Genomic DNA, 112,111 nt, shown 5'->3' with positions numbered 1-112,111 from the left:
TATGGCGTGAACATCGGCACCGCGACCATCACGTCCGGCGGCGCCTTCGCGGGCGCCGGCGCAAGCGCGACTGGCGCGGGCGGTACGCCGCTGGCCTCCAGCGGTGTGGTGAGCGGCCGCTTCTTCGGCTCTAATGTCAATGCGTTGGCAGGCACCGTCGCGTTCAGCGGCACGAACCGTCAGTACAGCACCGCATTTGGCGGCTCCAAGAACTGATTGCTTATGTTGAGATCGGGGCCTCCGATGGAGGCCCCGGTTTTGCCACCCGAATTATCCGGCCAAGCGTCTTCATGGACAGATCAGCTTTTCCTATTTCAATCCCGGCCGAACCGCTGGTGCTTGCTCTGGCGACCTGCTTGTGCGCGCCCTTGGCGAACGCGCAGACGACTAGCGGGCAGGACACGCGCCTGCGGCTTGACCAGCAGCTTGATCGCCAACGCACGGATCGGGAAGCACGTGCGATCGACGAGGCTCAAGCGCTCGACGGCGACGCCTCTTCACTGACTATCGACGGCCAGACCTATGCGGTTGGCAACACTGTCGATGAAATCGGGCGAGCGCTCTACGTCTCGGTAACGCGCAAGCTGTGGCGGGATGTTCGCCGCTTCCTCGCCGCCTATCAAAAGACGGATGGGCATGATCCCATGCTCGTAGAATATGCACTTGGCGCGCTGGCTCGCGAGAAAGGCGATCTGGCTGCCGCAGAACGGCACTATCGGGCGCTATTGGCGATTAAGGCGGACTTTATCCCGGGCACGCTCGAACTCTCTCGCGTCCTTTTCGACAACCACAAGGATCGTGAAGCCGATAGCGCATTCCGGGCAGCGCGCGAACTGCTGGCGCATGATGGGCCAGAGGCGCAGGGCGTGATCGGCACGGTCGATGCCTACCTAGGCGCACTCAAGCGCCGCCAGAGTTGGCAGGGCAGCCTTGCCATCGGCTCGGGGTACAGCAGCAATCTCAATCAGTCGTCGGCAAGCTATACCTGCCTGCTGGCAACCGACGACGGCACCTGTCTCGTCGACCGCCAGGTTCCGCCAGCTATCGCAGCCGCAGGCGTTAACTTCGAGGCGACGCTGGCGAGGGACGTCCCTCTGGGCGGACATAGTGGACTCAGGGCGCGGGCGATCCTGTTCGGAGACATCTATCCAGAACGTCATGACTATTCTCAGGGAACAGCGATCGTGCGCTTGGGCTATCAATATCAGAGCGCCCTGAACGCCATTTCCCTATCGCCCTCATTCGAGATGGGCTCGCTCGGATCATCGGAGCTTTACAGGGCGCCAGGTTTCAATGCGGAATGGACGCACACTCTATCACCGCGCACGCTCTTCCGGCTCGAAGGCAATTATCGCGATTTCCGTTATCGTGATGCGGCTTTCGCTCCGCAAAATGGGCCGCTTACGGATATTGCGGTCACGGGATGGTATTCCCTGACGCCGACCTTGACCGCGTTCGGCGGACCGGATGTCGTCGTCAAGGACACGTCGAGCCTTGTCGAAGCCTATCACCAATGGGGTGCCCGGCTCGGGATCAACAAGGCTTTCGGCAATGTCGCGAGCCTCTTCCTCATGGGATCATATCGCTACCGCCGGCATCGTGCTTACAGCGAATTATTCGAGGCGCAGCGCAAGGACCGGCAATTCAATATTACTGGAATCGCCCGTCTGCCAGTCCTGAAATTTGGACCTCTAATTCCCGAGTTAGTTGTCCAGCACACCCGCGTCGAGAGCAACATCGACTGGCTCTATTCCTACAAGCGCACCACTGCCAGCGCGAGGCTTAGCTATGCCTTCTGATCGCGACGGCAACCTTTCACAGTGCAGAGGAGCATACTCATGATCGTGACTACAACCGAACGTCCCATCAAAGAGGAAAGCCGCGCGAAGCGTTTGAAGGCGCTGACCAGCACGGTCCATGAAGGCGTCGATCGCTCGATCATGTCGGCTTCGTCCTTCGCCAGCGTCGAGCACTACAAGCACTTTCTGGCAATCCAGTATCTGTTCCATCGCGACGTCGAAGCCCTCTACGCAGATAGACGCCTTCAGGCCGCTTTCCCGGATCTCGTCCAGCGCTGCCGGTTACCGCTCGTATTGGCCGACATGCAGGATCTGGGCGTCGCGGCGCCGGAAGCCGGAGCGCCTGCGTTCGCTGCCGGTGAGCCGCTGGACCTTGGATGCGCGCTGGGCTGGCTCTATGTCGCCGAAGGGTCCAACATGGGCGCGGCGGTGCTGCGCAAGGAAGCGCAGAAACTTGGTCTGAGCGATAGTCTGGGTGCGCGCCATCTCGCGCCCGCGCCTGAAGGACCGGCTCCGCATTGGCGGGCGTTTGTCGCCGCGCTCGATGCGGTCGAACTGAGCAACGATGAGGAAAAGCGCGCAAAGGAAGGCGCGCTGGAAGCCTTCGCGCGGGTTCAGGCCCATGTCGATGCACGTCTTGACTGAAGGGGCTACCGCCGATCTCCTCCGGCGCGGGCGAGCGGCCCGCGCCGGATGGCTCATGCTCGGCCTGATACTGGTGGCGCTCGGCTTCATCGGCATTTTCGTGCCGCTGCTTCCGACGACCTCCTTCATGATATTAGCACTGCCCTGCTTTGCGCGTTCCTCTCCAAAGCTGGAAGCTTGGCTGCTTAATCATCCCCGCTTCGGTCCCGGCGTGCGCGCATGGCGCGCGGAGGGAGTGGTGCCGCGCCACGCCAAGATCGCCGCATGCATCGGCATGGCTTTGGGGTTCGGGCTGTTCTGGCTGCACGTCAGACCCGGCCCGCTGTTTTCCGGCGCAATAGGAGCCTTCATGCTGTTTTGGGCGATCTGGATCGTTCGGCGTCCCGAGCCGGGAGCCTCGGCATGAAGCTAGGAGGCTATAGCGCAGCGCGGCTTGCCGCAGCGAATGATGAAACGGTCCTCTTTGAAGGCCATGTCGTCTTTCGGACCTATTATCCTGACAATCCGCGGGAGCGAGAAAGCCCGCCGCTGCCGCCGGCGGTGAGTGATGGGGAAGTCTCGCCCAACTATAGCCGCTATTGCGATCAGCCAATGGACTGGCGCACACGCCTGTTCGGGTTTGGTGGAACAGCTTCAATTATCGGGCTGGTGCTGGCTGCCGTCCTGTTCACTTGGAAGGTAGTTCACCCGCCGGTTATAACCACTTCGCAGTCGCTGACGGTGGTGGAGTTGCAACCCCTCGCGGCCCCATCAGAGCCGGTCCGCAATCTAGCTCCTGGGCCGGAACAGGTGGAGAAGCAGGAGGCGGAACTAGAAGCCGTTCCAGAGCCAATGCCGGTGCCAATAGTACAGCTTGCGTCACCAAGCATGTCAGCACGTGAGGTGCGGGAGCCGGCTAATATTACCGATCCTAGCCCCGCCGTACCGGAAACGACTGCGCCAAAAAGCCTCGCCGCGCCGACCGTCAACCGATTATCCAACGATGCCCGTCCGGACTGGAAAGGCACGATCCTCGCGCATCTGGAGCGCTTCCGCCGCTATCCTGCGCGAGCGCGTGCCGCTCGCCAGCAAGGCACCATCACCATTCGCTTCAGAATGAATAAGGCCGGCATGGTGCTGTCGTCCGCCATCGTGAAAAAGTCAGGCTACTATGACCTTGACCAGGCCGCGCTCGATACACTCAAGCGCGCGCAACCGCTGCCGGCGATCCCCGCAGGCATGGGCGATGAAGTGGAACTGACCATTCCGGTCGAATTTCAACTGAGGCGGTAGATCGCTTTGGAACGCAGGTGCCGCAAATGTCAGCGGCTGCATTCGTCACTATTCGAGGAAGGCGTTAGCCAGAAATGTGACTGACAAAGACGACGCAATGGAATTGGTGGATTTCTCGCACCCTGTCAGCACAGACCGCCTCTCGGTCGATGCCCGGTTGAGCCATAGCGGAGTTCATGTCGTGCGGGGTGTGCTCGAACCGAATGAAGGTGGGGAGATTGGCGCCGCTCAGCTTTCCGCCGTGGTCCACCTGGGCGAGCCATTCAATATGGAATGGCGCTTACCGGGAAGCGACCGGTTGCAAGTCCGGAGGATCGAGTTCGGGGATATCCATATAAATCCGGGCGACACTCCCTTTTTCCAGCGATGGAATATGCGACCGAACATCCTTGGCATGGCCCTTGATCACACCTTGATCAACCGCGTGGGCCAGGAGACATTCGGCCGCGATAGCAGCAACCTGCAAACACTGGTCGGAATCCGTGATGAACGGCTCATGGCGGCAGCCCGCGCATGGCGGGAGGAACTGGCCGCCGAAGGCGCTGGCGGCAGGCTGGTGGCGGAGCATATGGGGGTGCTTCTCGCCGTGCATCTCTTGCGCCGCTACAGCGATACCGTATTTAATCCGAAACCGGCGCGTGGCGGCCTTGGTGTGCGGCGGCTCCAGCGCGTAATCGACTATATCGAAGCACATTTGGGAGACGATCTGACCATTTCCGCCCTCGCGGGCGTAGCCAACCGGAGCCTTCATCATTTCGGTGAGGCGTTTCGCCAGTCCACCGGCACACCACCGCACCGTTTCGTCCTCATGCGGAGGATGGAACGTGCCAAGATTCTCCTGCTGACGACCAAGCTGCCCATAGCTCAGATTGCGCTCGAAGTTGGCTTCGCGAGCCAAAGCCATTTCGGCCATATGTTCCGCGTAACGACGGGCGTGACGCCACTGCGTTTTTTCCGGCTCGACCGGATGCGATGACGGGCCGTGCGGTCCACTCACTACCGGCCCGTTCGCCTGTCGTCACCTATGCGTCCAAGCGGGCGGCTAGATCAGCCGCCTTCGGCTTGTAGTAGATTTGCAGCATGGAGAGGGACCGATGCCCAGTGATCGCGGCCAATTCCAACACGTTCGAGAGCTTCGGTGCCATCGTCGTTGCGGCCTCCCTTCGGCTGTCGTGAAAGTGTATATGTGACAGGCCTGCGTTGGTCTTTGCGTCGCGGAATAGCTTGTCCAGATTGCCCGATTGAATAGGCACGACGGGGGAGGAGCGCGCAGGCTCCTTCACGATCTGTAAGAGCGTCATTGCCGCCTTCGACAGCGGCACGTCGCGCTCATTTCCGTTCTTGGTCTTGCTCAAATGCGCCTGACGCTCATCAAAGTTGACGTCACTCCAGCGGAGCGAAAGAATCTCGCCCTTTCGCATGGCAGTCTCCAAAGCGAGGTAGAAAGCGAATCCCGCCCATTGGGCTGCGGTTTCCGGCTCGCTCACCCCATCCCATCCGAGTTGTTCGATAATCCGCTTACGCTCACTGATGGAAATGCGCTGCGTCCGGGGGCGTGGATTGCGGGGCCGCGTAACCAGCGTGCATGGATTGACGGTCAAGCCCAGCCGCCATTCGCGCATGGCTTGCGTGAATACGGCCGAAACCAGCCCCAGTTCCCGATTAACCGTCGACGCGGATACCTGCGTCAGCCTCTTGTCTCGCCAATCCGCAATGTCGGGGCCGGTAATCGACCGGATCGGCCGCTTGAAGACAGGATAGCGCCGCTTCAACATCTTTAGCCGGATCTGCTCCCATCGGGCACCGCCTTTGCCCGGCGAGATTTCGTCGGCGTAGCGATCGAAGGCCTCGGCCACCGTCGCGCCTTCGGAAAGGCTCGGATCATTGATGATCGCTTCTGGTTCGACCCCGTCGATGATTTTGCTTTCGGTGGTGATGGCCCACGCTTGGGCTTCCGCCTTCGTGTCGAAGCTCGCAGAGACGGTCTTACCCTTGCGACGGACTTGGACGCGCCAAGTCTTTTTGCGCTTCTGGATGGTCGCCATGTCTTATATCCTCCTTCTGACAATCACTAATGCGACCATCCTAAGTATCGTGGCACACTTGGCACAATAGGGGGTCAAAACAAGTAAGTTTGCATCAACGATTGTAAAAGAAAATATATTGATTTCAATGCCTTCGTTGTAAGGATTTACTCAAGAAAGACTTCTTCTGGGCACCATTTTTGGACGCTAAAGGCGCCAAGCGAGCGACTGATTTTACAGCGCTTTCGACAGAAAATTGCCGGGCGCTGTCCCGCGAAATCCAATTGCAGTCTCGAGCAATATATCGCTCTGGATGATCCTTCCGGCGGTGCGGGCGGTACAGGACTTTTCGCGACCATGCTGTTAATCGTCGAACCAGCGTGTCGACACTAGAGAGCAGCATGGATCAAAGGACCGGACGTCGGACATTCATCGCCGCGGCGACCACATTGACGCTGTTCCCTCGCTGGGCCGTGGCGGCGCAACGGTCAGAGGCACTTGCGCCAAAAGCCATGCCCCTGATGCCCCGGCCGGTTGACGGCGACGGGCCAGGGTTCAAATCCTTGTTTGACGGCCACACCTTGGCGGGCTGGCGCGGTGATCCGCGATACTGGCGCGTGGAAGATAACTGCATAGTTGGCGAAGTGACGCCGGACACCCTGCTTCGGAGCAACACTTTCCTGATCTGGGAAGGCGGAAAGCCTGAGGATTTCGAATTGAAGGCGGAATATCGGATCAACCCTGAAGGCAATAGCGGGGTCAACTACCGCAGCACCGTTGTCAAAGACGAGATCACGCCCACCAACCGTTTCGCCATGTCAGGATTACAGTTTGATATAGATGGCCGGAATCTCTTCACGGCCATGGTCTACGAGGAGCGGGGGCGCGGCTTTATCGCCCGCCGTGGCCAGTTTGCGCGAACAACGTCACCGCCGTCGCAAATAATCGGTGCCATTGGTGAGCCCGGTCCTCTGAAAGCAGCGATCAAAGCTGAATGGAACGAAGCCCATATCATCGCCAAGGGTCCGGCCATCTATCATCTGTTGAACGGCCAATTGATGGCGGCGGCGATCGATGAGTCGGCGGATCGTCGGCGCAAGGGCGAGATCGGGATGCAGGCGCACGTAGGTCCGCCGATGAAGGTGGAATTCCGCAACATCCGGTTGAAGCTGCTGTAGCGCAATCCGTGAAGGGATCGGCTATGGAAGCGTCGGCGTAAGCGCTTATCCGATCATCATCAGGCTGGCATTACCTCCAGCAGCGGTCGTGTTGATGGAGATCGACACTTCTTCAAGCAACCAGTCGCAATGATAGGCAAGGGGCTGGTCCTGCTCGGCTGCGTGAACGGATATGATCGGCCCCGGCATAGCCGCGACTTCCGCCACGGCTCGGGCAACGGCTGCCTCGTCTCCTTCCACCAGCGCAACTGCATAAGGCCCGTCAGGCAGGCCAGCGAATGCAGCAGCGACATTGGAGGGCAGATCGTCGGGAAGCGCCTCCGCAACCACGCCCCGGTTCCCGGTCGCAAGGATGACGGCCATCTGATCGAACAAGCCATCCCGGCTCTGCGGCTTCATCAGCACCTGACCACGGGGATGCAGGCTGTAAAGGTTGCGTTCCCCTACTGGTCCGCCGAGCGCGCGTTCCACTCCCAAGGCAGAGGCGGCGGCATAGTCGTGGGCTTTCGCCGCGCTACCCATTTCTCCCTTTGCTTCCAGCCAGTTCGCGAAATCATGGATGGGTGAAGCCGGATGCCGCGACTTCCATCCGAAAGCGGATGGGCGCGTCACCAGCCGATTAAGATAAAGCGGCCCACCAGCCTTGGGTCCCGTTCCAGAGAGCCCACAGCCCCCGAACGGTTGGACGCCGACAACCGCGCCGATCATGTTGCGGTTCACGTAAAGGTTACCCGCCCTCACCCGCGATGTGACATAGGAGATGGTTTCATCGAGCCGGGTGTGAAGGCCGAAGGTCAACCCATAGCCAGTGGTGTTGATCGAATCGATCAGCGCGCCCAACCGCTCCCGCCGGAAACGCACGACATGCAGGACCGGGCCGAAAACCTCCCGCTCCAGTTCGGCTATATCGTCGATCTCGATAATCGTCGGCTCAACGAAGGTGCCGTGTGCCGCCTCGGCAGGCAGGGTGAGTTGATCAACCCGTTTTCCGCGCTCGCGCATTCTGGCGATGTGCTGATCGATCGCCATCTTTGCTGCCTGCGTGATCACCGGGCCGATGTCCGTCCTCAGCGCATCGGTGCTGCCAACGCGCATTTCCCGTAACGCGCCCTTGAGCATCAGGAGAATGCGATCCGCCACCTCTTCCTGTAGGCAGAGTATGCGCAGCGCGGAGCAGCGCTGGCCAGCACTGTCGAATGCGGAGACCAGCACGTCCGCCACCACCTGTTCGGCGAGAGCAGACGAGTCCACGATCATCGCGTTCTGTCCGCCCGTTTCGGCGATAAACGGAATAGGGTGGCCTGCGGGTGAAAGCCTCTTGGCAAGCTGGCCCTGGATCAGTCGCGCAACGGCGGTCGATCCTGTGAACATGACGCCTGCGGTTTCCGGCGCCGCTACCAGAGCGCTGCCCAAGGCGCCATCGCCCGGCGCCAGCTGAAGAGCATGCGGGGGAACGCCCGCCTCGTGCAGCAAGCGCACGGCCTCTGCCGCGATCAGTGGCGTCTGGACCGCAGGTTTTGCCAGCACCGGATTACCTGCAACCAAAGCGGCAGCGACCTGACCAGTGAAGATTGCGAGGGGAAAATTCCACGGACTGATGCACAGGATCGGCCCCAGAGGCTCCTGCCCGGCGCCGAGATTGGCCCGTGCCTGCGCCGCATAATAGCGGAGGAAATCGACCGCCTCGCGAACCTCCCCGATCGCGTTGGGAAGAGATTTTCCGGCTTCGCGGATCAATAGGCCAAGCAGGATCGGCATACGCGCCTGCATCGCGTCGGCAGCGCGTTCCAGAATAGCTGCGCGCTCCTCCACGGACCTGCCGCCCCAATCGGATGTCGCGGCACGAGACACGAGGGCAGAGGCGTCCCCGGCCGCCAGTTCCACCACCGTGCCAACCATGTCCCGATGATCGGCCGGATTGAGTATAGCGCGCTTTTCGCCCGAACCGAAGGTCGGGGCCGCTCTCCATTCGATCGCGGCGCTATCGCGAAGGGCCTGCGACAGGGCGTCGAGTGTGGCTTCATCGCTAAGGTCGAAGCCGGTTGAATTGCGGCGATCGGGATACAGATCGGCAGGCAGGGCAATCTGGTCATGCTTCGCGCCGGAATTGGGCATGGCACGGACCACCTCGGCCGGGTCAGCGATCAGATTCTCGACCGAAACCGCCGGGTCCGCGATACGATGGACGAAGGAAGAGTTGGCGCCATTCTCAAGCAAGCGGCGGACCAGATAGGCGAGCAGCGTCTCATGCGTGCCAACCGGCGCATATATGCGGCACGGGCGATCGAGATTTTCCTTCCCCACGACCTGTTCGTAAAGCGGCTCTCCCATGCCATGCAGGCACTGAAACTCATATTGGCCGACGCTGAAATCAGGCCCGGCAATGTGGTAGATGGTCGCGAGGGTCTGCGCATTATGGGTCGCAAATTGCGGAAAGATCGCATCGGGCGCCGCAAGCAGCTTTTTTGCGCAGGCGATATAGGCGACATCGGTGTGCACCTTGCGCGTGTAGACCGGGAAGTCGGCAAGGCCGTCCACCTGAGCGCGCTTGATCTCCGCGTCCCAATAGGCGCCCTTCACCAGACGGACCATCATGCGGCGTCCTGAACGCCGGGCAAGATCGATGATCCAGTCGATGACGAAGGGGCAGCGCTTGCCATAGGCTTGAATGACGAACCCCAGGCCATCCCATCCTGCCAATTCGGCGTCTGTCGCCAGACTTTCGAGAAGGTCGAGAGAGAGTTCGAGCCGGTCCATCTCCTCGGCATCTATGTTGAGGCCGATATCATAGCTTTTGGCGAGCAGGGCCAATTGCCGCACGCGGGGCAGCAATTCCCCCATCACCCGACCCGCCTGAGAGCGGGCATAGCGGGGATGTAGCGCCGAAAGCTTGATCGAGATGCTGGGGCCTTCATACACGCCACGTCCGCGCGCCGCCTTTCCGATCGCGTGAATGGCACGCTCATAATCGGCATGATAACGGTCGGCATCGGCCCCGGTCGTCGCCGCCTCACCCAGCATGTCGTAGCTGTAGCGGAAGCCCTTCGCTTCCATACTCCGGGCGCGCTTCAATGCCTGCTCGATCGTCTCGCCCGTGACGAACTGTTCGCCCATCATCCGCATGGCGAGATCGACGCCGCGACGGATCACCGGCTCCCCCGCGCGCGCCACCAGCCGGGTCAGCGCGGCGCCCAGCCCATCATCATCGACGCTGCCGACCAGCTTGCCGGTCACGATCAGGCCCCATGTCGCGGCGTTGACGAACAGTGATTTGCCACCGCCCAGATGCGATCCCCAATCGCCATTAGAAAGCTTGTCGCGGATCAATGCGTCGCGTGTCGTCTGATCGGGGATACGCAGTAATGCTTCGGCGAGGCACATCAGCGCCACGCCCTCTTCACTGGAAAGCGAATATTCCTGGATCAGCCCTTCCACGCCGTTACCCCTGTGGTTGGCGCGGAGCGTGGTCACGAGCAGGCGGGCGACTTTTCTGATCGCTTCGCGATCCGATGACTCAAGAGTCGCGGCTTCCAGCAGCGGCGCGATGCACGCGGGTTCTTCCCGCCGGTAGGCGGCGGTGATCGCTCGCCGAAGCGGTGTCTGAGGGCGTATGGGCGGCGCAAAGTCTTGGAAGGGCACGCGTCGGGTCATGGCAGCTCCAACCACCCTCCATCATTGGGCCTGAGAATCGCATATATGGATGGATTGATCCAATTCAGCATCCCGGTCGGGGAAAAGCTGGAAAATCGCTCTATCTGGACTTGTTCGCTGCCTTCAATCGACGGAAATCGCAGACAAACCGCCCCGTCCCATGATCATGTGTTGATAAGTGTCCACAAAATTCTTATGCATCCGGCGGGCACGCTACTTCCCTGCATGGATGAGGGTAAGTCGATCCCCACATTCTGCGCGTAATGGTCGTCGGGCGCATATCCATCTCGGGGACGGCCGAAATGTCAGTTTCTAAAAGATCGGAAGCACGAAGATAATGTACGATCCCAGAGAAAATGCTGCAGCTGATATTGCTGCTCACCTCCACTCCTTCACGAATTTGGCGACCCATCCTGAGGTCGGTCCCCTCGTTATAACCAAGGGCGATGGCGTCTTCGTGGAAGACGATCGGGGGAACCGCTATCTTGAAGCTGTATCAGCGCTATGGTGCGCCTCTCTGGGCTTCAGCAACGAGCGTCTGGCCAAGGCGGGCAGCGAAGCCCTGCGTGGATTACCCTATTATCACACCTTCACCGGCCGTTCCAATCCAGCCGTGATCGCGCTGGCCAACAAGCTGCTGTCGATCGCGCCCGTGCCGATGTCGAAGGTGTTCTTTGCCAACAGCGGATCTGAAGCAAACGACTCTGCTGTGAAACTGATCTGGTATTATCATAACGCCATCGGCAAGCCGGAGAAGAAGAAGATCATCGCCCGACGCAACGCCTATCACGGCGTTACCGTGGCGTCGGCCAGCCTGAGCGGCCTTGTCACCAATCATCGCGATTTCGACCTGCCCATCCATAATATTCTGCATACCGATTGCCCGCATTACTTCCGCTACGCCGAACCTGGCGAAAGCGAAGAGGATTTCGCGACCCGCCTCGCCGACAATCTTGAAAAGCTTATCCTGGAAGAAGGGCCGGAAACGGTCGCCGCCTTCTTCGCCGAACCGGTCATGGGTGCGGGCGGGGTGCTTACGCCACCGGCTACCTATTTCGAAAAGGTCCAGAAGGTACTGGCGAAATATGACGTGCTGCTCGTCGCGGACGAAGTAGTGTGCGGCTATGGCCGGACGGGTGAGATGTTCGGTTCGACCACTTTCGGCATGAAGCCCGATATCCTCACCACGGCGAAGGGGCTGTCATCCGGCTATGCACCGATTTCGGCGGTGATGGTGAATGAGAAGGTCTATGCGCCGATCGCCCGGAACAGCGGCACCATCGGCACCTTCGGCCACGGCTTCACCTATTCGGGCCATCCGGTGAGCTGCGCCATCGCGCTGGAAACGCTCAAAATCTACGAAGAAGATAATGTCGTCGGCCATGTGCAGTCGTTGATGCCGCAATTCTGGAAGGCGCTGCGCAGCTATGAAGGCCGCAAATATGTCGGCGAAGTGCGTGGAGTCGGCCTGGTCGCCGCGATCGAGCTTTATGCCGATCCTGAAAACCGGACCAGCTTCGACCCCGCAGTAAAGGCCGGGGCGCGCTTGGTCGAAATCGGGCTGACGCAGGGCCTGATCGTGCGGGCGCTCGGCGATACGATCGTCTTCTGCCCGCCGCTTATCATCACCGCCGAAGAGCTTGATGATCTGTTCGCCCGTTTCGAACGCACGATGGCTATTTTCGAAGAAACCATCGGCTGACAGTCCCGCATCGGAGCAACTGCTGCGCGACGCAGCGGTTGCTCCGGTCCGGCCCCGTTGCCGCGCGGCTCACCCGTCGTCAGCGAAGCGCGACAAACAGTGCCGCGAAAAACAGGAATGCAGCGGTCCACCGATCCAACTGCCAGCGTGGCGGCGCCATCTTCTGGGCTGCGACCAAGCATGTGAAAAATGCTATCCAGGCGAGATTCATGACGCCGCCCACAAACAGCAGCAGCATCAGCGCCCAGCAGCAGCCCAGACAATAAAGTCCATGCCGCACGCCGATCCGGAACGCGCCGCTTACACCCGGACGCCAGTAGCGATGAATGAAGATGAGCGGCGACTGGCAGTTTTCCAGACAACGATGCTTGGCGGGCGTCAATTCATAGAGAGCCGCCACCAACAGCAGGCCAGCAGCACCCATGCGGCCACCCAGAGACAAGGTCGCGGCTGACAAATAGCCACCGTGCAGCAGCAGGGCCTGTGCGCCAGCCGCGATCGCTGAAAAACTTATCCAAATGAGCAGATAAGAGCCCATGACCATAAGGCTGTGCAGCAAACGCGCATGGTGACTGGTCGCTCGATCGATCCGCGCATGCAGCAATATCATGGGCGCGGCGGAAGGAAGCATCATGGCGACCATCATGATCGACCACATGGCGAAGGCGGCGAGAAAATAGCTGGGCGACAAGGGCTGGATGGCCATGGGCATTCCGCCCATCGGCATGTCCGCCATCCCTGCCCCCGCCATGTCCGCCATCGTGGCGTCCGGCGTGGAGAGCAGCCACATCCAGGCCATCATCGCCAGCAGCAGCAGCGCCGCTCCGACGATCAGGCTGTTTCGCGACAATAGTTGATGGACAACGGAAGGGCCGCCGTCTGATGGAGGCACCGGCCTAATGGACAACGCCACTCTCGGTCAGGTGAAGCTCGGCGAACTGCGTATGGGAATCGCTGAGCTGCACATCGACCGGCCCCTGGGTTTGCGCCCAACCGCGACCGACCTCGCACATATCATATTCAAAGCCCTGGGGCAGGTTGATGCGCGCCCGATGGGCTTCTCCCGTCACCGGGTTGACGATCGGCTCGCCGCGCGCGTCGATCCAGCCTGGAACATTCAGCCGGGCGGATCGGCCGTCAATGTCCACCCGCAGGTCGATGGGCGCGAATACGGGATCGTGCACCTTGGTGTAGGTCGTGGCAAAAACCTGGAAGAAGGTGGCGCCGGGCACCGTGTCCAGCCCGCTCATGATGCGCAGCAACGCTTCCCTCTGGGCGGCGTCCGCCCGTTCATCGACGATCGGAACGGCTTCGCCCCGGCCTTCATGGATCGGTCCCGGCCAGGCGACGATCAAGCCGATGCGTAAGCCCGACAGGTCGGTGTCGTCATGATGACCCTGTTCGATGTCGATCGCGGCAACGGCCTGACAATGTCCATGCGTCGGCAGCGCATTGAACTGGCAGGGACAACCATAGGCGCAATTGCAGTGGACAAATTCCTTGCCCTTGATGGTCCAGCGCGTGGCCATGGGACCTCTCCCGCCTTGAGTCTTGGACGGGGTCAGCATAGCAGCTTTTGCTATTGTTCAACAGGCCGAAGCCCCGCCCTGCCTCGGGCTTCTGAAGGCTCCTGCGTTTGCGCGCAGGAGCTTCAGTCAGAATTTATGAGGGGGTTGACCGCAGCCCTTTTGGGGCCACGGTCCAGTTCAGGCACGGCTGAGCGGCATGGCAGCCAATTCAAGCGGCGGCAACTGTGCGGGATGGGGGATCGTCACCTCCACTGGCACTACCGGCTCTACCTCCGGCACCCGTCCACGCATTCCATGATTGGCTGCCCAGATCGCAGCCTGCGTGCGATTCTTCACGCGCAGCTTGCGCAGCACCGCCTTCACATGGACCTTCACCGTCGCCTCGCTGATATCCATTCTCTTGGAGATCACCTTGTTGGGGCATCCCATGATCAGCCAGCGCAGGATTTCCAGTTCGCGATCCGACAGGCTGGCGGCATCGACAGGCCGTTCAACCTCCAGCGCGTCCGTGAGTGTCGGCCGCGACTGCAATTCATCGGCGAGTTGCGGTGGGAGCACCCGTTCGCCCATTGCCACAAGGTGCAGCGTCGCCACCAGGCGGTCGCAGCTGATTTCCTTGATGATATAGCCCATCGCACCAAGCCGGAAGGCCTTCAGCATCGTCTGGAAATCGAACCGGTCGGATAGAACCACCAGATAAGAACAGGGGAATCGCCGTTGAAGGACGGCAACGCTGTCCGCATCAAGTTCTTCGGTTCCATTATCAACCAGAAGCAGCGACGGCCCGGTATCTTCTTCCGGCACCTCTGCCTTCTGGAGCGCTGCGGCAATATTGGGATATTGGTTAACCCGGAAATCTCGTTCAGTGAGAATCCGGCTCAGCCCTTCTCTAACAATTGCATTACCGCACAACAGACGCACATTGACTGGGTAAGCCATTGGGTATTCCCCTCATGATCCCTTCCACCTTCGTTAGCAGGCCCCAAACGAAGCGTGAAAGACCAGTTTCCAAATGCCTGCAGTGCGACCCTTTCTTTTCGTTTCAACGAGTTATGACTAGCATATTTGCGCGGCCAGAGTCCTGAACTGCTCGCGGAAATTTGGGGTTAGTGCCAGAATTCGCTAACGAACTGTTAATGCGTTATATTCTGACTTTAACCTTATGTAGTATGCCGTACGTGCAGCGCGAGATATACTACTTTAGTCTTACGGCCGACGACACTGATCAAGCATATGCCTGAGCCGTCGCCGTTGCGAGTCTCTATTTGTTAACGCGAAAAATTAATCATGTTTTCAAACGAGTCCAATGACTTGGATCGCCGGAATTTTCCGATGTCACCGATACTGGCACGCAAGCCTGCTCGAGACTCGCGGAGGCGGGGCTTTCTTGCCCCAGCCGTCAGGTAAGGCTTCGCTAAAAGGGGGCGTTAACCCCGAACAGCCTTGCTAGCCTGTCCTTAGGAACCGTTAGGACCGCCGCCGGTATTGCTGCCGCCACCGCCGCCGCCCATGCCACCGGCACCCACTGCGCCGATATTTCCGAAAATCTCATCGAACAGGCTGCGATGGCGGCCAAGGGTCGGCGTCTTGTCGCCCGCAGGCGATATCTTGGCGACCTGCTCAAGCCCCATGCGATCCACGGCAGTCACATTGCCCGCCGGGTCGAAACGGACATGCAACACGGTCTGAGCCACGGGCTTGGGATTGGAGAAGGCAAGTGCCCGCATGTCGCGCGACACATAATACCAATCCTGATCACCGAATTGCGCGGTGAAGCTGGGTCGGCCCAGCGTTCCTTCCACGGAGGCGCGGTTGTCGATGCCCGGCTGGATCGAATCGACCAGCAGCTTGTCCACCTGATAACCCTGGTGCGTCCGGATGCGGGTGCAGGCGGACGTACCGAGGACAAGCGCGCCAAGGCCGACGGCGAGCAACAGATGTCGGCTGAACTGACGCATGAACTTCTCCTGCCGGGACAGGCCCCGGGAAAACGCGAAAACCAAAGCCGCCATTGCATCGCGCGGCCCGCCGATCAATATGGAAATGCGCGACCCCCGGCAAGGGGGCCTCCGCTCAGCTCAGCCAGGAAACTGCTTCGACATGCCAAACCTCTTTCAGCGCCTGTTCGCGCGAACCGATCCCAAGGACGCGATGCAGCCGCTCTATCAAGCCATCGTCCATGAAGGGCGTCAGCCGCATTGGTATATGGAAGGCCAGGTCCCAGACACGATGGACGGCCGGTTCGACATGATCGTCGCCATCCTCGCCGAGGTGCTGATGCGGATGGAAGCACTCGGCGCGGCGCAGGAAAGCGTCTGGCTGACGGAATTGTTCGTCGATGACATGGATGGCCAGCTGCGTCAGGAAGGCGTGGGCGACGTCGTGGTGGGCAAGCATATCGGCCGGATGGTAAGCGCGCTGGGTGGCAGGCTGTCCGCCTATAAGGCGGCATTGCTGGGCGAGGCGGAACTGCGGGAAGCGCTGGAGCGCAACCTGTATCGTGGCGCGACGCCGAGCGATGATGCGATCACCCATGTGGAGGCTGGCTTGCGATCGCGCTGGGTTCGGCTTTCCGCGTTGCCGCTGGACGCTTTGCTGACCGGAGATCTTGGATGAACACCCCGGCACCCGAATTCTCTCGCCCAGTGCGCGCCGATCAGATCGCGCGACATGCGCAAGGGGTTACCATCACCGCCGACGCCCACGAGCGAGAGGCACTGGCGAAGCGATTCAATCTGCTTTCGCTCAGCCACCTTGAAGCCGATTATGCGCTGAGCGAAAAGGATAGCGGCATCGAGGCACGCGGGCGCGTCCGGGCGGAACTGGCCCAGCCCTGCGTCGCTACCGGCGTCGCCGTGCCCGAGACGATCGACACCGAATTCCTGCTGCGCTTCGTCGCGGAGCGCGGCGATGAAGGCGATGACGAAGAGCTGGAGATCGATTCGGAGGATTGCGACGTCATCGGCTTTGATGGGCAGACGATCGACATGGGGGAAGCGGTCGCCGAAACCATGGCCTTGGCCATGACGCCCTATCCCCGTTCTGCCGACGCGGACTCCTATCTGCGGGAAGCGGGCGTCCTGTCGGAAGAACAGGCCAGTCCTTTCGCTGTCCTCCAGTCCCTGAAGGACAAGAAGTCCTGACCTGACGACGCCTTCCGCGTTTCGCTTTCGTTCCTGCTGTGGCATAAACCCCTGCCATGGATTCCGGGCCGCGCAAGATCATCCATATCGACATGGATGCCTTCTATGCGTCGGTTGAACAGCGGGATGACCCGGCGTTGCGGGGCAAGCCGATCGCCGTGGGCGGCGGCGGGCCGCGAGGGGTCGTTGCCACCGCCAGCTATGAGGCTCGCACATTTGGCGTGAAATCGGCCATGCCCGGCGCGCGGGCGCGGCGGCTCTGTCCGGACCTTCTGTTCGTGAAGCCCCGTTTCGAAGTATATCGCGCCGTTTCGGCTCATGTGCGGGAGATTTTCGCCCGCTTCACCGACATCATTCAGCCGCTGTCGCTTGATGAGGCTTATCTCGATGTCACGGTGAACAAGCCGGACTTGGCCTCCGCAACGGTCATCGCCCAAGAAATCCGGCGCATGATCCACGAAGAAACGGGCCTCACCGCTTCGGCGGGCGTATCCTACAACAAGCTGATAGCCAAACTCGCTTCAGATCAGAACAAGCCGGACGGCATTTGCGTCGTGCGCCCCGGCGAAGGAGCAGGCTTCATGGCGGAGATGCCTGTTCGGCGCATCCATGGCGTGGGGCCGGTGACGGCACGCCGAATGCATGCGTTGGGGATTGAGACCGGCGCCGACCTTCGCGCGCGGGACCTGCCTTTCCTGCAGCAGCATTTCGGCAGCGCTGCGTCCTTCTATTATCGTGCCGCGCGGGGAGAGGACGACCGGCCGGTCCATGAACGGCAGGAAAGAAAATCCGTCAGTGTCGAGGATACATTTTTCGACGACCTGATAACGCAAGACGCGCTGGTCGTCGAAATAGACCGAATCTCGCAAAGCCTATGGGGCAGGATCGAGAAGAGCGGGGCCTATGGCCGCACCATCGTCCTGAAGATCAAATTCGCCGATTTCCGGATCATCACACGGTCGAAAAGCATGAGCGCCCCAGTTCGGTCGCCTGACCTCCTTGCGGAAACAGCGCGTGCCCTGCTGCTTGCCCAGCTGCCGCTACCCATGGGGGCTCGGCTGCTGGGTCTTGGCGTGCATAATCTCGACGCCGAAGAGCCGGTCGAGGGAGGCCAGCAGCTCAGCTTTGTCCTTTGAACCGGATCAGAAGGGCAGCCAGTTCCGCTTTTCCGTGAACTTCATGTAGCCAGCGTTGACGCCCAGCCGATAACCGACGCCCAAGCGGATGGGGATCAACACAACGCTGCCCCAACGCAGATAGCTGGCCGTGAAACCACCAACGAGATAGGCCGTGCCTTCGGCAGCGGGGAAGCGGTGGTAAAGGTCCTGCGTGTCGTAAAGATTATAGACCAGGACGAAGGTGTTGGCCGCATTGCCGCCCACGTCGAAGCCGATCGACGGCCCGGTCCAATAGACCTCCCGCTTGCCTTCCACCTTGTGGTTGAGCGTGCCGGACCCATAGCGCAGGCCAACGACAAATGCGCCAGATGCTTCGCGGCCGGCAATATAGGCGTTGGGACGGCCCTGATCCTTCAGAATCTTCTCGATCATGCCGGCAAGCCCCTCGGCCCCCTTGCCAAAGACGCCCTCGGCCGCCCCGATCAGGTCATCTTCCTGATAGGATTCGCTCGGGCTCAAGGCGGCAGGGGGCGAGTTGGACGTCACCGGCGCGCCCGTGGCTGTGCTGTTCGCCGCAGGAGGGGCATAATCCGGCGCCGTATTGCTGGGGGGCGGAACGCTGTGGTCGATGCCGGGGTCAGTCGGGGAGCTGTTCGCGGGCGGAACGGGCGCGAGGTCCGCGTCGATCGCGGTGTTGGGATCGACCGTGCGCACCTGCGCCGACGCAACAATTGGACTGAACGCCATACCCGCGACCGCGAACGCCATCGCACCCCGCCGCACATTGCGAGCCGCCGCACGCCTTAAAATCCCGATCATGCCTGCTACTCCCCGAATTTTCCGCTCTTCGACCAACTATCAGATTATCGGAAAGCAAGCTGAAACGACAATGAACGAACGGCAACCCGAGTCGATTCCGGGCTGGAACGAATCCTGCGGGCAAGTTTGTAAGAATTTCATGGCATACACCCGTTGCCTTGCGTGAAAGCCGCCGTTATAGCGCTTCTCGCCTAGCCGCTGTCCCGCCCCAAGCGGGTGTTCAGGCCATGTTTGGAGACGTGGGTGAGTGGCTGAAACCAACGGTTTGCTAAACCGTCGTGCTGAGAATTCGGCACCGAGGGTTCGAATCCCTCCGTCTCCGCCATAACTGTCGGCCATATAATCCATTAATCCGAGCAGGATTCAGGCCGGTATAAAGCGGCGTTCGTAGCGCCAGCTGGCCCACAACTGCTGCACCATCCGGCTCGTGGTACGAAGACGATCGGACGGAGCAAGATTGTGCGAAGAGTTCGTTTCTGTTGCCAGGCTGAGCGACAGACCACGGAAACCGGAAACGTGTAGGCCGGTCAGTTTGGCGGCCTCGGCGCAGAGAGCGGTGAAACGGCGCATCACCGCGTGATTGGGACGTTGGCGGTCGCGGGTCAGCATTTCGAAGCTGTGGGTGACGACGACGAAAGCCGCATGTTGCTCGCGCAATGCGTGACGCATCCCTGTACGCATCTCTGTCGCCGACATCGCGCAGATTTGCGCGGGGCGAAAGCCGCCGGGCCGGTCGGTGATGCCCGAAACGGGAAGTTCATTGACGCCGAAGCTGCGCGTGGGAGCGATCTGGTCGCGAGCGCCACTGATGCGGCAGCCATAGCGATGATAGGCGGGATTCACGCTGCTGTCCCATAGCATGCCAGCCTGAGCGAGGGCGCGCAGCGTATCGTCATTGGCCCCGAAATTGCCCGCCCGAAAGGCGGTGACGCAAGGCGCTCCGGCTTGCTCCAGCCATTGCCTGCCCAAGCATAGCAACGTGACCTGATCTGCCATCGAAAAGTCACCGATATTGCGACCTACCCTCCCTTCGACAGGGGAGTGGCGCGCCCAGCGGAGCCATTCACTGTGAACGTGCAGTTGCACCTCATGCCCCCGATCCACAATCGAGTTGACGATGGGCTTCAAAAACTCGGTTCCATAAACCAGCGCGGGCATCGGATCGACGAAGAACACGCCTTTGAGGCCATGCCTTTCCAGTTCGGCCATCTGCCAGCCGATGCCATAGGCCCGCCCCTGCGACTCCGCCTTGATGGACAAGCGGATATTGTCGTTCAGGCTCATGCCCCGCTCATGGAACAGTGAGGATAATTCTGTATCGACGGTGATCAGCAGGGCAGTCATTGCCAATGCCTCTACCCCACCCATGTTAAGGAGCCGTAACGCCCCTGGCTATGGCGATAGAGCGGCTATCCACTTGGGGAGGGGCAGTCGCGCCAGCACACTAGCCTCTGCCGTCAAGGCTGAGCTCCCCTGATCCACTTTTAGAGAGCCACCCCTGCCGAAGCCAGTACCGCCAGCGTCAGCAATTCGGACGCGTTGGATGCCATGGTCGCGATCTGCACGGATTTCTCCATGCCCACGAGCATCGGGCCGATCATCGTCGTGCCGCCCAGTTCGCGCAACAGTTTCGCGGAGATGTTGGCTGACTGCAGGCCGGGCATGACAAGGATATTGGCTGGGCCAGACAAACGGCTGAAGGGATAATTTTTCATGACGGCGGGATTAAGCGCCGCATCTGCGGTCATTTCGCCTTCATATTCGAAGTCGACATTTCGGCCGTCGAGAACCGTCAGCGCATCGCGGACATTTTCCAGATGGCCGCCCGGTGGGTTGCCGAAATTGGAGTAGGAGAGGAAGGCGACGCGCGGGTCATGACCCATGCGCCGTGCGACCGCGACAGTGCCTTCCGCGATGTCGGCCAGTTCGTTGGCGGATGGCCGTTCATTGACGGTGGTGTCGGCCAGGAACACCGTCTTGTCTTTCGACACCATGATATGGATGCCGAAAGCGGTGCGCCCCACCACCGGGTCCATGACGCGCTTCACCTCGCGCAGAGTCTGGGCGAAGGGCCGAGTCACGCCCGTGATCATCGCATCGGCATGACCCATGCTGACAAGCAGGGTGCCGAAGATATTGCGATCGCGATTGACCATGCGTTCGCAGTCGCGCCGCAGATGACCGCGCCGCTGCAACCGGCTGTAGAGCGTATCCACCATCTCGGGCACCAGAGGCGAATTGACGCTGTTATGCAGTTCGAAACTTTCAGGATCGCGGACGCCGAGCGCCTTCAGCTTGTCATAGACCTCGTTCCGGCCGACCAGAACGGGGATGCCATAGCCAAGGTCACGGAACTGGATGGCGGCACGCAGCACCACTTCTTCCTCCGCTTCGGCAAACACGACGCGCTTGGGATTGGCCTTGGCCACCTCATAGGCTGTGGTGAGGACCGAAGTGGTCGGATTCAATCGGCCTTTGAGCGACTGGCGATAGGCGGCCATGTCGGCGATCGGCTTTTGCGCGACGCCGCTTTCCATCGCCGCCTGCGCGACCGCTACCGGAACAACCTCCATCAGACGCGGGTCGAAGGGCGCCGGGATGATATAATCGGGACCGAAGCTGTGCGAACGCCCGTAAGCCTTGGCGACTTCCTCCGGCACCTGTTCGCGAGCCAGCTCGGCGATGGCATGCGCCGCCGCCACTTTCATCGGTTCGTTGATGCCCGTTGCGCGCACGTCCAGAGCGCCCCGGAAAATGAAAGGGAAGCCCAGCACATTGTTGACCTGGTTCGGATAATCCGACCGGCCGGTAGCGACGATCGCGTCCGGGCGAACTTCCAGAACCTCGGGAGGCGCGATTTCCGGATCGGGATTGGCCATGGCGAAGATGATCGGCTTTTCCGCCATTGTCTTTACCATGTTCTGCGATACCGCGCCCGCGACAGACAAGCCGAGGAACACGTCAGCACCCTTGATCGCTTCCCCCAGCGTGCGAGCGTCGGTCTTCACCGCATGCGCCGATTTCCACTGGTTCATACCCTCGGTACGACCCTGATAGATGACGCCCTTGCTGTCGCACATGATGACATTGTCGTGCGAGACGCCGATCGCCTTGATCAGTTCGGTGCAGGAAATGGAGGCCGCGCCCGCGCCATTCACCACGACCTTCATGTCCTTAAGGTCGCGCCCGGTCAGCATCGCGGCATTGATGACGCCAGCGGCGGCGATGATGGCGGTGCCATGCTGGTCGTCGTGGAAGACCGGGATGTTCATCCGCTCTTTCAGCGTCTGTTCGATGATGAAGCATTCCGGCGCCTTGATATCTTCAAGATTGATGCCGCCGAAGCTCGGCTCCATCAGTTCCACCGCATCGATGAACTTGTCGACGTCCTCAGTCTTGAGCTCGATATCGATCGAGTCCACGTCGGCGAAGCGCTTGAACAGGACCGCCTTGCCTTCCATCACCGGCTTTGATGCCAGCGCGCCCAGATTGCCAAGGCCAAGGATCGCCGTGCCGTTGGAAATGACCGCGACCAGATTGCCCTTGGCCGTATAGTCATAGGCGGTCTGCGGATCGGCAGCGATGGCGCGTACCGGCACGGCGACCCCCGGCGAATAGGCAAGGCTGAGGTCACGCTGTGTCGCCATCGGCTTGGACGCGATGATTTCGATCTTGCCCGGCCTGCCAGTCGAATGGAAGAACAGCGCCTCGCGCTCGGAAAATTCCACACTCGACTTATCAGCCATGACGCATCCGCCCCTCTATACCTAGTAAACAGGCCCTAGCGGCAAGCCCGACCTGTCGGCAAGCACGAGCGGCACGTTTTTTCACGCCCTTTCCTGAACTGCCGCTTGCGGCTATCGCCTGACGGTCATGCACAGCCCCAAGGAAAACGCCACGACCCAGCCGACGCCGATGATGGCGCAATATCTGGCGTTGAAGGCTGAGGCGCAGGATTGCCTGCTCTTCTACCGCATGGGCGACTTTTTCGAACTGTTCTTCGACGATGCAAAGGCCGCCGCAGCGACGCTGGACATCGCGCTCACCAGCCGGGGCGAACATGGTGGCGCGCCGATCCCCATGTGTGGCGTGCCCGTACATAGCGCGGAAAATTATCTGGCCCGGCTGATCAAGGCCGGACACCGGGTCGCCATCGCCGAACAGACCGAAACGCCCGCAGAGGCCAAAGCGCGGGGCAGCAAGGCGCTCGTGGCCCGTGCCATCGTACGCTATGTCACAGCGGGCACGCTGACCGAGGAAACGCTGCTCGATTCCAGGCGCGACAACATGCTGGTGGCGCTGGCCCAGACGGGCGGCGATGGCGCAGGCGAGATCGGGATAGCCGCAGCCGACATTTCCACCGGGCGTTTCGAAACGCTGACGCTGCGGACCAGCGACCTGCCCGCCGAACTGGCGCGGCTCCGACCCAGCGAGATCGTCGTGCCCGACGGCCTCGCCCTCGATCTGCCCAACGCTCACCCGTTCGATCGTGCGGCATTTTCCAGCAATCGGGCGGAGTCAGCGCTCAAGCGGTTATTTGGCGTGGCTACCCTCGACGGGTTCGGCCAGTTCAGCCGGGCGGAGCTGGCCGCAATGGGCGGGCTGGTCTCCTATCTCGATCATGCCGGTAAGGGCACCCTGCCCTTTCTGGCGCCCCCCGTGCGCAAGGCGAGCGGCGCCCATGTGGCGATCGACGCGGCCACCCGGGAAAGTTTGGAGATCAGCGCGACGATGAGCGGTGCGCGCGCGGGCAGCCTGTTGGGCGCGGTGGATCGAACGGTCACGGGCGCAGGCGCCCGGCTGCTGGCGCAGGACCTGTCGGCGCCGTTGATGGACCAGGGCCTGATCGAAGCGCGGCTGGGTCTGGTACAGCTCCTCCATGACGACCCGCTGCTGCGCGATCAGTTGCGTTCCGCGCTGAGGGCATTGCCCGACGTCGGGCGAGCACTTGGACGCATCGCCGTGGGCCGGGGCAGTCCACGCGATCTGGGACAGCTGCGCGACGGGCTCAATGAAGCGCGCATGCTGCGCGAAAGACTTGGGCGATTGCCGGATCAACCGCCGCTGCTCCAGCAACTGTTGCCAGCCCTCGATGGCCACGGAGCACTGGTGGACAGCCTCTCGCGGGCACTGGTCCCCAGCCCGCCGACCGAGACGGCCAACGGCGGATATATTGCTGACGGCTACGATCCGGCTCTGGACGAACTGCGGCGGATGGCAGGCGACGGACGGCGGGCGATCGCTGCTCTGGAGGCAAGCTATCGCGAGCGCACCGGCATCGCATCGCTGAAAATTCGGCACAATGGCGTGCTTGGCTATCATGTCGAAGTGCCCGCACGCGCCGCCGATCCACTGATGCAGCCGGACAGCGGCTTCACGCATCGCCAGACGCTGGCGGGCGTGGTGCGTTTCAATTCGGTCGACCTGCATGAACAGGCCGGGCGGGTCGCGCAGGCGGGTGCCCATGCGCTGGTGGCCGAGGCCGCGCATCTGGAGGATCTTGTCGAGACCGCCCTGGCTCGCAAGGCGGAGATCGCGCTGGCCGCTGATGCGCTTGCCCGGCTCGACGTTGCCGCAGCGCTGGCGGAGCGCGCCGCCGAAGGGGGCTGGCAGCGGCCGCATTTTCTACCCCAGGAGGGCGGCGAACCGTGCCTTGAGATCATTGGCGGCCGACATCCGGTGGTCGAGGACGCGCTGCGGAAGGAAGGGCAGCCCTTCGTCGCCAACGATTGCTGTCTAGGGGCCGAAGACCGGCTCTGGCTGGTGACTGGCCCCAATATGGGCGGCAAATCCACCTTCCTGCGGCAGAATGCGCTGATTGTTATTCTGGCGCAGGCTGGCAGCTATGTGCCTGCTCAGTCGGCGACGCTGACATTGGTCGATCGGTTGTTCAGTCGCGTAGGGGCATCGGACAACCTTGCACGCGGGCGATCGACCTTCATGGTCGAGATGGTGGAAACCGCCGCTATCCTTTCGCAGGCGACCGAACGCAGCTTCGTCATTCTGGATGAAGTTGGGCGCGGCACATCCACCTATGATGGGCTGGCCCTCGCCTGGGCGGTCGTCGAGGCGGTGCATGAGGTCAACCGCTGCCGGTGCCTGTTCGCGACGCACTATCATGAACTGACACGGCTGGCCGAAACTCTCTCGTCGCTATCGCTGCATCATGTGCGCGCCCGCGAATGGAAAGGCGATCTCATCCTGCTTCATGAGGTCGCGGAGGGACCAGCTGACCGCAGCTATGGCCTCGCCGTCGCGCGGCTTGCGGGACTTCCGCCCGCTGTTCTCAAGCGGGCCAAGGATGTGCTGACCCGGCTGGAAGCGGGCCGGGCGAAGACCGGCGGCATCGCGGCGGGCCTAGACGACCTTCCCCTCTTCGCCGCCGCCGCAGCGCAGGAAGAGGAAGCGGTCGATGCCCTGCGCGCCGCGCTCGACCTGATCGATGCCGATGCTCTTTCTCCCCGTGAGGCGCTGGAGCAGCTTTATCGACTGAAACAACTGGCCGCCGCCAGCAGCGGGCACTAGATTGAGCCCATGGTCATGCAGTTCCCCTCCCTTGGCTCTCGCCGTTCCATCATCGACCGGCGCGCGATTTCCGACAGCATTAACACGCTGGCGCAGGAGCATCGGGGCGATCCCGCGAAACTGCGGGGGTTGGTGGTCCGCGAACTGAAGACCGCGCTGGATGCCGGACGCGTCGATGTCGCAAAGCGGTTGGAGGCCAAGCCCACGCGCGGACGCGAGGCCGTGACCGCATTTGCGTTCCTGATCGACCAGATCCTGCGCCTGCTCTACGATGCAACGACGCATCATCTTTATCCTGCCAGCAATCGCAGCACGGGCGAGCGCATCACCCTGATGGCCGTCGGCGGCTATGGCCGTGGCGAGATGGCGCCGCATAGCGACGTCGATATCGCCTTCATCACGCCCTGGAAGCCCACCGGGTGGACCGAGCAGGTCATCGAATCCATGCTCTATTCGCTATGGGACTTGGGCCTAAAGGTCGGGCATTCGAGCCGGTCGATCGATGAGACGATGCGCATGGCCAAGGCGGATCTGACCGTGCGCACGGCACTGCTCGAAGCGCGTTATGTCTGGGGCGACCGGGCGCTGTACGAGGACACCGCCAAGCGGTTCGACGCTGAGGTGATGCAGGGGACAGCCCGCGCCTTCGTCACCGAGAAGCTGGAGGAGCGGGACGAGCGGCACAAACGCATGGGCGATAGCCGTTATGTCGTTGAACCCAATGTCAAGGAAGGCAAGGGAGGGCTGCGCGACCTCCATACCCTGTTCTGGATCGGCAAATATGTGAATCGGGTCAAATCCGTCGCCGAACTGGTGGACGTGGGCCTGCTGACCGATCTGGAATTGCGGCAGTTCCAGAAGGCTGAGGACTTTCTCTGGGCTGTCCGATGCCATCTGCACATGATCACGGGGCGGGCGGAAGATCGCCTGACGTTCGATCTGCAGCTGGAAACCGCGACGCGGATGCACTTCACGGGGCGGCAGGGCCGCTCCGGCGTGGAGCGCTTCATGCGCTATTATTTCCTGAATGCGAAAATCGTGGGCGACCTGACCGCCGTGTTCCTTGCGCATCTGGACGACCAGATGGCGGCGAAGGGGCGGCGTTATATTCCGTCCATATTCCGGCGCCCGAAGAAGCTGGACGGGTTCGTGCTGGACCGTGGTCGGCTCGCGCTGCCAAGCGACGACTTTTTCCAGCAGGACCCGGTGCGATTGCTTGAAATCTTCGCGGTGGCTGATCGCCATGAGCTGGGCATCCACCCAAGCGCGATGCGCACGGCCAGCCGGGACGCAGGTCTGATCACGGCAAAAATCCGCCGCGATGCTCGCGCCAACGCCGCTTTCATGGACGTGCTGACATCGACCCGCGATCCGGAAACGGTGCTGCGCTGGATGAATGAATCGACGGTGTTTGGCCGGTTCATTCCCGATTTCCGCCGCGTCGTGGCGCAGATGCAGTTCGATATGTATCACCATTACACGGTGGACGAGCATACCATCCGCGCAGTCGGGCTTCTGGCCCGCGTGGAGAAGGGCGATCTGGTGGAAGACCACCCGTTGTCCACCGAGATCATGGGCAAGCTGGTGTCTCGCCGGGTGCTCTATGTCGCGGTTCTGCTGCACGACATCGCGAAGGGCCGCGGGGGCGACCATAGCGTACTTGGCGCCGAGGTGGCCGATCATCTTTGCCCACGCCTCGGCCTGACGGCGGCCGAAACGGAAACCGTCGCCTGGCTGGTGCGCCATCATCTGCTGATGTCGGCCACGGCGTTCAAGCGTGATCTGGCCGATTACAAGACGATCCTGGATTTCGTCGAGGTGGTGCAAAGCCCCGAGCGCCTTCGCCTGCTGCTCTGCCTCACCGTCGTGGACATCCGCGCCGTGGGTCCCGGCGTGTGGAACAGCTGGAAACGACAGCTGCTGGGCGACCTTTATGAAGCCGCCGAGGAAGTGCTGCGGCTTGGCCACAAGCAAAAGGGTCGCGGCGAACGCGTCACCGCCAAGCAGGAATCGCTGCGCCAAGCGCTCGGCATGTCGAAGGCCGACTTCCAGAAGCTGAGCAAGCGCCTGCCCGAATCCTATTGGATTGCCGAGCCTGACGACATACTGATCCACAATGCGCAGCATATCCTGGCGTCCGGGGATTCGCCCTTGTCGATTGCCGCGCAATATTATCCGCAGCGCGGCGCCACGCTGGTCACCGTATATGCCGCTGACCATCCGGGCCTATTCTACCGGGTCGCCGGCGCGATCCATTTGGCGGGCGGCAATATCATCGACGCGCGCATCCATACCACGCGTGACGGCGTCGCCATCGACAACTTCCTTGTGCAAGACCCGTTGGGCGGCGCTTTCCATAGCCCGGAACAGCTGACCCGCATCCGCAATGCGATCGAGGATTCGCTGGCGAACCGCCACCGCATGATCACGAAGCTGGAAGCGCGCCCCCTGCCCCGCACCCGCGCCGAAGCATTCCGGATCGAACCCAATGTGCTGATCGACAACAAGGCGTCCAACCGCTTTACGGTGATCGAGGTCAATGCCCGCGATCGCCCGGCCCTGCTGTTCAGCCTTGCCAACGCATTGTTCCAGTCGAAGGTCACTGTGCATAGCGCCCATGTCGCCACCTATGGCGAACGCGCGGTCGATACATTTTATGTGACCGACCTTCTGGGTGGCAAGATCGAGAGCAAGGCACGTATCCAGACCCTGGAGCGGCGGTTGCTCGAATCGGCTGGCGGTGAGATTGGCGAGGCTCTGGAGCAGGCCTGACCTGCCTTAGATGATCTCCATAACGTCGCCCGGAGCCAGCAACGGCAGCAGTTTCAGCATATCGTCGCGATCAATGGCGATGCAGCCCGCCGTAGGACGCCCTTCGGACAGGTGAAGAAAGATCGCACTGCCCTGCCCCGGCACCGGCGGCGCGTCATTATGCCCCAGCACCACGATCACATCATAGGCATCATCGCCGCGGAGGAGCGATTCCGCCGAAAATGCTCGTGGCAGATGCACTGGCCGATTGTAGGCGGGATCAGCAGGATCGTCAGACCAGCCATCACCTTCCCTCACCCAGCGCCAGGGAAGCCGGATTGCGGCAGGCTCCGCCTTTCCCGGCCGCAGCAGAACGCCTCGCAGCGGCCAGACACCCAGCGGCGTGTAGCCGTCCCCCTCCCGCTTAGTGGTCGCCGGGCACACGCCGCTCCGGCCCAGCGTGCATGGGATGTCCAGCGTGCCGAACCGAAACCGCCCGGCGGTGCTGTCCACATGGATCGTGGTCACAGTTGATGCCCGGTACGATCGCGTTTGGTCGCCAGATATTGTTCATTGTGCGGGTTGGCGGGCAAGATGATGGGCAGGCGTTCTGCTACCTTGATGCCCGCGCCTTCCAGCCCCTCGACCTTCTTGGGATTGTTGGTGAGCAGCCGCACCTCTTCGATGCCCAGCAGCTTGAGCATGCGCGCCGCGACCGAGAAATCACGCGCGTCGATGGCAAAGCCAAGGCGGACATTGGCATCGACGGTATCGAACCCCTGATCCTGCAAGGCATAAGCGCGCAACTTGTTGATGAGGCCGATCCCGCGCCCTTCCTGCCGCAGATAAAGCAACACGCCCCAGCGGGAATCGGCAATCCGGTGCAGCGCCTCATGCAATTGAGGCCCGCAGTCGCATTTGAGGCTGCCCAGCACGTCCCCCGTGAGGCATTCGCTGTGCAACCTGATGACCGGCAGTGAGGAGTCGCGCTTCCCAACGATCAGGGCGACATGCTCTCGTGGCTCGTCCGGGCTGCGAAAGGCAATGATCTCGGCGGTCTCACAGGCTGACACCGGCAGCCTTGCGCGCGTCGCTATGGCGAGATGAGCGGCGTCATCATAAGCGTCGATGTCATCGGCACTGACCTCGGCCTCGCTATCGCCCTCCGATCCCAAAAAGAAAGCAGGTAGGATACCCGCCAGCCGGGCGAGCTTAAGCGTCGCCTTAGCCGCCAGCGGCGCGGTAAGGGGCTTGGCTGCAAACGGCCCCTTCAAGGGCGATGAAAGGTCGAGTACCGGGTCAGCGATCGCGGCAGCAACATCACCGTCGATCCACGGCGCGCGGGCAATCAGCACGGGCATGTCGGGATCAGCCGCTGCCAGCTGGTTTGCGAGCTTCAATGTCTCGCCCCGGGCAGCTGCTATCAATATGTCCGCTTTGCCCGCAGGGTCGAAAGTCTTCAGCGTCACCGCATCGGCGCCCTCGACCGCCATGACACGTATAGCGCCGTCAGTCGCATGAACGGTGACTGCCCAACCACGGCGCAGAGCGTCAATCGCGCGGGCGGCGGCGCGCCCGTTCATGGCAGACGGTCCATCAGAAGGCGAACTCCGTGATGATCGGGACATGATCCGATGGCTTGGTCCAACTGCGCGCCGGTTCGACAACACGGTGCCCGATCGCCTTTGCCGCAACATCCTGCGTCATCCACATATGATCCAGCCGCCGCCCACGATCCGATTCCGCCCAATCCCGCGCGCGATAGCTCCACCAGGTATAAAGCCGCTCGGGAGCCGGAAAGAATTGGCGGCCGATATCGATCCAATTGTTCGATTCCTGCAACCGGCCCAGCAGTTCGCATTCGATCGTCGTATGGCTGACGACGTTGAGCAGCTGCTTGTGGCTCCACACATCGCATTCCATGGGCGCGATGTTGAAGTCACCGGTGAGGATCGTCGGCTTGTCTTCAAGCTGGGAGGACCATTCGATCATGCGCTCAATGAAATCGAGCTTCTGACCGAACTTCGGATTGACTGTCCGGTCGGGAATATCGCCTCCGGCAGGGACATAGACATTTTCGATGCGAACGCCGTTGTCCAGGCGGACGCCGACATGACGCGCTTCGCCATTGGCCTGCCAATCGAGCCGGTCATCCTCATGAATGGGCACTTTACTCATGATCGCCACGCCATGATGCATGCGCTGGCCATTCAGCACCTGATGAACATAGCCCAGACGCCGGAACATGTCGGTGGGGAATATGTCATTCACCACCTTCGTTTCCTGAAGGCAAAGAAGGTCAGGTGCCTCTTCGGTCAGGAAACGTTCGACGATGTCGATCCGGGCGCGGACGCTGTTGATGTTCCAGGATGCGATGCTCAGTGTTTTCGGCATGCTGATCCCCTAAGGGCCTGCGAACGGCTTCGCAAGCTTGGCTCTGCGCCGACCTGCCGCTGGCAAAGTAAGACCCCCGCTCCGGGGGCATGGAACGGGGGTCTCGATCGCGCCCTTGAAGCGCTTTGCGGCGGGAGCTGCGTTCCGAGTAACAGGGGGGAAATCCCGGACTTCGTCTCGCGCCGTGGAGTTCTTATTAGGGTTCCGGATATGAGCCCAAGATGAACGGGAATCAGCTAAGCACCACCCATCTCATGCCAGGCCCGCTTCATCCCCCGGCTACGCGACCCTTCGGGCGCGGGTCTGTCCAACGAAAGGCAGAATTCGCAACCGGGACGCCGTAACGCTGGTTCGACAAGCGCACGCTAGTGCGGTTATTCTGGGAATCGAGCGCTACCCATCCGTAAAGCTGAAGACCCGCCGGTCCGGCTGGATCGCGTTCAAAGATCATCGTGATGGTGCCGAATTCCGGCCGCTTGGGATCGCGTGCCTGAACGCTGATCACCTTTGGATCCCCGGTCTGGATCAGCTTGCCAAAGCGGGACAGATCCTTTTTCGGATCGAGCAAGGCGCCCAAAGGCGAGCTGCCAATCGGCCAGCGCTGCACCTGACGGACTTCATAGTCGATCATCGTCAATGCCTTGCCGTCGCCGACGATCAGCAGCGGCACACCTTTTTGATACTGGAACCGCACCTTGCCGGGCTGCTTGATCGTAAGCTTACCCGTCAGGGTTTGGCCGGCGCGGTCGGTCTGCACGAAATCGGCGGTCATCGTGGTGACGCTGCGAATATAGGCATTTACCCGATCCATGCCACCCGGCGACTGCTGCGCGGCAACGGGGGCGGCTGGAACGAAAAATGGCGCGGCTACCAAGGCCAGGGCGAGTGGCGCAAACAAGCGCTTCATGCATTCTTCTCCGCTTTGTTGAGAGGTCAAGGAGTAGCGATCAGGCGTTGAACCCATTGTGAACTGATGCGTTCCTGATCTCCGAACCCTGCACGGGCCGCTTTGCAGCCGTGGGTAACTCGCCGAGCGGACAAAAAAAAGGCTGGTCCGAAGACCAGCCGGAAAGTTTTAGGAGAGGATGCCTGAAAGGCACGCCCTTACTGAACGGCGCTGGTCCTTTTCGCAAATGCATAGCGGTCGGGATCAATTGCGTTTGACGCAATCGTCATAGCGGGTTGCCATTTTCATCGCGCAGCACCTCACGTCGGCCGACATGGTTCGGAGGGCCGACCAGCCCTTCTTCTTCCATCCGCTCAATGAGGCGTGCGGCCGAATTATAGCCCACGCGGAGCTGACGCTGCAGCCAACTCGTCGAAGCCTTCTGATTTTCAAACACCAGCTGGCATGCCTTGCGGAACAGCTGCGCGTCGGGGCTGTCATCGCCCAGATCCACACCGTCGAGCGCGAAGCTGCCTTCTTCCGGTTCTTCGGTTACGGCCGAGATATAGTCCGGCTGTCCTTGCGCGCGCCAATGGTCAGCCACCACGCGCACCTCATCATCGGAAACGAAGGGGCCATGGACGCGCATCAGACCCTTGCCGCCATGCATGTAGAGCATGTCGCCCTTGCCCAGCAGCTGCTCGGCACCCTGCTCGCCCAGGATCGTGCGGCTGTCGATTTTTGACGTGACGAAGAAGCTGATCCGGGTTGGCAGGTTCGCCTTGATTACGCCGGTGATGACGTCGACCGACGGGCGCTGCGTCGCGAGGATCAGGTGGATGCCCGCCGCACGCGCCTTTTGCGCCAGGCGTTGGATCAGGAATTCGACTTCCTTGCCCGCCGTCATCATCAGGTCGGCGAGTTCGTCCACCACCACCACGATCTGCGGCAGCGGCTGGAAATCGAGCTGTTCTTCCTCGTAGATCGGCTTGCCGGTTTCGGGATCATAGCCCGTCTGAACGCGGCGGCCGAGTGGCTTGCCCTTGGCCTTCGCTGCCCGCACCTTTTCATTATAATTGGCGAGGTTGCGGACGGAGATGGAGGCCATCATGCGATAGCGGTCCTCCATCTGCTCCACCGCCCATTTGAGGGCGCGGATCGCCTTGGCGGGCTCGGTCACGACAGGCGACAGCAGATGCGGGATGTCGTCATAGGTCGACAGTTCCAGCATCTTGGGATCAATCATGATCAGGCGCAGCTGGTCGGGCGTCATGCGGTAGAGCAGCGACAGGATCATGGCATTCAAGCCCACCGACTTGCCCGAGCCGGTGGTGCCCGCGATCAGCAGGTGGGGCATGGGGGCCAAATCGGCGATGATGGGTTCGCCGGAGATATTCTTGCCGAGAATGATCGGCAGAGTGGCGTCCTGCACGAACTGTTCGGAGGTGATAAGCTCGCGGAACGACACGCCCTCGCGATTGGCGTTGGGGAGTTCGATGCCGATGACGGTGCGGCCGGGGATCGTCGCTACTCGGGCCGAGAGCGCGGACATGTTGCGGGCGATGTCATCGGCCAGAGCAATGACGCGGCTTGCCTTGATTCCGGGCGCGGGCTCCAATTCGTACATGGTGACGACCGGGCCGGGGCGCACTTCGACGATGTTGCCCTTCACGTGGAAGTCGTCGAGCACGGATTCGAGCAGGCGGGCATTGCGTTCCAGCGCGGCCTTGTCGATCTTCTGCGACTGGCTTGCGGGAATCGGATTAAGCAGGTCGGGCGAGGGCAGTGAGCTATTGCCGAACAGGTCATCTTGGGAAACGGGCGCCATTTGCCTTTGGGCGGGCGCGGGTTTGGGAGTCTGGATGGTGATGGGCGGCTTGGGTTCGTTTGACACCGCGCGGCGGGGAGCGATGACGCGTTCTCCCGTTTCGTCATCGTCATCCTCCGCTTCGCCCGTGACATTCCCGGCACCTGCGAAAGCGAGCGCCGGTTTGGGAAGGCTGAGACGCGGCAGGGTTGGACGGCGCAAGGCGAGGATCGGTTTTTCCAGCGCGAGGCTGCGATACCAGGTGAAGAAGCCCGCAAGCAGCATCAGGACGACGAGGATGCCGGTGACCCAACCTTGTGCCGCTGGCGCGGCGGAGGTCAGGCTGCGTACGCCGTTGGCGGTCGCAAGGCCGATGAGCCCGCCCCAGCCCGACGGGAGATCGATGAGCGAGTCAGGTTGGAACATCGCGAGCGCGATGCCGATGAGGATGATCCCGAGGAAGCATTTACCGAACTGGCCTTTCCAGCCGGTCATGTCCTGATCACCCCAGAGGCGGCGAGCGGTGATCGCCAGCAGCGGCAGGACGAGCGCAACGGGTACGCCGAGCAGGGTGAAGAGGAAGGCGGAGACCCAGGCGCCGGGCCAGCCCATGATATTCTGCACCTGATTGTCGGCGACGGTCATCATCGACGGGTCGCTCAGGCGGAAGCTGAGCAGCGCGAGCGCCAGGAACAGGGTCGCCAGCATCAGCGCGATCGCGCTGATCAGCGCACCGCTGCGGATGAGGCTGCGTTTCAGCATTTCGCGCCATTCCGGCGTGCGCTTGGCTCCGCGGCTGACAGCCATGGCTTTCAAATGTCCCCCAAATGTTCCGTTCCGGCACAATGCGCCGAGCGGGGAGTCCGCGTCAAGAGTCCGGCGTTTCGGCTGGTCGTGGGAAAGTCATGAATGAAGTGGCGACAAAAACGCGATTCCCGCCGAAACACGAATCATGTGATTCCTTCATGCATTTGCGCTGGCGGAGATGCGCGCAGGGCGAGGAGGCAGCCTGCGACGATCAGCGCCGCGCCCGCGAGGGTGGTGAGGGTCAGCCGTTCGCCGAAGGCGAGCCAGCCGATGATCGCTGCCCAGATGAAGGCGGTATATTCGACCGGGATGAGGTGCTGCGCCTCTGCCCGCGCATAGGCCCAGGCGAAGGCGGCGAGCGAGGTGAAGGCGAAACCCGCGCAGGCGACGATCAGCAAAGAGGAACCCGGCCGGGGCAGGTCAAGTTGCAGCGGCACGAGAGTCGGCGCGGCCCATGCGGCTGCCGCGCACAGGCCAAAGAGGATGAGCATGACGCAATGCTGGAAGAAGGCGACTTCGACGGGGGAGGAAAGCTGCGCCTGCTGCCGCTGGATGATGAGGTTCCAGGCGAAGAGGACCGCCGAAATCAGCACGGCGGCGGCGCCGAGCAGGGCGTCCCAATTATAGCTGTCCTGCATTCGGCCCGACAGGATCACCGCGACGCCGACGAGTCCGAGGAGAGAGGCGCTGATGGCCCGCTTACCGATCCGTTCGCCCAGCAGCAGCGCGGCAAGATAAAGGGCGATGAGCGGCGCGATGAAGGACAGCGCTATGGCTTCGGCGAGCGGCATGCGCATCAGCGCGAAGAAAAAGAGGCTGGCCATCAGCGTCACGACACAGCCGCGCAGGACATGCAGGCGCAAGACCGGCTTGGTCGGCCAGCGATGGCGGCCCGGCAGCATGATCGCAAGGCCGAGCAACGTTCCCGCCAGCGCGCGCCAGAACAGGGCGTTGAACAGGCCGATGGAGAGGCTCAATCCCTTCATCGCTGCGTCCATGATGGCAAAGAGCAGCACGGCGGCGCAGCAGACCGCAAAGGGGATGGCGAGGGAGCGGGGTTGGGTCATGGTCATGGCATGGGGGTGACGGTCATGGCGCTCGGCACTTTCGAGCGGGGGAAAGAGAAGAAGGAAAGGGCTTCGACAGGCTCAGCCCGAACGGGAGGGTGGGGTGGCTTGAAGGACCGTGCCTTACCCATAAAGGTGACGGCGGCGAGTGGGCTAGGTGCGGCGGGATGCCCCCTGCCCTATTCCGCCGCTTCTGCCCGGCCTGCGTCGGTCGCTTCCGCCTCGAGCTTGGCCGCTTCGATCTCCGCCGCCTTGGCTTCGACCAGCCCAACGATATGGTCGATCATGCCTTCGTCCTGAATGGTGTGGTCGGTGAGGCCAGAGAGATAGACCATATGCTTGCCAGCGCCGCCGCCGGTGAGGCCGATGTCGGTTTCGCGCGCTTCGCCCGGGCCATTGACGACACAGCCCAGCACCGAGAGCGATAGTGGCGTGTGGATATGCTGGAGCCGTTCCTCCAGCGCCTGCACGGTACGGATGACGTTGAAACCCTGACGTGCGCAGCTGGGGCAGGAGATGACCTTTACCCCACGGGTGCGGATGCCGAGGGATTTGAGGATTTCATAGCCGACGCGCACTTCCTCTTCCGGTTCGGCGGAGAGGGAGACGCGGATCGTGTCGCCGACCCCGGCCCAGAGCAGGTTGCCGATCCCGATGGCGCTTTTGACCGTGCCGCCGATCAGGCCACCTGCTTCGGTGATGCCAAGGTGGAGCGGGCAATCGACGGCTTCGGCCAGCTGCATATAGGCGGCGACGGCGAGGAAGACGTCGCTGGCCTTCACCGCGACCTTATATTCGTGGAAGTCCTGGTCCTGCAGCAGCTTGATATGGTCGAGTGCGCTTTCGACCAGCGCTTCGGGGCAGGGTTCGCCATATTTTTCGAGCAGGTCCTTTTCGAGACTGCCTGCATTGACGCCGATGCGAATCGCGCAGCCATTGGCCTTGGCCGCGTCCACCACTTCCTTGACGCGCGCTTCCGACCCGATGTTGCCGGGATTGATGCGGAGGCAAGCGGCACCCGCGTCGGCGGCTTCGAGCGCGCGCTTATAGTGGAAATGGATGTCGGCGACGATTGGCACGCGGGCGGCGCGCACGATCTGCTTGAGCGCTGCGGTGGATTCCTCGTCCGGGCAGGACACGCGGATGATGTCCACGCCTGCATCCTCGCAGCGGCGGATCTGGTCGATCGTCGCCTTGACGTCATGCGTCAGCGTGTTGGTCATCGTCTGCACGCTGACGGGCGCGCCACCGCCGACGGGCACATTGCCCACCATGATCTGGCGGCATGGGCGACGGGCGATGTCGCGCCAGGGACGCAGGCCGGGATTATGGTCGGACATGAATTGAGGGCTCCGTGCTGATGGAGCCCCTATAGTGATTCACGAGCCAAGTTAGAAGCGCGCCGTCACCGATGCGGCGATCTGGTCGGCATTGCCGCTGGTCCGAGACCGGGTGGTGACGGTGGTCGCCGCCGCAGTCCCGGCATAATAGACGTCGGGACGACTGACAGTCGCCTCTTCCACGAAATTATGCGCATAGCTGAGGTTCAGCGAAAGTGCGGGCGAGATATTATAGGTCGCACCAGCCGACAACCAGGTCCGATCGCCATCGGGGACCCGCGTCGTCAAATGCTGAGGATTGGTGGGCGAGCGATCGAACATCGTGCCCGCGCGCAGGGTAAGGGCCGGGCTGATGTCATATTCGCCGCCCAGGCTGACGCTATAGCTGTCCTTGTAATCCAGTTCCTTGACGGAGGTGCGGCCAGCCGCCGTGATCGCGATCGATTTGAAGACCGACCAATTATACCAGCGCGCGCTGATCATGGCGCGAAGGCTGGGCGTCAGCCGATGCATGAAGCCGACCGTCACGATGTCGGGCAGTTCAAGCGGCGCGGTGAGGTCGCTGCTGCCGTTTTGGGATGCCAACAGGCTCTGAAGGCCTGAAAGGGTCTGCGTGCCGGTGATATCGTGGCCGATACCCGAATGATAGGAGAGCCCTAAATTGGTCCTGCCATCGGTGTAGAAAAGCCCCGCATTCCAACCAATGCTCCAGTCATTGCCCTTGGCGGTGGCCAAGCCGTCCGTGGTGATCAACGGGGAAAGCTGCGGCAGGGCGTTAGTCAGTGTGACCTTCACATATTGGACGTCCACCCCGCCGCCGATCGAGAAGTGATCATCAAGCTTGTAGGCGGCAGACGTTTGAAGATTGTAAGTCTTAAGGTCGGTGTGCAGCGAGTCATAGCGGCCGAAAAAGCCGTCATCATAATCAAGCTTCAGCCCGAACGGGGCGTTGACGCCGACACCGAGCCACAGCCGGTCCGTTACCTGACCCGTGACATAGAAGCTGGGCACCGGAATCACCTTATGAAACGGATTGCCGCCCGAATTGCCCGTTACCGGCACCGTTACGCCGGACTGGCCCGGCACGGTGCGGTCGCTGCCCTGGTCTGATTGCTGTGCGGTAGGGAATAGCGCGATCACACCTGTCGATAATTGCACGCCCGGAAGTTCGGTGATCGCGGCGGGATTGAAATAGAGTGCGGACGGATCGTCCGCCGCCGCGCCAGCCCCGGACAAGGCCCGGCCCGTTTCCTTGGGCGATTGTTCCTGAAGGTAGAAGCCGCCGGCGAGTGCGGGCATGGGAAGAGCCAGAAACCCCGCAAACAATAAAGTGGTGGCAGCAGTGCGGCGGCCTGAAAACATGCAATTCCCCCTTTTTTTAACCCCGTTGCGGCGCCGGGCACGCAATATCATCGCGCTCTATGGCAGCAATATGGTTAATTTCCCGTTCGCCAAGCACTCTGGCATGTCCGACGAAAAAAAAAGCCGCCCCGAAGGACGGCTTGGAAAGTTTTAGGAGAGGATGCCTGAAAGGCCCGTTCCTTTTGCGGTGCGACGATTTCTTTCGCAACTGCGAAAAACAAGTATACGGTTGCGTTTATTGCAACTGTTAAAATTTGGGTAGAATCCGTAGCGGAAAGCTGAAAGCCGATTGGGCGGATATTCGGGAATGGTCGCATTTGGCGCCGCAGTTCAACCCGGAAAATCTGGCACTGATTTGGACAAATGGCTGAAAAGATCGGCTCGCAGACGATCGAGCCCCTGCTGATTCGTCGATTCGATTCTCGCCACCAGTTCCGACTGCGTGTTGGATGCGCGCAGCAGCCACCAGCCATCTTCGGTCGTGACCCGGGCACCATCAATGGCGTTGACGCTCGCACCTTCCGCCCGCAAGTGCGAGACGATCTCTGCGACTATCGCGAATTTTTGGTCTTCATCCACCGGGAATCGTAATTCGGGTGTGTTTACCAGCGGCGGCAGCGCGTCATGAAGAGCGGTCACGCTCTGGCCGAGGCGGCTGACCAGCCGGATCAGACGCACGGCCGCGTAAAGGCCATCGTCGAAGCCATAATAATCGTCGGCGAAGAAGATATGGCCGGTCATCTCACCGCCGAGGGGGCTGCCGATCTCCTTCATCTTCGATTTGATGAGGCTGTGGCCGGTCTTCCACATCAGCGGCGTGCCGCCCAGCGCCGCCACGCGATCGAACAGAGCCTGGCTTGATTTCACATCGGCGACGATGGTGGCGCCGGGCCGGTCCAGCAGCACGGGTTCGGCGAACAAGGAGAGCAGCTGGTCGCCCCAGATTGTGCGCCCCTGCCCATCGACCACGCCGATCCGGTCGCCGTCCCCGTCGAAAGCCACTCCGAAATGGAGGTTGTTGGCAAGGACAAGGGCGCGCAGATCTTCCAGATTCGCCTCGATTGTCGGGTCGGGGTGATGATGGGGAAAATTGCCGTCTATTTCGGTGAAAAGCACATGATGCTCACCCGGGAGCAGTTGGACGAGCTTGTCCACGACGGGGCCTGCGGCGCCATTGCCTGCGTCCCAGCCGATGCGGAGCGCGCCGCCGTCGAACCCTTCCATCAGGCGGGCGACATAGTGGTCCATGACGTCGATGGTGGAGCGGCTGCCCCTGCCCTGTTCCCAATCGCCGCAGCCGCGATGGCGCCAACTTTGGTGATGTCCGCACCAAAAAAGGCTTCATGCGCAAGTACCAGCTTGAAGCCATTGTGATCGGCGGGATTATGGCTGCCGGTTATCTGGATGCCGCCATCAACATCGAGCGTCGCTTCGGCATAATAGAGCATTGGCGTGGGGCCGAGGCCGATACGCAGCGCGTCGATCCCGCTGTCGGCAAGGCCATCGACCACGGCCGATTCCAGCATCGGTGAGCTGAGGCGGCCGTCATAGCCGACCGCGACCGATGATCCCCCTTTGCGCCTGACGATCGTGCCGAAGCTGCGGCCCAGCGCGTAGGCGTCTTCCACTCCCATGGTTTTGCCGACGATGCCGCGCATGTCATATTCGCGCAGCAGCGAGGGATGGAAGCGGTGGGCCATGGGTTCTGTTCTACAGCCTTAGCGGCGGCGGGCGGCTTCTTTTTTCTCGGGCTCGGCGAGTAGCAGGTCGCGGGCTGCGTTGATTTCCGCCGCAAGGGCTTCGGTGCCGCCGCGATCGGGATGGACCGAGGCGATCAGACGCCGGTGGGCTGTACGGATCATGGTCTCATCGGCATCTTCGGGCACGCCGAGCAGGGCGCGCGCTCTTGCTATGCTGGGGGCGTCGGGGGCTGTTTTGGGAGCGGCGGATCGCTTTTTCTTCTGCTGCGACTGGTTCAGGAAGAAAAGCGCCGCGCCGAGGAGCAGGGGCGCTCCGGCGAGCGGCTTGCCTTTGGCCGCCATGACCGCGCCGACGAGCGCGCCGCCCAAAACCATGCCATCCTTCACACTCATGCGCTGCAAACGTCCCGTCCAGATGAGCCAGGCGGCCAGCCCGAGAAGAAGAAAGGCGAAAAGGCCCATCAGGCCGCGCCGAGAAGATCGACCGGCGAATTTTCCTCACGGGCGGGGAGGGCGAGGCCGGACACCATCTCGCGCAATTCCTGGCGGGCGGCGATGTGGCTGACGCCGAGGTCGCCGAGATGGCCCTTGTCGAGCAGGGTAAGGCCGGAGGGGAAGAGTTCGCGGAAGATGACGCGTTCCGACAGGCCGGGGATCACGCGGAATCCGACGCGGCGGGACAGTTCCATGAGGGCGTCGCCCACGCGCTTCTTGTTGCGGGCGTCATGATGCTGGACACGATTGCGCAGCACGACCCAGTCGATCGATACGCCATCCGCCTTCGCGCGGGTCTTGCGCGCTTCGAAGATGAGTTCGGAATAGAAGGACAGGCGGCGGACCTTGAAGGTTTCCGCGTCAACCTGGCCGATCAGGTCGAAATCGACGAAGCTGTCGTTCATCGGCGTCACCAGCGTATTCGCGCGGGCGGCCATGTGGCGGGCGAAGACATCGTCGCGGCCGGGGGTATCGACGACAAGGAAATCCTTGCCCTCTGCAACGGCGGCGGATTCTTCCTCCAGCGCCTCGATGCTATCGCCCTTCAGCACGGCAAAGTCGGGCACGGGCAAGTCAATGCCGCGACGGCGCGCGGTTTCGGCGCGGTTTTCCATATAGCGGGTGACGGTGCGCTGGCGCGGATCAAGATCGATCATGCCGACCTTGTGTCCCAGGGCGGTCAGCGCGATGGCCGTGTGGACGGCGGTGGTCGATTTGCCGGTCCCGCCCTTTTCATTGGCGAAGACGATATGATGCGCTTGGGTGTTCGTACCCATTGATAACCCCGTTTATTGCCGCAACGATTCTTGACCCACTTGCCGGGCCGTGCCTTTAGCAGGATAGTCCCCGTACCCCTGCCATATCGGAGCCCCTCGTCCCGTGCAAACCCTGCGTGACCTTCCTTCCCTGCGATCCGCGATCGATGCGATGAAAAGCGATGGGCGGCCTGTTGCTCTGGTGCCGACGATGGGGGCGCTGCATGAGGGGCATATGGCGCTGGTCGAGGAAGCGCGGCGGCATGCCGGGCATGTCGTGGTATCGATCTTCGTCAATCCGCGGCAGTTCGGGATCAATGAGGATCTGGACGCCTATCCGCGCCGGGAAGCCAAGGATGCGCAGATGTGCCAAGCGGCGGGAGTCGATGCGTTGTGGGCGCCGACGGCCGAGGTCATGTATCCGGCGGGCTATGCGACCAATATTTCTGTCTCGGGTGTCACCGAGGGACTCGATGGCGCGGCTCGGCCGGGGCATTTTGACGGGGTGGCGACGGTGGTCACCAAGCTGTTCAATCAGGTGCAGCCCGATGTCGCGCTGTTCGGCGAGAAGGATTATCAGCAGCTCGCGACGATCCGGCAGATGGTGCGCGACCTTGATATGCGGATCGAGATCATCGGCGTGCCGACGCAGCGGGCCGAGGATGGCCTCGCTTTGTCATCGCGCAACGCCTATCTGACCGAGGATGAACGCAAGGATGCGCTCGCCCTGCCCCGCGCGCTGGGTGAAGCGGCGCGGCAGATGGAGAAGGGCGCGAGCGTCGAGGCGGCGATTGCCAAGGCGATCACGATACTGGCCGCGCATGGCTTTGATCCCATTGATTATGTGACGCTGTGCGATGCGGTGACGCTGGAGCCGATGAACGTGCTGGATCGCCCGGCCCGGCTGTTGGGCGCGGCGAAATTGGGGCGGACGCGGCTGATCGACAATATCGCGGTCGATCCGGCTTGAACGGTGGGGGCGTCCGTCCCCTTCCCTACATGGTCACCGTGAAACTGCTGGCCCCCGAGGCCGCATTTTCCCGTCTGATCTCTTCAAGGCGCTGGCGAATATGGCGGCGGCGGCTGAACACGCCAAAAGCCCGCAAAACGAAGCTGGTCACGACCCTCTCTCCTTATTCTTTGGCGAGGGAAATTAGCGTCGGCTTTCGTCAGGGCAATATGTCGGTAGACATGCGAAATTAGGGTCAGGACTCATTGATTGAGCCAGAAGATGACGGTTGCAGCGATGCAGATGGCTGACATGAATGTGTGCGCACAGCGGTCGTAACGGGTGTGGATGCGACGCCAGTCCTTGAGCCTGCCGAACATGTTCTCGATCTTGTGACGCTGGCGATAGAGCACGGCATCGTGCGGGATCGGGACCTTTCGGTTCTTCTTTGACGGGATGCAGGCGGTGATGCTGCGTTCCGCGAGCGCGTTGCGGAACCAGTCGGCGTCGTAGCCTCGATCGCCGAGCAGGGCTTTGGCGCGGGGCAAGGCGTCGAGCATCAGGGCAGCGCCTTTGTAGTCGCTCATCTGCCCCTCGCTGAGCAGCATGACCAGCGGTCTGCCCTTTCCGTCGCAGACGGCGTGGAGCTTGGAATTCAGGCCGCCTTTGGTGCGTCCGATACGTCGGGGAACAGCCCCTTTTTGAGCAGACTGGCTGCGGTCCGGTGCGCCTTCAGATGCGTCGCATCGATCATCAGTTGGTCAGGCTGCCCGGCCTTCGCCGAGAGCGCTGCGAAAATCTTGTTGAACACGCCAAGTCGGCTCCACCGGATGAAGCGGTTGTAGATCGTCTTGGGAGGGCCATAGTCGGCAGGTGCATCGCGCCACCGCAGGCCGTTCCTGATAATGAAGATGATGCCGCTGATGATCCGACGGTCATCCACCCGGGGCACGCCGTGCGACAGCGGGAAATACGGCTCGATCCGGCGCATCTGCGCCTTCGAAAGCCAAATCAGATCACTCACGGCGACGCCTCCTCACGCCGCCATTGAATCAACCAATCCTCAGCACCGCAAGTAATTTAATAGGTCCTGACCCTAGTTAGATGCGGTGCGCGTTGGGCCTGCTTTCAAGAGAAGAGAAGGGCTTCGACAAGCTCAGCCCGAACGGGCGGGGTGATTGCCCGTGATCAGGGCTGCGCTGGCATGACGGCGTTGGAGTTTGTGTCAGAAGGGTTTGACGATCACTGCGACGACGATCACCGCAGCGGCGATGCCCGGGACTTCGTTGATGAGGCGAAGCTTCCCCTCCGGCAAGGGGCGCTCACCCCTGGCGAGCTTCTTTGCATAGCCTGCGATCCAGCCATGATAGGCGGAAAGGCCAAGGACGAAGAGCAGTTTCAGGTGGAACCAGCCGAAATGCCAGGCACCGATTTCGACCATCAGCATGAGGCCGAAGACCCAGACGAGGATCAGCGAGGGGTTGAGGATGATCTTGAGCAGGCGCCGTTCGCGGTCGATCCATTTACGATCCTCATCTGATCCCACGGCACATTGGTGGTGATAGACGAAGAAGCGCGGCATCATGAACAATCCGGCCATCAGGAAGATGACGAAGATTAGATGGGCGGCCTTCACCCACAGATAGGCGGCTCCGAGATAAGGCATCAGCTCTGCTTTCCTTGTCGGACATAGGCGATCAACGCCTCGACATGGGCGATGGGCGTGTCGGGAAGAATGCCATGGCCCAGGTTCAGGATATGAGGCCGGCCCGCAAAGGCAGCGCGGATATTGTCGATCGATTGTTCGACCGCCCTGCCCCCGGCGATCAGCGCCAGCGGATCGAGATTGCCCTGTACCGGCAAGCCCTGCGGCAGGACGCGGTTGGCCCAGTGCGGATCGATGGTTTCATCCATGCCGATCGCATCGACGCCCGTGCCCGCCGCATAATCGGCGAGTTTGGCGCCCGCGCCCTTGGGAAAACCGATGACGGGGATATTGGGATGAAGGCTTTTGAGCTTTTCCACGATGCGCCGGTTGGGTTCGATCACCCAGCGTTCGAACTGGAGCGGCGCGAGGCTGCCCGCCCAGCTGTCGAACAGTTGCACAGCCTCTACCCCTGCCTCGATCTGGCCGGAGAGATAGGTGACGGTAGATTCAATGATCGCGTCGATGATCGCGCCGAAGCGTTCAGGGTCCTGATAGGCGAGGCGTCGAGCCGCGCCCTGATCCTTGCTGCCCTGCCCGGCGACCATATAGGTCGATATGGTCCAGGGGCTGCCCGCAAAGCCGAGGAAAGTGACAGACGGGTCCAGCGCCGCCTTTACCTGCCGGACGGTCTCATAGATGGCCTCGTAGCGGTTCGGAGCAGGTTTGAGTGATGCGAGATCGGTTTCGCTGAGGATCGGGGCGAGGCGTGGTCCCTCCCCCGTCTCGAACCAGAGATCCTGGCCCATGGCATAGGGTACGATCAGAATGTCGGAAAAGAGGATCGCGCCGTCGAAACCGAAACGGTGCAGCGGCTGAAGCGTGACTTCGGCGGCGGTGGGGCTGTCATAGACCAGTTCGAGGAATCCGCCCTTTTCAGCCCGCAAGGCGCGATATTCGGGCAGGTAGCGGCCCGCCTGACGCATCAGCCACATGGGTGGCGGGCTAAGGCATTCCCTCTTTAGGACCGAAAGCAGTGGCTTGGATGGCCCGGCGGAAAGGCCGATATCTGGTCCCGTCATAAACTCTCTTATTTAGATTCTTAAAAGGATGATGGAGATAGTTGGGCAGTTGGTAGCGGGGTTTATGCGCAGCGCCCGGATTTGCCAACAGCTTGACTCTCCAGGCCTACGGATTCGGGACCGAGTCAGTGTGGGCCATCCACGCTATCCACAGGCTGTGGATGAAAATGAGGGCCTGTTGGGGGCATGTGGATAAGATTCCGGCCAATGGGTACTATCCAAAAGGGGTAGTTTTGCCCGCAACCTATCCCTTGCTTTATCCACAGGCTCCCCACAGAGATATGCGTCATGTCGCGTATCCATCTGCATTTGCTGTCTGACTCCACCGGCGAGACGCTGGAAAATATCGCCAAGGCGGCGATCGGCGCATTTGAGAATGTGGAAGCGGTGCGCCATTTCTGGCCGATGGTGCGGTCGGATGTCCATCTCGACCGGATCATGGAGGAGATTTCGGCCAATCCGGGGCTGGTGCTGTTCACATTGTCCAATCATCAGTTGCGGCGGCGGCTGGAGACGCGCTGCCGGGCGCTGGGCCTGCCGCATGTTGCGGCGCTGGACAGCGTGACGGACGCACTGTCCAACATATTGGGGCAAGAGACGCGCAATCGTCCGGGGCGTAAGCATATCCTAGACGAAGCCTATTTCGCGCGGATCGAGGCGATTCAGTTCACCATCGCCCATGATGATGGCGTGGGGCATGAAAATTGGGAGGAGGCTGACATCGTGCTGGCGGGCGTGTCGCGCGCGTCCAAGACGCCGACCTCCATCTATCTGGCCAATCGCGGGTACAAAACGGCCAACATTCCGCTGGTGGTGCAGTCGCCGCCACCGCGTAGCCTTTATGGGTTGAAGCATCCGATGGTTGTGGGGCTGACGGTCAGTCCCGAGCGGTTGGTGCAGATACGCCGTAATCGGCTGCTGTCGCTGAATCAGGCGCCGGAAACCAGCTATGTCGATCTGGATAAGGTGCAGGAGGAATTGGCTTTTGCCCGGCGGATGTTCGCGGACAATGGCTGGCCGGTCATCGACATGACGCGGCGATCGATCGAGGAAGCGGCGGCGGCGATCATCAACCTGTTCAACGACCGCGTATTGGCGGAGGGGAGTGACCTATGATCGTGCTGGCGTCGCAAAGCGCGAGCCGTCGGGCGTTGTTGCAGGCGGCGGGTGTGCCGTTCGAGGCCATGTCGCCCGGTGTCGATGAAGAGGCGGCGAAGGAAGCGCTGCGCGGTGATGGACTGGATGCGCGCGCTCTGGCTGATGCGTTGGCGGAATTGAAGGCGTTGCGGGTGTCGCGCCGGGTGCCGGGCGGGTTGATATTAGGCTGCGACCAGACGTTGAGCCTGGATGATGGCAGCATGATCGACAAGGCGGTGGATCGCGCTGATGCGGAGCAAATCTTGCGGTCCTTGTCGGGGCGGGTGCATCATTTGCATAGCGCGGCGGTGATCGCATTGAATGGCGAACCGATCTGGCGGCACGTCGAGCGGGTGCGGATGACGGTAAGGACGTTGTCAGATAGTTTCATAGCTAAGTATTTAGACGAGGAATGGGAGCATTGCCGCTGGTGTGTCGGCAATTACCGGATCGAAGGGCCTGGCGTCCAACTGTTCAGCAAGGTTGAGGGTAGCCAGTTTGCGATTCAGGGGCTTCCCTTGCTGCCGCTGCTTGACTTTCTGCGTGTGCGGGGCGTTCTGCCAGCATGACCGACAATCTCCCCTATGCAGAAGTGATCGGCGATCCGATCGCGCACAGCAAATCGCCGCTCATCCATAATTTCTGGCTCGATTGCCTGGGGATTGAGGCGGAATATCGCAAGACCCATGTGACGGCGGAGGGGCTGTCCGCTTATTTCCTGGAGCGGCGGGCTGATCCGGACTGGCTGGGGTGCAATGTCACCATCCCGCACAAGATCGCGGTGATGGATTATACCGACGATCCGGGCGGCGTTCGGGAGCGGATCGGGGCGATGAACACGATCGCCAGCGAGACCGGCGGGCCGTTGATCGGCACCAATACTGATGCGGGCGGATTCCTTCAGCCGCTGCTGCGCGACAAGTGGACGGGGACAAGCGCCGTGCTGGTCGGCGCGGGCGGTGCGGCGCGGGCGATCCTGTTTGCGCTGACGAGTCTGGGGGTGGAGGACATCAGCGTCATGGTGCGTGATGCGGCCAAGGGGCAGGCGTTGCTGGACCGGGCGAAGGTCAAGGGACGGGTGATCGGCATGGGCGATCCGCTTCCGGCGGCCGATCTGCTGGTCAACACCAGTTCGCTCGGCATGGTGGGGCAACCGGTGCTTGATCTTGATCTGTCGCCGCTGGCCCGCGATGCGACGGTTTATGACATCGTCTATGCGCCACTGGAGACCGAGCTGCTCAAGGCGGCGCGGGCGCAAGGTTTGAAAGCGTTGGATGGGCTGGAGATGCTGATCGGGCAGGCCGCGCTGGCGTTCGATATTTTCTTCGATGCGCAGGCGCCACGCGACCGGGACGATGAATTGCGCGCGCTGCTGCTGGCAGCCTGAAGGCCATGAAGATCTATGGGCTGACCGGATCGATCGGCATGGGGAAGTCGACCGTCGCCGCCATGCTGCGGCGGGAAGGGGTGCCACTGTTCGATGCGGACGCCGAGGTGCATCGTTTGCAGGGACCTGGCGGAAGGCTGTTGCCCGCCATCGAGGCGCGTTTTCCCGGAACGACGGGGCCGGAGGGTGTGGATCGCGGGAAGCTGGGCGCGGCGGTGTTCGGACATCCGCAAGAATTGAAGGCGTTGGAAGCGATCGTCCATCCGGCGGTCAAGGAAGAGCGGATGGCTTTCCTGCGCCGCCACCGCTCGCGCGCCTTTGTCGTGCTGGATATTCCGCTGCTGTTCGAAAGCCATATGGAGCGGACTTTGGCAGGAGTCATCGTCGTGACGGCGCCTGCCTGGAAGCAGCGCAAGCGTGTGTTGGCGCGCAAGGGCATGACGGTGGCGAAATTTCGCAGAATCCTGCACTTGCAGACTCCCGATGCTGAAAAACGGCGGCGGGCTGACTATATCGTCCATACAGGCACCACATTTGCCGCCACACGGGCACAGGTGAGGCGCTTGGCGGCTTGCCTTGGATCAAAGACAGGCCGATAAGGAAAAACCCGGCAGAGTCGGTGTGAAGAGGTCCATGCGCGAGATTATTTTCGACACCGAAACGACCGGATTTGACCCTGTATCGGGCGACCGGCTCGTGGAAATCGGTTGCATCGAACTCGTGAACCGGGTGCCTTCCGGCCGCACCTTCCATGCTTATTATAATCCCCAGCGGGCGATGCCCGCCGCCGCCGAGGCGATTCATGGGCTGTCGGACATATTCCTGAAGGACAAGCCGCTTTTCGCCCATGGGGTGGAGGAGCTGCTGGATTTTCTGGAGGACAGCCATCTGGTCGCGCACAATGCGCGGTTCGACTTCGGCTTCCTCAACCATGAGCTGAAGCTGTGCGGCCTGCCCGAAGTCGGCATGCACCGGATGATCGATACGGTCGCGATCGCGCGGCAGATGCATCCGGGCGCCAAGCATAGCCTGGACGCGCTGTGCACCCGGTACGGCATCGATCGCAGTCATCGCATAAAGCATGGCGCTTTGCTGGACGCCGAATTGCTGGCGCAGCTGTATATCGAACTGACCGGCGGCCGTCAGATCGGCCTCGGTCTTGCACAAGAGGAGGGTAAAGACGCCATTCGGGTGGAACTTGCGAGCGGTATCGCGGTTCGCCCTGTTCGTCCCGCGCGGGTCTTTGCGGCCAGCGCGATGGAGCTGGAGAGGCATGCAGCGTTTGTCGCGACGCTGGAAAAGCCGCTCTGGCTGGAGGAGGCTTGAAGGCTGGCTGACATACTGCCCTTCACGCTTCGCCCACCCGGACTGCCTCCTGCAGCCCGGCAAGAACAAGGAGAAGGCATATGGATATTCGTGTTTCCGGGCATCAGGTCGATACGGGCGACGCTCTTAAGGAGCATGTTGCGACCCGGCTGGAGGCCATGGCCGAGAAATATTTTTCGCGCACGATTTCCGCTCATGTCACGTTCCGGCCCGCGCCGCACGGCGCCTTCCATTGCGATATCGTCTGCCATGTGATGACCGGCCTGATCCTGAAAGGGTCCGGTGAAGCGCAGGAAGCGCATCCGGCGTTCGACCAGGCTGCGGAAAAGATCGAACGGCAGCTGCGGCGGTATATGCGCCGTCTGAAGGACCGTCACCCCCAAGCCGCGGCGGCAGAGGCTCAGCGGGCCAATGGATATGAGCTGAATGGGCTGGACGGCGCGGGCTATACCATCTTTGCTTCGTCGCCGGAGGAGGAGGAACCGGCCGACGCGCCGCTGATCGTGGCGGAAACGCGGGTCGATATTCCTGAAGCCAGCGTATCTGACGCGGTGATGATGCTGGATCTGCGCAATACCAACGCGCTGCTGTTCCTGAATGCCGGAACATCCGCCTATAACATGGTCTATCGCCGTCATGATGGAACGATCGGATGGGTGGAACCGCGGTTGGAAGCGCGCGCCTGACAGGTGCCTGACACAGGGGTCCGGCCCCGGGCTGCCATTGACCCAGAGCGGCAGGCAGCCTATGGGGCCGGGCTTTATATCCCCGGACAAGCGCGGTTTTTAAGGGGCAGCGCGCTTCCGGCTGTTCCAGGTTGGTCATGGTTCATTTCAACGACATCGTCGCGCCGCATGCACTTGCAACGGACGTCTCGACAAACGGCAAGAAGCCGCTGTTCCAGAAAATCGCACAACTGGCGGCGTCCGCCTATGGTCTAGACGCGAACGCCGTATCGGAAGCGCTGTTCGAGCGCGAACGACTGGGATCGACCGGCTTTGGCGGCGGAGTCGCCATCCCGCATGCCAAGATTCCTGGCCTGGACCGGATGAGAGGCGTCGTCGTGCTGCTCGATCCGCCAATTGGCTTTGACGCGGTCGATGAGGCGCCGGTCGACGTCGTTTTCGCCCTGCTTTCACCGGTCGACAGCGGCGCGGAACATCTGAAGACGCTGGCCCGCGTGTCGCGCTACCTGCGCGATGAGGGGCATGTTGCGCGGCTGCGCGGGGCGAAGTCGGCCGAGGCGTTGCACGCGCTGCTAGCCGGTGGCGAAGCGCGTGACGCCGCCTGAGGTGGACGGCGCGCCGAGCGGCGAGGCGGCGCATTTCCGTGCGCTGGAAAATCTCTACCGTTCCGCGCCGATCAACCGGATGTTCCGGTCGGAGCTGACGATTCCCGAGGCGGGCCGGTCGATCATCGAGTTCGATGTCGATGAAGAACAGTTTCACGCGGCGGGCGCGGTTCATGGCACCGTCTATTTCAAGATGATGGACGATGCCGCCTTTTATGCGGCGAACAGCCTGGTCAGCGACCGATTCCTGCTGACGACCGCATTCAACCTGCTGTTCACCCGCCCGATCGGGCCGGGCCGCATCCGGGCCGAAGGGCGGTGGATCAGCGGCAAGCGGCGGGTGTTCGTTGCCGAAGCGAGCCTGATCGATATGGACGGCGAAGAGGTGGGCCGGGGAACGGGCACCTTCATGCGGTCGCAATTTCCGCTGTCTTCGCTGCCGGGCTATGCAGGCTGACCGGCTGACCAGCGCGATGCTGGTCGGCGTGCTGGTAAGGCGCGCGGCCGGGGCGGGAGGCTTTGCCACGGTGCTGGTCAAGGGCGATGAGATTAGCGGCGCGATCCTGATCGAAACCGCCGAAAAGGGGCAGGGAATGGGCCTGTTCGAACGGGTTTCCGACTTTGCCGGTGGATACAGGTTGGAGCGTTGCGGACCCACGCCGGATGAGGGAAGTGATTCCCTCAATCAATATATTGCGAGGCGTCGGAGATCGGACCCCGATCTATGGGTCGTGGAACTCGATATCGTGGATGCGGAACGGTTCGCCGCTGAAACGATCTGTTAATCATTGACTCTGAACGGGTGCAAAGGCACTGGCCCCACCCAACGCTTAACGCGCAGGTTGCCAAATTCGCCCGTGGGGGGCGGGGGAGGTAAACACGCAGACGGGGGGCGGCCTGACGTCGATTATGTGATGGGGTTTTTCCCGACGTCCCTGGCCAAGAACCGCATGTTTCTGAGTTGTAATGAGTTTTCGTTTGAAGGCCGCGACTGCCGCGGCATTTGCCCTGACCGCCACCGTTGCGGTTACAGCGGCCGATATGTCGAGCGCTAGCGAAGTCGCTCCGTCGGTCGTATCCCTTCCGGGGAATGAAGAGCTGAATACAGCTCCGGCGGCTTCCAAGCCCGCTGTTATTTTCGCCGCGCCGCGCGAAGTCGCCCAGCCGCTGGCCAATCTTTCCGATAGCGCCGATGTGCGCGCCGACAATTTGGCCGCACTGGTCGATGCGCATGGCGAAGCCGAGGAGCTGGATAGCGACATGAAGTGCCTCGCCGGCGCTGTCTATTTCGAATCGAAGGGCGAGAGCCTGGAAGGCCAGTTGGCCGTTGCCCGTGTCATCATCAACCGCGTGAAGTCGGGCCGTTTCGCCAACAGCATGTGTGGCGTCGTCTATCAGCCGGGCCAGTTCAGCTTCGTCCGTGGCCGTGGCATGCCGACCATCCCGATGGCCAGCGAAAGCTGGCGTGATGCTGTCGCAATCGCGCAGATCGCGATGCAGGACAGCTGGAACAGCAAGGCCGAAGGCGCCCTGTTTTTCCATGCCCGCCGTGTTTCCCCAGGCTGGGGCAAGCGCCAGCTGGCCTCGATCGACAATCATATTTTCTATCGCTGATCCTCGGGTCGCACATCACAAGGACAGCGGGCCGGTTCAGGAAACTGAATCGGCCTTTTCTTTTGTTCCCTTCTTGTTCTAAGATATGGGCATGAGTCCGGTTTCTTCCATGCCCGCTCCTGATCGGGATTGCTCTCCCCTGACCGATGGCACGGCGCTGGCCGTGGCGCGTGGCACGCTGCGGCTGTTCTTCCGCCACGACATGAGCGGGATATTGGAAGTGCCGCTGCCCAATGGGCGCCGCGCGGACATCATGGCGCTGGACAGCGCGGGGCGGATCAGCATCGTCGAGATCAAGTGCAGCCGTGCCGACCTGCTGGGCGACATGAAATGGCCGGATTATCTCGACTATTGCGATCGCTTTTTCTGGGCGGTGCCTTCCGGTTTTGACCTGTCGCTGTTTGATAGCGAGGCTTTATGGCCAGCGCGCACCGGCCTGATCGTTGCGGATCAATATGATGCTGAATTGCTGCGGCCTGCGCCGGTGGAACCGCTGGCGGCGGCGCGGCGGAAAGCGGAGACTCTGCGCTTTGCAAGGAGGGCGGCGCGGCGGCTGACCGCACTGGCCGATCCCGATCATGCCGCCGAACTGGGATGGTGACGCAGGGTCGTCCATCATAGGCGTCAGCGTGGGTGCGTGCCCCAATATTCATCGGCCAGGAAGCGGTGGAGCGCCGTCGATCCCTGCCGCGCTGCTGTCCGCGCCATGTGGCGGCGTATGTCATAGCTGCTGTTGGTGAGGCCGCTATGGAATGACTCCAGCGCCTTCTTCGTTTCATGCGGCGCATGCGTATAGGGCTGGAAGATATTGCCGAGGGCCTGTTCCCAGGCTTTCTCGATGTCGTTCTTGCGCTCCATGGTCGCCTCTCCGGGCTCAGGATGATGGAGAGGAGATGGGAAGGTGGAGGGCGTGAGACAAGGTGTGTTGGGCGAGGGGGCTTGGAGCATCGTGCCTTTATCTGAAGCACCCCACCCCGTTCGGGCTGTCCGAACGAGTCACTTGCCTCGTTCAGATGTCGAAGCCCTCCTCTGCCTAAAAAGAAGTAGAGCCGTTGGCTTCGTCGGCCTTCGGCTCGACAGGCTCAGGGCGAACGGGGTTAGGTAAGCCTGTTACAGGGCACGATTCTCTAAAACCGGCTCAATTGAATGGGGCTGGGAGAGATATGCTCTTAAAAAGTCGGACCCTGCACCGGCCCCGAAGGCGCGGCTTTTGGCTTTGATGCCGCCAACACTTCGACAATTCCGGAGGTGCGCGCGTCCCGTTCCGCATAGTCGCGCGCGGACATGCCTGCGATCGTGTCACGCTTGTCCGCATTCGCGCCCTGCGCGACGAGCAGGCGGACGAGTCCTATATCGCGCAGCTGGACGGCGCGGATCAGCGGGGTTTCGCCGCTGCCATTCGTCTTGTCGATTTGCGCACCGCCCGCGAGCAGGGTGCGGACTCCGTCCTCGAACCGGGCCTGCACCGCGTTCATGAGCGGGGTATTGCCACGATTGTCGGCAAGGTTGGGATTGGCACCCTTGGCGAGCAGGAAGGACAGCCAGGTGTTGTCACGACGGGCGATGACGAGGTGCAGCGCGGTTTCGCCGCTGGTGACATCGCGGCTGTTGATGACGGTCGATCCCGGCTTCTGGATGAGGTCGGTGACCTTTTGCCCGTCGGCGTCCTTGACTGCCTTCAGGAAATTATAGCTGTCCGAAAATTGCGCCTGGGCCGCGACTGGCGAGAGCAATGTCAGCGCCAGAGCTGCTGCGCGCGCCGCGCCGATCCAAGCCGGAAAAGCCTTCATCATCGTCATTAAGCCCCGTTGGCATTTGCAATAGCGCCCATAGCAGGGCATGGCTGGCGGCGCCATGAACAAAGCGATCCGATCCCTCATCCTGCCGCTCACCGCCCTGCTGGCCGCCTGTAATATGGGTGCGGGCGGCAATGCATCAAGCGAGGCGGAGAGCACGCGAGGCGATCTGGCCGGGGCACGCATCGGCGCGCCTTTTACCCTGACCGACCAGGATGGGAAGAAGGTGCGGTGGGACGATTTCAAGGGCAAGTACCGGCTGGTCTATTTCGGCTACAGCTATTGCCCCGACGTCTGCCCGCTGGACCTGCAGCATATCACGCAGGGCTTTTCGCAGTTCGAGAAGGCGGATGCAGAGCGGGCGGCGAAAGTGCAGCCGATCTTCATCAGCGTCGATCCGGAGCGTGACACGCCTGCCGTTCTGAAGACCTATGTCGCGGCCTTTCACCCCAAGCTGATCGGCCTCACCGGCACGCCGGAGGAGATCGCGAAGGTGACGAAGGATTTCGTCGTTATCGCCAACAAGGAAAAGGCGGAAGGCGCCGGCGACTATCTGGTAAGCCATAGCCGCACGCCCTATCTTTTCGGTCCCGATGGTCAGCCCGTGGCGCTGGTGCCGGTGGATGATCCGGGGACGGCGGACAAGCAGGAAGGGACGGCGGACGATGTGCGCGCCTTCCTGGAAAAATGGGTCAAGTGACGGTTTGAACTTCTGGGAAAAGCCCCTCGACAAGCTGGACCGCGCGGAGTGGGAAGCCCTGTGCGATGGCTGCGGCAAATGCTGCCTGCACAAGGCGGAGGATGAGGATACGGGCCGCGTCTATCCGACCAACGTCGCGTGCCGTTTGCTCGACCGGCATAGCGGGCAGTGCAGCAATTATAGAGAACGGCGGCGGTTCGTGCCTGATTGCGTTCGGCTGACCCCGCAAAAGGTGAAGACGATCAGCTGGCTTCCGCGCACTTGTGCCTATCGGCTGCGGGGTGAGGGCAAGCCGTTGCCGTCCTGGCACTATCTGATCAGCGGCGACCGGGAGGCGGTGCACCGCGCCAAGGAGTCCGTGCGCGGCTGGACGATCGCTGAGGCGGATGCGGGCGACTGGGAAAATCATCTTGTCGACCGGGAACTCTGACAGCAGCATCACTGTCGATGGCATTGCCGTTCCGGTTAGAATCCGCCGTTCAGCGCGGGCGAAGGCCTACCGCCTGTCGCTGGATCATGCGCGCGGGGAATTGCGGCTGTCACTGCCGATGCGGGCCAATCTCAACCGGGCGCTGGGATGGGCGCAGGGGCATGAGGGCTGGGTCCGGTCGCAGATGGCGGCGCTGCCTGCAACGGTGCGGTTGGAGGATGGGACATGCTTTCCGCTGGAAGGGCGGGAGGTGCGGATCTGCTGGATGGCGGAGGCTTCGCGTACCGTGCGGATCGAGGGTGATCGGCTGATGCTGGGGGGCGTGCGCGAGTCGGTCGGGCCGCGTGTGCTCCGCTGGCTGAAGGCGCGGGCGAAGGCGGTGCTGGAAGAGGAGAGCCATGCGATGGCGGGCGATCATGACTTGATCGTGGCGTCGGTTGGCATTGGCGATCCGCGCAGTCGCTGGGCGAGTTGTGCGTCGAGCGGGGCGATCCGTTACAGCTGGCGCCTCATCCTGTGTCCTCCGCATGTGCGGCGGGCGACGGTGGCGCATGAGCTCGCTCATTTGCTGCACATGGATCACAGTCCGGCATTCCACGCGGCCCATGCCCGGATATTGGGGGAGGACCCCAAGCCTGCCCGCGCCTGGTTAAGGGAGCATGGAGCGGGGCTGCATCGCTATGTTGTTTAGGGCGCCGGGTCACCCGTCGGGCATATATGCGCGGCATCAGGTTGGTGAGCGAGGCCACAGTCGCGGCAGATGACATGATTGCCGGGGGTGAGGCCGTGGCCGACCGATACCCGCTCGTCAAAGACGTAGCAGTCGCCCTGCCAGCGGCTTTGTTCTTCCGGCATTTCTTCCAGATAACGCAGGATGCCGCCGCGCAGGTGATAGACATCGTCAAAGCCCCGCGAGCGGACCAGTGCGGTCGATTTTTCGCAGCGGATGCCGCCGGTGCAGAACATGGCGATGCGGGGTTCGCGGCCTTCTTCGCGCAGCTGCTCAGCGAAGCGGTCGAACCAGGCGGGGAATTCGCGGAAGGATCGGGTGCCGGGATCAATCGCGCGGTCGAAGCTGCCGACGGCGACCTCATAGGCGTTGCGGGTGTCGATGACGATCGTGTCGGGGTCAGCGATCAAAGCGTTCCATTCGGCGGGGTCAAGATAGCGCCCGGCTTGCGAGGCGGGGTCGAGATCGCCTGCGCCCAAGGTCACGATCTCCGCCTTCACCTTCACCTTCATGCGGGCGAAGGGCGGTTCGTCCGCCGTCGCGAATTTGACGTCCAGATCGGCGCAGCCCGGGAGGGTGCGGAGATGGGAGAGGAGGGCGTCGATCGCGTGCTCGCTGCCCGCGACCGTGCCGTTGATACCTTCACGTGCGAGGATCAGCGTGCCGCATGTGCCAAGCCCCGCGCAGAGGTCGCGCAGCTGTGCCGCCAGTGCTTGCGGATCGGCGAAGCTGGCGAAGCGGTAGAGCGCGGCGATGGTGAAGGGCGGAGCCATGGCGGGCGCCATAGCGACTTCGCAGTCCTCTTGAAAGGGCAGGCGCGAGCGCGCATAGGCGGGCCATGGTTCCCTTTTCGTTCGCGGGTCACGAGTTTCTGGCTTTGCCTGAAGCGGCGCTGTTCTGGCCCGCGCGATCGGCGTTGCTGGTCGCGGACCTGCATTTCGAGAAAGCGAGCTGGTTCAGCCGGTTCGGCCAGTTCCTGCCGCCGCATGACAGCCAGGCAACGCTGGACGTGATCGAGGCGCTGGTGGCGCGGACGGGGGCACGAGCCGTCTGGTCGTTAGGGGACAGCTTTCACGATGCCGATGGCGCGGCGCGGTTGCCGTCCAGGGTGCGCGAGAGGCTGGAGGCGCTGACGGCCCGGCTCGATTGGTTGTGGATCACCGGGAATCATGATGCGGGCATGGATGGGACACCGGGCGGGCGGCGCCTGGTGGAGGCCGAGGTCGATGGCGTCTGGCTTCGGCATGAAGCTGATCCGGTCGATCCGCGACCTGAGATTTCAGGGCATTTCCACCCCAAATTGCGGCTGTCGGTGCGCGGCCGGAGGGTATCGCGGCGCTGCTTCGTGGGATCATCGTCCAAGTTGATCCTGCCAGCGCTGGGCGCGCTGACCGGGGGACTGGATGCGAGCCATGGTGAAATCCGCCGCGCGGTGGGTCCGGGCGCCATGGCGATGGTGCCGGTCGCGGACAAAATGCTGCGCTTTCCGCTTGGCTAGTCACGCTACGGAAACGCGGTGTTAAGCTGTTGCTGCTAAACCACAGTGGCCTGTAATAAGGTCAAACGCCGGGCGCAAAAGGTTGGAAAGGCTGGCTTGCCTTGCCTTCGGCTTGCTGTGTCCGCATAATCGCACTCCTGAAGTCGACATGGGAAAATCATGCGCCGCAGGAGAGGAAAGGGTCTCATGAACAAGAAGAATCTCTGGCTGTTGTCCGCTGGCATGATCGCGCTGGCCGGATCGATGTCTCATGCGCAGGCGCAGGATGTTCCTCCACAGGGCACTGCGGTAGAGGATGAAGGCATCATCATCGTCACCGCGACGCGCCGCCCCAGCCCCTTGTCCGACGTGCCCATCGCGGTATCGGCCGTTTCCGCACAGGCGATGCAGAATAGCGGCGCGAGCGACATCCGCGCGCTCAACCAGCTGGCGCCATCGCTGCTGGTGTCATCGACCGGGTCGGAAGCCAATGCGTCCGCCCGTGTTCGCGGCATCGGCACGGTGGGCGACAATCCGGGCCTTGAAAGCTCGGTCGCGCTGTTCATCGACGGTGTCTATCGCTCCCGCACCGGCGCGGGGCTTAACGAGCTTGGCGAGATCGAGCGGGTCGAAGTGCTGCGCGGGCCGCAGGGTACGCTGTTCGGGCGCAACGCTTCGGCGGGTATGATCAATGTCATCAGCAAGTCGCCCGAATTCAAACTGGGTGGCAAGGCCGAGGTCACATACGGCAATTATGATTATTGGCGGCTTGCCGGGCGCATCACCGGGCCGGTCAGCGACAAGCTGGCGCTAAGCCTGGATGGCGTGTGGTCGAAGCGGGACGGCTTTTACGACCTGGTGGATGCAAGCGGCGACAAGGTGGGCGAAACCAACGATCGCGATCGCTATTTCGTGCGCGGACAGGCGCTGTTCGAGCCCAATGATGCGCTGTCGATCCGCTTGATCGGCGACTATACCAATCGTGACGAGAGCTGCTGCGGCGCGGCCTATATCGAGACGCGAGAGCGGCAGCCGGTAGCGGGTGGTGGATACAGCACCGCGCCGTTCAACCGCATCGCGGCGATCCTGGCGGGGCAGGGCAGCGTGTTCGCGGCCGATCCCTACGACCGCGAACTGACGATCACGCCCGGGCGCGACTATGTCAGCAAGGTCAAGGATTGGGGGCTGTCGGGTGAGGTCAATTATGATCTGGGCGGCACGAAGCTGACCAGCATCACCGCCTATCGAAATTATAAGAGCCAGGATTATGGCGATTATGATTATAGCGGGGCGGACCTGCTGTACCGCGATCCCAACACCTACCGGCAGTTCCGCACCTTCACGCAGGAGTTGCGCGCGCAGGGTTCGGCCTTTGGCGAGGTGCTCGACTGGCTGGTCGGCGGCTATTATGCGCATGAAAAGCTGACGTTAGAGGACAATATCGTCTTCGGCGAAGATTACGGGGCATTCGCTACATGCCGGTTGCTTCTCGGAGCTGGCGCGACCCCGAGCGCGCTTGCTCCGTTCATTGACCCAGCCCAACAACGTTGTCTGACGCCGACCGGCCGCGCTGCCGCGACCGGTTCGTTCGGGGCGCTTGCTCCACTTCTCAATCCAGCGCTGGATGCGTTGTACAATATCGGCGAGGTCGGTGACGTCAGCTCACGTTATCATCAGAAAAGCGAGAATTGGGCTCTTTTCACTCACAACATTTTTCACCTCGCCAAGCAACTCGATCTGACTCTGGGCCTGCGCTACACGCATGAGAGCAAGCGATTCTCTGCGGATTTCGAGAACAATAATGCTGTTTGTTCAGCATTGCAGGCGCGCTCGGCCGGTCCCGATCTCTATGAGGTGGCGACGGGGCAGATACCGGGCGTTCCCCTCGGATCGAACGGCGCAAATCTAGCGGGCGGCATTCTGACGCTGGGTTGTCTTGGCAACAGTTCGACCGGGCTCAACGCGCTGAACCTGAATGATCGGATCAGCGATGGTGAGTTTTCCGGGACGGCGGTGCTGTCGTGGAAGCCTTTGGACGAGATGCTGATCTATGGCAGCTATTCGAAGGGTTATAAGGCGGGCGGTTACAATCTTGACCGCTTCCAGCTGGGATCGACCGGACTCAACCCGGTGCCTGCTGTCTTTTCGCCACGTAGCAATGCGGATGTGACCAGCCTTCGCTTCGCTGCGGAGAAGGTCGATGCGTTCGAAGTCGGCCTGAAATATACGCAGCCCAAGTGGAGCGTGAACATCGCGGCGTTCCGGCAGGAGTTCAAGAATTTCCAGCTGAACACCTTCAACGGCACCAGCTTTGTGGTCCAGACTATCAATGGCTGCGACGGATCGCTGTCAGCGGGCGCCTGCGACAGCGGCGATGTGGGGCCGGGGTTGATCAGCCAGGGCGTCGAACTGGAACTGGCGGCATCGCCGGTGCGCAATGTGCGTCTGGCGGGTGGGTTGACCTATGCGCGGGCGAAGTTTGCGAACCGGCTGGTCGGCAGCGGCGATGGATCAGTGCCGCTTGATCCGGCGCTGTTCCTGTTGCCCGGATCGATCAACAGCCAGGCGCCCGAAATAGTGACGACCGTCAGCGCGTCCTGGACGCCGGAGATCGGCTCTACGGGTCTGTCGGCGCTATTCTACGTCGATGGGCGCATGACCAGCGACTTCAACACAGGGTCGGACCTGTTTCCGGAAAAGCGGCAGGACGGTTATGCGGTGTTCAACGCGCGTGTTGGTATCCGTGGGCCGCAGCAGCGCTGGGCGGTGGAATTCTGGGGCCAGAATATCTTCAACCAGGACTATACCCAAGTGGCGTTCAGCAGCCCGCTGCAATCGAGCAGCCCGGCGACTTCAACGACTGGGCAGTTCGCCCTTGGCGCGCCGATGGCGAACCAGCTGATCTCGGCCTATCTGGCTGAACCCCGCACCTACGGCATCACGCTTCGCGGGAGTTTCTGATCATGCCTCTCCCGCTCGCCGGAACAGGGCGGGCGGGGGAGGGCCTTTCCCCGAACAAGGCGGTGCCCACGCGAATGTGGGTCGCGCCCAGCATGATGGCGGTTTCGAAATCGCCTGACATGCCCATGGAAAGCTGATCGATACCTTCATCGCGGGCGATCTTTGCCAGCAGCGCGAAATATGGCGCGGGTTCTACGTCTGCGGGCGGGACACACATCAGGCCTGCGACCGGGACATCGGCGTCGCGTGCGGCGCGGATCAGGGACGGGGTTTCCGCGATCGGGCAGCCGCCTTTCTGCTCTTCCGCGCCGATATTGACCTGAATGAAACAGGGGACGCGCTTGCCCGCTGCGTCCATGGCCTTGGCGAGAGCGGTGAGCAAGGATGGGCGATCAAGCGAATGGATGGCGTCAAACAGGGCGACGGCGTCGGCGGCCTTGTTGGATTGTAGCTGGCCGACGAGATGCAGGGCGATGTCCGGCGTTTGTTCGCGGAGGGTTGGCCATTTTGCCTGCGCTTCCTGAACCCGGTTCTCGCCAAAGACGCGTTGCCCGGCGGTGATCAGCGGCTGGATGGCGGCGGCGTCCTGCGTCTTGGAAACAGCGATGAGGGTGATGTCATCGGCGGTGCGGCCAGTGAGGCGAGCGGCGCGGCCCATGGTTTCACGCACGGCGTTCAGGCGGTTCGCGGCTTCGATGCTGTCGGTCGTCATGGGCGCTGCTATAGGCGAGGGCGATGAGAGCCCGCTACGCTAAAAATATGCCCTCTGTCTGGCTGGTGACGGACGAGCGCGTTTCGTCCGAGGTGCTGCTGGCAAGTGCCGCCCGGTTGCCGAAGGGGCGGGGGGGAATCCTGTTCCGGCACTATCGCACGGGGCCGCGTGAACGGCGGGCGCTGTTTGATCGGGTGGCGGAGATCGCACGGCGGCGGCGCTTGAAGCTGCTGTTGGCGGGACCGGCGCGGGAGGCGGCGGCCTGGGGTGCTGATGGCTGGCATGGGCGAGGCGCCGGGTGGGCTGCACGGCCTTTGTTGCGCAGCTTGGCCGTTCACAATGCGCGGGAGTTGCGGGTAGCCGAGCGGGCGGGGGCGGATCTTATCTTCCTGTCGCCGCTCTTTGCCACGCGGTCGCATCCGGGGGGAAGGGTGCTGGGACGGGTGGGATTCGCGGCGTTGGCGCATAGGGCGGGGATGCCGGTCGTTGCCTTGGGAGGCGTTTGCGCGGGGCATCGGCGGATATTGAAAGGACTGGGTGCTTCGGGGTGGGCGGCGATTGATGGTCTGACGGGGGGATCGGTGGTGGGGTAGTGGCTTCCTCGGGGGGAAGCGGTCATGGCTTGTCCTCCTCATCGCTAGATGGGGAGGGAGAGCAGCCGCAGGCTGGGAGGGGAAAATGCGCAGTTCGCGCCATTCCCCTCCACCACCGCTGCGCGGCGGTCCCCCTCCCCACGCTTCGCGCAGGGAGGATTTTAAGGTCAGATTTGGTCGATCGCCGACTACAAGCCCCATTTCGGCCCGTTGCTCGATAGGTGAATTGAAATTGGCTCTCCGGACACTGACACCGATGGGCCGCCAAGCTCATTCCACCGAAATAGGTTCACATGCCATCCGTCCGGGATCATGCGCGAACGATCAATTATGCCATCTGCGCCCGCCGCACGCGCTTTATCCGCGTTACGCCACGATGGAGGCTCCTGTCCCGCCTCCAAGGCCTGTCGCCACTGCGCATTCGATAAATCGCGATCAATGCCGAGGAGGCGACAGGCATGTTCATCGTGCTGATCGAGCACATGGGCCTCGCCTACGATCAATGGAACTACGACACGGGGCCGACCATCTTCTCGGATGTAGCCCGAAACCGCGATCATTGCCCATTCCAGTTGCGGACTCATGTAGAGTACCGCTTGGCCCGGACGATGGTAGCGTCCTGCGCTCTCGGGCCTGGGGGGCGTAAGAACGTCATCTACCCGATTTGCGAGAATAGACCGGAAAAATTTGCCGCTGACCGTTCGCAACCTTGGGCTCAGATCGTACGTCATTGAGCCAGCCTACTTGTCAGCCGACGGCGAGACAACGACTGCTTTGGGTGAACGATTGGCTAAGTTTCATGGCAACATATCGTCGTTAGCCGACAATTATCGCGTCATGCCAGCGCAAGCTGGCATCTTGACCGATGGCGCTCGGCCTAGCCTCACGAGATCCCAGCATTCGCTGGGACGACGAAGGAGCAGCGTTTAACAGCGGTGGGAAACCGAGTGTCTCAGCTCACCAAGATCAGAACTTGAAGACGGTGCCCAGATAGACGGCCTGGTTATCCTGACGGTCATCGGTCATCGGCGTCAGGCGGCCGATCACGCTGTTGTTGTAGCGGAGGCCAGCGGTGACGTTCAGGTTGCGCGTCAGCGAGTAGGAGCTGGCGAGATCCAGCGAATAATCCTTGTCCGCATTGGGGCGCACGGCCGTGCCCGGATCGCGGCGGCTTTCGATCATCACCTTGGTGCTGAAGCGGTTCTTGGTTCCCTGATCCAGCGAGAAATTCTTTGCGCCAGCGATCTGCTCGATCGAAACCGGGTCCAGTTCCTTGCGGCCGACAGCTTCGGGCAGGGCGAATTTGCGCCAGTTATGCGCACTGTTCAGGCTGAAGGCGACCGGGGCGATGCCGACCGGGTCGATCGTGCGGCTGACCGTAACGCGATCGTTAAGATCGGCGGCGCGGACCATCACCGTCACCGAGCGCTGCCCGCTGAGCGAGCCGCTGGTGGGTGTGAAGCGGAAATTCTGACGGCCCGCTGATGCTGCGATCCGCGCATAGGCGGCAGCCAGGCGCGGGTCCTTGGTCGTCGGCGTGAAGGAGGAAATGCTGCCCAGAGCGCCAAGCGACACGGGCACGTTGGCGCGTAGTCGGGCAAGATCGGTCGCGGCGCCAATAGCGGGAGACAGCATAAAGCCAGCGACGGCAACTGCCGCGCTTGCCAATGCCAAATATCCCCTATTCATGCGCATGACGCGAATCTCTTCCCCACCGACTTATTTTCAAAACTTGTACACCCGTCGGGCCGCGATGGGTAGTACGTCATGACCTTTTTGTCCGGGCTGTTGCACGGAACACACAGAGTCCAAAACGCGGCTGGCGGCCAAGCGTTGCAACTGCTGCCACGGCCCCCTTGCCCATTGCCACGGCTTCTCTATAGAAGCGGGGCGTTTTTCTTCAATATGGGACATGCCCTGATGGTCCGCCGCCTACCCGCTTCTATTTCCGCCGGTCTGCTGCTGGCCGCGCTTTTGCCGCTCGCTGCATGCGGCGGCGGGGCCAAGGAACGTCCCAAGGCCGATCTGGCTGCGTCCAAGGTGACGACGATCGGCGTCAACAGCTATCTGTGGCGCGCGACGCTGGACACGCTGTCCTTCATGCCGATGGTGCAGACCGATTCCAACGGTGGCGTGATCGTGACGGACTGGTACGCCAATCCGAATTCGCCCAATGAACGGATGAAGCTGACCGTGTCGATCCTGGATCAGGACCTGCGGGCCGATGCGCTGCGCGTCGCGGCCAGCCGTCAGGTCAATCAGGGCGGCCAGTGGGTCGATGCGCCGGTGCAGGCTGCCACGGTCCAGAAGCTGGAAGAGATCATCCTGACCAAGGCGCGTGACCTGCGCCGCATGGCGATCGCAGGCTAAGCCCTTCCTTTCATCCAATTTCTTAAGCAACCGGGGGCTGGGCTTGGAAGAGCTCAGCCCGCATGCATTTTGGGGACGTGAGTAAATGCAAAGGCGCTTCAACCCGCTTGAGGCCGATGCCCGCTGGCAGGCCGTTTGGGACGAGAAGCAGACGTTCAAGGCGTCGGATACCAGCGACAAGCCGCGTAGCTACGTGCTGGAGATGTTCCCCTATCCGTCCGGGCGCATTCATATCGGCCATGTGCGCAACTATTCGATGGGCGATGTGCTGGCGCGGTTCCGTCGGATGACGGGGCATGAAGTGCTGCATCCGATGGGCTGGGATGCCTTCGGCATGCCTGCGGAAAATGCCGCGATGGAAAAGAAGGTGCATCCGGGCGACTGGACCCGTTCCAATATCGCGACGATGCGTGCGCAGCTCAAGAAGCTGGGCTTTGCGCTCGACTGGAGTCGGGAATTGGCGACCTGCGAGCCGGATTATTATGGGCAGGAGCAGGCGCTGTTCCTCGACATGCTGGAAGCCGGGCTGGTTTACCGGAAGGAAAGCGCGGTCAATTGGGACCCGGTCGATATGACCGTGCTGGCCAATGAGCAGGTGATCGATGGCAAGGGCTGGCGCTCTGGCGCGCCGGTCGAGAAGCGCAAATTGAGCCAGTGGTTCCTTAAGATCACGCAGTTTGCCGATGATTTGTTAAACGGTCTGAAGACTCTGGATCAGTGGCCCGAGAAGGTGCGGCTGATGCAGGAGAACTGGATCGGCAAGTCGGTCGGTCTGCAGTTCCGTTTCAAGCTGGACGAGACGGTGGACGGGATCGAGGAGTTGGAGGTCTTTTCGACCCGGCCCGACACGATCTTCGGCGCGAGCTTTGCGGCGGTTGCGGCGGATCATCCGATCGCATTGGCGCTGGAGGCGAAGGATGCGGGGCTCGCCGCCTTTGCCGAGGAATGCTGTCATAGCGGCACTGCTGCGGCGGAGATCGAGACGCAGGAGAAGAAGGGCTATGACACCGGCCTGTCGGTGATCCATCCCTTTACCGGCCGGAAACTGCCGCTGTTCGTCGCGAACTTCGTGCTAATGGAATATGGCACGGGCGCCGTCATGGCGGTGCCGGGGCATGACCAGCGCGACCTCGACTTCGCGCGCAAATATATGCTGCCCGTGGAGCGTGTGGTTGCCGCCGAGGGCGACGAGGAGAAGGGGATCGGTGACGAGGCCTATACCGGGCTGGGCCGCCTCGTAAACTCCGATTTCCTGAACGGCATGAGCGTTGAAGACGCGAAGGCGGAAGTGATCCGCCGCGCCGAGGCGGGTGGCTGGGGCAATGGCACCACCGTGTTCCGCCTGCGCGACTGGGGCGTGTCGCGCCAGCGTTATTGGGGGACGCCGATCCCGGTCATCCATTGCGAGGATTGTGGGGTCGTGGGCGTGCCCAAGGACCAACTGCCGGTGGTGCTGCCGGAGGATGTCAGCTTCGACATTCCGGGCAATCCGCTCGACCGTCATCCGACCTGGAAGCATGTCGATTGCCCCAAATGCGGCAAGGCGGCGCGGCGGGAGACCGATACGCTGGACACGTTCGCCGATTCCAGCTGGTATTTCATCCGCTTCGCCAGCCAGCCCAAGGACAAGCCCTTCGATCGGGAAACGGTCGAGAAATGGCTGCCGGTGGGGCAATATATTGGCGGCGTGGAACATGCGATCCTGCACCTGCTCTATGCGCGTTTCTGGACGCGGGCGCTCCAGCATATGGGGCAGTTGGGCTTTGCCGAGCCGTTCACGGGCCTGTTCACGCAGGGGATGGTGACGCACGAGACTTACCGACGCGTGGTTCCCCTTCCTGCTGAAACGAATACTGATGGCATCCCGGCAGAAATGCATGCCGTTCTGGGTGAATGGTTAGCGCCTAGCGACGTTGAGCAGCGAGATGGTGGCTGGTTCACCGTGGACAAAGGCGATCGGGTCGAACGTGGTCGCGTCGAGAAGATGTCCAAGTCCAAGAAGAATGTCGTCGATCCCGATGACATCATCGCCCAATATGGCGCGGACGCGGTGCGCTGGTTCATGCTGTCCGACAGCCCGCCGGAGCGCGACCTGCCCTGGACGGAGAGCGGTATTGAAGGGTCGTGGCGCTTCATCAACCGGCTGTGGAGGCTGTTTGGTGAGGCCGACAAGAGTGCCGAGGGTGAAGACAAGGCGCTGGACCGCAAGCTGCACCAGACGATTGACGGCATCGCCAAGGATATCGAGGCGCTGTCCTTCAACAAGGCGGTGGCGAAGATATACGAACTGACCAACGCGGTGGAGAAGGCCAAGCCCTCGGCGAGCCGCAGCGCGGCGATCCGGGCGCTCGCTCTGCTGGTCGCGCCGATGACGCCGCATCTGGCGGAGGAAGCCTGGGCGGATATGGGTGAGCAGGGCCTGATCGCGGATGCAGCCTGGCCCGCTGTTGATCCGGCGCTATTGGTCGAGGATGAGGTGACGATTGCCTGCCAGGTTATGGGCAAGCTGCGCGACACCATCACCGTGCCCAAGGGGACGAGCAAGGATGAGCTGGAACGGCTCGCCCTTGCGGCGCCCAATGTGGCGCGGACGCTGGATGGCGCGACCCCGAAGAAGGTGATCGTGGTGCCTGACAGGCTGGTCAACCTGGTCATTTAACAACGAACCGTTCGCCCTGAGCTTGTCGAAGGGCTCTCTTTTCTTCAAAAGAAGAACAGGGCTTCGACAGGCTCAGCCCGAACGGGTAGAGAGTGTCCCATGAAGCGCATTTTGCCCCTGCTCGCTGCCACCGTCATCCTCTCCGCTTGTGGTCTGCGTCCCGTCTATAGTGGCGGCAGTCATGGCGCGGTCGCGCAGAAGCTGGGCAATGTCGAGATTGCGCCGATTGAGGGCAAGGGCGGCTGGCTGGTGCGCAATGCGCTCAACGACCGCTTGTCCGCAATGAGCGGCGCGGGGCCAAGCTATAGGCTGGTGGTGAAGCTGGATGACCAGATCAGCGGCTTTGGCTTGCGCGCTGACCAAGCGATCACGCGCGAACGGCGGACGTTGCGGGCGCGCTATCAGTTGATCGATGCGGCCACCGGCGCGCAGGTGATCGACGATACGGCGGGGTCGGACGCGGGCATCGACGTGACCTCCAGCGAATATGCGACCATCGCGGCGGAAGATACCGCGCTGGAACGGCTGTCGCAGACGATTGCGGACCAGATCGTCTCCCGGCTGGCGCTGTTTGCGACGAGGGACCAGCAGCGTTGAAGGCCAATCGCGGCCAGATTGAAAAGGCGCTGGACGCACCCCCGGCCGATATCCGTTTCTTCCTGCTCTACGGACCCGATGAGGCGGGCAGCGCGGCGCTGGGCAAGCGGCTTGAACGGGCGATGGGGCCGGAGGCGGAGCGCGTCGATCTGGATGGGCCGACGTTACGGGACGATCCCGCCCGGCTGGCGGACGAGGCGGCGTCCTTTTCCATGTTCGGTGACCGGCGCTGGATACGCGTCAACGGCATGGGTGAGGAGTCGCTGCCCGCGGTGGCGGCATTGTTCGAAGCGCTGGCGGCAGGCAACCCGGTGATCGCGACCGCAGGGGCGCTGAAGGGTACGTCCAAGCTGTTGAAGCTGGTGCTCGACAGTCCGCTGGCCATGGCGTTCGCCTCCTATCAGCCGGATGCGCGGGAGGCAGAGCAGATTGCCGTCGCGATCGCGCGGGACGGGGGACTGCGCCTGCCCGCCGAGCTGGCGAAGCGGATCGTGGACCTGACCAATGGTGACCGCGCGTTGATGGGCGGTGAGATCGAGAAGCTGATCCTCTATCTCGACGCCGCGCCGGATCGGCCAGCCGAGGCGACGGCAGAAGCATTGGATGCGCTGTCGGCCGATAATCCCGATTCGGACGCGGCGCCGCTGGTCAACGCGGTGTTGGGGGGCGACCTGCGCGCCATGCATCGGGAACTGGGGCGTCTGGCCGAGGCGGGGACAGCGATGGCGGCGGTGCTGCGTCCGCTTCTGACCCGTGCGATGCTGCTCGCCAATATCCGTTCGTCCTTCGATGACAGCGGACGGCTGGAGGGAGCGGTCGAAGCTGCGGGCAAGCAGGTATTCTGGAAGGAAAAGGGCGTCGTCACCCGGCAGGTGCGGCTCTGGGATGCGCATGGCATCGCCCGCGTGATCCAGCGGCTGGCGCAGGCGGAACGGGCAAGCCGGTCGGGCAGGGGTCTTGGCGACCTGATGGTACGGCACGAATTGCTCGCCATCGCGCGACAGGCGGCACGGGAGCGGTAGGGCGGACAGCTTGCAAAGCCTGCATCTGCCGTCAAAAATGGCCGCTATGGATCAGATCGCTGTTTTCAAGACAGTTTTGAATAGCGATAGGCTGAGGCGGCAAGCATTGAAGGCGGTTGCTGCCTTGAGGCTTCCTGACTGTTGGATCGGGGCAGGCTTTGTCCGTGATGCCATATGGGATTATCTTCACGGTTATGGGATACGTCCGCCCTGTGGAGACGTCGATGTTGTGTGGTTTGCCTCCGACCCGTCCGATGAGGAAACCGACCATTGCATCGAGCATGCGCTTCGCTCTCATATGCCTTGCTTGACGTGGTCAGTGAAAAATCAGGCGCGAATGCATCTTCGCAACGGAGATGGTCCTTACCGATCGGTAGCTGATGCCATGCGGCATTGGCCCGAAACCGCCACCGCCGTCGCGGCTCGCTTCGGCGCAGATGACGGGATTGAAGTAAACTCGCCATTCGGACTGCGCGACCTATTCGAATTGAAATTAAGACCGACACCTGCTTTCGCCACTCAGAAATTGTCAGTCTATCAAGAGCGAATTTCCTCCAAGCGTTGGGTTGAACGATACCCGTTGCTCACTGTCGCGGATGCGAGCGTGAATTGAGAAGGGCGCGGATGATCGTAGAAAAAACTATAAGATGTACGAACGCCAATAACGTGGCTCTCTAGTAGCGCGTCCTAAGCGCTTGATCGTAGGAAGTGCCGTCGCCATATTGCGGCCATGGACAAGCTCAACCTGACCGACGCCGAATGGCGCGAGCGCCTTTCTTCCGAGCAATTTCATGTGTTGCGAGAGGCGGGGACGGAGCGGGCCTTTACCGGCAAATATAACAGCAACAAGGCCGACGGCGTCTATTTTTGCGCCGGTTGTGGGGCCGAACTGTTCGATGCCGAGGAAAAATATGACAGCGGCTCTGGCTGGCCGAGCTTTACCGCGCCGGTCGACATCGACGCGGTGGAGGAGATTCGCGACAGCAGCCACGGCATGATCCGCACCGAAGTGCGTTGCGCCAAGTGCGAAGGGCATCTGGGCCATGTCTTTCCCGATGGTCCGGGCGTCAACGGCCTGCGCTATTGCATGAACAGTGCGTCGCTGGACTTCAAGCCGCGCGACGAGGTTGAATAATCATTCATCGCCGGTAAAGCGTCGCTTCTCTTGAGAACCAAGATCACAAGGTTGTCAGCGCCCCTTTTGCGCTGGTGGCTTGATCCCTTAGCGCGTATCCGGGCGATGTAGATGGCACGAGCAGGCAAGAGCAAGGACACGCCCGGAGGCGCGAAGCGGTGGCTGATCCGGGGCATCAAGTTCGGGCTGGTCGCGACGGTGGGCGCTTTGTTCGCGATCGTCGTGGCGGTGGTGATCGCCTACCAGTCGCTGCCCGATTATGAATCGCTCAAATCATCGCCCAACGGGCAGATGATCCGCGTCCATGCCGCTGACGGCAGCGTGATCGTGTCGTTGGGGCCGAGTTTTGGCCGGTGGCTGTCCTATGACCAGATCCCGGCGGTGATGGTCGATGCGATGATTTCGACCGAGGACAAGCGCTATTATCTGCATCCCGGCGTCGATCCGATAGGCATGGCGCGCGCGACCTGGGTCGCGCTGGAGAACCGTGGCAAGGGCCGCCGCTGGCAGGGCGCGTCGACCATCACCCAGCAGGTGACGCGCAACATCTTCCTCAACAACAGCTATAGCTGGGGCCGCAAGGTTCGGGAAATGATCCTGGCGCTGGCGCTGGAGCGGAAATTTTCCAAGCGGCAGATTTTGGAGCTGTACCTCAACAAGGTGTATTTCGGCGGCGGAGCCTATGGCATCGACGCTGCCAGCCGCAAATTCTTCGGTCATCCCGCCGCTGCGCTCAGCCTGCCGGAAGCGGCGATCATCGCGGGGCTGGTGAAGGCGCCGTCGAGCTATTCGCCCACCGCTGATGCCGAAGCGGCGATCGGCCGTGCGGGCGTTGTGCTGGAACTGATGCAGGAAAATGGCGCGATCAGCGCGGCGCAGCGGGCGAGCATCGACTTGAACGACGTCAAGATGGCGCCGGAGCCGCCGCAAAACAGCGTGCGCTACTTCACCGACTGGGCACTGCCGCAACTTGATGTGCTGGTGGACGAGCCCAATGAGCCGCTGGAAGTCTATACCACCATCGATCTGGGCATGCAGAAGGCGGCGACGGCGGCGATCCAGGCCAATGTGCCGGGGGGCGCGCAGGGCGCGCTGGTCTCGCTCGATCGCGATGGCGCGGTGCGGGCGATGGTCGGCGGGCTCGACTATGTGACGTCCAACTATAACCGGGCGACGACCGCCACGCGACAGCCGGGCTCGGCCTGGAAGATTTTCGTCTATATGGCGGCGCTGGAGGCGGGCTATACGCCTGATACCGGCGTTACGGACAAACCGGTGACGATCAACGGTTGGAGCCCGCGCAACAGTTCCGGGCGGTTTTCCGGCGACATCGATGTGCGCACGGCCTTTGCTTACTCCATCAACACGGTCGCCGCGCAGTTGGGCGTCGAGGTGGGCTTTCCGACTGTGGCGGACATGGCGCGGCGCTTTGGCGTGACGACGCCGATCAACACGCATCCCTCGATGGTCCTGGGCACGTCAGACGTGCGCCTGATCGACATGACGCGCGCCTTCGCCTCCATCGCGCGCAAGGGGGTGGCGGTGACGCCCTATGGCATCACGAAGGTGACGACGGCGGACGGGCGGCTGCTCTACCAGCATCAGGACGATACCAGCCGCGTGCTGGTGGCGCCCTGGGTGGCGGCCGGGATGACCGACCTGATGCAGACTGCGGTCAGCACCGGTACTGGCAAGGCCGCGCAGATCGGCCGACCGGTTGCGGGCAAGACCGGCACCACAAGCAGCAACAAGGATGGCTGGTTCCTGGGCTTTTCCAGCGGCATCACTACGGGCGTCTGGATGGGCAGGGACGATGCGCGGCCGGTGAGTGTTTTGCAGGGCGGCCGCGCGCCCGCGCACGCCTTTGCCGACTATATGAAGGTCGCCGTATCGCGCCGCCCGGTCGAGCAGTTCGAGACGCAGGTGACGCTGCCCGAATGGCAGTTGGAGCCTGATGAAGAGGCCTATTATGGCGCGCCCGATAATGGAACGAGCGGCGGCATGATGGTCGATGAAAATGGATTGCCGATCGGCCAGGACCCGCAGCAGCGAGAGGATGAAGGCGAACAGGACGATCAGTCCGTTGATCAGGCGCCTCCTGCCCGCACGACGCCACCCCGGCTGGATCAGCAGTGGATCGATCAGGTGCTGGGCCGTGAACGGCAGCGGCCCCCGCCGCGTTAACCGGCCTGGCGAAGTGCGGCGGCCAGGCGCCGTGGATCAGACGCGCCGACATCCGGCATCATGAAATCGACCTTGCCCCGGCCAAAGTCGATGGCGACACGATCGAACATCCTGAGAGCCTGGATGCCGAGCAGCAAAGTGGGCTTGTCCTGCAGGCCAAGTTCGCTGAATGGCTGAGCATCGGCGAACATGACGGGCAGATTGGTAAGAACGATGGGTCCCATGCGAATCCTGCCGATCTGCCCAAGCTGACCGGTCAAAGTCTCGCCCGTCACACTTATCAGGCTGATCTCGCTCATCGCCGGGGCGCGCTTCTTGCGGATCAGCTTGTCGCGCAGGGCAAGATTGCCGACGCTCAGATGGGTGCCGGTGTCGAGGATGATGTTGACCTTCAATCCATTGGCGTCGGAATGCAGCAGGATCAGTTGCCCCTTGCGGCGCCGTGCCTCGACGATGATGGCATTGGGGTCACGCCATGACGGACGGCTGGCGCCGATTTCCATTCGGCCGGTGCGGAAATTGAGCAGGAGGCGCTTGGCATGCAGGCTGTCGAGCCCGAGCAGCCCCGCCGCGCCGAGATGGTCACCCTCCAGCACGGGCGCTTCGATGCCATCGACCGTTTCCGCGCCATAGCCGAGTCGCGGAACGGCGACGGTGCGCGTTTCCTGGCGACCCGCCATGCTGACGATAGTAACGTGGCGGCGGGCGGGCAGGGCGAGGCGATCGGCCAGATCACGGGAGATGACCGTGCGCTGCGATCCGGTATCGACGATGAAGTTCCAGGGGCCGCGTCCATCGATGTGGATGGGGATGGATACGCGGTCGTCACTGGTGGAGAGGGTGCGGACCACGGTGGGCGGATCGGCCGCAGGGACCGCCTGACCCGCAGCGGGCGGGCAGATCATCAGGATGGCCATTGCAGGGACGAGATAAGGCTTTCTCACGCCCTTCGCCTCTTCAGCTAGAGCAACAAGTCATAGCATGGATCGCCACGACCGGTCCATTGCCGCAACTCCTGCACCATTTGCCGATGAAGGCGGCGGGAGCGAGCATTTCCAGCAAGGCAGAGCCAAGCGACACCTTGACTTTGGGGGGCGCTGATCGCTAAACGCGGAGGGTCTATCCCGGCCGTCCAGCGCCGGAGTCCCGTGTTTTCCATACCGGGCGACTCTCCTTTTTCGTATTTCCAATCTTCATCTCTCGTCATCGGACTCAAGTCGAATGCACCTTAAAGACCTCAAGAAGAAATCACCCGCCGATCTGGTCACCACGGCGGAAGAACTGGGCGTCGAAGGCGCATCGACCCTGCGCAAACAGGACCTGATGTTCGCGATCCTCAAGGCTGAGGCGGAAAATGGCGAGCAGATCATGGGTGAGGGCACGATCGAAGTGCTGCCCGACGGCTTTGGCTTCCTGCGCTCGCCTGAAGCGAACTTCCTTGCCGGTCCCGACGATATCTATGTGTCGCCCAACCAGGTCCGCAAATTCGGCTTGCGCACCGGCGATACGGTGGAAGGCGAAATCCGCGCGCCCAAGGATGGCGAGCGCTATTTCGCGCTGACGAAGCTTATCTCCGTCAACTTCGATGACCCGGATGTCGTCCGGCATCGCGTCAACTTCGACAACCTGACGCCGCTCTATCCGACCCAGAAGCTGGTGCTCGACACGCTCGACCCCACGGTCAAGGACAAGTCGGCCCGCGTCATCGACATCGTCTCGCCCCAGGGCAAGGGCCAGCGCGCGCTGATCGTCGCGCCGCCGCGCACGGGTAAGACGGTTCTGCTCCAGAACATCGCCAAGGCGATCACCGACAATCATCCCGAAGTCTTCCTGATCGTCCTGCTGATCGACGAGCGTCCGGAAGAAGTCACCGACATGCAGCGCAGCGTGAAGGGCGAGGTTGTGTCCTCGACCTTCGACGAACCCGCGCAGCGCCACGTGCAGGTCGCCGAAATGGTGATCGAAAAGGCCAAGCGCCTCGTGGAACATAAGAAGGATGTGGTGATCCTGCTCGATTCGATCACCCGCCTCGGTCGTGCCTACAACACCGTCGTGCCTTCGTCGGGCAAGGTGCTGACGGGCGGCGTTGACGCCAATGCGCTCCAGCGTCCCAAGCGTTTCTTCGGCGCCGCGCGTAACATCGAGGAAGGTGGTTCGCTCTCGATCATTGCCACCGCGCTGATCGATACCGGCAGCCGCATGGACGAAGTCATTTTCGAAGAGTTCAAAGGCACCGGCAACTCGGAAATCGTCCTCGATCGCAAGGTCGCGGACAAGCGCATCTTCCCGGCGCTGGACGTTGGCAAATCGGGCACCCGCAAGGAAGAATTGCTGGTCGACAAGGCCAAGCTGTCCAAAATGTGGGTGCTGCGCCGTATCCTGATGCAGATGGGCACGGTCGATGCGATGGAATTCCTGCTCGACAAGATGAAGGATTCCAAGACCAACGAAGATTTCTTCGATTCGATGAACCAATAAGCGGAGTTATATCAGGCCGTTATGATCGACCTTCTTACAACTGCCGCCGCCGCCGCGCAGGGACTGGGTTCGCCCGCCGATATTTGGGGGCACATCGTCAACGATTTCAGCAATATTGGTTCTCCGGCTGCCTTGGCAGCCTTTGGCCAGGTGTTGATGATCGACATCCTGCTGGCAGGCGACAATGCGATCGTCGTGGGCGCGCTTGCGGCAGGCTTGCCGCCGCAGCAGCGCCAGCGCGTCATCATGATCGGCATCATCGCCGCACTGGTGCTGCGTATTGGTTTTGCTCTGGTCGTGACGCAGTTGATGCAGATCGTTGGCCTGATCCTGGCAGGTGGTTTGCTGTTGCTTTGGGTCAGCTGGAAGATGTGGCGCGAACTGCACCCGAAGCGGGGCGCGGACACGCCCGATGATCCCAGCGACGATGACATATCCGGGTTGCGCCCGGCGAAGAGCTTCGCAGCCGCCGCTTGGGCCGTCGCGGTAGCCGACGTATCGATGAGCCTGGACAATGTGCTGGCCGTCGCGGGTGCGGCGCGTGATCACCCTGGCATCCTGATCATCGGCCTTGTACTGTCGGTCGCCTTGATGGGTATCGCGGCGAATATCATCGCCAAATATATCGAGCGTTTCCGGTGGATCGCTTATCTGGGTCTGGCGGTCATCATCTATGTCGCCGTCAAGATGATCTATGAGGGCGTTATCGATCATCAGGTCGGCATCCTGACCCTCTTTGTCTGATTGAGGCGAGCAGGTGGCGGGCTTGGATGCCCGCCACTTACTCGACCCGTTTTCAGACTTCTTCAGCCCGCCTATGGCACCAGGATGGTGCTACCGACGGTCTGCCGCCCTTCCAGCGACTGATGTGCGTCCGCAGCCTGCGAAAGCGCGAAACGTTGGCCGATATGGGCGCGAACGACGCCGCTTAGCATGCGATCGAACAGGCGGTCACTGACATGCTTCAGCTCCTCCTGCGTCACGATATAGTCGAACAGGGTGGGACGGGTCACATAGAGGGACCCAGCGCGACTGAGTTCCAGCAGGCTGACCGGCGGTACGGGGCCAGACGCATTGCCATAGCTCACCATCATGCCACGGCGCCTGAGCGAGCCAAGCGAGGCGCTCCAGCTATCCTTCCCCACGCCATCATAGACGATGTCTACACCCTGTCCGTCCGTCAGGGCGCGCACTTGATCGGAAAGGTCGGCTAACGGGCAGTGCAGGCTGTGATCCGCTTGCACGGTAGCGGCCTTTTCCGCCGACCCGCTATGGGCGATGACCACGACGCCCTTGTCCCGAAGCCAGGGCACGAGCACGGAGCCTACGCCACCGGCGGCGGCATGGACCAGAGCTACCTGACCCGGACGCAGTGGCAATATATCCTCCGCAAGGAAACAGGCGGTCATGCCCTTCAACATCATCGCGGCTGCTTCATCCGTGCCGATCTTGTCTGGAATCCTGATGACGCGGTCGGCGGCGACCGTGCGATGGGTGGCATAGGCGCCCATCCCGCCCGCCGAGCCTACCTTGTCACCGATCGCCAGCCCGCTGACACCCGCTCCCACGGCCGCGACATAGCCCGCTCCTTCCACGCCGAGGGTGAGGGGGAGCGGGGCTTCGTAGAGGCCCGACCGATGATAGGTGTCGATGAAGTTCAGGCCGATTGCATCCTGAGCGATCAGCACCTCACCCTCGGCCGGAGGAGCGGGATCGAAATACTTCCGCTCGATCACCTCGGGACCACCGGTCGCGCGGACGATCATGCGCCAGGCTTGTGTCATGGGCGGCGCATCGATCAGAGATGCGTGGCGAAGAAGTCGGCTGTGCGCTGATCGGCCAGTTGCGCGGCATCCTCGACCCGGCGCGCGCCCATTTCAGCGGCAAAGCCATGGTCCAGCCCCTCATAATCATGAAGGGTCACGTGGCGATTGTCCTTCAGGCCGTCATGCATGGTCTTCTGCACTTCCGGCGGCACGAAGCCGTCAGCGGTGGGAATGTGCAGCAGGACCGGCTTTCCGATAGCATGCTGCTCGCCCAGAAGATTGTCGATGCCCACGCCATAAAAGCCGACAAAGGCGTCGCCATCCGTCCGGCAGGCGGCCATGAAGGTCAGCCGCCCGCCAAGGCAGTAGCCGACCACGCCGACCTTGCCTGTGCCGCCCAGTTCCGCTCGAGCGAATTTGATCGCCGATTCAATGTCATAGATGGCGAGGTCCTGATCCAGCTTCTGCATGTGGCCGATTGCCGTCTGAAATTGCTCTGGAACGTCCGCATCCAGTTCGACATGCGCGGTGTCGCGCCAGAACAGGTCGGGAGAAACCGCCAGATATCCTTGGCTGGCCCAATTGTCGCATTTGCGGCGAATGCCTTCATTTACGCCGAAGATTTCCTGAATGACGATAATCGCGGCGCGTGGCGTCCCGTCGGGGCGAGCGACATAGGTGTCGAATTGCGCATCGCCCTCAAGGGTCGAAATTGGCGTAAATGATCCCATGGCTGATGTCCTCTCGTTCGCTGCACTATGTTTGAAGGATAAGCGGGTTTTGAAGAACCGCCAACGCTACTATGACCAAATTATTTGCGTTTGAGGGCCATGTTGCGGCATGACGACGATGGCTCGCAACTGAAGGTGCGTAGGATGAAAGTAACGGTCGACGTAGATTGCACCCCAACCGAGGCGCGGGCCTTTCTGGGCCTGCCCGATGTCACGCCCATTCACGACAAATATGTGAAAACGATGCTGGACAGCTTTGACGGCATCGCCAGCGCCGAACAGATGGAAACGATGTTCAAAAGCTTCTCTCCTCTGGGGGATGCGGGGATGCGCCTGTTCCGGCAGATGATGGACATCGGCCTTTCTGGCGTTGCCGGGAAGAATGGCGACAAGTCCTGAGCCGTTAATGGCGGACACGATTTTCGCCCTGTCGAGTGGTGCGCCACCGGCAGGGATTGGGGTCATTCGGATAAGTGGCCCCGCCGCCGCCGCTGCCCTGCAGGGTCTTGCGGGGCATCTTCCCGAACCTCGGCGCGCGCAGCTGGCTTTGTTGAAAGACCCGCGCAACGGGGCTCCTCTCGATCGCGCGCTTGTCCTCTGGTTTCCTGGCCCCGGCACTGCGACCGGCGAAGACTTGGCGGAGTTGCATTGCCATGGCGGGCGGGCCGTGGTTGCGGGGCTGGAGGATGCGCTCAGGTCCTTTGAAGGCGTGCGGCAGGCCCAGCCGGGTGAGTTTACCCGCCGGGCCTTTATGAATGGGCGCATGGATCTCAATGAGGTCGAGGGGCTGGCCGATCTTCTCGCCGCCGAAACCCAGCAGCAACGGCGCGCGGCTTTGCTCATGTCCGAGGGGCATTTTTCCCGTCGGCTTGAGCAGTGGCAAAGGAGCTTGCTTGATCTTTCCGCCATGGCGGAGGCAGCGCTCGATTTTTCCGATGAGGATGACGTGCCTGAACATGGGGCCGAGGAACGCATCGGCTCCGGCATCGCTACGCTCATCGAGGAGGTGCGGTCTGTGCTAAGTGCGCCGTCGGCCGAGCGTTTGCGGGATGGCATCCGGGTGGTGCTGGCCGGGCCACCCAATGCGGGGAAGTCCACTTTGTTGAATGCGCTGGTGGGGCGGGAGGCGGCGATCGTGTCCGATGTCGCGGGTACGACGCGCGACCGCATAGAAGTGCCCGCAGCGCTTGGCGGCACGGCTTTTCTTTTCACCGATACCGCCGGTCTGAGAGAGGCGACGTCCGACGTTATCGAAGCGATCGGCATGGACCGAGCTCGTGCGGCGCTGGACAGTGCCGACATCGTCCTGTGGCTGGGCGATGTGGACGAAGCGCCGCGCGCCGACGCAATAATTATCGGTGCCCAATGTGATCGGCACGCGGTGACCAGTGGGTTGCCCATATCGGCGGTCACGGGTGAGGGGATGGAGACCCTCATCGCATTGCTTTTGGAGCGAGCGGCTGCGTTGCTGCCGGGGGTGAGCGAATATGCTCTGCATGAAAGGCAGCGGGAGGGTGTTGCGTTGCTGCTCAGCCATTTGGAAAATGCGTTGCCGCAAGCAGACCTTCTCATTGTCGCGGAAGAACTTCGTCATGCACGTGCGGCGATCGATGCGCTGACGGGGCGGGCAAGTACTGAGCATATGCTCGACCGGCTCTTTGCAGGATTTTGCATCGGAAAATGAGCACTGTTCCACGTGGAACAGTTTTGACCGCAAGCCCACAACTCTGATATGGGCGCGGGCATGCAGACATTTAACGTGATAGTGGTTGGCGGTGGCCATGCCGGGTGCGAGGCTGCGGCTGCGGCTGCTCGGAAAGGCGCGCGGGTCGCACTCCTCACCTTCGAAAAGGCCACGGTGGGAGCAATGTCATGCAACCCGGCGATTGGGGGCTTAGGCAAAGGTCATTTGGTGCGGGAGGTTGATGCGCTGGATGGCTTGATAGCGCGTGCCGCCGATGCCGCTGCCATACATTATCGGATGTTGAACAGCAGCAAAGGCGCCGCCGTTCAGGGGCCGCGCGTGCAGGCCGATCGATCCCATTACCGGGCCGCCATTCACCGCATGATTGACGCGCAGCGCGGGATCGAAATCATCGAGGGTGAGGCTGCGGCGCTGCTGCTGAAGAATGGCGAGGTCGAAGGGCTGGAGCTGGCAGACGGACGCCGCTTGTCCGCGCCCGCCATTGTGTTGGCAACGGGCACGTTTCTGGGCGGCAAATTGTTCCGGGGCGAGGAGACGCTGACGGGCGGTCGAACCGGGGAGCGGGCGGCAACGGTATTGGGTGTTCAGCTTCGCGGGCTGGGTCTGCCAATCGCGCGGCTGAAGACCGGGACGCCGCCAAGGCTGGATGGGCGCTCTATCAATTGGGGAGTTCTGGAGGAGCAGCCATCTGATGCGGGGGATTGGACGATGTCTGCTCTCTCCGCTGCACGGCAGCTTCCGCAGTTGAGCTGCGCGATCACGCGTACCAATGAGGCGACCCACGGGATCATCCGTGGGGGGCTGGGGCGCTCGCCATTGTTCAGCGGGGCGATCGAGGGGCGCGGTCCTCGATACTGCCCTTCGATCGAGGACAAGGTGATCCGCTTCGGCGATCGTGACGGGCATCAGATCTTTCTGGAACCGGAAGGGCTGGGAAGCCATCTGGTTTATCCCAATGGGATCAGCACCTCACTGCCTGCCGATGTCCAGGAGCAGATGGTGAGGTCGATGGCGGGGCTGGAGCGCGCCGAGATTGTGGTGCCCGGTTATGCGGTGGAGTATGACCATATCGATCCGCGCGCGTTGCAGCACAGCCTGGAAATGCGAGACGTGCCCGGCCTGTTCTGTGCGGGGCAGATAAATGGCACGACGGGATATGAGGAAGCGGCGGCGCAAGGGCTGGTTGCCGGTGTGAATGCGGCTGCGCGTGCCAAGGGCGATGCGCCGATGATCCTCGATCGGGCGAGCAGCTATATTGGTGTCATGGTCGATGACCTGGTGTTGCAAGGCGTGACTGAGCCTTACCGCATGCTCACCGCGCGGGCGGAATATCGGTTGCGGCTTCGCGCGGACAATGCCGGAAGCAGGCTGGAAGAGGTTGGCCGGGTGCAGGGTATATTGGGCGAGGAGCGGCTTGCGCATTATGACCGGCGGGCTTTGCAGCGCGCCAGCGTGGATGAGGAGTTGGGGCAGCAGCTGAGCGCTACTCAGCTTGCACGCGCGGGTGCGAATGTCCGGCAGGATGGCTCGCGAAGAACCTTGTTTGAATGGGCGCGGTTTCCGGAGGTCCAGCGGGAATTGCTGTTCGCCTTGGCGCCGTCGCTTACATCAGTAGACGAGAGCCTCCGGGAGGAAATTCTGGAGGACGCCCATTACGCTCCCTATCTCGAACGCCAGGCGGCAGAGATTGCAGCCTTGCGGCGCGACGAGCGGGTGTCGATCCCGGCCGACTTTGATTTCCGGGCAATCGGCGGACTGTCGAGCGAGATGATCGAGAGGCTTGATAAGGCTCGTCCCGATACGCTGGCGGCGGCGGGACGCATTCGCGGGATCACTCCAGCAGCCTTGGCCGCGTTGCTGGTGCATGTTCGGCGTCAAGCCGCATGACGGAGGATGAAGCGAAGGCATGGCTGGAGCAGCATTTCCCCGTTTCACGTGAAACATGGGAGAAGCTGGACGGCTATGTGGAAATGTTGCTGTCCGAGATGGATCAGCAGAATTTGATTGCCGAGTCCACACGTGATCATGTCTGGGCGAGGCATATCGCGGATTCGGCTCAGCTTCTCACATTGGCCGATGGTGCGGGTGAGGGTCTTTGGATCGACCTCGGATCGGGAGCGGGTTTGCCCGCAATCGTGATCGCCATCCTGAGCAACCGGCCCGTGGTGATGATAGAATCGCGGCGTAAGAGAATAGATTTCTTGAATGAGGTGATCGGCAGGATCGGCATCAAGAATGCCCAAGTTCACGGCGGGCGGGTGGAAAGTGCTTCCTCAAGGGCGGCGGCAGTAATCAGTGCTCGCGCTTATGCGCCGTTGGAGCGCCTCTTCCCCTCGGCGCTCCATTTGTCCGATAATCGAACCCTTTGGGTGTTGCCAAAGGGGCGTAATGCGCAGAATGAACTGGAGGCGGCGCGATCCTCGTGGCAAGGTGTGTTTCACGTGGAACGCAGCATCACCGACCCGGAAAGCGCAATCATCATAGCGCAGTCGGTCGCGCCAAGGGGCAAGAAAGGTCGCAAATGATCCGTATCGCCATTGCGAATCAAAAGGGTGGGGTGGGGAAGACCACGACTGCGATCAACTTGGCAACCGGGCTTGCTGCTACTGGCCTGAGAGTGTTGTTGATCGACCTTGATCCCCAAGGGAATGCTTCCACAGGATTGGGGGTCCATCAAGCAGATCGTACATGGTCAAGCTACGACCTGCTCGTCGGGAATTGCGGGATCGAAGATGCGATCCTGCCTACCCGGGTGCCTAAACTCGACATCATCGCGGCGACGCAGGATTTGTCGGGGGCCGAGATCGAGCTGATTGAATATGAGGAACGGACCCACCGACTGGAGCGTGTGCTTAGCGAAGCGCAGGCGGGCAGGTGGGATATCTGCCTCATCGATTGTCCGCCTTCGCTCGGCCTTCTGACCATCAATGCGATGGTGGCTGCCCAATCGCTGCTCGTTCCGCTTCAGTGTGAATTTTTCGCGCTGGAAGGCCTGTCTCAGCTGTTGCAGACGGTGGAGCGCATTCGGGGCCGTTTCAACCCGGGTCTTTCGATCATGGGTGTGGCGCTCACCATGTATGATCGGCGTAATCGCCTTACCGATCAGGTCGCGGATGATGTGCGGGCCTGTCTGGGCGACTTGGTGTTCTCAACGGTTATTCCGCGCAATGTCCGGCTATCGGAAGCGCCAAGCCATGGGGTGCCGGCTCTTATCTACGACTTCCGCTGTTCTGGTTCGGAGGCATATATGCGCCTCGCCCGTGAACTGATTTCGCGTCTGCCCCCACAGGAGGTTGCGGCTTGAGCAACGAGAATGATGAAAAGCTGAAGGTCATTAAGCGTCCTCATGGACTGGGACGGGGCCTTTCAGCGCTGCTGGGCGACGTAACGAGAGAAGAGCCTGTCGCACCACAGGCTGTTTCCGCTTCGACCAAGGCTATCCAGAGCATCGAAGTAGCGCTGATCCAGCCGCATCCGGAGCAGCCGCGCCGTCATTTCGACGAAGGTGCTTTGGCGGAGCTGGCGGACAGCATCGGCAAGCGCGGCGTTATCCAGCCGATCATCGTGCGCCCCCATGGTGGCGGCTTTCAGATCGTCGCTGGGGAGCGGCGTTGGCGGGCGGCGCAGCGCGCGCAATTGCACCGCATTCCGGCGATTGTCCGCGATTTTGATGAGGCCGAAACGCTGGAAATCGCGCTGGTAGAGAATATCCAGCGCGAAGACCTGAACCCGATCGAAGAAGCGGAAGCCTATCGCAAGCTGATCGCGGACTTCAATCACAGCCAGGAAGCGCTGGGGCGTATCGTTGGCAAGTCGCGCAGCCACATCGCCAATCTTATCCGGCTGCTCGATCTTCCGGCCTCTGTGCAGCAACAGGTCGTTGAGCAGAAGCTGTCCATGGGTCATGCCCGGGCCCTGATCGGCGCGCCCGACTGTGAGACGCTGGCGAAGACCGTTGAGGCCAAGGGCCTGTCGGTGCGCGATACCGAGGACTTGGTGCGCCGCTCGAAAAAGGGGGAAGGGGCGGCACCCCGAGGCCGGGCCTCGTCGGTAACGGTCAGCAAGGACCCCGATATCGCGGCGCTCGAACAGCACCTTGCGGACATTTTGGGTGTTAAAGTCGACATTGGACATGGAGAGGGCGCGGGCGGCACGCTGTCATTGCGCTATTCGACCCTCGACCAGCTTGACATGCTGTGTCAGCGCCTGTCCGGCGAGCGCATCTGAAAAATCAGATGCGGCATGATCAGCCGCAGACCGCTGGCATTTGTCGGAGCCTTGCCCGGATATGATCCGATAAAGGCTGCCTTGGATCGTGCGTCATTTCATTAGCGCGCTGTCTAAGTCAGCAGGCGACGCCGCTCTGCCTGGAAAAGCTCGGTTTAACTCTTGTTTTCCGCATTTTCCGGGCGAGCGGGTGATACCACCTGCCTGGAAAATGCTCTAGATTGCAGTGATGGCTGACATACAATCTGCAAATGCTCCCGCGCCCCTTGTTGTTCGACGTCAGGACTATAGGCCGCCCGACTGGCTCGTCCCCGAGATCGAACTGGACTTCCTTCTGGACCCTGCGCGCACGACGGTGAGAGCGAGGCTGAGCGTCAGCCGCAATGGTGAGCATGATCGTGCGCTGAGGTTGGACGGAGATGAACTGACGCCCATCGAGGTGAAGGTGGATGGCCGTACCCTTGGTTCGGGCGGCTGGAAGATGGATGGCGGCGCCTTGGTCATCCCGCTTTCCGGCGGCGTTCATCAGGTGGAAACGCTGGTGGAGCTTGCTCCTCAGCATAACAGCAAGCTGATGGGCCTTTATGCCAGCGGCGGCCTGCTTTGCACCCAGTGTGAGGCGGAGGGATTTCGCCGGATCACCTTCTTCCCGGATCGGCCGGACATCCTCTCCCGCTATTCCGTTCGAATGGAGGCGGACAAGGCGCGCTACCCGATCCTGCTTTCCAATGGTGATCCAGTCGCGCAAGGCGAACTTTCCGGTGGGCGGCATTGGGCCCGATGGACCGATCCGTACCCCAAGCCCTGCTATCTCTTCGCGCTCGTGGCGGGCGACCTTGCCTGCAACAGCGACAGCTTTGTGACGATGAGTGGGCGCGAGGTGAAGCTGGGCATCTGGGTGAAGGAAGCCGACTTGCCGCGCACGGGCCACGCCATGCAGGCGTTGAAGAACAGCATGGCTTGGGACGAGCGCGTCTATGGCCGTGAATATGATCTGGACGTCTTCAACATCGTCGCCGTAGCGGACTTCAACTTCGGTGCGATGGAGAATAAGGGGCTTAACATATTCAATTCGCGTTATATTCTTGCCGATCCCGAGACTGCTACGGATGCCGATTATGACGGGGTGGAAGGTGTGGTGGCGCATGAATATTTCCACAACTGGTCGGGAAATCGCGTCACTTGCCGGGACTGGTTCCAGCTTTCGCTGAAGGAAGGGTTCACCGTCTTTCGCGATCAGAACTTCTCGGCCGATATGGGCAGCGAAGCGGTCAAGCGCATCGAGGATGTGCGGGTGCTGCGTGCGGCGCAGTTTCAGGAAGATGCAGGCCCGCTAGCCCATCCGGTCAGGCCGGAATCCTATATGGAAATCAGTAACTTCTATACGGCGACCATCTACAATAAGGGCGCCGAACTGATCAGGATGATCGCGCTGATGCTGGGGCCGGACCGCTTCCGCGCCGCGACCGACCTTTATTTCGAGCGGCATGATGGCGAGGCGGCGACTTGCGAGGATTTCGTCCGGGCGATGGAAGAGGGGGGCGGGGTGGACCTTACCCAGTTCCGCCGCTGGTATGAGCAGGCCGGAACACCCCATGTCCGGGCCAGCCTGACGCATGATCCCGTCACCCAGACCGCCGAGCTGCTGTTGGAACAGAACACGCCGCCCACGCCGGGCCAGCCGGAAAAGCTTCCGTTCGCCCTGCCGCTTCGTACAGCCTTGTTCGATCGCGGTAATGGTGAAAGTACGAGCGAGACGCTGTTGATGCTGACGGAGAAGCAGCAGCGCTTCACCTTCAAGGGCTTTGCTGCTGCGCCGATTCTGTCCATCAATCGTGGTTTCTCAGCGCCGGTGATCGTCGAAACAGACAGGAGCCAGGCCGACCTCGCATTCCTGTCCGCCCATGATGACGACCCATTCGCCCGCTATGAAGCTATGCAGCAGTTGATGGTCAATGCCTTGATCGGCCATGTGGCGGGGCAGGCGTTGGACGCGGCGGCAATCGTCACGGCGATCCGGGATACCGTCACCGACCCGAATCTTGATGGGGCGTTCATCGCGGAAGCCATTCGCTTGCCGAGCGAAGCCTATCTGGGCGATCAGATGGCGCAGGTCGATCCGGATGCCATCCATGAGGCTCGCGATGCGTTGCAGCGCCGGATCGGCCGCGAGTTGGAACCCCTTTGGCGCGACGTGCATGCGCGAAACAGGGCGAACGGCTTTTCACTTTCCTCGGCGGCGAAGGGCGCGCGCAAGCTGCGCAACGGCGCCTTGGCCTATCTGGTCACTTCAGGCGCGGCGGACGCTGCGGCGCTGGCCTTCTCCCAATTTGACGAAGCCGATAACATGACGGAGCGGCAATCGGCTCTTGCGACCCTTGCCAACGGCCGCAGTGACGAGCGGGAGGCGGCGCTTGACATCTTCTATAACCGCTACCGGGATGATCCGCTGACGCTGGACAAATGGTTCCAGACGCAGGCTTTTGCTTCCCACCCGGATACCGTCGATCTGGTGGAGGAGCTGGGGCGGCACCCGGACTTCACTCTGGCCAATCCCAACCGGGTCCGTTCGCTTTTTGGTGCCTTCGCTGGCAACCAATGGGCGTTCCATCATAGGTCGGGCAAGGGCTATCGGCTTGTTGCCGACTGCATCATCGTGCTCGACAAGCTCAATCCGCAGACCGCCGCGCGGCTGGTGCCGCCGCTGGGGCGGTGGCGGCGCTTCGATGAGGGAAGGGCCGCCCTGATGCGCGGCGAATTGCAGCGAATCTTGGGTCAGCCGGGCCTGTCAAAGGATGTCACCGAGCAGGTGAGCAAGAGCCTCAATTGAGGCGGAATACGCCATGCTGATGCAGGCTCAGCATGGCGGATCGTCCCTTAGCGCCCGCTGGCCGCCAGCCATGTCGCGACGTCGGCCGCCACCTTGTTCGCGGCGCTGTTAAGCGGAGCGCCGATGGTGGTCGCATCGATCTTGCCGCCTATGGGGGTGCTGGCGGTGAACCGCTGCCGCGCGATCGCGGTGCCGCCGGGTCCCGCAAGGATAGCATCATAAGTGACCACGGCGCTGTTGCTTGCTTCATCTACGCCGAAATCGACCAGCTCACCCATCAGGCGCTGGCCCGCATCGGCCGAATATTGACCGGGATCGAGCACGATGCGGTTGCTGCTGGCGGCGATCGTTTCGGACAGCAGCTTCTGGAACAGATGACGCGGCGTATCGGCCCACTGCACCTTCGTGACATAGGCGAGCGATGTGGGCGATGTGCGCACCGGAACGCGTACGGTGTCGAGGAGCTTGGGCGCCTCCGGATCGGCGACCGTGATGGTTGTCCCTGCGGTGGCGCTGCGGAGCGTACCGGGAGCGACCTTTTGCGCCGCGTCGAGTGACAGCAGCCGTTCGGGCGGCTTCCCGCCGAAGGAAACGCAACCTGACAGCGCTGCGGCGAGCGCGAGCATGATGGGAAGGGCGGCAGGTTTCTTGTGGAACGTCATCGCGGTCCCTCTCATCGCTTGTAATCGGGCAGTTTGGGCGATCCAACGATCGACCCCGCGCCCTGTTGATCGAGTTTTTCGGCAACGCCGCGGAAGGCGCGCGACATTTCGCGCAGATCACGCACCAGCTGATTGACTTCAGGCATCGTCTGGTTGCTGAACGCGCGCACGCCTGGCTGTGCTTCGGCGATCGTCTTGTCGAGCGTTTCGATGCTGCGGGTGGCGGACTGCACGCTCTTGCGCAAGTCGGCCATCAGCGGCTTGCCTTCTTCGGTCAGCATCGAGTCCGTGGTCGCGGCGAGCTTGCCGATCTGTTCGGCCGCTATGCCCGTGCGCTGGACCGCGATGCGTGCTTCCGCAAGGGTGGCTGCAATTTCGGGGCTGCGATCGGCGAGGGCGCCCGATACGCGCTCGACATTGGCGAGGATGCCCGCGATCGATTGCTGGTTCTTGTCGTTCAGCAGTTCAGTCAGACGCTCTGTCAGGGTGGAGAGTCGCTCCAGCAGTTGCGGCGCGTTGTTCAACAGTTCGCCAAGCGCCCCCGGCTTGGTCGGGATGACCGGCACGCCGTCGGGGCAAGCGGACAAAGGATTTTCTTGGGGGCAGGCGATGACGGGTGCGCCTTTTACGGCGCCATCCAGCACGATCTCGCTGACGCCGGTGAAGCCGACTCCTGCGATGGTGGCGGTGGTACCCTGAAGAACCGGCGTGCCTTCCTTCACGGAGATGCGCACCTTTACAAAGCTGGGGTCGCGTTTCCACAGCTCGATCTTCTCAACCTGGCCTGATGGGACGCCGGAGTAATTGACGCTCGACCCTTTGGCGAGGCCGTTCACCGACTGTTTGAAGAAGATGTCATATTCCATGTTGTCGCCTTCGGAGAGGCGCGAGAACCAGAAGGCGGCGACCATGATCGCCGCCAGCAGCAGCAATGTGACCGTGCCCACCAGCACATGGTTGGAGCGGGTTTCCATTATACTATCGCCTTCCGTCCGATGGCTGGGCCGCCGTCTTTTCCCGTTCGCGGGTCACGGCCGCCGTTGCGGCGCGGCCGCGAGGACCGTTGAAATATTCCTGAATCCAGGGGTGGTCGGTCGCCAACAGCTCATCAATGGTGCCGACCGCGATGACCTTTCTGTCCGCCAGCACAGCCACGCGGTCGCAGATGGAATAGAGCGTGTCGAGGTCATGGGTAATGAGGAAGACGGTGAGGCCAAGCGTGCGTTGAAGCTTGCGCGTTTGATCGTCGAAAGCTGCTGCGCCGATCGGATCGAGCCCGGCAGTGGGTTCGTCAAGAAACAGCAGATCGGGGTCGAGCGCCAAGGCGCGCGCAAGGCCCGCCCGCTTCTTCATGCCGCCTGAAAGCTCGGCGGGATATTTGGGACCAGCTTCGGCGGGGAGCCCCGTCAGCCGGATCTTGTAGGCGGCAATCTCGTCGCGCAGTTGCGGCCCGATATTGGGGTAATATTCGCGGATCGGCACCTCGACATTTTCGGCCACCGTAAGGGTGGAGAAGAGGGCGCCGCCCTGGAACAGCACGCCCCAGCGCTTGCGGATGGCCAGCGCCTCGTCATCCAGACGCCCGATCATCGATTCGCCGAATAAGTGGATTTCGCCTTCATCGGGCGTTTGAAGACCGATGATCGAGCGCATCAATACCGATTTACCGGTGCCCGAGCCGCCGACGACGCCCAATATCTCGCCCTTGCGCACGTCGAGGTCGAGATTTTCATGCACGACCTGATCGCCGAAGCTGTTCTTCAGGTTGCGCACTGAGATGGCGATGTCGCTCTTCTCGACAGCCTTGTTGACGCGCGCCTCTTCGGCAGCGGCTTCTTCTTCCTCGGCCATTAGTTCCACCCCAGCCAGGTGAAAAAGACCGCGAAAAAGGCGTCGATCACTATTACCAGGAAGATCGCCTGGACCACGGCAGCGGTGGTCCGCAGCCCGACTTCCTCGGCGTTGCCCTTTACCTGCATGCCCTGGAAGCAGCCGGAAAGCGCGATGATGATGCCGAATACGGGGGCTTTGAGCAAGCCAACCCAAAGGTCTGTGATCGGCACCACCTCTCGCAGTCGTTGGATGAAGGTGATCGGCGGGATGTCTAGTGAGACGGCGCAGAGGAACCCTCCGCCGATCACCGCGACGATGGAGGAATAGAAGCCAAGCAGCGGCATCATGATGACAACCGCCAGCGTCCGGGGCAGCACCAGTGCCTCCATGGGCGACACGCCGATGGTGCGCATCGCGTCCACTTCTTCCGTCAGCTTCATGGTGCCGAGCTGTGCGGCGAAGGCTGAGCCGGATCGGCCCGCGACCATGATCGCCGTCATCAGCACACCGAGTTCGCGGAAAGTCAGGCGGCCGACGAGGTTGATCGTCAGCATTTCCATGCCGAACTGGCGCAACTGCACCGATCCCTGCTGGGCTATGACGATCCCGATCAGGAAGCTCATGAGGCCGATGATGCCGAGCGCGGACACGCCGACAACCTCGAACCGCTGCACGACGGCGTTGACGCGGAACTTGCTGGGATGCCGGATGACGTTCCAGCTCGCTACCAGGGTCGCGCCGAAAAAGCCGAGGAGACCGAGAAGCGTGGTGAAGGCGTTGACCACCGCTTCGCCGATCTGGCCGATTACGCGCTGCAACGGGGGAACATAATCGGGCCTGATGCTGACCGGTTCGTCCAGCTTGCCCACAGCCTCGATCAGGCGCCGGGTGTCTTCGTTGCCGCCGCTAACGTCGCAGCCCAGCCTTTTGACAGTGCGGTACACGGTCCAGGCGCCGATCGTGTCCATATGGTCAACGCCGGACAGGTCTATGGCAGTGATCGGCCCTGTCACCGCATCAAGGCGGGCGGGCAAATCATGCAGGCATGCAATGGAAAGATGCCCCAGAAGCCGAATGACAGCACCGCCATCGCGCGTTTCTTCGACAAGATCGGCGGCTTTATTCATCAAGGCGGTTTAGTGGTCCATTATCGGTTGCACGGCAAGCCGAAACGGCCCATCCGCACGGTAGAACGATAGCAAGGCGCAAAAGTTTCGGAAACGGCATGACGCACCGTCTGGCAATATACGATATGGACCGCACGGTGACCTTTTCGGGCACCTATACTGGCTTTCTGATACATGTTTCCAAAGGCCTGGCGCCATGGCGGTTGGTGCTGCTGCCCTGCGTCATCCTGTTGATGCTCGCCTATGTGATGAGGCTCATCAGTCGGCAGCGGCTTAAGGAGCTGAATCAGGCGCTGATGATCGGCTATAATGTCGAGCGCGCCAGGCTGATGCCGCACGTCGAAAGCTATGCGGCCAAGGTTGTTGCGACCAATGTTCGCGCCGGGGCGCTTGAGCAGATCGCACGGGACAGGGCCGATGGATACCGGCTGGTGCTCGCCACCGCATCCTACCGCCTGTATGTGGAGCCGATCGCCCGCAGGCTGGGGTTCGACGCGGTGATCGCGACCGACCATCTGAGCCAGGACCTGCGTTATGTGCGCGCGAAGATCGCGGGCGAGAATTGCTACGATACCGGCAAGCTGCGGATGATCAAGGCGTGGATGGCGGCGGAAGCGATTGACCGTGACCATGCGCAGATCCGCGCCTATTCGGACCATGTGTCCGATGCGCCGATGCTGGAATTCGCCGACATGCCTTTCGCTTCCAATCCGCATAAGCCGCTCGCCAAGCTGGCTGCGAAACGCGGGTGGACGCGGGTGGACTGGGCGTAGGCCGCGTTCAGCGAGAAGTGACCCGGTTCGGCAGAGCTTTTCCGCCGAAGAAAGCCTCCAAGTTTGCCAGTACCATCGCCGCCATGCGCGCGACTGCTTCCTGCGTGGCGCCGCCGATATGTGGCGTCAGGACGCAGTTGGGCACGTCCTTCCAGAGATCGGCGGGGGTAGGTTCCTGCTGGAACACATCTAGCGCCGCTCCGCCCAGTCTTCCCTGACGCAAAGCCTGCCTCAGAGTCTCTTCGTCTACCAGTTGCCCGCGCGCGACGTTGACGAACAGCCCATCCGGGCCGAGTGCATCCATGACGTCGGCACTAATGATCCCGCGATTACTGCTGTCGGCGCGGACGGCGACCAGCAATATGTCGCTGTCCTGTGCCAGAGCCTTCAAGCTTTCGGATCGCGGCCAGGGCAAGCCGGGCTTGTCGCGCGGACCCCACCAGCCGATCTGCATCCGCATCGCTTCCGCTCGGCGGGCGACCGCTTGCCCGATATGCCCCAGGCCGACGATGCCAAGCCGGGCCTGATTCAAGGAACGGGTAAGCCGGTCTGATTCTGCTGTCCAAAGGCCCGCGCGCAGTTGCCGGTCGCCTTCGACGATCGCGCGGCGATGCGCGAGCATCAGGCCGATGGCGTGATCCGCAACGTCCTCCGCATTGGCGTCCGCGCCGTGCGTGACGGCTATGCCGCGCCTCTCCGTTTCCTCCAGATCGATGCCGTCATAGCCGACGGTGAAGCAGGCGATGAGGCCGAGCTGTAGCATGGCGTCCAGCAGAGCAACGGACAGCGGGAATTCGCCAGCCCAGACTATGGCCTTGGCATCGGCCCGCCGTTGGGCACCTTGATCCTCCCATAACGGCCGGGCATCGTAGAAGGGTGAAAGGATTTTCAGCAACGGGGCCAGCAGTGGCTGTCCAACCAGGACGATAGGGCGACCGTCGCTCATCCCACGGCCTGCAGCGCCTGTGCGAAGTCAGCGATCAGGTCATCGGCATCCTCGCAGCCGATCGAGATGCGCACCATATTGTCGGTGATCGCCAGAGCCTTCTTGCGCTCGGCGGGCACGGACAGGTGCGTCATCGCCGCCGGGTGGCTGGCGAGCGTTTCCGTGCCGCCAAGGCTGACGGCCAGCTTGGCGATCTTCAACGCATCGAGGAAGGCGAAAGCCTCAGCCTCGCCGCCCTTAAGATAAAGCGAGAAGGTCGATCCCGCGCCTGTGCAGTGGCGGTGGTAGATATCGGCCTGGCGTTCCGTTTCGGGGAAGCCGAGATAGACGACCTTTTCCACCTGCGGCTGGTCTTTCAGCCAGGTGCAGACCTTTGCCGCATTTTCGCCAGCCCGGCTCATCCGCAACTCCAGCGTTTCGAGGCTGCGCAGGAGCATCCAGGCGCTGTGCGGGTCTAGGATCGTGCCGATCGTATTGCGCATCAGCCGGGTCGTGTTGATGAGGTCCTTTGGCCCCAGAACCCCGCCCGCGACAAGGTCGCTATGGCCGCCCGCATATTTGGTGAGGCTGTAGATGACCAGGTCCGCGCCATGGGCAAGCGGATGATGCCAGAGCGGGCCGAGGAAGGTGTTGTCGATCGCGACCGGGGGCAAATGCGCCTCTCCGGCGAAGAGATGGTCGCGGCGGGCCACGACCGCCTCCACATCCACGAGCACATTGGTGGGGTTGGCCGGGCTTTCCAGATAGATAAGGGCGACGCGGCCGAGCGACTTTGCCCGTTCGATAACCGCGCTGATCTCCTCCTCCGTCGAACCGGCGGGGAAATCGAGCCATTGCACGCCGAACTTGCCGAGGATGCGGCCGATCAGCGATTCTGTCGCGGCATAAAGCGGCGCGGAATGGACGATGACATCGCCGGGCTGGACGAGGGCGAGCAGCGTGGTCGCGATCGCCGACATGCCGCTGGAAAAAAGCAGTGCGTCTTCCGCTTCCTCCCACACGGCCAGCCGGTCTTCGGCGATTTCCTGATTGGGGCCGTTGAAGCGGGAATAGACCAACCCCTCCGCGCCGCCGGGCCTGATGCCGGTGACGCCTTCAAAATGCCGTTTGCCTGCGGCGGCGCTTTCAAAGGCGAAGGTGGAGGTGAGGAAGATGGGCGGCTTGAGCGATCCTTCCGACAGCATCGGGTCGTAGCCATGGCCCATCATCAGCGTCGCGGGCTTCAGCTTGCGTCCGCCGATCTCCATGATGGCTGGCTTGGCGCGTCGGCGCTTGCGCGGGGGCTCGGCCCCGGAAAGGTCGGCCTCTGTCTCGCCGGTCATCGCTGTTTCTCCTGCGTTTGCGGCCTTTGCCGCCTTTTTATGATGCCTGGAGTGTAACGCCTTTCGAAGGGAAAGAGACCAGCCATTCCGGCAATTATGTTATCGCCATGACTAGCGTCGGGATCGTGACAGGGGCTGCGCGCGTTCCTACATTCATCGATATGAACCAACGCCTTCCCGAACCGCTGGAGCAATGGTTCACCACGCGCGGATGGTCGCCGCGCAGCCATCAGATCGATATGTTGGCAGCCGCAAGGGCAGGGGATCATGCCCTGCTCGTTGCACCCACGGGGGCGGGGAAGACATTGGCGGGGTTCCTGCCGACGCTTGCCGACCTGATCGAAGAACCAGCCGAGGGGCTGCATACCCTCTATGTATCGCCGCTCAAGGCGCTGGCGGTCGATGTGCGGCGCAATCTCCTCACCCCGATCGAGGAGATGAACCTGCCGATCCGGGTGGAGACGCGCACCGGCGACACGCCGTCGGATCGCAAGGCGCGGCAGCGGGCACGGCCGCCGCAGATACTGCTGACCACGCCTGAGTCTCTTTCGCTGCTGCTCAGCTATCCCGACAGTTTCCTGATGTTCGCGCAGTTGAAGACGGTGATCATCGATGAGGTCCACGCCTTTGCCACCCAGAAACGCGGCGATCTGCTCAGCCTGTCGCTTGCGCGGTTGCAGAGGATCAATCCCGAGCTGCGCCGTGTCGCGCTGTCCGCGACGGTGGCGGATGTCGATGCGTATCGCGCATGGCTCGCGCCCGATGGCGACATCAACAGCGTGACGCCAGTCATGGGGGAGCAGGGTGCTGATCCCGATGTCGCGATTCTGATTCCGGAAGGGCGCATCCCTTGGTCGGGCCATTCCGGCAAATATGCCGCAAAGCAGGTCATGGCCGAAATCGAGCGGCGGCAGACGACTTTGGTCTTCTGCAACACGCGTGGACTTGCGGAACTCATCTTCCAGGAGCTTTGGACCGCGAACGAAGCGAACCTGCCGATCGGCATCCATCATGGCAGCCTGTCGGTGGAGGCCCGGCGCAAGGTGGAAAATGCGATGGCCGATGGCAGGCTGCGCGCGCTCGTCGCGACCGCGAGCCTCGACCTGGGCGTCGATTGGGGCAATGTCGATTGCGTGATCCAGATGGGCGCGCCCAAGGGATCATCCCGCCTGCTCCAGCGCATCGGGCGCGCCAATCACCGGCTGGACCAGCCAAGCGAAGCCATCATCATCCCCGGCAATCGCTTTGAATATCTTGAGGCGCGCGCGGCGCTCGATGCGGTGGAGGCGGGGGAGCGGGACGCCGATGACTTCCGCACCGGCAGCCTCGACGTTCTGGCGCAGCATGTGATGGCGCTCGCCTGCGCCGCGCCGTTCGCGGAACAAGAGTTGCTGGAGGAAATCCGATCAGCCACTCCCTATAGCGCGCTCACCGATGAGGGCTTTGCCAACGTCCTGCATTTTATCGAAGGGGGCGGCTATGCGCTGCGGGCGTATGACCGGTTCAAGCGACTGACCCATGATGCGGACGGGATATGGCGCGTGTCTCACCCGCGCTTCATTCAGCAGCACCGCATGAATGCCGGGATCATCGTCGACCAGCCGGTGCTGGATGTCCGGTTTGCCAATGGCCGCAAGCTCGGCACGGTGGAGGAGGGTTTCGCCGCGACGCTGCGGCCCGGCGACAGCTTCTTCTTTTCCGGTCTGGCGCTGGAGGTGGTGCGGATGGACGTCACCGACCTGGTCGTGCGCGCGACGTCGAAGCAGGCGCGGGTGCCCGCTTGGGGCGGCACGCGCATGGCAATGTCCACGCGGCTAGCCGACCGGGTGCGGCATTTTCTGGCCGAGCCGGAAGAATGGCACCGCTTCCCCGATGATGTGCGGGAGTGGCTGGAGGTGCAGAAATATCGGTCGGCTCTGCCTGAGCCGGGCCAACTGCTGATCGAAACCTTTCCGCATGAGGGGCGGCATTATCTGATCTGCTACAGTTTCGAAGGATGGAATGCGCATCAGTCGCTTGGCATGCTGCTCACTCGCCGCATGGATGCGCAAGGTTTGATGCCGCTGGGTTTCGTATCCAATGATTACGCGCTCGCCGTCTACGGGCTGAAACCCGTGACGGACCCGCAGAGCCTGTTTTCCGCCGACATATTGGATCATGAATTTGTCGAATGGGTCGAACAATCGAGCCTGTTGAAACGCGCCTTCCGGGACGTCGCCGTCATCGCGGGCCTGATTGAACGCCAGCATCCCGGCAAGCGAAAGACCGGGCGACAGGTCACTTTCTCAACCGACCTCATCTATGACGTGCTGCGCAAATATCAGCCGGATCATTTGCTGTTGAAGGCGGCCTGGGCCGACGCCCGCGCGCGCATGACCGATGTCGGGCGGCTGGGCGACCTGATCGATCGGGCATCGGCGACGATGCTGCATATTGATCTGGATAGGGTGAGCCCGCTGGCGGTGCCGGTGCTGATCCTGATCGGCCGTGAACAGGTTGCGCAGGCGGCGGCAGAAGATGCCCTGCTGATGGAGGCGGAGGCGCTGGTGGCAGAGGCGATGCGGACGGACTAAAGCATTTTCGAAGCAGATGGCATCATCTGCTGGCTCGGAAAATGCGGAAAACAAAAGACAAATAGAGCATGATCCGATTCAGCCTGATCGGATCATGCTCTAGAAGTCCTCGCGCACTCCGCCGCAGCCCTTCAACGTTCCTTCACCAAAAGACAGTGCGACGCGGTCGGCCCAATGTGCGTCGCTCATGCCGTCGTTGCATGGGCCGTCCGTCACGGTCATCGAAAATCCGTCCGCCAGATACCGCACAGCGCGGCCGTCATCCGTCCGGTTGACAGGGACATGAACGGGCGCCTTGTCCGGGCGCTCCAGCGTGGCAACCGATCCTTTGACCGTTACCGCCCAAAAAGGTTCGGTCCCCAGAGCGCGATAGCGTGTTTGGTCGCTGAGAGGTTCGGTACTCACCCTTTCTGCGGGCACTGGCGGGGTTGGCGTGTCAGATAAAGTTACCGGTTCGTCACGATCTGCCTGCTGATTTAGAATGGGCGCTTCTGCGACTGGTGTATCTTTCGCAGGACGATCACCCATGTCTTCCTTCCGGCCGCAACCCGCGAGCAGAAAGGCGCCTGCGACGAACAGCCATGCTTTCATATTCGCCTCGCCTCTTTACCGTTAATTAATATACCGTCGGATATATACCGAAGCATAAACAGCATCTTAGCAGATGATTAACCATGTTGTTTAGGCAAATGAACAGCATGTGTTGAGTACAAAATCCCCGAGCGAAGGGGATTTTCGATGCGTCCTTCTATGTTTGGCCGATTGTTGCGCAGCGAGGCGAGGGCTGATTCGCCGCGTTGTCCCATATCTGCAGCCGATCGGGCATCTGTCCGGGCGTTGTTGACCGGACTCGGGGCCGAGACATCAGGCATCGCCCTTGTTGAAACGGCGCTGGTTGCGCCGTTCCTCGCCATCATCCTCATGGGCACGGTCGATGCGGCCCGTTACGGCGCGGCCAAGATGAAAATCCAACAAGCCGTCAATCGCGGTCTGGAGATGTCTTGGATGGGCGGCACGGACGTTGTCGCGACCGACATTCAGGCGCAGGCGGCAGCGCAGGCGAATGTGCCGACCAGTACCGTTACAGTCACCCAGACACTTGAGTGCGGGGGCACGGCAACAACCTGGACCACCAATGCCAATCCCTGCGCCTCCGGCGAAACAGCGCGCTACACGCAGATTCAGATTTCAACGACCTTCACGCCATCCTTTGCGCTGGGGTCGCTGGCGAAGATGCTGGCTAACTCGAATGGCGTTGTGCCGATATCCGCGACGGGGGTTCTGAGAATCCAATGACACGGTTTTTTCGCCTTCTTCATCAGCTTGCGTGCGATTGCCGTGGCGCCGGTGTGCTGGAATTCGCGCTGGTAGCGCCAGTCCTGCTGGGCATGCTGATCGGGATCCCGATGCTGGGGATACTCTTCTATGCGCAGGCGGGGCTCAGGAGCACCGTCGAGGATGCCGCGCGTTATGCAACGACGTGGCCAAAGCCGAGTGAGGCCGACATACAGGCAAGAATAGCGTCAAAGCAGTTCGGGATGAACTCGGCCAACATCGTTGCGCCGACCGTCACGTTCACGACCAGTTCGAAGCCCAACTATGTGACCATAACGATGGGCTACAATCTCACCGTGAACTTCCTGCTCGGCAGCAAGACGATCGCGCTGTCTGAAACGCGTAGAGCCTATGTCACGAGCTAGAGCATGATCCGATCAGACTGAATCGGATCATGCTCTATTTGTCTTTTGTTTCCCGCATTTTCCGAGCCAGCAGATGATGCCATCTGCTTCGAAAATGCTCTAGAGCCGAGGAGCTGACGATGCCATTGCTCAATTGCTTGTCCCGTCTTCGCATGCTGTGGTCCGACGCTCGGGGCAATGCGCTCATGCTGACGGCGCTGGCGCTTCCCGTCATGATCGGAGCGGCCGGGCTTGGCGTCCACACCATGCAGCTTTCGCATGTGAAGCGGGAATTGCAGCGGGAGGCCGACTCCGCGGCGATGGCAGGCGCCTATTCGCTTTACCAGAGTCAGGGGAATAGCACCGCCACCGCGCAGGCGAACAAGGCGTTGACGCAGAATGCTCTCGTCCCTGGCGCGACCGCTACGATCACGCCGGGATCCTATACGACCAGCAGTGGCACTACCTATACCTCCGCAATGTATGTGCGCTTGGTCAGTACCCAGCCCACCGCCTTGATGGCATTGTTTGGAAAGTCCACGTCCACCGTGGCCGCTGAGGCTCGGGCGGCAGTCGTATCCGATGGCAAGGTATGTTTCCTTGCCAAGGAGAGTGGCAACAACACCGGGATCACCTTTGCAGGCAACTCGACACTCGATCTGGGATGCGGCGCGGGCACCAACTCGATCAGCAGCAACGCGATCAACGTCAATGGCCAGCCGACGGTGAAGGTTTCGCCGCTCGTCGCGATGGGCGGCATTCCCTCGTCCACCGCCTACGCCCCCGGCACCTTGCTGATGCCCAACCATGCCGCGCTGACCGATCCGTTTGCAGGTATGAGCCTCGACCCCAGCAACAGCGATGTGTCTACCGGTAAGTGCAAACCTGGCAACAACTGGAACGTGATCAGCGTTTCGTCCGGGACGACGGTCGATAGCCGCAGCGGGAGCCCCTACGCCCCCGGTTGCTATGGAACGATCAATGTCCAGGGCACGCTTAAATTGAGGGACGGCACCTATTATCTTGCCGACGGTGCAAATAATGCGGGGCTTCAAGTCGGTGCCCAAGGCGTCTTGCAATGCGACAACTGCACTTTCGTGCTGACCAGCCTTACGCCGAACAACGCGAACAGTTTCGCAACAATGGACATAAATGGCGGTGCGCAGATTAATCTCGGCCCGACTAACGACGACAGCAGCGTTTATGATGGTATCACCATCTATCGCGACAGTAGGGCTGCGGCGAGCAACCAGTGCTGCCAAATTAACGGCAACTCCAGTTCGACTCTCGAGGGAGCCTTCTATTTCCCGAACGACACGCTGACCTTCAATGGCACATCGGGCATGTCGCTCGAATGCTTCCAAATGGTCGCTATGCGCCTTTCCTTCAGTGGAAACGCTACCATCAACAACACTTGCACCGATTTACCCAACGATGAGTCCGCGTGGTCGTTGACCGCCGTCCGACTGATAGGTTGAAGCGGCTGTAAAAGCCGCTTAACTCTACCAAGATCAAACGTCCAAATTGGCGACGTTCAGCGCATTGTCCTGAATGAACTCGCGCCGGGGTTCGACGACATCGCCCATCAGCCGGGTGAAGATCTCGTCGGCGACATCCGCCTGCTCAACCTCGACGCGCAGCATTGATCGGTTGTCGGGGTCCAGCGTGGTTTCCCATAGCTGCTCGGCATTCATCTCGCCCAGACCCTTGTAACGCTGAATGGCGAGACCCTTGCGACCTGCCGTCAGCACTGCTTCCAGCAATTCGCTGGGCCGGGTGACGACGACCGCGCCCTTGGATACCACCGGCAGATCGTCTTCCCCCGCCTCTTCGGCAGCGGCCGCAGCCTTTGCGGTGACAAGGCGGCTGGTGGTGCGATAGCTGTCGGCTTCCTCGGCAGCGATGGAGTGCAGCTTGCGCGCTTCGGCGGAACCGATGAAGCCATGTTCGATCATGTGGTGATCGGTCACGCCGCGCCAGAGCCGCTCGAAATGGAAGCCGCCCTCTTCGGCGATGCGGCCGCTCCAGCGGCCCTCATCATCCTGCGCGTCCATCCACTTAACGGTCGCCGTCAGCCGTTCCGCTTGGCGCTCATGGCCGAGTTCAGGATCGAGCGCGCCGTTGATGGCCAGCGCCTCGATAATGGCAGGATTGTAGCGACGCGGCACATAACGCATCACTGCGCGCATCCGGCGGCCATGCTCGATCAGCGAGCGCAGGTCTTCGCCCGAACGCATGCCGCCGGTCGTTTCCAGCGCCATGGAATCGACGCCATTGTCGACCAGATATTGCTCCAGCGCGGCTTCGTTCTTGAGATAGACCTCCGACCGGCCCCGCGTCGCCTTGTAGAGCGGCGGTTGGGCGATATAGAGGTGCCCGGCCTCGATGATCTGCGGCATCTGACGGTAGAAGAAGGTCAGCAGCAGCGTGCGGATATGCGCGCCATCGACGTCGGCGTCGGTCATGATGACGATCTTGTGGTAGCGCAGCTTTTCCAGGTTGAAATCGTCGCGGATGCCGGTGCCCATGGCCTGGATGAGCGTGCCGACTTCCTTGGATGAGAGCATCCGGTCAAAGCGCGCGCGCTCGACGTTCAGGATCTTGCCCTTCAAAGGCAAGATCGCCTGATTGTGCCGATTGCGCCCTTGCTTGGCTGAACCGCCTGCCGAATCACCCTCGACCAGGAAAAGTTCGGACTTGGCGGGGTCGCGCTCCTGACAGTCGGCCAGCTTGCCGGGCAGGGAGGCGATGTCCATCACACCCTTGCGCCGGGTCAGTTCGCGCGCCTTCTTCGCGGCTTCACGGGCGGCGGCGGCGTCGATCACCTTCTGGATGATCATCTTGCCATGGCCCGGATTCTCTTCCAGCCATTCCGCCATCTTGTCCGCCATCAGGCTTTCCAGCGGCTGACGCACTTCGGAAGAGACCAGCTTGTCCTTGGTCTGCGATGAGAATTTGGGATCGGGCAGCTTGACCGAGACGATAGCCGTCAGGCCTTCGCGCATGTCCTCGCCGGTCAGCGACACCTTCTCCTTCTTCAACATGCCTGACTTGTCGGCATAATTGTTGAGGGTTCGTGTCAGCGCCGCGCGGAAGGCAGCAAGATGCGTGCCACCATCCCGCTGCGGGATGTTGTTCGTGAAGCAGAGGACGTTCTCGTAATAAGAGTCGTTCCACTCCAGCGCGACGTCAATGGTCACGTCGTCGCGGCTTCCCGAAATCGCGATCGGATCGGGCATCAGCGGCGTCTTGTTGCGATCAAGATATTTCACGAAGGCCGCGATCCCGCCCTCATAAAATAGTTCGACTTCCTTCTTCTCCTCATGCCGGGCATCGACCAGGAACAGCCGCACGCCGGAGTTGAGGAAGGCCAGTTCGCGGTAGCGATGTTCCAGCTTCTCGAAATCGAACTCGGTATGGTTCTTGAAGGTGCCACCGTCGCCGGGCACCTTCTCGGTCGAGGGGAGGAAAGTGACCCGCGTGCCCTTCTTGCCTTCAGGCGCGTCGCCGATGACCTTGAGCGGCGCGACGGCATCGCCATAGGCAAAGCGCATATAATGCTCCTTGCCGTCCCGCCAGATGTTGAGGTCCAGAAATTCGCTGAGCGCGTTCACAACCGACACGCCCACGCCGTGCAGACCGCCCGATACCTTGTAGGCATTGTCGTCCGAGGTATTTTCGAACTTACCGCCCGCGTGCAGCTGGGTCATGATGACCTCGGCCGCCGACACGCCCTCTTCCTTGTGGATGCCGGTTGGTATGCCCCGGCCATTATCCTCGACGCTCACAGAGCCATCGGGATTGAGCGTGATCAGGATGCGGTCGCAATGTCCGGCCAGCGCCTCGTCGATCGCATTGTCGCTGACCTCGAATACCATATGGTGCAGGCCCGAGCCATCATCGGTGTCGCCGATATACATGCCGGGCCGTTTGCGTACGGCGTCCAGGCCTTTCAGGACCTTGATGCTGTCGGCGCCATAGGCGTTGCTGTTGGGGCTGTTTTGACTTTCCTCGCTCATGCCCGAGCATATAGGGAAAGCCCCAAAGAAACTAAAGCGAAACATGCCTGCTTCCGCTTGAGGATGGGCCGGTCTATCAGGGACGCATGCGCGCTATCATCCCCCTGTTTCTGATGCTTGGCGCCTGTTCCGACAGCAGCGACGTGCTGGAGCAGTTGCCCAACAGTTCCATCGCCGGAGCGCCGCGCGACGATATGCCTGAAACCCGGCTGGAAGCGAAGATTACACGCCCTGTCATCATTGGCGAGGACGGCCCGCGACTGGACGCCTGTGGCGCGATGGGGCAGGCGGTTCGCGTCGGCGCCCAAGGGCTGGCTATCCGTGCGGCGCCTTTTGCCGAGGCGCAGGAAATCGGACGTCTGGCGGAAGGAGCGAGAGCCTTCGTGTGCACCCGCAGTCTGGACCAAAAGTGGCTTGGGGTGGTCGTCGTGCCGCAGCCGTCGGTCGACTGCGGTCTGTCCGAGCCGGTCGATCGGAAGCAAGCCTATGCCGGGCCGTGCCTTAGCGGCTGGGTGTCGAGCGCGTCGATCCGGTTGGTGGCCGGTTGACGCACTGAAGCTGCATTGGCCTTTTACAAAGTGGCCTGTAGTTTTTAAGTGGACCTCTGTTTCTCATGGGAAAGAGTCGCGTCCATGTCCAATTCTGCTCTTCGTCCGCCCTCGCTGCTTCGACTGCTGGGCGCTTGGCGGGTCGCGGAGAGTGCCGAACCTGCCTATCGCCAACTGGCCGACGCGCTCCGGATGCTGGTGCTGGATGGACGGGTAGGGCTGAACGTGCGCTTGCCGGGCGAACGGGAACTGGCCGCCGCGCTGAGTCTCAGCCGGACAACGATCGCGGCTGCGTTCGACCGGTTGCGCGATGAGGGCTATCTGGAAAGCCGTCAGGGTTCCGGCAGCGTCACGCGCCTGCCGCCCGGCCGGATACATCCCGAACCGCCTGAATTGGAGCTGCCCACTGGCGGGAACATCCTCAACTGGACTCATGCCGCACTGCCCGCCGCGCCCGGGGTAGGGCGCGCCTGCCAGGCGGCGGTCGAAGCCCTGCCGGCCTTTCTGGGCGAACTTGGCTATGATCCGCTCGGCCTGCCGCCGCTGCGCCGCGCGATCGCCGCGCAGTTCGAACGGCGCGGCTGCCCCACCAGCCCTGACCAGATCATCGTCACCAACGGCGCACAGCAGGGCTTTGCTTTGTTGCTGCAATGGCTGACGGGGCCGGGCGACCGGGCCGTGATCGATCATCCGACCTATCATAATGTCATTCAGGCGTTGCAGCGCGCGCATGTCGTGCCCGTGCCCGTTGGCCTTCCCGCGCAAGGGTGGGACATTGACGCCATGGAGGCAGCATTCCGCCAGACAAGCCCGCGCTTTGCCTATGTCATCGCGGATTTTCACAACCCGACTGGGCGCAGCATGGACCCGGCGACCCGGCGCGCCTTGGTCGCAGCGGCCACGCGTACGCACACGCCATTGATTATCGATGAAACCATGGTGGCGATGGGGCTCGACTTTCCCGCCCCGCCACCGGTGGCGATTCATGATCCGTCGGGGCGTCAGGTCATCACCATGGGATCGGCGAGCAAGATCTTCTGGGGCGGACTGCGCGTCGGCTGGATTCGCGCCGATTCGCAGACGATCGCGGCGCTCGGCCGCCTGCGCACGACAATGGATATGGCCAGTCCGGTGGTGGAGCAGCTTGCCGTCGCACAGTTGATCGACAGGGATGAGGGGTTGGGACTGCGGGCAGACTTGCTGCGCGCCCGCCGGGACCATCTGATCAGCGAGATCGACAGGCATCTGCCACACTGGCGTGTCGAATCGCCTGCGGGAGGTCTGTCGCTCTGGGCCGAGCTACCGCGCGCCGAAGCGACTGCCCTGGCCGCGATTGCCGAAAGCCATGGCGTGCGGGTTGCGCCGGGTCCGCGTTTTGGCGTGAGCGGCGCGTTCGAGCGCTTCTTGCGCCTGCCCTTCACATTGCCTGAGGAACAGCTGACCCTGGGGGTAGAGCGGCTGGCCGAAGCGGATGCGCGGCTCCACGCCCGTCTGCCACGCGGGCGTGACTCGCTGGCGGCGGCGCTGGAGGCGGATCGGCTGATTTAAGGGGGGGGGGGGGGGGGCAGACTCCCTCTGCTCGAAACGTCATCCCAGCGGAAGCTGGGATGTAGATTCACGTTTGAAGTGCAACATTTGGATTGAAGCGTGAGAATGCCTCTGCGGGAGTAAGGAAGTCGAGGCATTTTCTTGGCGTATGATTGTATCGCTGTATGGCAGCGAGGATGTCATCGGGGGTGATGGCATCGAGGTTGGTTTTGCGCGGCAGGCTGCGACGCAGGCGTCCGATGGCATTTTCGACGCCGCCTTTCTGCCAGGGTGATCGAACATCGCAGAAGAAGGTCTGGATGCCGATCTGGCTTGCGAGCTGGTGATGCCGGGCGAACTCGGGTCCATTGTCAAAGGCGATGGAGCGTCGGAGGGCTTGGGGCAGGTCGGCCAGCATGTCCGCCAGATGGTCTGCGGTTCTGCGGGCCTTTCGATCCTGTGGCCGGTGGATGATCGTGAACCGGGAGGCGCGTTCATGGGCGACGAGGATGGCCTGGCCATAGCGGGCAAAGAGCATGAAATCGGCTTCCCAATGGCCTGGGCTTTGCCGATCATCGGCGTCAGGAGGGCGCTCGGTCAACGGGCGGCGATGCTTGATGATGTCGAGCATGCTCCCGCCGGTAGGGACAGGGTGGCCGCGCCTGTGCCGGGCGCGCGGCAGCAGGCGGTGCCAATAATCCTTCTGTGCCGAACGGTGGTAGATGAAGCGGTAGATTGACTCAGGGCTGATGAGGGTGCGACCATGTTCGCGCGTCAATCGGCCTGCGATCTGCTCGGGGGACCATCCCATCGCAAGGCCGTCCCTCACAAGGCCGCGCAGGTCCGGTTGGCGTTCCAGCTTGAAGCGGCAATCCCATCGGCGCCTGCGTTCGGCAAGCTGCTGGGCGCGGACAGGCTCATAGCCACCGGGCCAGACCTTGGTTCGCACGCTGTTGCGCCGCAGTTCGCGGCTGATCGTAGCCGGTGCCCGCCCGAGATGCGCCGCTATGGCTCTTTGCGATTTACCGCCTGCATGCAGGCGGTAAATCTCGATCCGCTCCTCAAGGCTGAGCTGGCCATATCTCTGTCCCATCGCAACAACACCCCTAGCAGGTGTTGCACTTGTTCCGTGAACTCAGCGGATCTCGGGCCTGCTCGCGCGCGCGCTCCTGAGATGCCAGCGTTCGCTGGCATGACGGCTTTGCTGTTGAGGGATGAGCAAAAAAAGGCCGCGCAGGACATCTCCCGCGCGGCCCTTTTCTTGATCAGTTCGCTTACGCGGCCTTCTTGTCAGCCTGATAGCGCTCGATCGCTTCCAGCGTGATGCGGCGGGCGTCTTCCGCGCCACCCCAGGTGCCGATGCGCACCCACTTCTGTTTTTCCAGATCCTTATAGTGGGTGAAGAAATGTTCGATCTGCTCCATCACGATGCCGGGCAGATCGTCCTTTTCATCGACGTCGCTATAATAGGGGAAGGTCTTGTTGTCGGGAACGCAGACCAGCTTTTCGTCGCCACCCGCTTCATCTTCCAGGTTGAGTACGGCGATCGGACGAGCGCGCACGACCGATCCCGGCACGAAGGGCGAGCGGGCGATGACCAGCGCGTCGAGCGGATCGCCGTCGGGCGACAGGGTGTGCGGCACGAAGCCGTAATTGGCCGGATAGCGCATCGGCGTGTGCAGGATGCGATCGACGAACAGCGCGCCCGATGCCTTGTCGAATTCATATTTCACAGGCTCGCCGCCAATCGGCACTTCGATGATGACGTTCAGGCTGTTGGGCGGATCGTCGCCGACCGGGATCAGTTCGATATTCATGGGACTAAGCCTTTTGATGCAAATTGGCGTTGCGGGTGATTATGTCTTTGGTTTGAGCAGCCGATCGAGGCTGCCTTCACCCTCTCCTGATTTTTCGAGGCGCGGATAGCGCAGGCCGCCGGAATAAGCGAGCGTCAAAGTGCGGTAATATCTGTCCTGCTTGACGATGATCTGCATCGGCTTGGCGGCCTTCAAAGCAGCTTTGAACACCTCGCCTGAATATTCGTCTCCGTTTATCGCGACGATCTTCGTGCCGACCGCCAGCCCCGCCTTGAACCCGGCGCTGTCCCAGACGACGTTGGAGATTTCCCCGTCGCCCTTCACGATCAGGCCAACGCCGAAGCTCTGGTCGATATTCTTGCCCTCGGCCGCCTTGGTGAAGGCGTTGGGCGTGTCGCCATAGACCAGCCTGTAGCCACCCATGGCAAAGCCACCCTTGGGCGTCTCGCGCGTCGTGCTATCGACATATCGCGCGAAGAATCCCGCCCAGTCATAGGACGCTACGCCGTTCAACGTCTTGATGACATCGTCGCGATTATAGATGACCTGGCCCCAATCACCGGGATTGATGCCAAAGAATGCCTTGGCGAAATCGTCGAGGCCCTTCGCCCCGCGCGTCTGCCTGCGGATGATCGCATCTGCTTCCAGCCAGATCATCAGCCCTTCATTATAATAGTCCTCCGACCGCTGCCAGCTCGTCCACCCCTTGGGACGGCGGGCGGAAATGATCGGGTCGTGGGTGGTATCCTCCATCGGCCGCCACTCGCGGCCGCGCGTCGTGTCCAGCTTGGCGGCGATGTGGGCGTAGGCGTCCAGCGTCTCCTGTTTGGAAAACAGGCCCGACCGCGCGCCCAGCACATAGCCCCAAAATTGCGTCTGCCCTTCATAGACCCACAGCAGATTGTCTTGCATCGGCACGTTGAAGTCGGGCGTCCAGAGCAGGTCCGGGCGGCGGAACTTGCCGTCCCAGCTATGGGTGAACTCATGCGGCAGCAGGTTGCGGTCCAACAGCGCCTCGCCATCGCCCCACTTCTTGAAATAGCCCGGCTCGACCTGATTCTCGGACGAGCGATGATGTTCGAGGCCGATGCCACCCATCTCGTCGGTGATGGCGAACAGGAAGTCATAATGATCGAAATGATAAGTGCCGAAGAGCGCGCCAGCTTCATCCACCAGCTTCTTGTGCTTGGCGATCTGGTCGGGCTTGGCCTCCAACTCGTCGGCATCGTCGGCGATGATATTCAGCGTGACATTATGGCCCAGGTCCACCGGCCTGAAATAGCGTCCGGCGAATACCGGCGAATCCTGCAAAGCTTCATAGTCGATCGTCTCATAAGCGACGGTCGATCCGGTCTTCTGCCCACGCAGCGCGGTGGCCGCCTGCCAGCCATCGGGATAGGTCACCGTGGCCTGAACCGGAATCTGCCGAGTATAATAGCCTGCGGGATAGAGCGAGACCGACTCCCACTGGATGTTCAGCATCTTGGGCGTGACGACGACGCGCCCCTGACTGGACTGCGTTGCCGACAGGAACTGGAAGGAAGCGGTGATTTCCCGCGTGCCCTGCGGAACGTCGACGACGAATCCGTAGACGTTGAGCGGATCGCGCTTCCAGCCGATCGGCTTGCCATCGGCGGTGAAGGTGAGGCCGCTGATCTTCTCGATCTGGCCACGCGGCGCATGGTTGCCCGGCAGCCATTCGGGCACCAGCAGCGTCATTGGCCCGCTCGACGCGACGGGGATATGCTCCTTCACCCGGAGGATTCGCTGAGTCGTGTCGGTCGCGTCCACCTCCAGCCGGATTGTCCCGCCGGGGTAGGGGATGTCGCGCGGCGCGGGGCTGGCGTCATTCACCCGCAGGGCGGTCGGCCTTGACCTTACGGCATCCTGAGCGGCGAGCGGGCTGATGATGGCTGTGGAAAGCAGGAAGGCGGCAGCAAGGCTGCGGATCATGGCTGTCTCCGTGAAAGACGTGGCAGGAATTGCCTCATGAACTCAGCATGACGAACCAAAATCTATGCGTCCACCGCGAAGAACAGCGACGAAATTATCTGACAAAAAAAGCGCGTTTCCTTGAGCCTTCTTTGCCGTTAAAGGCGCATCCCCATGGCGAAAATTGAAACCCCGCGCCCGGTGCGCGGCACGCAAGACATGCTGGGGGGTACGGCGGAGGCGTTCCAGGAACGTTTCGCGCATGTGGTCGCGACCTTTGACCGGGTCCGCAGGCTCTATGGCTTTCATCGCGTTGAAGTGCCGGTCTTCGAAGCAACGGCGGTGTTCGCCCGGTCGCTTGGCGAAAGCACCGACGTCGTTTCCAAGGAAATGTACACGTTCGATGATCGTGGCGGCGACAGTATAACCCTGCGTCCCGAGTTCACCGCTGGGATCGCGCGCGCCTATATCACTGAAGGCTGGCAACAATATTCGCCGCTGAAGGTCGCGACCCACGGTCCGCTTTTCCGCTATGAGCGCCCCCAGAAGGGCCGTTTCCGCCAGTTCCACCAGCTGGACGCCGAGATCATCGGCGCGGGCGAGCCGGGGGCGGATATTGAACTGCTGGTCTTTGCCGACCAGTTGCTGCGCGAGCTTGGCGTATCTGAAGGCGTCACGCTGAACCTCAATACGCTGGGGGACGCGGCCAGCCGTGACGCGTGGCGCGCCGCACTGGTCGCCCATTTCGAAGCGCATCGCGATCAGCTGTCGGAGGACAGTCTCGACCGTCTGCATCGCAATCCGCTGCGTATCCTCGACAGCAAGGACCCGCGCGACCGCCCGGTGGCGGACAGCGCGCCGGATATCGACGCCTATCTGACCGATGAAGCGCGCGACTTCTTCGGCAAGGTGACGGCGGGCCTTGATGCGGCAGGTGTGGCGTGGGAACGCGATGCGCGTCTGGTGCGCGGCCTTGATTATTACCGTCACACCGCTTTCGAATTCATCACCGATCGGCTGGGTGCGCAGGGCACAGTGTTGGGCGGTGGGCGCTATGATGGGCTGATCGAAAATCTCGGTGGTCCCTCGACCCCGGCCGTCGGCTGGGCCGCGGGGATAGAGCGGCTGGCGATGCTGGTGGATGCGCCGGAGCAGGCCAAGATCAACGTAGCAGTTATCGTGGAATCAGACGATTTGATCTCATGTAGCTTTGACGTGGCTAGCAAGATTTGGCGATCAGGATTGTCCTGCGAGATAACTTCGACCGGTTCGCCAAAGAAGCGTTGGGAAAAGGCAACCAAGTTCAAAAATCCCGATCTTGCGCTTTCCTTGTCTCCGGGAATGGAAGGTCGGCCTAGTCTCCGAGTACGCTATTATGCGAAGTATCCTCAAATAGAGATGCCATCGGACGAAGCGCTTAGATCTCTCTTTGGAGCATGCTACGATTTGCAGATAGAGCGCAAACCAGTGACTCTTTGGGCTGATCGTCCTCTCTAATGCAAATCTCCGCCGAACGCATCGCGCAGATCGAGGCGCGCCGGGACGAGGTGCAGGCGTCGATGACGCGCGCGGACCTCGCGCCCGAGGAGTTCGTGCGGCTGTCGAAGGAATATGCCGAGATTGAGCCGGTGGCCCGCGCCGCGCATGAGGTGCGGCGTCTTCGGCAGGAGCTTCAGGCACTCGAATATATGGCGGGCGGCGACAATGCCGATGCTGACGCCGGGATGCGCGAGATGGCGCAGGAGGAAATGCAGCTGATCAAGAGCCAGCTGCCGGGCGCCGAACGGGCGCTCGCCCTGCAATTGCTGCCGCGCGATGCGGCCGATGCGCGTCCGGCCATGCTGGAAATCCGTGCCGGGACAGGTGGGGATGAAGCCGCGCTCTTCGCCGGTGACCTTTTCCGCATGTATCAGCGCTATGCCGACGCACAGGGTTGGAAGATGGAGATGATCTCCGCCAATGCTGCCGAAGTTGGCGGCTTCAAGGAAGTCGTCGCCAGCATCACCGGCATCGGCGTCTTTGCCAAGCTCAAGTTCGAAAGCGGCGTCCATCGTGTGCAGCGCGTGCCTGTCACCGAAAGCGGTGGGCGTATCCATACCTCTGCCGCGACCGTGGCGGTGTTGCCCGAGCCCGAGGAGGTCGATGTGCAGATCGCCGACGGCGACCTCAAGATCGACATCTACCGGGCATCGGGCGCAGGCGGACAGCATGTGAACACGACCGACAGCGCCGTGCGCATCACGCACTTGCCGAGCGGCATCGTGGTGACGCAGCAGGACGAACGATCGCAGCACAAGAACAAGGCCAAGGCCATGCAGGTGCTGCGCGCCCGGCTTTACGAAGCGGAGCGGGAACGCACGCAAAGCGAGCAGGCGGGCGCGCGCAAGGCGATGGTCGGGTCGGGCGACAGGTCCGAACGCATTCGCACCTATAATTTCCCGCAGGGCCGCGTGACGGATCACCGCATCAACCTGACCTTGCACCGGCTGCCTGAAATATTGGAAGGGCCGGGGCTCGCTGAAATCATCGACGCGTTGATCGCCGAGGATGAGGCCGCGCGCCTCGCTCAACTGGACGGCATCGGGTGAGCATCGCCCAGGCGCTTCGCGATGCGGCTGCCTTGCTTCAAAATGTCAGTGATACAGCGCGTCTCGACGCGGAACTGTTGCTCGCCCACGCGCTGGGCATCAGTCGCAATGAGTTGCTGCTTCGCCAGCAAGACCTCACGGTGCCTTCCGGCTTTAGCGCGCTGGTTGACCGACGGGTCGAAGGCGAACCCATCGCCTACATCACCGGCGTGCGCGATTTCTGGACGATCAGCCTGCGGGTGACGCCCGATGTCCTGATCCCGCGTCCGGACACCGAAACGCTGATCGAGGCCGCGATTGACCATCTCCAGGGGCGCGCACCGGCACGAATTCTGGACCTAGGCACCGGATCGGGCGCGCTGCTGCTCGCGGCCTTGGATCATTGGCCGCAGGCGACCGGCATCGGTGTGGACAGCTCCGCCGCTGCGCTCGCCGTTGCCCGGGCCAATGCCGAACATCTTGGGCTTGCCGGGCGCGCAACCTTTCAACTGGGCGACTGGGCTGAGGGGATAGCTGAACGGTTCGATCTCATCCTGGCTAACCCGCCTTATATTGAAAGCGATGCCGACCTTGCGGGCGACGTGTTGCATGAACCGGCAAGCGCCCTCTTCGCCGGTGCCGACGGCCTGGACGACTATCGGCGTATCGCGCCCATGATCGCGCGGCTGTTGGCCGAGTGCGGCATGGCGGCGATCGAGATTGGTTATGACCAGAGAGAAAGCGTCTCCGCCCTGCTTCAGGAACAGGGACTTGGCGTGGCCGTGCGCAAGGACATGGCGGGGCATGATCGTTGCCTTGTCGCTACTCCTCCTTCGCAGCTTTGAGCGCCGCCGATCCCCGTGCTGATCAGCCTACGAACCGAACGCGCCGGAATTGCTCGGGCGCAAGTGAAATTCGCTTGGTTTATCCCGCCAAAGACACTACATGAGGTGCAGGGACGGCATTATCCTGAGGATCTGCCCTGTGGGGCTTAGCTGAGAAAAGGCCGTTTTCCCGCTCCTTCAAAGTCACGATGGCGCTGCTGCGCAGGCGCCTCTGGCAGCGTAAGGGCAAGGGCTGTCGCGCAGTCCCTGTCCGGCGGAGCCCTACCCGGCCTGATAAGCAGGCCGTGCTTTAGGATAGCGACTGACCGATGATTTCAGTGAATGATGGCAAAGTGAACGCAAGGACCAGGTCTTGATCAACAACAGGCAGGCCGGTCGCCGGAATCGCGGCCGGAACAACAATAACGGACGTCCCAGCGGCGGTAACCGGGGCGGTGGCGATAGCGGCAACCGGATTGATAGCCGCGCACGCGGCAACGCGGTCCAGCTTCTGGAAAAATACAAGAATATGGCTCGTGACGCCCAGATGGCGGGCGACCGGGTGAATGCGGAATATTATCTGCAGTTCGCGGATCATTATTTCCGCGTGCTGGCCGACAATCGCGCCCGGCAGGAGGAGCAGCAGCAGCGCTACCGCCGTCCGGAAGATAATGGCGATTATGAAGGCGATGATTTCGACGCTCCGGAATATGCGGGCGATGATAATCGTGGCGAGCCGCAGCAGCAGCATTTCGAACGTGGCTATGAAGGCGATCGTCGCCGGGATCAGCCGCGCGACCAGCAGGATAATCGCGACCGGAATCGTCGGGATCGGCCTCGCCGGGACCGCCCTGCCTATGAAGCCGCCGAGCGACAGGAAATGGAAGCGCCGGAAGCTCCCGCGCCTGTGGCGGAACGCTCGCCCGAGCCTCAGCCCGAAGCGGAAGTTGCGGCAGCGCCCGAAGCGCCCCGCGCCCGCCGGGGCCGTCCCCGCAAGGCCGATACGGCGAAGTCGGAGGGCAGCGAAGGACTGGATCTCTCCGTCCTGCCGCCATCGATTGCTCGTGCCGACAATGACAGCGAGCCAGCCGCAGAGGAAGCGCCGCGCAAGCGCACTCGTCGCGCGCGCCCGGCTGCCGAAGCGGCGGAATGATCTAGCGTTCTGCCTCGGACAAGCGGCGGGATAGAATTAAAGGGAGTGGCGTTAGCGCCGCTCCCTTTTTCATATTCGACCAGCGGCAATTCAGCGCGTGGGCAAAACGCGGGGCCGATGCTGGTCGTCCAGCGCGACGAAGGTGAAGAGGCCGCTGGTAAGGTCGATCTGCTGCTGATCCGCGCCGCGCGTCGCCACCACATCGACACGAATGCCCATCGAGGTCCGCCCGCGGCGTTCCTCATGCGCATAGACCGTCACGATATCGCCCAGCAGCATCGGCGATATGAATTTCATTCCATCGATCGCGACCGTCGCCACCGCTCCTTCGGCCAGTCGGCCCGCCACGATGCCGCCCGCGATATCCATCTGGCTTAATATCCATCCACCAAAGATATGGCCGTTGGTATTGATCTGGGTGATGCCGGGAACCACCCGCAGAACCAGTTCGCCCCTTTTTTCAGTCATCGATCGATACCTCGTCCATCAGCGGGTCCATGACCTGATCGTCGTGTCCTGTCCCGCTCGACAGGAACACGAGCGCCATCAATCCGGTCCCCAGCATGAAGGTCAACCAAACCCCGATGATGGTGGCAAGGATCATGTGGAAGGGCATAGGTCCAGCCCATATCCGCAAGCAGACAAGTGCAACGCCGACGCACAGCGCGCCACCAACCGCCATCCATAACATGATGCGGCGGAACCGTCCCCATGCGGTCGCGGCAATCAGAGGATCATCGAGGCCCTGTTTGTTTCTCATCTCTTTTCTTTGGGGAGCGAAAGTGGGATCATCAAGGGACTGAGGCATAATGTCTGAACGGCAAGGAGACGGGGCATGACGATCACCGCGATTCTGCAGGGAAAGGGACGCGAAGTCACTCAGGTCCGGCCCGACGACAGCGTTCTTTCCGTGGTTCAATTATTGTCCGAACGGCGGATCGGCTGCGTCCCTGTTGTTGGTGACGGGGAAGTGCTGGGCATATTTTCGGAACGCGACCTCGTCCATCAAATCGCGCGGGACGGGGCGGCCGTGCTGCAACGCAAAGTGAGTGAGGTGATGACGGCGCCTGCCATCACCACGGACGACAAGACGCCGGTGATTCACTGTCTGTCGCTGATGACGAAGAAGCGGGTGCGACACCTGCCTGTCGTCGTTGATGGAGCCCTTATCGGACTCGTTTCCATAGGCGACCTGGTCAAGTTCCGGATCGACAGCATCGAATCGGAAGCGGCGGCTTTGCGCGACTATATCCAGTCGGCCTGATTCATTCGGCAGCGGGCAGGGGTGGCGCTCGCCGAATCACCAGGCTGACCAGCTCCATCAGCGTCCCGCGTGCACACAGCATCAGCGCGGCCAGAAAGGCGAGGCCACCCGCAGGGACCAGCAGGCTGAGCCGCGCGATCGCCGTCATTGGAGGGAGCTGCGAATCGACGGCCATGACCGCGCCTGCCATCAGGATAGAACAGCCAAGCCCCGGAGCCGCCGCCCGAATCAGATCGGTCAGCCTCAGCCCCATTGCTCCTCCAGCCAGGCGCGCCGTCACGACCGTCAGGACGGGGAAGGCGCCCAGCCATGCCCAGGCCAGGCCAATTGCTCCGAACTGAATACCGATCAGGAACGCCGCAGGCATCAGCACCGCGCCCACCGCAGCGATTCGCGCGGTTGTGCCGGGCCGCCCCAACGCATTGCTGACCGGCGCGAACATGACTTGCAACGTCATGAACGGCATGGCGAGCGCCAAGACCGAAACGAAGGGCGCCATCTCCAGCCACTTCGTTCCGAAAAGCGTTTCCACCAGGGGCTCGGCAGTGACCGCCATCCCCAGATAAACCGGGCAGGAAATGAGCAGCAGCAGCCGTACCGCCTTGCAAAAGGACCAGGCGATTCGCCCCGGATCTTTCTGCATGCGCGCATAGGCAGGAAAGGCGACGTCATTGAGGGGCGGAATGAATTTCGACACGAAAATCTGCGTCAGGAACAGGGCTTCGGCATAGAGGCCAAGCTGGTGCGCGTTGAGCACGCGGCCTCCGATGAAAATGTCCGCCTGGCTCTGCACGATCCAGAAGAGCTGGCCGCCCAGTAGCGATGCGCCATAAGCCACCATCGCACCCGTACCTCGAAAATCGAAGCTCGGAATCGGCCGGAAGCCGGTGGCAAATATGTAGCCCACCGCCTTCACCCAGAATCCCGCCATCGGTGCAAATACCAACGTCCACACGCCCCATCCCGACAGCGCGCCTGCCAGCGCCACGGCGGCGGACGCTATTGCCGCCACCAGATTGACCAGAGCCGGCCGCCTGAAATCGAGTGCTCGTCCCATCAGCGCTTCGGGAATCGATATGAACGGCGTCGATAGATAGAGCAGCGCCTGTACCCGCAGCAGATCGCCAACCATGGGTTGGTCATAATAGTCCGCCGCCCAGGGCGCGATCAGCAACTGCGCCAGCGCCAGTCCGCCGTTCAGCAGCAGCATGATGCCAAAAGCCTGACGCAGCTTGTGCGAAT

General features: G+C 61.9%; 105 protein-coding genes, 1 tRNA gene and 1 pseudogene (2 of these 107 cut by a window edge). 60 read left to right on the top strand and 47 right to left on the bottom strand.

Annotated features, from left to right (window positions below; genetic code table 11):
* From ACZ5U1_RS11605 to ACZ5U1_RS11580, 6 genes are all read left to right on the top strand, one after another.
* Positions 1-216: the end of a Slam-dependent surface lipoprotein gene (locus ACZ5U1_RS11605; protein WP_464778536.1), read on the top strand. It extends 564 nt beyond the left edge of the window; only the last 216 of its 780 coding nucleotides appear in the window; its start codon lies beyond the left edge, outside the window; the stop codon is at positions 214-216.
* Between the two features lie 74 nt (positions 217-290).
* Complete coding sequence (locus ACZ5U1_RS11600) at positions 291-1,799, top strand: surface lipoprotein assembly modifier (protein ID WP_464778535.1); 1,509 nt, start codon at positions 291-293, stop codon at positions 1,797-1,799.
* A 39-nt stretch (positions 1,800-1,838) separates the two neighbouring features.
* Positions 1,839-2,444 (top strand): biliverdin-producing heme oxygenase, encoded by a 606-nt coding sequence (locus ACZ5U1_RS11595; RefSeq protein ID WP_464778534.1) that lies wholly within the window; start codon positions 1,839-1,841, stop codon positions 2,442-2,444.
* Positions 2,428-2,850, top strand: coding sequence for a YbaN family protein (locus tag ACZ5U1_RS11590; RefSeq protein ID WP_464778533.1), 423 nt, complete (start codon positions 2,428-2,430; stop codon positions 2,848-2,850). The genes ACZ5U1_RS11595 and ACZ5U1_RS11590 overlap by 17 nt, the downstream gene beginning before the upstream one ends.
* Positions 2,847-3,716 (top strand): energy transducer TonB family protein, encoded by an 870-nt coding sequence (locus tag ACZ5U1_RS11585; protein ID WP_464778532.1) that lies wholly within the window; start codon positions 2,847-2,849, stop codon positions 3,714-3,716. Before ACZ5U1_RS11590 ends, ACZ5U1_RS11585 begins: the two co-directional genes overlap by 4 nt.
* 76 nt (positions 3,717-3,792) lie before the next feature.
* Positions 3,793-4,692 carry a helix-turn-helix domain-containing protein gene (locus ACZ5U1_RS11580; RefSeq protein WP_464778531.1) on the top strand — a complete coding sequence of 300 codons (900 nt, stop codon included), beginning with the start codon at positions 3,793-3,795 and terminating at the stop codon, positions 4,690-4,692.
* A gap of 46 nt (positions 4,693-4,738) precedes the next feature.
* Here ACZ5U1_RS11580 and ACZ5U1_RS11575 read toward each other — a convergent pair whose 3' ends face one another.
* On the bottom strand, positions 4,739-5,761 hold the full coding sequence (locus tag ACZ5U1_RS11575) for a tyrosine-type recombinase/integrase (protein WP_464778530.1): 1,023 nt from the start codon (positions 5,759-5,761) through the stop codon (positions 4,739-4,741).
* Positions 5,762-6,141: 380 nt separating this feature from the next.
* Here ACZ5U1_RS11575 and ACZ5U1_RS11570 point away from each other — a divergent pair, with 380 nt between their 5' ends.
* Positions 6,142-6,918, top strand: coding sequence for a 3-keto-disaccharide hydrolase (locus ACZ5U1_RS11570; RefSeq protein ID WP_464778529.1), 777 nt, complete (start codon positions 6,142-6,144; stop codon positions 6,916-6,918).
* A gap of 45 nt (positions 6,919-6,963) precedes the next feature.
* Here ACZ5U1_RS11570 and putA read toward each other — a convergent pair whose 3' ends face one another.
* Positions 6,964-10,569, bottom strand: coding sequence for a trifunctional transcriptional regulator/proline dehydrogenase/L-glutamate gamma-semialdehyde dehydrogenase (putA, locus tag ACZ5U1_RS11565; RefSeq protein ID WP_464778528.1), 3,606 nt, complete (start codon positions 10,567-10,569; stop codon positions 6,964-6,966).
* Positions 10,570-10,906: 337 nt separating this feature from the next.
* Here putA and ACZ5U1_RS11560 point away from each other — a divergent pair, with 337 nt between their 5' ends.
* On the top strand, positions 10,907-12,271 hold the full coding sequence (locus ACZ5U1_RS11560; protein ID WP_464778527.1) for an aspartate aminotransferase family protein: 1,365 nt from the start codon (positions 10,907-10,909) through the stop codon (positions 12,269-12,271).
* 79 nt (positions 12,272-12,350) lie between these two features.
* Here the strand turns inward: ACZ5U1_RS11560 and ACZ5U1_RS11555 are convergent, their stop codons facing one another.
* The 4 genes from ACZ5U1_RS11555 to ACZ5U1_RS11540 form a co-directional block, all read right to left on the bottom strand.
* Positions 12,351-13,178 (bottom strand): DUF2182 domain-containing protein, encoded by an 828-nt coding sequence (locus tag ACZ5U1_RS11555; RefSeq protein ID WP_464778526.1) that lies wholly within the window; start codon positions 13,176-13,178, stop codon positions 12,351-12,353.
* On the bottom strand, positions 13,168-13,800 hold the full coding sequence (locus ACZ5U1_RS11550) for a DUF1326 domain-containing protein (protein WP_464778525.1): 633 nt from the start codon (positions 13,798-13,800) through the stop codon (positions 13,168-13,170). Before ACZ5U1_RS11550 ends, ACZ5U1_RS11555 begins: the two co-directional genes overlap by 11 nt.
* 177 nt (positions 13,801-13,977) lie before the next feature.
* On the bottom strand, positions 13,978-14,739 hold the full coding sequence (locus ACZ5U1_RS11545) for a LuxR C-terminal-related transcriptional regulator (protein ID WP_196224954.1): 762 nt from the start codon (positions 14,737-14,739) through the stop codon (positions 13,978-13,980).
* A gap of 518 nt (positions 14,740-15,257) precedes the next feature.
* Positions 15,258-15,812: an outer membrane protein assembly factor BamE gene (locus ACZ5U1_RS11540; protein WP_196224953.1), complete on the bottom strand. Its 555-nt coding sequence runs from the start codon at positions 15,810-15,812 to the stop codon at positions 15,258-15,260.
* Positions 15,813-15,900: 88 nt separating this feature from the next.
* Here ACZ5U1_RS11540 and ACZ5U1_RS11535 point away from each other — a divergent pair, with 88 nt between their 5' ends.
* The 3 genes from ACZ5U1_RS11535 to dinB are packed head-to-tail and all read left to right on the top strand — an operon-like array spanning position 15,901 to position 18,079.
* Entirely contained in the window at positions 15,901-16,416 is a 516-nt protein-coding gene (locus ACZ5U1_RS11535) for a ubiquinol-cytochrome C chaperone family protein (RefSeq protein ID WP_464778524.1), read from the top strand.
* Positions 16,413-16,943, top strand: coding sequence for a YceD family protein (locus ACZ5U1_RS11530; RefSeq protein ID WP_464778523.1), 531 nt, complete (start codon positions 16,413-16,415; stop codon positions 16,941-16,943). Before ACZ5U1_RS11535 ends, ACZ5U1_RS11530 begins: the two co-directional genes overlap by 4 nt.
* A gap of 56 nt (positions 16,944-16,999) precedes the next feature.
* Entirely contained in the window at positions 17,000-18,079 is a 1,080-nt protein-coding gene (dinB, locus tag ACZ5U1_RS11525; protein ID WP_464778522.1) for a DNA polymerase IV, read from the top strand.
* A gap of 6 nt (positions 18,080-18,085) precedes the next feature.
* On the opposite strand, the gene ACZ5U1_RS11520 is transcribed toward dinB, so the two are convergent.
* Positions 18,086-18,880 (bottom strand): DUF1134 domain-containing protein, encoded by a 795-nt coding sequence (locus ACZ5U1_RS11520; RefSeq protein WP_464778521.1) that lies wholly within the window; start codon positions 18,878-18,880, stop codon positions 18,086-18,088.
* Positions 18,881-19,113: 233 nt separating this feature from the next.
* Between ACZ5U1_RS11520 and ACZ5U1_RS11515 the strand changes: the two genes are divergently transcribed.
* Positions 19,114-19,205: transfer RNA gene (locus ACZ5U1_RS11515), tRNA-Ser, on the top strand.
* A 38-nt stretch (positions 19,206-19,243) separates the two neighbouring features.
* Here the strand turns inward: ACZ5U1_RS11515 and ACZ5U1_RS11510 are convergent.
* Both ACZ5U1_RS11510 and ACZ5U1_RS11505 read right to left on the bottom strand, forming a co-directional pair.
* Positions 19,244-20,224: a polysaccharide deacetylase family protein gene (locus tag ACZ5U1_RS11510; protein WP_464778520.1), complete on the bottom strand. Its 981-nt coding sequence runs from the start codon at positions 20,222-20,224 to the stop codon at positions 19,244-19,246.
* Between the two features lie 140 nt (positions 20,225-20,364).
* Positions 20,365-22,626 carry an NADP-dependent malic enzyme gene (locus tag ACZ5U1_RS11505; RefSeq protein WP_464778519.1) on the bottom strand — a complete coding sequence of 754 codons (2,262 nt, stop codon included), beginning with the start codon at positions 22,624-22,626 and terminating at the stop codon, positions 20,365-20,367.
* Positions 22,627-22,753: 127 nt separating this feature from the next.
* Between ACZ5U1_RS11505 and mutS the strand changes: the two genes are divergently transcribed.
* Together mutS and ACZ5U1_RS11495 are read left to right on the top strand one after the other, a co-directional pair.
* Positions 22,754-25,405, top strand: coding sequence for a DNA mismatch repair protein MutS (mutS, locus tag ACZ5U1_RS11500; RefSeq protein ID WP_464778518.1), 2,652 nt, complete (start codon positions 22,754-22,756; stop codon positions 25,403-25,405).
* A gap of 9 nt (positions 25,406-25,414) precedes the next feature.
* A complete protein-coding gene (locus ACZ5U1_RS11495; protein WP_464778517.1) occupies positions 25,415-28,177 on the top strand; it encodes a [protein-PII] uridylyltransferase in 2,763 nt (920 codons plus the stop codon).
* Between the two features lie 6 nt (positions 28,178-28,183).
* On the opposite strand, the gene ACZ5U1_RS11490 is transcribed toward ACZ5U1_RS11495, so the two are convergent.
* The 11 genes and pseudogenes from ACZ5U1_RS11490 to ACZ5U1_RS11440 all read right to left on the bottom strand — a co-directional run bounded on the left by ACZ5U1_RS11490 (position 28,184) and on the right by ACZ5U1_RS11440 (position 40,790).
* Complete coding sequence (locus ACZ5U1_RS11490) at positions 28,184-28,684, bottom strand: L,D-transpeptidase family protein (protein WP_464778516.1); 501 nt, start codon at positions 28,682-28,684, stop codon at positions 28,184-28,186.
* Positions 28,681-29,739, bottom strand: coding sequence for a GTP cyclohydrolase II (ribA, locus tag ACZ5U1_RS11485; RefSeq protein WP_464778515.1), 1,059 nt, complete (start codon positions 29,737-29,739; stop codon positions 28,681-28,683). Before ribA ends, ACZ5U1_RS11490 begins: the two co-directional genes overlap by 4 nt.
* 13 nt (positions 29,740-29,752) lie before the next feature.
* The gene (locus ACZ5U1_RS11480) at positions 29,753-30,550 is read right to left on the bottom strand and encodes an exodeoxyribonuclease III (protein WP_464778514.1); all 798 of its coding nucleotides are present in this window, start codon (positions 30,548-30,550) and stop codon (positions 29,753-29,755) included.
* A 268-nt stretch (positions 30,551-30,818) separates the two neighbouring features.
* Positions 30,819-31,457, bottom strand: coding sequence for a LolA family protein (locus ACZ5U1_RS11475; RefSeq protein ID WP_464778513.1), 639 nt, complete (start codon positions 31,455-31,457; stop codon positions 30,819-30,821).
* Positions 31,458-31,722: 265 nt separating this feature from the next.
* The gene (locus ACZ5U1_RS11470) at positions 31,723-34,050 is read right to left on the bottom strand and encodes an FtsK/SpoIIIE family DNA translocase (protein WP_464778512.1); all 2,328 of its coding nucleotides are present in this window, start codon (positions 34,048-34,050) and stop codon (positions 31,723-31,725) included.
* 143 nt (positions 34,051-34,193) lie between these two features.
* Positions 34,194-35,117 (bottom strand): DMT family transporter, encoded by a 924-nt coding sequence (locus ACZ5U1_RS11465; RefSeq protein ID WP_464778511.1) that lies wholly within the window; start codon positions 35,115-35,117, stop codon positions 34,194-34,196.
* 179 nt (positions 35,118-35,296) lie between these two features.
* Complete coding sequence (gene ispG / locus ACZ5U1_RS11460; RefSeq protein WP_464778510.1) at positions 35,297-36,457, bottom strand: flavodoxin-dependent (E)-4-hydroxy-3-methylbut-2-enyl-diphosphate synthase; 1,161 nt, start codon at positions 36,455-36,457, stop codon at positions 35,297-35,299.
* 51 nt (positions 36,458-36,508) lie between these two features.
* The gene (locus ACZ5U1_RS11455) at positions 36,509-37,819 is read right to left on the bottom strand and encodes an OmpP1/FadL family transporter (RefSeq protein WP_464778509.1); all 1,311 of its coding nucleotides are present in this window, start codon (positions 37,817-37,819) and stop codon (positions 36,509-36,511) included.
* Positions 37,820-38,149: 330 nt separating this feature from the next.
* Positions 38,150-39,519: pseudogene (gene pgmG / locus ACZ5U1_RS11450) on the bottom strand (phosphoglucomutase/phosphomannomutase PgmG).
* 18 nt (positions 39,520-39,537) lie between these two features.
* Complete coding sequence (locus ACZ5U1_RS11445) at positions 39,538-39,981, bottom strand: J domain-containing protein (RefSeq protein ID WP_464778508.1); 444 nt, start codon at positions 39,979-39,981, stop codon at positions 39,538-39,540.
* Positions 39,981-40,790, bottom strand: a complete 810-nt coding sequence (locus tag ACZ5U1_RS11440) for a division plane positioning ATPase MipZ (protein ID WP_464778507.1) — start codon at positions 40,788-40,790, stop codon at positions 39,981-39,983. Before ACZ5U1_RS11440 ends, ACZ5U1_RS11445 begins: the two co-directional genes overlap by 1 nt.
* A gap of 103 nt (positions 40,791-40,893) precedes the next feature.
* Here ACZ5U1_RS11440 and panC point away from each other — a divergent pair, with 103 nt between their 5' ends.
* Positions 40,894-41,739: a pantoate--beta-alanine ligase gene (gene panC / locus ACZ5U1_RS11435; protein ID WP_464778506.1), complete on the top strand. Its 846-nt coding sequence runs from the start codon at positions 40,894-40,896 to the stop codon at positions 41,737-41,739.
* A 25-nt stretch (positions 41,740-41,764) separates the two neighbouring features.
* On the opposite strand, the gene ACZ5U1_RS11430 is transcribed toward panC, so the two are convergent.
* The 4 genes from ACZ5U1_RS11430 to hemE all read right to left on the bottom strand — a co-directional run bounded on the left by ACZ5U1_RS11430 (position 41,765) and on the right by hemE (position 44,445).
* On the bottom strand, positions 41,765-41,890 hold the full coding sequence (locus ACZ5U1_RS11430; RefSeq protein ID WP_464778505.1) for a hypothetical protein: 126 nt from the start codon (positions 41,888-41,890) through the stop codon (positions 41,765-41,767).
* 91 nt (positions 41,891-41,981) lie between these two features.
* Positions 41,982-42,742 (bottom strand): IS5 family transposase gene (locus ACZ5U1_RS11425; RefSeq protein ID WP_464777745.1). Its coding sequence is split into 2 segments (ribosomal slippage): positions 41,982-42,409 and positions 42,409-42,742, totalling 762 coding nucleotides; the frame shifts between segments, so codons are not numbered across the junction.
* Between the two features lie 201 nt (positions 42,743-42,943).
* The gene (locus ACZ5U1_RS11420) at positions 42,944-43,384 is read right to left on the bottom strand and encodes a CopD family protein (RefSeq protein WP_464778504.1); all 441 of its coding nucleotides are present in this window, start codon (positions 43,382-43,384) and stop codon (positions 42,944-42,946) included.
* On the bottom strand, positions 43,384-44,445 hold the full coding sequence (gene hemE / locus ACZ5U1_RS11415) for a uroporphyrinogen decarboxylase (RefSeq protein ID WP_464778503.1): 1,062 nt from the start codon (positions 44,443-44,445) through the stop codon (positions 43,384-43,386). The genes ACZ5U1_RS11420 and hemE overlap by 1 nt, the downstream gene beginning before the upstream one ends.
* 288 nt (positions 44,446-44,733) lie before the next feature.
* Here hemE and ACZ5U1_RS11410 point away from each other — a divergent pair, with 288 nt between their 5' ends.
* The 11 genes from ACZ5U1_RS11410 to ACZ5U1_RS11360 all read left to right on the top strand — a co-directional run bounded on the left by ACZ5U1_RS11410 (position 44,734) and on the right by ACZ5U1_RS11360 (position 51,801).
* Entirely contained in the window at positions 44,734-45,561 is an 828-nt protein-coding gene (locus ACZ5U1_RS11410) for a pyruvate, water dikinase regulatory protein (RefSeq protein WP_196224922.1), read from the top strand.
* A complete protein-coding gene (locus ACZ5U1_RS11405; RefSeq protein WP_449474537.1) occupies positions 45,558-46,151 on the top strand; it encodes a Maf family protein in 594 nt (197 codons plus the stop codon). Before ACZ5U1_RS11410 ends, ACZ5U1_RS11405 begins: the two co-directional genes overlap by 4 nt.
* The gene (gene aroE, locus ACZ5U1_RS11400; protein ID WP_464778502.1) at positions 46,148-46,969 is read left to right on the top strand and encodes a shikimate dehydrogenase; all 822 of its coding nucleotides are present in this window, start codon (positions 46,148-46,150) and stop codon (positions 46,967-46,969) included. Before ACZ5U1_RS11405 ends, aroE begins: the two co-directional genes overlap by 4 nt.
* 5 nt (positions 46,970-46,974) lie before the next feature.
* A complete protein-coding gene (gene coaE / locus ACZ5U1_RS11395) occupies positions 46,975-47,568 on the top strand; it encodes a dephospho-CoA kinase (RefSeq protein WP_464778501.1) in 594 nt (197 codons plus the stop codon).
* A 34-nt stretch (positions 47,569-47,602) separates the two neighbouring features.
* On the top strand, positions 47,603-48,295 hold the full coding sequence (gene dnaQ / locus ACZ5U1_RS11390) for a DNA polymerase III subunit epsilon (protein ID WP_464778500.1): 693 nt from the start codon (positions 47,603-47,605) through the stop codon (positions 48,293-48,295).
* Positions 48,296-48,375: 80 nt separating this feature from the next.
* Positions 48,376-48,981 (top strand): ribosome hibernation-promoting factor, HPF/YfiA family, encoded by a 606-nt coding sequence (hpf, locus tag ACZ5U1_RS11385; RefSeq protein WP_464778499.1) that lies wholly within the window; start codon positions 48,376-48,378, stop codon positions 48,979-48,981.
* A gap of 137 nt (positions 48,982-49,118) precedes the next feature.
* Entirely contained in the window at positions 49,119-49,586 is a 468-nt protein-coding gene (locus ACZ5U1_RS11380; RefSeq protein WP_464778498.1) for a PTS sugar transporter subunit IIA, read from the top strand.
* On the top strand, positions 49,561-50,043 hold the full coding sequence (locus tag ACZ5U1_RS11375; RefSeq protein ID WP_464778497.1) for a PaaI family thioesterase: 483 nt from the start codon (positions 49,561-49,563) through the stop codon (positions 50,041-50,043). The genes ACZ5U1_RS11380 and ACZ5U1_RS11375 overlap by 26 nt, the downstream gene beginning before the upstream one ends.
* Complete coding sequence (locus tag ACZ5U1_RS11370) at positions 50,033-50,371, top strand: DUF1491 family protein (RefSeq protein ID WP_464778496.1); 339 nt, start codon at positions 50,033-50,035, stop codon at positions 50,369-50,371. The genes ACZ5U1_RS11375 and ACZ5U1_RS11370 overlap by 11 nt, the downstream gene beginning before the upstream one ends.
* 181 nt (positions 50,372-50,552) lie before the next feature.
* Positions 50,553-51,200 carry a cell wall hydrolase gene (locus ACZ5U1_RS11365; protein WP_464778495.1) on the top strand — a complete coding sequence of 216 codons (648 nt, stop codon included), beginning with the start codon at positions 50,553-50,555 and terminating at the stop codon, positions 51,198-51,200.
* Positions 51,201-51,291: 91 nt separating this feature from the next.
* Positions 51,292-51,801 (top strand): MmcB family DNA repair protein, encoded by a 510-nt coding sequence (locus ACZ5U1_RS11360; RefSeq protein ID WP_449474528.1) that lies wholly within the window; start codon positions 51,292-51,294, stop codon positions 51,799-51,801.
* A gap of 23 nt (positions 51,802-51,824) precedes the next feature.
* On the opposite strand, the gene ACZ5U1_RS11355 is transcribed toward ACZ5U1_RS11360, so the two are convergent.
* Both ACZ5U1_RS11355 and ACZ5U1_RS11350 read right to left on the bottom strand, forming a co-directional pair.
* On the bottom strand, positions 51,825-52,058 hold the full coding sequence (locus tag ACZ5U1_RS11355; protein WP_464778494.1) for a hypothetical protein: 234 nt from the start codon (positions 52,056-52,058) through the stop codon (positions 51,825-51,827).
* 311 nt (positions 52,059-52,369) lie between these two features.
* Entirely contained in the window at positions 52,370-52,993 is a 624-nt protein-coding gene (locus tag ACZ5U1_RS11350) for an ankyrin repeat domain-containing protein (RefSeq protein WP_464778493.1), read from the bottom strand.
* 46 nt (positions 52,994-53,039) lie between these two features.
* On the opposite strand from ACZ5U1_RS11350, the gene ACZ5U1_RS11345 reads away from it, so the two are divergent.
* The 3 genes from ACZ5U1_RS11345 to ACZ5U1_RS11335 are packed head-to-tail and all read left to right on the top strand — an operon-like array spanning position 53,040 to position 54,817.
* On the top strand, positions 53,040-53,696 hold the full coding sequence (locus ACZ5U1_RS11345) for an SCO family protein (protein WP_464778492.1): 657 nt from the start codon (positions 53,040-53,042) through the stop codon (positions 53,694-53,696).
* A 4-nt stretch (positions 53,697-53,700) separates the two neighbouring features.
* Entirely contained in the window at positions 53,701-54,126 is a 426-nt protein-coding gene (locus ACZ5U1_RS11340) for a YcgN family cysteine cluster protein (RefSeq protein WP_464778491.1), read from the top strand.
* The gene (locus ACZ5U1_RS11335; protein ID WP_464778490.1) at positions 54,083-54,817 is read left to right on the top strand and encodes a M48 family metallopeptidase; all 735 of its coding nucleotides are present in this window, start codon (positions 54,083-54,085) and stop codon (positions 54,815-54,817) included. The genes ACZ5U1_RS11340 and ACZ5U1_RS11335 overlap by 44 nt, the downstream gene beginning before the upstream one ends.
* On the opposite strand, the gene trhO is transcribed toward ACZ5U1_RS11335, so the two are convergent.
* The gene (gene trhO, locus ACZ5U1_RS11330) at positions 54,814-55,629 is read right to left on the bottom strand and encodes an oxygen-dependent tRNA uridine(34) hydroxylase TrhO (protein WP_464778489.1); all 816 of its coding nucleotides are present in this window, start codon (positions 55,627-55,629) and stop codon (positions 54,814-54,816) included. The two genes, ACZ5U1_RS11335 and trhO, sit on opposite strands and share 4 nt — an antisense overlap.
* Positions 55,630-55,694: 65 nt before the next feature.
* On the opposite strand from trhO, the gene pdeM reads away from it, so the two are divergent.
* Positions 55,695-56,354 (top strand): ligase-associated DNA damage response endonuclease PdeM, encoded by a 660-nt coding sequence (gene pdeM, locus ACZ5U1_RS11325; RefSeq protein ID WP_464778488.1) that lies wholly within the window; start codon positions 55,695-55,697, stop codon positions 56,352-56,354.
* Positions 56,355-56,540: 186 nt separating this feature from the next.
* Entirely contained in the window at positions 56,541-59,294 is a 2,754-nt protein-coding gene (locus tag ACZ5U1_RS11320; protein ID WP_464778487.1) for a TonB-dependent receptor, read from the top strand.
* Here ACZ5U1_RS11320 and ACZ5U1_RS11315 read toward each other — a convergent pair.
* Entirely contained in the window at positions 59,272-60,006 is a 735-nt protein-coding gene (locus tag ACZ5U1_RS11315; protein ID WP_464778486.1) for a YggS family pyridoxal phosphate-dependent enzyme, read from the bottom strand. The genes ACZ5U1_RS11320 and ACZ5U1_RS11315 overlap by 23 nt on opposite strands.
* Positions 60,007-60,029: 23 nt before the next feature.
* On the opposite strand from ACZ5U1_RS11315, the gene ACZ5U1_RS11310 reads away from it, so the two are divergent.
* On the top strand, positions 60,030-60,599 hold the full coding sequence (locus tag ACZ5U1_RS11310; RefSeq protein ID WP_464778485.1) for a thiamine phosphate synthase: 570 nt from the start codon (positions 60,030-60,032) through the stop codon (positions 60,597-60,599).
* Between the two features lie 188 nt (positions 60,600-60,787).
* Here ACZ5U1_RS11310 and ACZ5U1_RS11305 read toward each other — a convergent pair whose 3' ends face one another.
* Positions 60,788-61,183 carry an RES domain-containing protein gene (locus ACZ5U1_RS11305; RefSeq protein ID WP_464778484.1) on the bottom strand — a complete coding sequence of 132 codons (396 nt, stop codon included), beginning with the start codon at positions 61,181-61,183 and terminating at the stop codon, positions 60,788-60,790.
* A 382-nt stretch (positions 61,184-61,565) separates the two neighbouring features.
* A complete protein-coding gene (locus ACZ5U1_RS11300; protein WP_464778483.1) occupies positions 61,566-62,294 on the bottom strand; it encodes a hypothetical protein in 729 nt (242 codons plus the stop codon).
* Positions 62,295-62,519: 225 nt separating this feature from the next.
* Here ACZ5U1_RS11300 and ACZ5U1_RS11295 point away from each other — a divergent pair, with 225 nt between their 5' ends.
* The 7 genes from ACZ5U1_RS11295 (at position 62,520) to ACZ5U1_RS11265 (ending at position 70,566) form a co-directional block, all read left to right on the top strand.
* Complete coding sequence (locus tag ACZ5U1_RS11295; RefSeq protein WP_196224901.1) at positions 62,520-62,969, top strand: DUF3576 domain-containing protein; 450 nt, start codon at positions 62,520-62,522, stop codon at positions 62,967-62,969.
* Between the two features lie 85 nt (positions 62,970-63,054).
* A complete protein-coding gene (gene leuS, locus ACZ5U1_RS11290) occupies positions 63,055-65,628 on the top strand; it encodes a leucine--tRNA ligase (RefSeq protein WP_464778482.1) in 2,574 nt (857 codons plus the stop codon).
* 99 nt (positions 65,629-65,727) lie between these two features.
* A complete protein-coding gene (gene lptE / locus ACZ5U1_RS11285; protein WP_464778481.1) occupies positions 65,728-66,225 on the top strand; it encodes an LPS assembly lipoprotein LptE in 498 nt (165 codons plus the stop codon).
* Complete coding sequence (gene holA / locus ACZ5U1_RS11280; RefSeq protein WP_464778480.1) at positions 66,222-67,247, top strand: DNA polymerase III subunit delta; 1,026 nt, start codon at positions 66,222-66,224, stop codon at positions 67,245-67,247. Before lptE ends, holA begins: the two co-directional genes overlap by 4 nt.
* A gap of 10 nt (positions 67,248-67,257) precedes the next feature.
* Positions 67,258-67,860, top strand: a complete 603-nt coding sequence (locus ACZ5U1_RS11275; RefSeq protein ID WP_464778479.1) for a nucleotidyltransferase family protein — start codon at positions 67,258-67,260, stop codon at positions 67,858-67,860.
* Between the two features lie 117 nt (positions 67,861-67,977).
* Complete coding sequence (gene msrB / locus ACZ5U1_RS11270; protein WP_449474513.1) at positions 67,978-68,382, top strand: peptide-methionine (R)-S-oxide reductase MsrB; 405 nt, start codon at positions 67,978-67,980, stop codon at positions 68,380-68,382.
* Positions 68,383-68,493: 111 nt separating this feature from the next.
* Positions 68,494-70,566 carry a transglycosylase domain-containing protein gene (locus ACZ5U1_RS11265; protein ID WP_464778478.1) on the top strand — a complete coding sequence of 691 codons (2,073 nt, stop codon included), beginning with the start codon at positions 68,494-68,496 and terminating at the stop codon, positions 70,564-70,566.
* Here the strand turns inward: ACZ5U1_RS11265 and ACZ5U1_RS11260 are convergent.
* Positions 70,563-71,483 carry a retroviral-like aspartic protease family protein gene (locus ACZ5U1_RS11260; RefSeq protein WP_464780036.1) on the bottom strand — a complete coding sequence of 307 codons (921 nt, stop codon included), beginning with the start codon at positions 71,481-71,483 and terminating at the stop codon, positions 70,563-70,565. The genes ACZ5U1_RS11265 and ACZ5U1_RS11260 overlap by 4 nt on opposite strands.
* A 304-nt stretch (positions 71,484-71,787) precedes the next feature.
* On the opposite strand from ACZ5U1_RS11260, the gene rho reads away from it, so the two are divergent.
* Positions 71,788-73,044 carry a transcription termination factor Rho gene (gene rho / locus ACZ5U1_RS11255; protein ID WP_196224894.1) on the top strand — a complete coding sequence of 419 codons (1,257 nt, stop codon included), beginning with the start codon at positions 71,788-71,790 and terminating at the stop codon, positions 73,042-73,044.
* Between the two features lie 21 nt (positions 73,045-73,065).
* A complete protein-coding gene (locus ACZ5U1_RS11250) occupies positions 73,066-73,788 on the top strand; it encodes a YjbE family putative metal transport protein (RefSeq protein WP_464778477.1) in 723 nt (240 codons plus the stop codon).
* A 71-nt stretch (positions 73,789-73,859) separates the two neighbouring features.
* Here the strand turns inward: ACZ5U1_RS11250 and ACZ5U1_RS11245 are convergent, their stop codons facing one another.
* Entirely contained in the window at positions 73,860-74,828 is a 969-nt protein-coding gene (locus tag ACZ5U1_RS11245) for a quinone oxidoreductase family protein (RefSeq protein WP_464778476.1), read from the bottom strand.
* Positions 74,829-74,842: 14 nt separating this feature from the next.
* Positions 74,843-75,541 (bottom strand): dienelactone hydrolase family protein, encoded by a 699-nt coding sequence (locus tag ACZ5U1_RS11240; RefSeq protein WP_464778475.1) that lies wholly within the window; start codon positions 75,539-75,541, stop codon positions 74,843-74,845.
* Positions 75,542-75,685: 144 nt separating this feature from the next.
* Here ACZ5U1_RS11240 and ACZ5U1_RS11235 point away from each other — a divergent pair, with 144 nt between their 5' ends.
* From ACZ5U1_RS11235 to pepN, 7 genes are all read left to right on the top strand, one after another.
* Positions 75,686-75,940 (top strand): DUF6489 family protein, encoded by a 255-nt coding sequence (locus ACZ5U1_RS11235; RefSeq protein WP_196226641.1) that lies wholly within the window; start codon positions 75,686-75,688, stop codon positions 75,938-75,940.
* 7 nt (positions 75,941-75,947) lie between these two features.
* Positions 75,948-77,225 (top strand): tRNA uridine-5-carboxymethylaminomethyl(34) synthesis GTPase MnmE, encoded by a 1,278-nt coding sequence (gene mnmE, locus ACZ5U1_RS11230; protein ID WP_464778474.1) that lies wholly within the window; start codon positions 75,948-75,950, stop codon positions 77,223-77,225.
* A gap of 60 nt (positions 77,226-77,285) precedes the next feature.
* Positions 77,286-79,133, top strand: coding sequence for a tRNA uridine-5-carboxymethylaminomethyl(34) synthesis enzyme MnmG (gene mnmG / locus ACZ5U1_RS11225; RefSeq protein ID WP_464778473.1), 1,848 nt, complete (start codon positions 77,286-77,288; stop codon positions 79,131-79,133).
* Positions 79,130-79,771 (top strand): 16S rRNA (guanine(527)-N(7))-methyltransferase RsmG, encoded by a 642-nt coding sequence (gene rsmG / locus ACZ5U1_RS11220; protein ID WP_464778472.1) that lies wholly within the window; start codon positions 79,130-79,132, stop codon positions 79,769-79,771. The genes mnmG and rsmG overlap by 4 nt, the downstream gene beginning before the upstream one ends.
* A complete protein-coding gene (locus ACZ5U1_RS11215; protein ID WP_464778471.1) occupies positions 79,768-80,550 on the top strand; it encodes a ParA family protein in 783 nt (260 codons plus the stop codon). Before rsmG ends, ACZ5U1_RS11215 begins: the two co-directional genes overlap by 4 nt.
* Positions 80,547-81,473: a ParB/RepB/Spo0J family partition protein gene (locus ACZ5U1_RS11210; RefSeq protein ID WP_464778470.1), complete on the top strand. Its 927-nt coding sequence runs from the start codon at positions 80,547-80,549 to the stop codon at positions 81,471-81,473. The genes ACZ5U1_RS11215 and ACZ5U1_RS11210 overlap by 4 nt, the downstream gene beginning before the upstream one ends.
* Positions 81,474-81,702: 229 nt before the next feature.
* Positions 81,703-84,303 (top strand): aminopeptidase N, encoded by a 2,601-nt coding sequence (gene pepN, locus ACZ5U1_RS11205; protein ID WP_464778469.1) that lies wholly within the window; start codon positions 81,703-81,705, stop codon positions 84,301-84,303.
* Between the two features lie 47 nt (positions 84,304-84,350).
* Here pepN and ACZ5U1_RS11200 read toward each other — a convergent pair whose 3' ends face one another.
* The 4 genes from ACZ5U1_RS11200 to ACZ5U1_RS11185 are packed head-to-tail and all read right to left on the bottom strand — an operon-like array spanning position 84,351 to position 87,925.
* Positions 84,351-84,965: an ABC-type transport auxiliary lipoprotein family protein gene (locus ACZ5U1_RS11200; RefSeq protein WP_464778468.1), complete on the bottom strand. Its 615-nt coding sequence runs from the start codon at positions 84,963-84,965 to the stop codon at positions 84,351-84,353.
* A gap of 11 nt (positions 84,966-84,976) precedes the next feature.
* Positions 84,977-85,939, bottom strand: a complete 963-nt coding sequence (locus ACZ5U1_RS11195) for an MlaD family protein (RefSeq protein ID WP_464778467.1) — start codon at positions 85,937-85,939, stop codon at positions 84,977-84,979.
* A gap of 4 nt (positions 85,940-85,943) precedes the next feature.
* Positions 85,944-86,816, bottom strand: coding sequence for an ABC transporter ATP-binding protein (locus ACZ5U1_RS11190; RefSeq protein WP_464778466.1), 873 nt, complete (start codon positions 86,814-86,816; stop codon positions 85,944-85,946).
* Positions 86,816-87,925: an MlaE family lipid ABC transporter permease subunit gene (locus ACZ5U1_RS11185; protein WP_464780035.1), complete on the bottom strand. Its 1,110-nt coding sequence runs from the start codon at positions 87,923-87,925 to the stop codon at positions 86,816-86,818. The genes ACZ5U1_RS11190 and ACZ5U1_RS11185 overlap by 1 nt, the downstream gene beginning before the upstream one ends.
* 98 nt (positions 87,926-88,023) lie before the next feature.
* Between ACZ5U1_RS11185 and ACZ5U1_RS11180 the strand changes: the two genes are divergently transcribed.
* Positions 88,024-88,698, top strand: a complete 675-nt coding sequence (locus ACZ5U1_RS11180) for an HAD family hydrolase (protein WP_464778465.1) — start codon at positions 88,024-88,026, stop codon at positions 88,696-88,698.
* A 7-nt stretch (positions 88,699-88,705) separates the two neighbouring features.
* On the opposite strand, the gene ACZ5U1_RS11175 is transcribed toward ACZ5U1_RS11180, so the two are convergent.
* Both ACZ5U1_RS11175 and ACZ5U1_RS11170 read right to left on the bottom strand, forming a co-directional pair.
* On the bottom strand, positions 88,706-89,644 hold the full coding sequence (locus ACZ5U1_RS11175) for a 2-hydroxyacid dehydrogenase (RefSeq protein ID WP_464778464.1): 939 nt from the start codon (positions 89,642-89,644) through the stop codon (positions 88,706-88,708).
* Positions 89,641-90,966 carry a cystathionine gamma-synthase family protein gene (locus ACZ5U1_RS11170; RefSeq protein ID WP_464778463.1) on the bottom strand — a complete coding sequence of 442 codons (1,326 nt, stop codon included), beginning with the start codon at positions 90,964-90,966 and terminating at the stop codon, positions 89,641-89,643. Before ACZ5U1_RS11170 ends, ACZ5U1_RS11175 begins: the two co-directional genes overlap by 4 nt.
* Before the next feature lie 161 nt (positions 90,967-91,127).
* Here ACZ5U1_RS11170 and ACZ5U1_RS11165 point away from each other — a divergent pair, with 161 nt between their 5' ends.
* Positions 91,128-93,539, top strand: a complete 2,412-nt coding sequence (locus tag ACZ5U1_RS11165; RefSeq protein ID WP_464778462.1) for a ligase-associated DNA damage response DEXH box helicase — start codon at positions 91,128-91,130, stop codon at positions 93,537-93,539.
* Positions 93,540-93,638: 99 nt separating this feature from the next.
* Here the strand turns inward: ACZ5U1_RS11165 and ACZ5U1_RS11160 are convergent, their stop codons facing one another.
* Entirely contained in the window at positions 93,639-93,944 is a 306-nt protein-coding gene (locus ACZ5U1_RS11160) for a hypothetical protein (protein ID WP_464778461.1), read from the bottom strand.
* Positions 93,945-94,379: 435 nt separating this feature from the next.
* On the opposite strand from ACZ5U1_RS11160, the gene ACZ5U1_RS11155 reads away from it, so the two are divergent.
* The 3 genes from ACZ5U1_RS11155 to ACZ5U1_RS11145 all read left to right on the top strand — a co-directional run bounded on the left by ACZ5U1_RS11155 (position 94,380) and on the right by ACZ5U1_RS11145 (position 96,696).
* Entirely contained in the window at positions 94,380-94,835 is a 456-nt protein-coding gene (locus tag ACZ5U1_RS11155) for a TadE/TadG family type IV pilus assembly protein (RefSeq protein ID WP_464778460.1), read from the top strand.
* A complete protein-coding gene (locus ACZ5U1_RS11150) occupies positions 94,832-95,239 on the top strand; it encodes a TadE/TadG family type IV pilus assembly protein (RefSeq protein ID WP_464778459.1) in 408 nt (135 codons plus the stop codon). The genes ACZ5U1_RS11155 and ACZ5U1_RS11150 overlap by 4 nt, the downstream gene beginning before the upstream one ends.
* A 119-nt stretch (positions 95,240-95,358) precedes the next feature.
* A complete protein-coding gene (locus ACZ5U1_RS11145) occupies positions 95,359-96,696 on the top strand; it encodes a pilus assembly protein TadG-related protein (protein WP_464778458.1) in 1,338 nt (445 codons plus the stop codon).
* A gap of 33 nt (positions 96,697-96,729) precedes the next feature.
* Here the strand turns inward: ACZ5U1_RS11145 and gyrB are convergent, their stop codons facing one another.
* Complete coding sequence (gyrB, locus tag ACZ5U1_RS11140) at positions 96,730-99,237, bottom strand: DNA topoisomerase (ATP-hydrolyzing) subunit B (protein WP_464778457.1); 2,508 nt, start codon at positions 99,235-99,237, stop codon at positions 96,730-96,732.
* 86 nt (positions 99,238-99,323) lie between these two features.
* Here gyrB and ACZ5U1_RS11135 point away from each other — a divergent pair, with 86 nt between their 5' ends.
* Positions 99,324-99,785 carry a hypothetical protein gene (locus tag ACZ5U1_RS11135; RefSeq protein ID WP_464778456.1) on the top strand — a complete coding sequence of 154 codons (462 nt, stop codon included), beginning with the start codon at positions 99,324-99,326 and terminating at the stop codon, positions 99,783-99,785.
* A gap of 84 nt (positions 99,786-99,869) precedes the next feature.
* Entirely contained in the window at positions 99,870-101,333 is a 1,464-nt protein-coding gene (gene yczR, locus ACZ5U1_RS11130) for a MocR-like transcription factor YczR (protein WP_464778455.1), read from the top strand.
* Positions 101,334-101,400: 67 nt separating this feature from the next.
* Here the strand turns inward: yczR and ACZ5U1_RS11125 are convergent, their stop codons facing one another.
* The 3 genes from ACZ5U1_RS11125 to ACZ5U1_RS11115 all read right to left on the bottom strand — a co-directional run bounded on the left by ACZ5U1_RS11125 (position 101,401) and on the right by ACZ5U1_RS11115 (position 105,082).
* Positions 101,401-102,405, bottom strand: coding sequence for an IS30 family transposase (locus tag ACZ5U1_RS11125; RefSeq protein ID WP_464778454.1), 1,005 nt, complete (start codon positions 102,403-102,405; stop codon positions 101,401-101,403).
* Between the two features lie 181 nt (positions 102,406-102,586).
* A complete protein-coding gene (gene ppa / locus ACZ5U1_RS11120) occupies positions 102,587-103,129 on the bottom strand; it encodes an inorganic diphosphatase (RefSeq protein WP_449474486.1) in 543 nt (180 codons plus the stop codon).
* Between the two features lie 39 nt (positions 103,130-103,168).
* The gene (locus ACZ5U1_RS11115; RefSeq protein ID WP_464778453.1) at positions 103,169-105,082 is read right to left on the bottom strand and encodes a M61 family metallopeptidase; all 1,914 of its coding nucleotides are present in this window, start codon (positions 105,080-105,082) and stop codon (positions 103,169-103,171) included.
* A 153-nt stretch (positions 105,083-105,235) separates the two neighbouring features.
* Here ACZ5U1_RS11115 and hisS point away from each other — a divergent pair, with 153 nt between their 5' ends.
* The 4 genes from hisS to ACZ5U1_RS11095 all read left to right on the top strand — a co-directional run bounded on the left by hisS (position 105,236) and on the right by ACZ5U1_RS11095 (position 109,605).
* Positions 105,236-106,558 carry a histidine--tRNA ligase gene (gene hisS, locus ACZ5U1_RS11110; protein ID WP_464778452.1) on the top strand — a complete coding sequence of 441 codons (1,323 nt, stop codon included), beginning with the start codon at positions 105,236-105,238 and terminating at the stop codon, positions 106,556-106,558.
* Entirely contained in the window at positions 106,558-107,649 is a 1,092-nt protein-coding gene (gene prfA, locus ACZ5U1_RS11105; protein WP_464778451.1) for a peptide chain release factor 1, read from the top strand. Before hisS ends, prfA begins: the two co-directional genes overlap by 1 nt.
* Positions 107,646-108,473: a peptide chain release factor N(5)-glutamine methyltransferase gene (gene prmC, locus ACZ5U1_RS11100; protein ID WP_464778450.1), complete on the top strand. Its 828-nt coding sequence runs from the start codon at positions 107,646-107,648 to the stop codon at positions 108,471-108,473. Before prfA ends, prmC begins: the two co-directional genes overlap by 4 nt.
* Positions 108,474-108,825: 352 nt before the next feature.
* The gene (locus tag ACZ5U1_RS11095) at positions 108,826-109,605 is read left to right on the top strand and encodes a DUF4167 domain-containing protein (RefSeq protein WP_464778449.1); all 780 of its coding nucleotides are present in this window, start codon (positions 108,826-108,828) and stop codon (positions 109,603-109,605) included.
* A 90-nt stretch (positions 109,606-109,695) separates the two neighbouring features.
* Here the strand turns inward: ACZ5U1_RS11095 and ACZ5U1_RS11090 are convergent, their stop codons facing one another.
* Both ACZ5U1_RS11090 and ACZ5U1_RS11085 read right to left on the bottom strand, forming a co-directional pair.
* A complete protein-coding gene (locus tag ACZ5U1_RS11090) occupies positions 109,696-110,073 on the bottom strand; it encodes an acyl-CoA thioesterase (protein WP_449474480.1) in 378 nt (125 codons plus the stop codon).
* Entirely contained in the window at positions 110,066-110,365 is a 300-nt protein-coding gene (locus ACZ5U1_RS11085) for a hypothetical protein (protein WP_464778448.1), read from the bottom strand. Before ACZ5U1_RS11085 ends, ACZ5U1_RS11090 begins: the two co-directional genes overlap by 8 nt.
* 75 nt (positions 110,366-110,440) lie before the next feature.
* Between ACZ5U1_RS11085 and ACZ5U1_RS11080 the strand changes: the two genes are divergently transcribed.
* A complete protein-coding gene (locus ACZ5U1_RS11080; RefSeq protein WP_464778447.1) occupies positions 110,441-110,869 on the top strand; it encodes a CBS domain-containing protein in 429 nt (142 codons plus the stop codon).
* A 1-nt stretch (position 110,870) separates the two neighbouring features.
* Here the strand turns inward: ACZ5U1_RS11080 and ACZ5U1_RS11075 are convergent, their stop codons facing one another.
* Positions 110,871-112,111 carry the 3' portion of a lipopolysaccharide biosynthesis protein gene (locus tag ACZ5U1_RS11075; protein ID WP_464778446.1) on the bottom strand. The gene runs 247 nt beyond the window's last position, so 1,241 of the gene's 1,488 nt are visible here — the last part of the coding sequence; its start codon lies off the right edge, out of view; its stop codon occupies positions 110,871-110,873.

The sequence above is a fragment of the Sphingobium sp. TomTYG72 genome (assembly GCF_055394715.1).
Note: the sequence above shows the minus strand (reverse complement) of the source record. Positions and strands in the feature narration are given on the sequence as shown.

What these genes read in the sequence shown, in the direction of transcription:
- hemE (WP_464778503.1), bottom strand. Translation starts at nt 44,445, where the DNA reads ATGACGGGACCAGATATCGGCCTTTCCGCCGGGCCATCCAAGCCACTG.
- ACZ5U1_RS11585 (WP_464778532.1), top strand. Translation starts at nt 2,847, where the DNA reads ATGAAGCTAGGAGGCTATAGCGCAGCGCGGCTTGCCGCAGCGAATGAT.
- ribA (WP_464778515.1), bottom strand. Translation starts at nt 29,739, where the DNA reads ATGAACGGGCGCGCCGCCGCCCGCGCGATTGACGCTCTGCGCCGTGGT.
- ACZ5U1_RS11365 (WP_464778495.1), top strand. Translation starts at nt 50,553, where the DNA reads ATGAGTTTTCGTTTGAAGGCCGCGACTGCCGCGGCATTTGCCCTGACC.
- ACZ5U1_RS11600 (WP_464778535.1), top strand. Translation starts at nt 291, where the DNA reads ATGGACAGATCAGCTTTTCCTATTTCAATCCCGGCCGAACCGCTGGTG.
- ACZ5U1_RS11455 (WP_464778509.1), bottom strand. Translation starts at nt 37,819, where the DNA reads ATGTTTTCAGGCCGCCGCACTGCTGCCACCACTTTATTGTTTGCGGGG.
- ACZ5U1_RS11505 (WP_464778519.1), bottom strand. Translation starts at nt 22,626, where the DNA reads ATGGCTGATAAGTCGAGTGTGGAATTTTCCGAGCGCGAGGCGCTGTTC.
- gyrB (WP_464778457.1), bottom strand. Translation starts at nt 99,237, where the DNA reads ATGAGCGAGGAAAGTCAAAACAGCCCCAACAGCAACGCCTATGGCGCC.
- ACZ5U1_RS11405 (WP_449474537.1), top strand. Translation starts at nt 45,558, where the DNA reads ATGATCGTGCTGGCGTCGCAAAGCGCGAGCCGTCGGGCGTTGTTGCAG.
- ACZ5U1_RS11560 (WP_464778527.1), top strand. Translation starts at nt 10,907, where the DNA reads ATGTACGATCCCAGAGAAAATGCTGCAGCTGATATTGCTGCTCACCTC.
- ACZ5U1_RS11165 (WP_464778462.1), top strand. Translation starts at nt 91,128, where the DNA reads ATGAACCAACGCCTTCCCGAACCGCTGGAGCAATGGTTCACCACGCGC.
- mutS (WP_464778518.1), top strand. Translation starts at nt 22,754, where the DNA reads ATGCACAGCCCCAAGGAAAACGCCACGACCCAGCCGACGCCGATGATG.
- ACZ5U1_RS11570 (WP_464778529.1), top strand. Translation starts at nt 6,142, where the DNA reads ATGGATCAAAGGACCGGACGTCGGACATTCATCGCCGCGGCGACCACA.
- ACZ5U1_RS11315 (WP_464778486.1), bottom strand. Translation starts at nt 60,006, where the DNA reads ATGACGACCGACAGCATCGAAGCCGCGAACCGCCTGAACGCCGTGCGT.
- ACZ5U1_RS11465 (WP_464778511.1), bottom strand. Translation starts at nt 35,117, where the DNA reads ATGACCCAACCCCGCTCCCTCGCCATCCCCTTTGCGGTCTGCTGCGCC.
- ACZ5U1_RS11145 (WP_464778458.1), top strand. Translation starts at nt 95,359, where the DNA reads ATGCCATTGCTCAATTGCTTGTCCCGTCTTCGCATGCTGTGGTCCGAC.
- ACZ5U1_RS11540 (WP_196224953.1), bottom strand. Translation starts at nt 15,812, where the DNA reads ATGGCGGCTTTGGTTTTCGCGTTTTCCCGGGGCCTGTCCCGGCAGGAG.
- ACZ5U1_RS11360 (WP_449474528.1), top strand. Translation starts at nt 51,292, where the DNA reads ATGAGTCCGGTTTCTTCCATGCCCGCTCCTGATCGGGATTGCTCTCCC.
- lptE (WP_464778481.1), top strand. Translation starts at nt 65,728, where the DNA reads ATGAAGCGCATTTTGCCCCTGCTCGCTGCCACCGTCATCCTCTCCGCT.
- ACZ5U1_RS11115 (WP_464778453.1), bottom strand. Translation starts at nt 105,082, where the DNA reads ATGATCCGCAGCCTTGCTGCCGCCTTCCTGCTTTCCACAGCCATCATC.
- dinB (WP_464778522.1), top strand. Translation starts at nt 17,000, where the DNA reads ATGGATTCCGGGCCGCGCAAGATCATCCATATCGACATGGATGCCTTC.
- ACZ5U1_RS11440 (WP_464778507.1), bottom strand. Translation starts at nt 40,790, where the DNA reads ATGGGTACGAACACCCAAGCGCATCATATCGTCTTCGCCAATGAAAAG.
- ispG (WP_464778510.1), bottom strand. Translation starts at nt 36,457, where the DNA reads ATGTCCGACCATAATCCCGGCCTGCGTCCCTGGCGCGACATCGCCCGT.
- hpf (WP_464778499.1), top strand. Translation starts at nt 48,376, where the DNA reads ATGGATATTCGTGTTTCCGGGCATCAGGTCGATACGGGCGACGCTCTT.
- ACZ5U1_RS11250 (WP_464778477.1), top strand. Translation starts at nt 73,066, where the DNA reads ATGATCGACCTTCTTACAACTGCCGCCGCCGCCGCGCAGGGACTGGGT.
- ACZ5U1_RS11545 (WP_196224954.1), bottom strand. Translation starts at nt 14,739, where the DNA reads ATGGCTTACCCAGTCAATGTGCGTCTGTTGTGCGGTAATGCAATTGTT.
- ACZ5U1_RS11260 (WP_464780036.1), bottom strand. Translation starts at nt 71,483, where the DNA reads ATGGCCATCCTGATGATCTGCCCGCCCGCTGCGGGTCAGGCGGTCCCT.
- ACZ5U1_RS11320 (WP_464778487.1), top strand. Translation starts at nt 56,541, where the DNA reads ATGAACAAGAAGAATCTCTGGCTGTTGTCCGCTGGCATGATCGCGCTG.
- ACZ5U1_RS11090 (WP_449474480.1), bottom strand. Translation starts at nt 110,073, where the DNA reads ATGACTGAAAAAAGGGGCGAACTGGTTCTGCGGGTGGTTCCCGGCATC.
- ACZ5U1_RS11350 (WP_464778493.1), bottom strand. Translation starts at nt 52,993, where the DNA reads ATGATGAAGGCTTTTCCGGCTTGGATCGGCGCGGCGCGCGCAGCAGCT.
- ACZ5U1_RS11300 (WP_464778483.1), bottom strand. Translation starts at nt 62,294, where the DNA reads ATGCGCATGAATAGGGGATATTTGGCATTGGCAAGCGCGGCAGTTGCC.
- ACZ5U1_RS11170 (WP_464778463.1), bottom strand. Translation starts at nt 90,966, where the DNA reads ATGACCGGCGAGACAGAGGCCGACCTTTCCGGGGCCGAGCCCCCGCGC.
- ACZ5U1_RS11420 (WP_464778504.1), bottom strand. Translation starts at nt 43,384, where the DNA reads ATGCCTTATCTCGGAGCCGCCTATCTGTGGGTGAAGGCCGCCCATCTA.
- aroE (WP_464778502.1), top strand. Translation starts at nt 46,148, where the DNA reads ATGACCGACAATCTCCCCTATGCAGAAGTGATCGGCGATCCGATCGCG.
- ACZ5U1_RS11200 (WP_464778468.1), bottom strand. Translation starts at nt 84,965, where the DNA reads ATGACGTTCCACAAGAAACCTGCCGCCCTTCCCATCATGCTCGCGCTC.
- rsmG (WP_464778472.1), top strand. Translation starts at nt 79,130, where the DNA reads ATGACGGAGGATGAAGCGAAGGCATGGCTGGAGCAGCATTTCCCCGTT.
- ACZ5U1_RS11190 (WP_464778466.1), bottom strand. Translation starts at nt 86,816, where the DNA reads ATGGCCGAGGAAGAAGAAGCCGCTGCCGAAGAGGCGCGCGTCAACAAG.
- putA (WP_464778528.1), bottom strand. Translation starts at nt 10,569, where the DNA reads ATGACCCGACGCGTGCCCTTCCAAGACTTTGCGCCGCCCATACGCCCT.
- ACZ5U1_RS11475 (WP_464778513.1), bottom strand. Translation starts at nt 31,457, where the DNA reads ATGAAGCGCTTGTTTGCGCCACTCGCCCTGGCCTTGGTAGCCGCGCCA.
- ACZ5U1_RS11195 (WP_464778467.1), bottom strand. Translation starts at nt 85,939, where the DNA reads ATGGAAACCCGCTCCAACCATGTGCTGGTGGGCACGGTCACATTGCTG.
- pepN (WP_464778469.1), top strand. Translation starts at nt 81,703, where the DNA reads ATGGCTGACATACAATCTGCAAATGCTCCCGCGCCCCTTGTTGTTCGA.
- ACZ5U1_RS11410 (WP_196224922.1), top strand. Translation starts at nt 44,734, where the DNA reads ATGTCGCGTATCCATCTGCATTTGCTGTCTGACTCCACCGGCGAGACG.
- ACZ5U1_RS11480 (WP_464778514.1), bottom strand. Translation starts at nt 30,550, where the DNA reads ATGCCGAAAACACTGAGCATCGCATCCTGGAACATCAACAGCGTCCGC.
- ACZ5U1_RS11240 (WP_464778475.1), bottom strand. Translation starts at nt 75,541, where the DNA reads ATGGGATCATTTACGCCAATTTCGACCCTTGAGGGCGATGCGCAATTC.
- ACZ5U1_RS11445 (WP_464778508.1), bottom strand. Translation starts at nt 39,981, where the DNA reads ATGGGCCTTTTCGCCTTTCTTCTTCTCGGGCTGGCCGCCTGGCTCATC.
- ACZ5U1_RS11495 (WP_464778517.1), top strand. Translation starts at nt 25,415, where the DNA reads ATGGTCATGCAGTTCCCCTCCCTTGGCTCTCGCCGTTCCATCATCGAC.
- pdeM (WP_464778488.1), top strand. Translation starts at nt 55,695, where the DNA reads ATGGTTCCCTTTTCGTTCGCGGGTCACGAGTTTCTGGCTTTGCCTGAA.
- mnmE (WP_464778474.1), top strand. Translation starts at nt 75,948, where the DNA reads ATGGCGGACACGATTTTCGCCCTGTCGAGTGGTGCGCCACCGGCAGGG.
- dnaQ (WP_464778500.1), top strand. Translation starts at nt 47,603, where the DNA reads ATGCGCGAGATTATTTTCGACACCGAAACGACCGGATTTGACCCTGTA.
- ppa (WP_449474486.1), bottom strand. Translation starts at nt 103,129, where the DNA reads ATGAATATCGAACTGATCCCGGTCGGCGACGATCCGCCCAACAGCCTG.
- trhO (WP_464778489.1), bottom strand. Translation starts at nt 55,629, where the DNA reads ATGGCTCCGCCCTTCACCATCGCCGCGCTCTACCGCTTCGCCAGCTTC.
- ACZ5U1_RS11150 (WP_464778459.1), top strand. Translation starts at nt 94,832, where the DNA reads ATGACACGGTTTTTTCGCCTTCTTCATCAGCTTGCGTGCGATTGCCGT.
- ACZ5U1_RS11180 (WP_464778465.1), top strand. Translation starts at nt 88,024, where the DNA reads ATGACGCACCGTCTGGCAATATACGATATGGACCGCACGGTGACCTTT.
- leuS (WP_464778482.1), top strand. Translation starts at nt 63,055, where the DNA reads ATGCAAAGGCGCTTCAACCCGCTTGAGGCCGATGCCCGCTGGCAGGCC.
- ACZ5U1_RS11345 (WP_464778492.1), top strand. Translation starts at nt 53,040, where the DNA reads ATGGCTGGCGGCGCCATGAACAAAGCGATCCGATCCCTCATCCTGCCG.
- ACZ5U1_RS11245 (WP_464778476.1), bottom strand. Translation starts at nt 74,828, where the DNA reads ATGACACAAGCCTGGCGCATGATCGTCCGCGCGACCGGTGGTCCCGAG.
- ACZ5U1_RS11355 (WP_464778494.1), bottom strand. Translation starts at nt 52,058, where the DNA reads ATGGAGCGCAAGAACGACATCGAGAAAGCCTGGGAACAGGCCCTCGGC.
- ACZ5U1_RS11265 (WP_464778478.1), top strand. Translation starts at nt 68,494, where the DNA reads ATGGCACGAGCAGGCAAGAGCAAGGACACGCCCGGAGGCGCGAAGCGG.
- rho (WP_196224894.1), top strand. Translation starts at nt 71,788, where the DNA reads ATGCACCTTAAAGACCTCAAGAAGAAATCACCCGCCGATCTGGTCACC.
- ACZ5U1_RS11470 (WP_464778512.1), bottom strand. Translation starts at nt 34,050, where the DNA reads ATGGCTGTCAGCCGCGGAGCCAAGCGCACGCCGGAATGGCGCGAAATG.
- ACZ5U1_RS11185 (WP_464780035.1), bottom strand. Translation starts at nt 87,925, where the DNA reads ATGAATAAAGCCGCCGATCTTGTCGAAGAAACGCGCGATGGCGGTGCT.
- hisS (WP_464778452.1), top strand. Translation starts at nt 105,236, where the DNA reads ATGGCGAAAATTGAAACCCCGCGCCCGGTGCGCGGCACGCAAGACATG.
- prfA (WP_464778451.1), top strand. Translation starts at nt 106,558, where the DNA reads ATGCAAATCTCCGCCGAACGCATCGCGCAGATCGAGGCGCGCCGGGAC.
- yczR (WP_464778455.1), top strand. Translation starts at nt 99,870, where the DNA reads ATGTCCAATTCTGCTCTTCGTCCGCCCTCGCTGCTTCGACTGCTGGGC.
- msrB (WP_449474513.1), top strand. Translation starts at nt 67,978, where the DNA reads ATGGACAAGCTCAACCTGACCGACGCCGAATGGCGCGAGCGCCTTTCT.
- ACZ5U1_RS11295 (WP_196224901.1), top strand. Translation starts at nt 62,520, where the DNA reads ATGGTCCGCCGCCTACCCGCTTCTATTTCCGCCGGTCTGCTGCTGGCC.
- ACZ5U1_RS11335 (WP_464778490.1), top strand. Translation starts at nt 54,083, where the DNA reads ATGCGGGCGACTGGGAAAATCATCTTGTCGACCGGGAACTCTGACAGC.
- ACZ5U1_RS11595 (WP_464778534.1), top strand. Translation starts at nt 1,839, where the DNA reads ATGATCGTGACTACAACCGAACGTCCCATCAAAGAGGAAAGCCGCGCG.
- ACZ5U1_RS11175 (WP_464778464.1), bottom strand. Translation starts at nt 89,644, where the DNA reads ATGAGCGACGGTCGCCCTATCGTCCTGGTTGGACAGCCACTGCTGGCC.
- mnmG (WP_464778473.1), top strand. Translation starts at nt 77,286, where the DNA reads ATGCAGACATTTAACGTGATAGTGGTTGGCGGTGGCCATGCCGGGTGC.
- ACZ5U1_RS11215 (WP_464778471.1), top strand. Translation starts at nt 79,768, where the DNA reads ATGATCCGTATCGCCATTGCGAATCAAAAGGGTGGGGTGGGGAAGACC.
- ACZ5U1_RS11530 (WP_464778523.1), top strand. Translation starts at nt 16,413, where the DNA reads ATGAACACCCCGGCACCCGAATTCTCTCGCCCAGTGCGCGCCGATCAG.
- ACZ5U1_RS11590 (WP_464778533.1), top strand. Translation starts at nt 2,428, where the DNA reads ATGCACGTCTTGACTGAAGGGGCTACCGCCGATCTCCTCCGGCGCGGG.
- coaE (WP_464778501.1), top strand. Translation starts at nt 46,975, where the DNA reads ATGAAGATCTATGGGCTGACCGGATCGATCGGCATGGGGAAGTCGACC.
- ACZ5U1_RS11535 (WP_464778524.1), top strand. Translation starts at nt 15,901, where the DNA reads ATGCCAAACCTCTTTCAGCGCCTGTTCGCGCGAACCGATCCCAAGGAC.
- ACZ5U1_RS11550 (WP_464778525.1), bottom strand. Translation starts at nt 13,800, where the DNA reads ATGGCCACGCGCTGGACCATCAAGGGCAAGGAATTTGTCCACTGCAAT.
- ACZ5U1_RS11380 (WP_464778498.1), top strand. Translation starts at nt 49,119, where the DNA reads ATGGTTCATTTCAACGACATCGTCGCGCCGCATGCACTTGCAACGGAC.
- ACZ5U1_RS11305 (WP_464778484.1), bottom strand. Translation starts at nt 61,183, where the DNA reads ATGAGTCCGCAACTGGAATGGGCAATGATCGCGGTTTCGGGCTACATC.
- ACZ5U1_RS11370 (WP_464778496.1), top strand. Translation starts at nt 50,033, where the DNA reads ATGCAGGCTGACCGGCTGACCAGCGCGATGCTGGTCGGCGTGCTGGTA.
- ACZ5U1_RS11125 (WP_464778454.1), bottom strand. Translation starts at nt 102,405, where the DNA reads ATGGGACAGAGATATGGCCAGCTCAGCCTTGAGGAGCGGATCGAGATT.
- ACZ5U1_RS11085 (WP_464778448.1), bottom strand. Translation starts at nt 110,365, where the DNA reads ATGAGAAACAAACAGGGCCTCGATGATCCTCTGATTGCCGCGACCGCA.
- ACZ5U1_RS11135 (WP_464778456.1), top strand. Translation starts at nt 99,324, where the DNA reads ATGCGCGCTATCATCCCCCTGTTTCTGATGCTTGGCGCCTGTTCCGAC.
- ACZ5U1_RS11575 (WP_464778530.1), bottom strand. Translation starts at nt 5,761, where the DNA reads ATGGCGACCATCCAGAAGCGCAAAAAGACTTGGCGCGTCCAAGTCCGT.
- ACZ5U1_RS11520 (WP_464778521.1), bottom strand. Translation starts at nt 18,880, where the DNA reads ATGATCGGGATTTTAAGGCGTGCGGCGGCTCGCAATGTGCGGCGGGGT.
- ACZ5U1_RS11080 (WP_464778447.1), top strand. Translation starts at nt 110,441, where the DNA reads ATGACGATCACCGCGATTCTGCAGGGAAAGGGACGCGAAGTCACTCAG.
- ACZ5U1_RS11510 (WP_464778520.1), bottom strand. Translation starts at nt 20,224, where the DNA reads ATGACTGCCCTGCTGATCACCGTCGATACAGAATTATCCTCACTGTTC.
- ACZ5U1_RS11310 (WP_464778485.1), top strand. Translation starts at nt 60,030, where the DNA reads ATGAGAGCCCGCTACGCTAAAAATATGCCCTCTGTCTGGCTGGTGACG.
- ACZ5U1_RS11235 (WP_196226641.1), top strand. Translation starts at nt 75,686, where the DNA reads ATGAAAGTAACGGTCGACGTAGATTGCACCCCAACCGAGGCGCGGGCC.